Raw genomic sequence first — 115343 nt, 5'->3', positions numbered from 1 at the left:
TGTGGTTTCCGATGGCGCGGCCTTCACCGTTATCATGAACGATGGTGCGGAACTGGATGCGAAACTCGTGGGCAAGGACACCCGCACAGACCTCGCCGTTCTGAAAGTAGACGACAAGGACAAACGCAAATTCACCTATGTCAGCTTTGCCGATGACAGCAAGGTGCGCGTGGGCGACTGGGTGGTGGCCGTCGGCAACCCCTTCGGTCTTGGTGGCACGGTAACATCCGGCATTATCTCGGCCCGCGGTCGTGATATCGGCTCCGGTCCCTATGACGATTACCTGCAGGTGGACGCGGCTGTGAACCGGGGCAATTCGGGTGGCCCAACTTTCAACTTGAGCGGAGAAGTGGTCGGCATTAACACGGCAATCTTCTCGCCATCGGGCGGCAATGTGGGTATCGCCTTTGCCATTCCATCCACCGTTGCCAAGGATGTGGTTGAAGACCTGATCAAGGACGGCTCCGTATCGCGTGGCTGGCTGGGCGTGCAGATTCAGCCTGTGACGAAGGATATTGCGGAATCGCTTGGTCTGGCCGATGCCAGCGGCGCGCTGGTGGTGGAGCCACAAGCGGGCTCGCCGGGTGAGAAAGCTGGAATCAAGCAGGGCGATGTGGTGACGGCGCTGAATGGCGAGCCGGTGAAGGATCCCAAGGACCTGGCACGGCGGGTCGCCAACCTCCGCCCCGGCTCCACGGCGGATGTGACACTGTGGCGCAATGGCAAATCGGAAGGCGTGAAGCTGGAAATCGGTGCATTGCCCGATGACAAGAAGGCCACCGACAACACCGAGACAGCGCCCGACACTGCCGACAAGCCTGCCAGCGAGCAGGCCATGGAAGAACTGGGCTTCAGCGTCTCTCCTGCGGAAAACGGCAAGGGCGTGACGATCTCGTCCGTCGATCCGGACTCCGACGCCAGCGACAAGGGACTGAAGGAGGGCGATACGATTGTATCGGTCAACAACCAGACCGTGAAGTCGGCCGCTGATATCCAGTCCGTGCTGGACAAGGCCCAGAAGGAAGGGCGCACCAAGGCACTGTTCCAGGTACAGGCTGAAAATGGCATCCGCTTCGTGGCGCTGCCGATCAAGGGTAGCTGATGCAATGAGAGCGCCGGGCATTCTTACGAATGCACGGTGCTCTCACTTTTTGATGTTACGCATCGGCTTTGCGAAAATCGACCGGGATTTTCGAGCCAATGCTTTGCACCACCCGGCACATCGTGTGGTGCCGTTTTTCTATGATGGAAGACAGAGCCAGTTGTGAGCGTACGGGTCCCGCGTTATGGTCGACGACATGAAGATTTTAATCATTGAAGACGATGTGGAAGCCGCCGCCTATCTGACAAAAGCGTTTCGTGAGGCAGGTATCGTCAGCGACCATGCCAGCGATGGTGAAGGCGGTCTCTTCATGGCCAGCGAAAACAGCTATGACGTGCTGGTGGTGGACCGGATGCTGCCGCGTCGCGATGGGCTATCCGTCATTTCCGAATTGAGAGCCAAGGGCGTGCACACCCCGGTGCTGATCCTGTCGGCGCTGGGCCAGGTGGATGACCGGGTAACGGGCCTGCGCGCGGGTGGGGATGACTACCTGCCCAAACCCTATGCCTTCAGCGAGCTTCTGGCGCGGGTGGAGGTGCTTGGCCGCCGCAAGGGCGCGCCGGAGCAGGACATGGTGTACCGCGTGGGCGATTTGGAACTGGACCGGCTGTCGCATTCCGTGCGCCGGCAAGGCCGGGAAATCCTGTTGCAGCCGCGGGAATTCCGCCTGCTGGAATATCTTATGAAGAATGCTGGACAGGTGGTCACGCGCACCATGCTGCTGGAGCATGTGTGGGACTACCACTTCGATCCACAGACCAATGTGATCGACGTGCACGTATCGCGCCTGCGCGGCAAGATCGAAAAAGATTTCGACCAGCCGCTGCTGCGCACCGTGCGCGGGGCCGGTTACATGATGAAAAGCGACTGATACCAATGCGGCGCTTGAAGGTTCTGCTGAGAACAACGGCGGTGCGGCTGTCGCTGCTGTATGTTCTGCTGTTTGCGCTGTGCGCCGGGTTTCTGGTGTTTTACGTCACGTCCATGTCGGAAAGCCTGCTGGAGCAGCAGACGCAGGATGCGGTGAGCGCGGAAGTGGCGCAAATCGAGCAGGTGTTCAACCGCTCCGGAATCAACGGACTGGTCAAAACGCTGGAGCGGCGGGCGCGCCAGCCGGGCGCAAATCTGTATGTCATTGCCAGCCCCAGCGGCGATATTCTGGCGGGCAATGTTGCCTCGCTGGCCCCCGGTGTATTTGATCATGAGGGCTGGATTTCCGAGCCTTTCCCCTATCAACGCTATGCGGAGGAAGATACCAAGCGTCCCCATGTGGCGCTTGCCAATGTGCTGGTGCTCTCCAACGGTTTGCGTGTGCTGGTGGGGCGCGATCTGGCAGAGCCGGAAAAATTCCGCATTCTGGTGCGCCAATCGCTGATGGTGGCGCTGGGTGTAATGGGGCTGGGCGCGCTGGTTATCTGGTACGCCATTGGCCGCAATGCGCTGCGCCGCATCGATAGAATGTCGGATGCCAGCACCAAGATCATGGCGGGCGATTTGTCACAACGTTTGCCAGCCAGTGGCACGGGCGATGAGTTTGACCGAATGTCGGAATCGCTGAATGCCATGCTGGAGCGGATCGAAAAGCTGAACGAAGGGCTGAGGCAGGTTTCGGACAACATCGCCCACGACCTGAAAACGCCGCTGACACGGCTGCGCAACAAGGCAGAAGCAGCGCTCAGCGGAGAGGACACGGATGGCGCTTACCGCGCGTCGCTGGAAGACATTATCGGCGATACGGACCAGTTGATCCGCACATTCAATGCGTTGCTGATGATTTCGCGTGTGGAAGCGGGCTCGGCGGTTGCCGAAATGCAGGAAGTGGATCTGACGCAGATCACGCTGGATTGCGTGGACCTGTACGAGCCCGTTGCAGACGATGAGGGCCTGCATTTGAGTGCTGGCGATCTTGCACCGGGCGTGCGTGTGCAGGGCAACCGCGAACTGATCAGCCAGGCGCTGGGCAATCTCATCGACAATGCCATTAAATATGCGGGTGACGGTGACAGACCAACGGTCCATGTAACACTGGAAAGCCGTGAGAACACGGCGGTGCTGACGCTGACCGATAACGGGCCGGGCATACCTGCTGACAAGCGGGGCGATGTGGTTAAGCGTTTTTACCGACTGGATGAAAGCCGCAGCAAGCCCGGAACGGGCTTGGGCCTTTCGCTGGTGGAAGCGGTGATGGAACTGCACCACGGACGGCTGGAACTGGCCGATGGCGAGCCACAAGAGGGCGCGGCGAGGGGGCTGGCGGTGAGAATGGTGTTTCCGCTGGCGGGGTAAAACCCTTCAACGTCGGGAACCCCAAAAATTGTCAGAGAGGTATGCGGATGTTCACGGGCTTGCGGGCCGTATGGCGGAAGCGTTGCACGACAATTTCATCATCGCCAACGAAGTAATCGATATGAAAAGGATACGGGGTCAGGTAGGCTCGCCGAACACCGGAGATCGGCGTCCGCCGACCGGATTGCGGATACATCTGCAAACGTGCAAGAGTTTTGCGCAGTTGACGTTCTACCTTGGCCGCACCTTGCGGCGACTGATCTGCTATATATTCCAGTGCCGTTTCAATCTGCTGCAAAGCGCGCTTTTGAAAGCGCAGCTTCACAGTCGATACTTCGAGAAGACTGCTTGCACTTCGGCATCTGTCGCAAATTCCCCGCGTTCCATTTCAGCCTGCGCTTCAAGGAGGTCAGCTTCTTCTTCCGGTGTCAGCTCCATTAAAGGGTCGTCGTCGTTTGCATAGGCCAGTATCATGCGGGCGATTTCGTCCTGCATTTCCGCCGGAAGGGTACTGGCGGTCTTTACCGCTTGTTCAAAAAGCTCGGTCATGTGAATTAATATACACGTTATATTATGTGCGCAAAGTATATTCTTGATTTGGACCGCTGGCACAGCTGCGTACATCCCGGTCGGATACGTCGGTATCGGCAGGTGAACATAGCAGCCTCAACGTTATTTCCCAGCAATCGAAGCCATGCGGTGCGTCTGTATACATTTTTGGCTCGCCGAATGATGCGGGTGAGCCACGGCTTTTAGCGGACGTCATCAGTTGCCTATAAAGGTTCCATGCGCAAATGCTGAAATTTTTATCCGAACCAATTCCCGTTTGAAACTTTATGCGTTAGAGATGGTGTGGGACCGGTGACATGATCGGTTCCGGGGCGTCAGAACCCCTTGACCAAAGCGGTTGGTGTCAACCGTAAGCACCGCCTCGACCTCTATGGCCGGGGAGGCGTCGGCGTATGTCCAGAGCTTAGGCTTAAAGGCCGGGGCGGTCGTCTTTGGTCGATTTCTGAACTCCCCGGTCACCAGAGGGAAACCTCCGGTGACCGATTCCCTTTATCAAGGAGTTCGACGTATGGACGAGTATAATTTCTGGAAAGATCTGCTGGATACCTTTCAGTCCTCTACAGAATGGGTTCAAGCGCTCTGGCTGGCCATTCCCCCTTTGTTTCTGCTTATGCTTATCCGTATGATCATGCGGTTTCGGCTGGCGCGCAACACCCCGCCCGAACCCGTCGAAAGACCCGTATTCTACCAGGTCCATCACAACCCCAAAGAGGATGACTGGTTGCAGGAGGAACTCGACAGGATAGAACAGGACAGCGCATCGCCGCAACGTCGGTTGACGTAGTGTGCGGGACTTGAAACAACCATTCTCGTCTGACGCAACGACTCCTTTTGTACTGGAAATGCTCTAACCTTTTGTTTTAACGCATTGTCCAAGCGTAAAAGCGATTTCGCTTTTACTGGAAATGCTTTAGGAGACCGCATGGGAACGCACGATGAAACCGGCATGGCGCTGATCGTCAATCTGCATGTGTGCCCACTTCGGCCTTTGTCTCAAGCGGATGCAAAATCGGTGGCCGCTGACCTTAAAAGCATGGGGCGCGAGCATCCGAGCATTGCAAAGGCGTTAGCGGATGGCGGGGTGGTGCGGGATTTTATCGTCGCTGCCCTGTCGCTGTCGCCTTACCTGCGGGATCTGGTGCAGGTTCAGCCTTCGCTGCTGGTCAGCCTTCTGGAAAACGCCATTCCTCATCGTTTGCAAGCGATCATCGGCCAGGCACGCGAGGCTTGGCGTGGCGATGACGGTGCTGCGTCCAGCGATGCCATCGTCATGTCGCGGCTGCGAATTGCCAAGCGGGAGGTAAGTTTTCTCACAGCCATGGCTGATCTGGCACGGTTGTTTGATGCACGCGAAACGACGCGCTGGTTGAGCGATTTTGCCACCGCTGCCGTCAGCGCTGCCATGGACCATCTGCTGTTGTCCGCCCATCAGGATTGCAAGGTGGCTCTGCCAAACGTGTCAGCGCCCAGCGAAGGCTCCGGCGTGGCGGTGCTGGGCATGGGCAAGCTTGGAGCCTGTGAACTCAATTACTCTTCCGACATTGATCTCGTAGTGTTTTTCGATCCGCAGGCGCAAATCGTCGTCAAGCCGGACGACACGAGCGAGGTGTTTGCGCGGCTGTTGCGCCGGTTGATCCGCATCATGCAGGAGCGCACGGCAGAGGGCTACGTATTTCGCACGGACCTGCGACTGCGGCCCGACCCCGGCTCTACCCCGCTGGCCATCTCGGTGGATGCGGCCATGTTGTACTACGAAAGCCGGGGGCAGAATTGGGAGCGCGCCGCCTATATCAAGGCGCGGCCCGTTGGCGGAGATTTGAAAGCGGGCGAGGCGTTTCTGGCAGGACTACGGCCGTTCGTGTTTCGCAAATATCTGGACTATGCGGCCATTGCCGACATTCATTCCATCAAGCGACAGATTCACGCCCATAAAGGCCATGGCGAAATTGCCGTGAAGGGCCACAATGTGAAGCTGGGGCGTGGCGGTATTCGCGAAATCGAGTTTTTCGTGCAGACCCAGCAGTTGATCGCCGGGGGGCGGATGCCAGAGCTGCGGCTGCGGGAAACTGAGCCGATGCTGACAGCCTTGGCGACGGCACAATGGATCGACAGCCAGACGGCAGCGGAATTGACGGACGCCTACTGGTTTCTGCGCGATGTGGAGCACCGCATTCAGATGGTGCGCGACGAGCAGACACATGTGCTGCCTGACACCGAGGCGGAGTTGAAGCGCATTGCCTATATGCTCGGCTTTGCCGATACGGTGGCATTTTCCAAGCGGCTTGTGGGTGTGCTGAAAACGGTGGAGCATCGCTATGCGCAACTGTTTGAGCAGGAGGCCGGACTTTCGACGGAAACCGGCAATCTGGTGTTCACCGGCCAGGGCGACGACCCGGAAACGCTGGAAACGCTGGCAGGGATGGGGTTTCAGCGCCCGGCGGATATGGCCAATATCATCCGCACCTGGCACTATGGTCGCTACCGGGCCACGCAATCTGTCGAGGCGCGTGAGCGGTTGACGGAACTGACGCCGCACTTGTTGCAGGCGTTTGGGCAAAGCAAACGGGCAGATGATGCGCTGCTGCGCTTTGACGGGTTTTTGTCCGGGTTGCCAGCGGGTATCCAGCTGTTTTCGCTGCTCAGCAACAATCCCGGGCTGCTGTCTCTTCTGGTCAGCATCATGTCATCCGCGCCGCGCCTTGCCGATATCATTGCCGCCAGGCCCCATGTGTTTGATGGGATGCTGGACCCCGGTCTGCTGGCGGAACTGCCGACGCGGGCTTATCTGGCCGACCGTATCGCCGGTTTCGTCTCTGGCGGACGGCATTATGAGGAGATTCTCGACAGGCTGCGGATTATCGCGTCGGAACAGCGGTTCCTGATCGGCATTCGGCTGCTGACGGGCAGCATCAGCGGGGAGCAGGCGGCGCGCGCCTTTACCCATGTGGCGGACCTGATTCTGGAGGCGACGCTGAAGGCGGTGCGCGCAGAAATTGCCCATGCGCACGGGCAGTTTCCGGGCGGGGCCATTGCCATTGTCGGCATGGGCAAGCTGGGCAGTTTCGAGCTGACGGCCGGCTCCGATCTCGATCTTATTCTGCTCTACGATTACGACGACGAGGCTGCGGAGTCCGATGGCATGAAGCCACTGGATGCAGTGCGATATTTTACCCGCGTGACGCAACGGCTGATGGCCGCTCTGTCGGCCCCCACTGCCGAGGGTGTGCTCTACGAGGTGGACATGCGGCTGCGACCCTCCGGAAACAAGGGGCCGGTGGCCACCCGTATCTCCGCCTTTGCCAAATATCAGCTTCAGGAAGCGTGGACGTGGGAGCATATGGCACTGACCCGTGCACGCGTGGTGTGCGGCGATGCGCAACTGGTAAACGAATCACGCGACGTGTTTGACACCGTGCTGACCCGGACCCCGGATGTGGCGAAAATTACCTCGGACGTCGCGGAGATGCGAAGACTGATCGAAGCTGAGAAGCCTGCCAAAAGTGTGTGGGATTTCAAGCGGATTGCAGGCGGGTTGATCGATATGGAGTTCATCGCTCAATATCTGACGCTCCTTTCACCTAAGAGTGCGCGGGGCGGAACGACCGGGGAGGTGCTAAAACGCGTCGGGCCTCAGCGGATCAAGCCTGATGATCTTGAAAAACTGCTGACAACGCTAACGCTGATGACGAATGTGTCGCAGATCATACGGCTGTGTATGGATGGGGAGTTCGATCCCGCACAAGCGCCTGCCGGTCTGATCGACCTTGTATGCCGGGCGGGAGACGCGCCGGATATCAAGGTGCTGGAGGCCGATATTCGCGCACGCGCCAAGGCGGTGCGGCGGATTTTTCAGAGTGTTGTGACGCCCTGACTTTATCATCCCTATGCCGCCGTCTTGCGATACCGCGGCCTTGCCTGATCGGGAATGCGGACGGAGATGATCGTGCCGGTTTTTTCCTTGGAGGCAATGCGCATCGTGCCGCCGTGCAGGCGCGTCAGCGAGCGGGAAATGGCGAGGCCAAGACCGGAGCCACCCTTGCTTTTGGCATACTGGCTCTGCACCTGCTCGAACGGATAGCCAATTTTTCCCAGGGCGCGTTTGGGGATCCCGATGCCCGTATCGGCGATGGTGAGCGTAACCGCGCCTGCGACCTTGCGGGCGCGCAGCGAAATCTGGCCGCCTTCATTGGTAAACTTGACCGCGTTGGACAGAAGGTTCAACAAAACCTGCTTCATGGCGCGGCGGTCTGCGGTCAGCGTCAGGCCGCTGGATACCTCCTGCACGATGCGGATGTTCTTCTGCTCGGCGGGAATGGTGGTGAGGCGCAGGGTTTCCTCGATCAACGGTGCAAGATCGATGGTCTCCGGTGCAATTTGCATGTGCCCAGCCTCGATCTTGGACATATCCAATATGTCATTGATGACGTTGAGCAGATGCTTGCCGCTATCATGAATATCCTTGGCGTATTCATCATATTTGCCGGAGCCGAGCGGGCCGAACATGTTGTTCTGCAAGATTTCGGAAAAGCCCAGAATGGCGTTGAGCGGCGTGCGCAACTCATGCGACATGTTGGCGAGAAACTCGGACTTGGCCTTGTTGGCAGCTTCGGCGCGCTCTTTTTCCGCCTGATAATTGGCGTTGGCAATAGAAAGTTCGGCCTTCTGCCGCTCCAGCGTGATGCGCGATGCTGACAGATCGCTAATGGTTGCCATGAGGCGGCGCTCGGATTCCCGTAAGCGCACCTGATGGCGTTTCAACAGCGTAATGTCTGTGCCGACAGACACCACGCCACCATCGCGCGTAACACGCTCGTTGATCTGCAGCCAGCGTTCGTCCGCCAGTTGCACCTCGGTGGTGGTGGAGCGGTTGGAATGGTCGGGGTCGGCAATGCGGCGCTCGACGATGGGCCGGGCGGCGCTGGCATGGACCACGGTGCGCTCGGTGCCCGGAATCAGCACCGCATCCGGAAGGCCGTAGGCTTGCTGGTAGTGGGTGTTGCACATCACCAGACGATCGTTCTTGTCCCACAGCACGAAGGCCTCGGACGTCGATTCGATGGCGTCGGCAAGGCGCTGATCGGCCTCGGCGTAGCGCTGGGCCAGACGGTGCTGCTCGGTGACATCCATGGCAATGCCGATGAGGTGCACGCGACCGGACGCGGTGCGGATCAACTGCGCGCGCGCGCGCATCCACACATAATGCCCATCGGCGTGGCGCATGCGGAAAATCTGGTCAATCTGCTTGGCGTCACCCTTGGCAATGGAGCGGGCGACCTTGTAGATTCCATTGTCATCCGGGTGCATCAGGCGGGCAGCATCGCCAAAGGATAGCACACTGTCCTGCGGGGTCATGCCCAGCATTTCATACATGGAGCGCGACCAGAACAGGCGACGGTTGGGTAGATCGAAATCCCATAGGCCACAGCGCCCACGGGCCAGAGCGGTTTCCACGCGCTGGTTGGACTCGTCAAAAATCGTATCGGCATCCCGGGCGCGCTTGGCCTGAATGTAATAGGCGTAGAGCACCACGAACAGAATGGTGGAAATGCCGGAAAACAGCGTGACGTTCAGCGATACATCATCGCGCCAGACCGTATCGATCCGCGCGGTGGGAGAGGCGACCAGCACCACGCCCGAGCGACCGCTGACCTGCGACATGGAGACGATATAGTCGGCTCCGTCGATCACCGCTTTGAGTGTATCCGGGCGATCACTGAAATACTGGAAAGCCGCCAGTTCCGGCGAGAGGCTGGACAGCGAACGACCGATATAGGGAGATGCGAGCGGCGAACCGGCAAAGATGCGGCCACTCTGCTGTACCATCAACACAAGCGTGGATGGCTCGACCAGATCGAGCGGAATGGCAGTGCCAAGACGCGTCTCGGCATCCCAGCGCTTGGCGTTGCCGAAGACGTCAGGCGCGTCGGCGGAAAAGGTGGCAGCGGCAGCAGCGGCAGCCAGCGCAGAGGTTTGGCGAATGGTGGCTTCCATGCGCGTATGTTCGCTCATGATGCCGGTTAGGCGCGATGCGCCGACCACAATCAGAAAGGCGATGATGAGAATCGGAATGGAGCGCTTGAGCAGCGGCTCCGCCTTGGCCAGACGCCGCACAGCGGGACCGGCAAGCACACGGGCGCGCCCCAGAAAATGGTTTTCCAGCCGACCGGGCATACGCGGTCGCACTCGTTCACCGCCAGCGCTTGCCCGCCACGCCTCCGCCATTTTCTTCAATACCGCAATCCTCGAGAGCATTTTCGGTAAAAGCGGCTAGGCTCCTCCCGAATCGTACCCAATGAATCAAAGGTGATTCCGGTTGTCCAGAGGAAAGTTTTACCAGGCGTTAACCATATACGTGCCGGTTAGCCCTCAAGAATCCGTTCAACGATATCGCTGACATCATTGGACAGGGGTCTGGCACTGGCAAGCCGGGCCAAGGCTGCTTGTGCTTTTTGCCCACGCACCGGTTCCAACTGCCGCCAGGAGCGCAGGGAGGTGAGGATACGGGCCGCAACCTGAGGGTTTCGCCGATCAATTTCCAAGATCTGATCGACCAGAAAATCGTAGGCTTTGCCATCGGCACGATGGAGGCCGGTGGGGTTGGAAAAGGCAAAGGTGCCGATGAGCGAGCGCAGGCGATTGGGGTTGTTGCGATTGAAAAGCGGATGGTTCAGCAGTGCCTGCACGCGCGCCAGGGTATCGGGGCCCGGAATGGTGGCCTGTGCGACAAACCATTTGTCGATGACCAAAGGATTATCACCAAAGCGGGTGGCGAATGTATCGAGCGCAGATTTCGCCTCCGAGGAGTTCGGGAAGGTGTGCACCAGAAGGTTGAGCGCCTGCGAAAGGTCCGTCATGTTGTTGGCATCGGCAAAGGCCTGTGCTGCCCGGTCCGGGGTGCCGTCTGCGGCTGTCAGATAGGTGAGCGCGACAGCGCGCAGCGCGCGCTTTCCGGCACTTTGCGCATCTGGTGTAAACGGGCCGGGGGTCGCCATGGTGGTGAACAGGTCATCAAAAAGGGATGCACCGGCATTGGCCACCGCTTTCAGCGTGGCCTGACGGGCCGTGCGGATGGCATCGGGGTCTGTGTTGGCGCCGATGGCGCGGGCGATATCGGCCTCACTGGGCAGCGTCAGCGCCAGTGCGCTGAAGGCGGACTCAAGCGCATCATCGGCAGCAATGGCAAGCAGGGTCTCGATCAAGAGAGGATCGGGGGAGGCGGTGTCGCCTGTGCTGGCAGCCATCAGGGTGGGCATGGCAAGATCGGTGAGAGCTTGCCAGCGCGCGTAAAGATCGGTTTCGTGTCCTGCAATCAGCGCAAGCTCTGCGGGGGACTGGCTCTGAATGAGTGTAACAGGGGCCGAAAAGCCGCGATTGATGGACAGGATTGGAGAGCCGGACAGGTTCTCGAAAACGATCCTCTGCTTTGTCTCGGTGAGATGCAGAACATCGCCGGTGATATCGGCATCGGCTGCGACCTTGAGGGGAAGGCTTTCGCCGTGTGCATTCAACAACGCCAGCCGCAGCGGAATGTGCATGGCTGCCTTCTCGCTCTGGCCGGGCGTGGGCTTGACGGCCTGTGCAAGCGACAGCGTAAAGGTGCGGGCATCAGCGTCGAAATTCGTTTCAACGGTGATATGCGGTGTGCCAGCCTGGCTGTACCAGAGCGAAAACTGGGTCAGATCGCGGCCGCTCGTTTCCTCGAAACAGGCAACGAAATCTTCCACTGTCGCGGCCTGTCCATCATGGCGGGCAAAGTAGAGGTCCATGCCGGCCTTGAAGGCTTCGGGCCCCACCAGCGTCGCAATCATACGGGTGACTTCGCTGCCTTTTTCATAGACGGTCGTCGTGTAGAAATTGTTGATCTCGCGGTACTGCTGCGGGCGCACCGGGTGTGCCAGCGGACCGGCATCCTCTGGAAATTGCTCGGCTTTCAGGTGGCGCACCTCGGCAATGCGCTTGACGGCGCGGGAGCGCTGATCGGCGGAAAACTCGTGATCGCGATAAACCGTCAGGCCTTCTTTCAGGCACAGCTGAAACCAGTCACGGCAGGTGATGCGGTTGCCCGTCCAGTTGTGGAAATATTCGTGCGCAATAATGGCTTCGATCAACGCATAATCGGTGTCGGTCGCGGTTTCCGGGTCGGCCAGCACATATTTATCGTTGAAGATATTGAGGCCCTTGTTTTCCATGGCCCCCATGTTGAAATCCGAGACGGCGACGATCATGAAAATATCCAGATCGTATTCACAGCCGAAGACATCTTCGTCCCAGCGCATGGACCGTTTCAGCGCATCCATGGCGTAGGCGGCGCGAGGCTCCTTGCCGTGCTCAACGTAGATTTTCAGCGCGACATTGCGACCAGAGCGGGTGACGAAGGGTTCTTCAATGACGCCGAGATCGCCCGCAACCAGTGCAAACAGGTAGCAGGGCTTGGGGTGCGGATCGAACCAGGTGGCGAAATGTCGGCCATCGCCGAGATCACCGCCGCCCAGCCGGTTGCCGTTTGATAGCAGGAGCGGCGCGGTCGCCTTGTCGGCCATGATCGTCACGGTATAGACCGCCAGCACATCCGGCCGATCCGGGAAATAGGTAATACGGCGGAACCCATCCGCTTCGCACTGCGTGCAGTACACACCGGAGGTGCGATAAAGTCCCATCAGCTTGGTATTGGCTTGCGGTGCGATGATGGTGGTGATCATCACTTCAAAGGCACCGCTTCCCGGCAGGCCGGTGATGGTGAGGCCGTTCGATTGGACGGTATAGGCGTGCTCCGGCACTGGCGTTTGATCGACCGCCAAAGCCGTCAGCGACAGTTCGTCGCCATCCAGCCACAGGGGTGCATCCGGGCTCACGCCATCCCGTCGATGGAAAATGAGGCGGGACTCAACCTTTGTCGCGGCGGGGTCCAGCTCGAAGGTAAGGTCTACGCGCTCCAGTACGAAATCCGTGGGCCGATAGTCGGCGAGGGAAACGGTCTGCCCGGTATCTGTGCGCATGTTCTGTCCTGTGGCGTGAGCGTCAGCCCGCGCATGTCTGTTCGAAATGTTTGTGACAGCCTAAAGGATTTTTGAGCAAAACGGAAATGCCTTAAAAACAAACAGTCGCTGGTGCGCGTGTTGATGAAAGGATGAAATGACCGAATGCCGTGAAATCATGCAGGGTGCGGGCGAAAGGACTGGATTCGCAGGTCTTTTCTGTCCTACCCTAGAGGCTTGATTTGCTTCGCAACGCAAAGGCCCGGCCTCGTCCCCGGTAATGCTCGCATGAAAACCACTGCCTACGCCAACCCGCTTCAGGGCATTCTCCTGAAGGTATTGTCCGTTCTGATATTTGTATGCATGTCGACGCTGATCAAACTGGCAGGGGCCGAAATCCCCATTGGGCAGGTGACGTTCTTTCGCTCTGCCTTTGCAATTTTTCCCATTCTGGCGTTTCTGGCCCTGCGGGGGCAACTGGTGACGGCATTTCGCACCGATAACGTGCCGGGGCATATCGGGCGCGGCTTTATCGGCATACTTGCGATGTCACTTGGCTTTTATGGCCTGCGCTATCTGCCTTTGCCGGAGGCTATCGCTATCGGCTACGCTATGCCGTTGATTACGGTCATCTTTGCGGCGGTTTTTTTGAAAGAAACCGTGCGGCTGTACCGGTGGAGCGCCGTAATGGTTGGTCTGACGGGTGTGTTGATCATCGTCTGGCCCCGGCTGACGCTGTTTGATGAAGGAGCCATGGATGCGGCGGCAGCCTTTGGGGCGGTGGCCGTCCTGCTCTCGGCAACCTTCGGCGCCGTTGCGATGATGCTGGTACGAAAGCTGATCCAGACGGAGAAAACCCACACAATTGTGCTTTATTTTTCCGTCTCGGCCTCGGTGTTTTCCCTGGCAACAGTGCCGTTCGGTTGGGCGCCGCTCAGCGCGTATTCCGCTCTGTTGCTGATTGCCGCAGGCTTCTGCGGCGGCGTCGCGCAAATCTTGCTGACGGAATGTTATCGCCATGCCGATGTCTCGACCATAGCGCCGTTCGAATACACATCAATTTTATTGGGAATGGTCTTCGGCTACTGGCTGTTTGACGATGTGCCGACAGCGGTGATGCTGATCGGCACGGCCATTGTGGTCTCGGCGGGCATCTTCATTATATTCCGGGAGCACCGGCTGGGGCTGGAGCGCAAGAAGGCGCGCAAGTCCATGACCCCGCAGGGGTAATGCCGGTTGGCTTTTACGTGACAGGCTGTTAGCGCTGCATAAAGTCGGAATAGGACTGGCCAGCGCCAACCACGCGGGCAAAGCCGTTAGCCGTCAACTGCTCATTCGTAATGCAGGCGCAGGTATTAACACCCTGTGGCGTGCGGAACGGAGAGCCAGCCTGACGCAGGGTCTCGAAGGTCGAATGGATCGGGCGAAAACGGGCAATCATTGTTCTATTCCTAAATAATCCGTCCTCCTGTGGTTCATATTGCAGCACAGAGCCCTACAGACAATGAGACAGAATGCCGCCCTGATATGCGCAATTTGCATGGCTTCTGTAATCTTGTGTTCACAATTTAGGCAAGGTGCGGGCGTGTTTGTGGCTTGCGAAAATAAGGTCCTGAAAAGACTGCGTTATTACGTTTGAATTGCGGCCTTGAACATCAGAAGGTCAGACCAGGCCAGCCGTTTGCAGACGGGTGCGGAGACCAGATCCTGCGGATGAAGGGTGGCCATGGCGGGAATGACACGGTTCGAAACCGAGATATCGCGCCAGACACCGCGCATATTGTGGATAGTATCCTGACCGCCGAAGAAAAAGCGGGCGGCAAAATTGCCGAGAATCAGCAGGCGCTGCGGCTCCACCAGAGCGATTTGCCGTAAAATAAACGGGCGGCAGATTTCCACCTCACGCGGAGACGGTGTGCGATTGCCGGGTGGCCGCCACGGAATAACGTTGGTCAGCGCCAGATCGTCGCGTTTCAGCGCAATGCCGGCCAGCATTCGGTCAAGCATTTCGCCCTGTCGTCCCGCAAAGGGAAGGCCATCCCGGTCATCGTCCGCATTCGGCATGGGGCCGATGATCATCACCCGGGCGTCCTCGGCTCCCTGCAGGAACACGAGATTGCGGGCACTGTTCTTGAGATTGCAGCCGGTAAATTCGTCCATGGCGCTGCGCAATTGCGCAAGCGTGGTGGCGCTGGCGGCGACGCGTTCGGCCTGCGCAATGGCCTGCTCATCGGGAATGGACACCTGTCGGGCCACAGTTGAAGGCAGCGCACCCATGCGGGCCGTGCGCTCCATATCCTGTGGAACGGCAATATCCTGTGGAACAGCCGGGGCCGGTGGCGGTTCGCTGCGCGCCGCCACGCCACGATCCGGTGCCTGGGTAGGCTGATCGGTGTTTTGTCGCGGCAGCGCGGCTTGCTGTGGGCGTTGTGCAGGCGGGGCTGCGCGCCGTGCGGCCTTCTGGGCTTCAAACTCGGCAAACCGGTCAACGGCCTCGTCTTCCAGCATCCAATCCACGCCCGCATCCGCATGGAAATGCAGAAGGGCGGCCAGTTGCGCGGGGGAGAGGTCGTCAGCCGATATCATGGGTTCGATGCTTACAGGATCGGGCGAAGTGTGGAAAGAAAAACCTCGCTCACGCAGCCGCCTGTGCGGGCAGTGGTGCCGTCCAGCGCTCGATGTCGTCGCGCTCACCAATCAACGCCAAACCATGCGCAATGGACAGCAGTTCGCCGCCGGTCTCGATACGGTCGGCCGCAAAGCGCTGCTCGAAGATGGTGCGCACGGCTGGCACGAAGGACGTGCCGCCCGTCAGGAAGACCTTGTCGATCGTGTCAGGCGCGGTATTGGTTTTCACCAGAACATCATCCAGTGCCGCCTCGATCCGGGCGAGATCGGGCGCAATCCAGCTGTCGAAATCGCTGCGGCGCACGGTCTGGCGGGAGCTTTCGCCGAGAGGGGCAAAGTAAAATTCCGTTTCCGTATCCTGCGACAGGCGCATCTTGGTGGCAGACACGGCCTGATAGAGCGGATAGCCTTCATCCTGCTCAACCAGATCGATAAAGGCTTCCAGTTTTTCCGGCTCTTCAGCGACCCGCACCAGTTTTTGCAGTTCGGTAAAATCTTTCAGCGTCTTGAAAATGGACAACTGGTTCCAGCGGCCAAAGTTGGCATAGTAGCTGGATGGCACGTCCAACCGCTTGTCGAAACTGCGGAATTTGCTGCCCTTGCCAATGAGCGGGGCGACGATAGTGTCTATGATGCGAAAATCGAAATGATCGCCCGCAACGCCCACGCCCGAATGGCCAACCGGCGTGGCCGTCAACTGTCCCGCATGGGTCTCGAAGCGGATGATGGAATAGTCGGTGGTGCCGCCGCCGAAGTCGGCAACCAGCACGGTCGCATCCTGTTTCAGGTTCTGGGCGAAGAAGAACGCGGCGGCCACCGGCTCGTAGACATAGTGAACTTGCGGGAAGTCGAAGCGCGACAAAGCCGCTTGATAGCGCTGGAGCGCCAGGGTCTCATCCGGGTTGCCACCGGCAAAGTGGACAGGACGGCCCACGACCAGCCGCTGATAGCCACGCGCCCAGTCTTCACCCGCATACTCGGCAATGCGCGCCAGAAATGTTTCCATCAGGTCCTCAAAGCCATGGCGCTTGCCGAAGATCAGCGTGCCCTGAAACACCGCGCTGGCCGCGAAGGTCTTGATGGATTGCAGGAAACGGCAATCGCCGGGGTTGTCGATAAACATGCGGATGGCCGCCTGTCCGGCTTCCACGTTCAGCACGCTGGCATTCTGCCGGGTCTGCTTCATGAAGGAGAGTGCCGTGCGCATGGACTGCGTTTCCCCGGCGCTGCTGGTGAAGGTCAGCGACCGGGTGGTGTCTCCTTGAGCTGCGGCAAGAACCGAATTTGTGGTGCCAAAGTCAAAGCCCAAAGCTGATGCCGTCATATTCTTGAAACCAGCGCTGATCGGCGCCTGCCTTCCTGTCGTTTTAGGGAGGGCGCTCTTCCCATGTTGCCCGGATGAATGCAAGGCAGCCTTGCACTACAGTTGCAAATTCGTCAGGCCGTGGCGAAAAGGGTGATTTTCGAGCATTGGAGCGAAGCGTACTTTTGGGTACGTGAGCACCGAAGCGCAGAAAATTACCCTTTGCAGACCGGCATGGCGAAGAATGCGACTGTAGTGCTAGCCTTGATGCAGGCAAAGGCATTGCTTATCTACCTTAAAGCATGGGGTCATGAGCAAAACGCGACGTCTCCGTCGCATATCGGCTCGACAATACCAACCCGATTTGAGATGACGAAAGATACATTCAGGACAGTGGTGGGCCTATCGGCAGCAGGAGAAGACCATGAGCGGCGAACACGATCTAACCGAACGCGAAAGCCCAGAACGCGAAAGCATGGAATTCGACGTGGTGATTGTCGGTGCGGGGCCTGCGGGTCTGGCAGCCGCCATTCGCCTGAAACAATTGAATGAGGACCTCTCCATCGTCGTTCTGGAAAAGGGCGCGGAAGTGGGTGCGCATATTCTCTCCGGCGCGGTGGTGGACCCGATCGGCATCGACCGGCTGCTGCCCGGCTGGCGCGCGGAAGAGGGGCATCCATTCAAACAGGAAGTCACGGACGATCAGTTTCTGTTTTTAGGCCCTGCGGGGTCCGTGCGCCTGCCGAACTTTGCCATGCCGCCACTGATGAACAATCATGGCAACTATATCGTCTCGCTCGGTCTGGTCTGTCGGTGGCTGGCGGAAAAGGCAGAGGCGCTGGGTGTGGAAATCTATCCCGGCTTTGCGGCAACCGAATTGCTGTACAACGAAGACGGTGCCGTCATTGGCGTTGCCACCGGTGATATGGGCATTGGCCGTGATGGTGAGCCGGGCCCGGCCTATACGCGCGGCATGGAACTTCTGGGCAAATATACGCTGATTGGCGAGGGTGTGCGCGGTTCGCTCGCCAAGCAGTTGATCAACCGGTTCAAGCTGGATGAGGGCCGTGAGCCGCCGAAATTCGGCATTGGCATCAAGGAACTCTGGCAGGTGAAGCCGGAAAACCACAAGCCCGGCCTGGTGCAGCACTCTTTCGGCTGGCCGCTCGATTTTTCCACCGGCGGCGGGTCCTTCCTGTATCACCTTGAAGACAATACGGTCGCCGTCGGCTTTGTGGTGCACCTGAACTACAAGAACCCGTATCTCTATCCGTTTGAGGAGTTTCAGCGGTTCAAGACGCATCCGGCCATCCGGGATACGTTCGAAGGGGGCAAGCGGCTCTCCTATGGTGCGCGGGCAATTACCGAGGGCGGCTATCAATCCGTGCCGAAACTCTCCTTCCCCGGCGGCGCCTTGATTGGCTGCTCAGCGGGTCTGGTCAATGTGCCGCGCATCAAGGGCAGCCACAATGCCGTGCTGTCGGGCATGTTGGCAGCAGACAAGATTAATGAGGCGATTGCCGCCGGTCGCGCCAATGACGACCCGGTGGCAATTGAAAACGAATGGCGGGCGGGTGATATCGGCGCGGACCTGCGCCGGGTGCGCAATGTCAAACCGCTGTGGTCGCGCTTCGGCACGGTGCTGGGCATCACGCTGGGTGCGCTGGACATGTGGACCAACACCTTCGGCTTCTCGTTCTTCGGCACGCTCAAGCATGGCAAGAGCGATGCGGCGTCGTTGGAACCGGCAGCCAAACACAAGAAAATCGCGTATCCCAAGCCGGATAACGTCCTGACCTTCGACCGCCTGTCCTCAGTGTTCCTGTCCAACACCAACCATGAGGAAGACCAGCCGATCCATTTGCATGTCAAGCATCCCGCCCTGCAAAAGCCATCCGAACTGGATGTCTATGCGGGTCCGTCCACGCGCTACTGTCCCGCCGGGGTCTATGAGTGGGTGGAAAAGGACGGTAACGACGTGTTCGTTATCAACGCACAGAACTGCGTGCACTGCAAAACCTGCGATATCAAAGACCCCAACGACAACATCACCTGGGTGCCACCGCAGGGCGGCGAGGGGCCCGTATACCCGAATATGTAGAAAAATAGCACGTGATACCCCGTGTTTTGCCAGAAAGCTGTGGGCTGTGACGGTCGCGTTTGCTTTGTCGCTTTCGCGTATCCGGTGTCGTGCTATGGCAAATGCGAACGGGAGCCACGATGGTCAGGTATAAAGCAAATTTCTTGCGCACCTCTTTGGTGCTGCTGGCTATCGGCATGGTAGCACTGCTCGGTATTGTCGGCACGTCGCTATGGCTGGTGGAGCGGACCAAGTCGAACTTTGCCGATGTCGTGCGCGAGCGCCAGATGCGCAGCGCCGCCGCAGACCTGCTGGCGCTGGTAAAGGATGCTGAAACCAGCCAGCGTGGCTATCTCCTGACCCTGTCGCCGCAGTATCTCGACCCGTACAATGCCGCGGTCAAAAACTTTCCCCCGGCACTTGAAAAGATGCGGTCCCTTCTGCAAGCCGTCAATCCGGATGATCCTTCCGCCGCCATTCTGTCCGATGTTCTGCCGAAAAAAATTGCCGAGCTGAAAGAAACCATTGACCTTGCCAATTCCGGCCGGGTTGCCGAGGCGCTGGAGATCGTGCGCACCGATGCCGGTCAGCAATACATGGATCAGGCAAGACGTGCGCTGGCCGAGGTGATCGAGTCGGCAGATTCGCGCCTGCGAGAGGGCGTAGAAAACCAGTACCGCAGCAACAACGCGTTGACCTGGGTCAGTGTTATCGGATTGATGGCCATTCTCATCGTTCTTGGCGGCTCTTATCGCGTGGTGTCACGCTACGTGCGGGCGCTGGCGGAAGCGCGGGACCGTGTGGAGGTTTTGAATACTGGGCTTGAGGAGCGGGTAAACGAACGCACGCAGGACCTGATGCGCGCCAATGAGGAAGTGCAGCGCTTTGCTTACATCGTGACCCACGATCTGCGCGCACCGCTCGTCAACATCATGGGTTTTACGGCGGAACTGGACACCACCATGCGCTCCATTCAGGACTACATCCTGACTGAGGATGATGGTATGCCGAAGGAGCAGTTGAAGAAGGAAGCGCTTCTGGCGGTCAAGGAAGATTTGCCGGAGGCGATTGGCTTCATCCGCAAATCAACGAAAAAAATGGACGGTCTTATCAACGCGATCCTGAAAATCTCGCGCGACGGTCGGCGTCCACTGAATGCCGAACATATTGACCTGCAGGAATTGTTGTCTGTTGCCTCGGGCAGTGTGCAGCATCAGGTCGCCGATGCGGATGGCGAGATCGTTCTCGACGTCAAAGGTCTGCGCGTCCACACGGACCGGCTGTCGCTGGAACAGATTTTTGGCAATCTCCTCGATAACGCCGTCAAGTACCGTGTGCGCGACCGGGCACTGCGCATCGTCATCCGGGCCCGAAAGCAGGGCCGAAACCATCTGATGATCGAGGTGGAAGACAATGGGCGCGGCGTGGCGGAAAGCGATCACAGCCGTATCTTCGACCTATTCCGACGCTCCGGCGCGCAGGACAGCCCCGGTGAAGGCATCGGCCTTGCCCATGTGCGCTCTCTCGTGCGCAATCTAGGCGGCGATATCACCGTCAAATCTGTGCTTGGAGAAGGAACAACCTTCATGATAACGCTGCCTATCAATCTAAGAGCTATCGTCAGGAGTGACCAGTGAAGCGAAACGGCAATCCCGTCACGATCATTATGATCGAGGACGATGAGGGGCATGCGCGCCTGATTGAGAAGAACGTTCGTCGCGCTGGCGTGGACAATGAAATCATCCCGTTCACCAGCGGCACAGAAGCGCTGACCTATCTTCTGGGCGAGGACGGCTCCGGCGAAGTATCATCCGGGCGTCATCTGCTCATCCTGCTGGACCTGAACCTGCCTGACATGACCGGGATCGATATTCTGGAAAAGGTGAAGGGAAACCAGCACACTAAGCGCACGCCTGTCGTGGTGCTGACCACGACGGACGATCAGCGTGAAATCCAGCGCTGTTATGATCTGGGCGCAAACGTCTATATTACCAAGCCGGTTGATTACGACAATTTTGCCCACGCCATTCGCCAGCTAGGTCTGTTCTTCTCGGTGATGCAAGTTCCGGAGACGGATTGATTGAACGACATTCGCCACGCGCGCATACTGTATGTCGATGACGACCCCATTCTGGCACGGCTGATCGAAAAACAGCTGGGCCGGAAGGGGTTTGACGTCGTGCATGCGGGCGCGGTTGCGGATGTGTTGCCTGCGTTGGAGCAGAGCCAGTTCGATGTGCTGGTGCTGGACCATTATCTGGACAATGGCACGGGCATTGATGTGCTCAATCAGGTCAAGGCCTCCGGCCATAGCATGCCGGTGGTCTATGTCACGGGATCGTCGGATGTGGAGATCGCCATCAATGCCATGAAGGCGGGCGCGACCGACTACGTGATCAAGTCGCCCGGTCATGATTTTGTGCTGATGCTGGAAACAGCTTTGCAGCACGCGCTGGAAAACGCGCGGTTGCGGCGCGAAAAGGACGAGGCCGATCAGGAAGTGCGCCGCGCGCGCGACCATGCTGAAATTCTTCTGGCAGAAGTCAACCACCGCGTGGCAAACGGGCTGGCGCTGGTGGCCGCGTTCGTTCGTATGCAGATATCGGCGGTGGATGATCCGGCGGCCAAACATGCCCTTGCGGAAACACAGGCCCGCATTACCGCAATCGGCGGCATTCACCGCAGCCTCTACACGTCATCGGATGTGCGTGTGGTTGAGATGGATGCGTATTTGCGCGATCTGGTGCATGAACTCGGCAGTTCCATGCAGCAGACCGGCCCACAAGCGCAGGTGAAGCTGGATGTGGAGCCGATGAAAATCGGGACCGACAAGGCCGTATCGCTGGCCGTCATGGTCACCGAAATGATGACGAACGCCTTCAAATACGCCTATCCCGAAGGGACCAGTGGCGAGGTGCGGGTGTCGCTGCGCAGGCACTGCGATGGTATGGCGCTCTTGAGCGTTGAGGATGACGGTATTGGCTGGTCCGGCGATGGCAAGCCGCAGGGCACCGGCATCGGCAGTCGCATTCTATCGGCGATGGCCAAGAACATTGACGCCAAGCTGCAATATGGCAGCGCCGAACACGGCACACGCGTGACGCTCGAATTTAAAATATAAAAAGTTCAGCCCTGGTAATGGCTAGGGCTAAACGTTTTCACGACGCTGTTGCGGTTTTCGGCGGCGTGGCAATGGCCGCGCTTTTGCGCAGCACATTGCCAAACAGGAAGGTTTGACGACGCAGTTCTTCGGCAAGCGGCGTGTACTCCTCCCGTATTCCATTGGTCGGCTTGGCCGATAGCAGGCCGTTATGGCAGTAACGGTCGTCATCCCAGCCAAGATGCTCCACCACCGGATACAGGCAGATGCCTTCCATCGGCACGCCAGCGGCCATGGCAGCGCGCACCTCTGCACCGATATAGGCCAGCCATTCGGGGCGCCGTTCCCATTCAACGCCGGTTTCCGCAATAAAGATCGGGCGACCGTAGCGCGCGTAGGTCTCGATCAGAATATTGCGGAAGGGCCGGTACAGCGGGTGGCCGATATCGATGGGCGGCCCGCCGTGAATCCACTGATTGTTGAAGTAGTAATTGACTCCGACGATATCGAGATAGCGGTCGGCACCACCGATTTGCGGCCACATGCGCCCGCTGATCAAGTCCCAGCCCTGAAACTGTGACTGGCGATGGCCTTCTGCCGTCTGACGCTCCCATGGACGACCGGGATCGGTGATGACGTTGATGACCGGATCGCAATGCACGAAGCGCGCGCGCGGATCGACATGCAAAACCGCATCCATCGCCGCAATTGACGCGCGCGCAAGCTGCACCTTCAATTCGTAACCACGACCGCGCGCAAAGGGGTTGAGATAGCCCGCATCGCCACCGCCCCAGGAAAAGAACGAGACCTCGTTCACGGGCGAGTAGAATGGAATCTGATCGGTCTCTTCTTGTACGACCTTCGCGGCGGCGGCGGCGAATCGCGCAAAGCGCGTCACAAATTCCGGCTTCCAGATATCGAGATCATCCGGCCAGCCGTAATGCAGCAAATCCCATATCACCTGCGTGCCGGTTTTGCGCGCTGCCCGCAACATTGGGATGACGCTGGACCAGTCGTAACGCCCGGGGGAGGTTTCGATCAGATGCCAGCGAAAACCATCCCGCACGGTGCGGATGGAATGGCTGGCAAGCTGGCGAAAGTCATTTTCCGCATTGGTATCGTGCTCCGTCGCGGCGATGATGTCGAGACGGCGACCATGCCCGAGACGGTGGGACGAGCATTCAAACCCGCCATGGAAAAACGACTGGAACAGGCCGCTGGGAGACCCGGCTTCGCGCTCGGACACCACTGCATCAATCAGGGCTATCCACTGGGGAACAACGGCGGCGACACTGTAGGTGCTTTCCACCTTCTGGCGTAGGCTCGCGCCCAGACTTTTGCGCTTTTGCGGCGCGTCGATCAGGTCGATCATTGTCTGCGCGATGGCTTTCGGATCATTGTGCGGCACGAACAGGCCGGATACGCCGTCCTCGATCTGCTGCATGGACCCATTGTCGGCGGTGGCAATCACCGGTAGACGGGCCGCGCCCGCTTCGGCGATCACATGCGGCATGCCTTCGCCGCGCGAGAGCCATGTAAAGATATCGAAGGCGGAGAGCAGATCGGGGATATCGCGACGATCGCCCAGAAACTGCACCACAGCGCTGAGGTTGCGCTCCTGTACCATGGCTTTCAGAGAGGTTTCGTATTCCGGCATGAAGGCGTCTGCGCCACCGACGATGACAAACCGTGCTTCCGGTTCGCGCGCATGAACGATCTCGGCCGCAGCGATGAAGTCCTCGACATTTTTCTTGGGGTCAAGACGCCCAACCCAGCCGATCAGGATTTGCGCCTCGCCAATGCCCATTTCTGCCCGGAGCCGCGAACGCTCGGTCCCGCGAAATTCCGACAGGTCCACCATGGATGGAATTTCCATCGCATCGCGCTCGCGTCCGGGCATTTTGCTGGCCGCAGCATCGCGGATAGAGCGGCAGACCCCGACATAGCGGCTGGTGAAATGCTTCGGTCCGGCCAAAGCTTCCGAGACCAGCCCGCCATGCTCGATCAGCGGCGGGCGAAGCGCCAGACGCTCCAGCGCCGGGTAGATATCGGCAACGTTCTGGCTGGAAATCACCACATCGTAATTGGTGATCTTGTTGGAGAGATAGGTGACCGTATCATCAAACGAGAGATCATAGGGCACCTTGTCGACGTGGACGCCGAGTTCTGCCAACTGGTGGTGAGTTTGCTCCGGCATATTCGGTTTGCGGAAACAGGCGATCACATCGATTTTGTAGCGGGCGGGATCAAGGTTGCGGGCCAGCAGCCGCACTTCCGTTTCCTCTCCGCCCACCACCAGCCAGGCGAAGACGAAGAGGATGCGGATGGGCTCTTGAGGCCCGTGATCTTGTGAAAGGTCAGGCGTCATTCGTTTACCTTGAACACAATTTGCAGGAAGTCCGGGCGGTCGCGCACGAGGCTTTCAAGGAAGGCAGGGCCATCGTCGAACGGCACGACATGCGTAATCATCTCGTCTGCGATCACCTTGCCATGGGTTCTGAGCAGGTCAATGGTTTCCAGTGCGAGGCGACGGCGATCCCACAGGTGGGACAAGCCGCGCGGTACGCGGTTGATCTGCGCACAACGGATATTCAGGCCGTTGTGGTGGAACTCTTCACCCAGCCGCAGATCGTTTGCTCCATCCTGATAGAAGGCGAGGTCAATGACAGTGCCCTGCGGGCGAAGCGCCTTCAACGCGATGTTCAGTGACTTGGACTGGGCACGGGTCTGGAATACGACATCGGCACCCCGATCCTTACCACCATTATGGAAGCGGGCCTTGGCATAGCCCCAGACTTCATCATCGGTCATGGCCGTAAAGCCCATGGCCTCGGCCTTTTCGCGGCGGTATTGCGAGGGGTCCGTCAGAATGACCTCGGACGCGCCGACCTTTTGCGCAAACAGCGCCGTCATGAATCCAACCGTACCGCCGCCGATCACGATGACAGGGCGACCCTTGATACCGGCGCCGAGCGTGGGAACATTCGTCCCAAGTGCGTCTGCATCGGCGTGAAGAATGCCATTGGCAGCAATCGGCCCCATCTGGGCCACGAAAATGCCGAGCATTGGATCGATATCGGCGGGCATTGGGATCAGCACATCCTGAAACGGATCGGCGGTGTGGCCACTTTTGTGCGCATAGGTGGTGGCGACAACATCACCATTCTTGAAGCCGAATGTGCGCGAATCTGAAACACGCGCCACTTCCATATAGCCGAGGAACGGCACGGGAAAGTGAATGCCGGGCTCGCCCGTTAGAAACACGCCCCGTCCATCATCCCAGCGGGAGTGGAAATAGGGGTTGGTGTTTTTCATCAAGGTCAGTTCTGTACCGGCCGAAAAGCCGGTGTAGAGCGTATCGAGGCGCACATGGTGTTCGGCTGGCGGGCCTTCATCATAGCCGAGAAAATAGGATTTGCCGGGAGCTTCAAAACCAAGTGAGCGGATATGGCGGTGTTCGGACATGCTGGAAGACCTTAGTTTGCAATTTTGACAGGCTGGCCGCTGCGGGCAGAATCATTGATGGCAAGCGCCAGACGGTGGGTTTTCAACGCCTCGCCATAGGGGCAGCGAATGCGGTTTTCGCCACCGCGCACGGCATCGACAAAGTCGCGGTCTTCACGCCATACCGGATCGCCCTCTGCATGGCGGGTGGGACGGCCCGCGCCGACGTCGACCATGATATCGTGGTCCGTCAGTTCCATGGCCAAACCATCGGCAAAGATATGCAGGCCAACGCGGTGACCCCAGCGTAAGATGCAGGTGGAACCGATATTGCCGACGGCACCTGATGCGAAGCTCAGCGATGCAGTGCTGGCGGTCGGCACGTCCAGTTCGGGAAAATCGCCGCGCTCCTTGTGGCTGGCAAGGCCATAGACCTGGGTGACATCGCCAACCAGATAGCGGGCCAGGTCCAGAATATGGGTGGTTTGTTCCACCATCTGCCCACCGGATTTGTCATTTTTCCACCACCACTGCGGGGGCGGGGTCTGGTCCAGCCAATAGCCGGAAATCAGCTGGGCCGGGTTCTCGCTCAGGATATGGCGGGCCTCGTCCACCGTATCGAGATAGCGCCAGTGGTAGCCGACGCCGGTAATCAGGTTCTCTCGCTCAATATCGGCTGCGAGTTTTTCTGCCAGCTCAATATCGAGAGACAGCGGCTTTTCGACAAAAAACGGGATTTTCGCGGCGATCAAATCCTCTTCAACTGCGCCGTGCGCGAAGGGGGGAATGCAGACATAGACCGCATCGAGCTTCTGATCTTCCAGCATCGTCTTGTGATTGTCGTAGGCGCGTGCGCCAAAACGACCGGCTGCGTGTTCGGCGCGGCCAAAATCCGGGTCGGCAAAGGCCACCAGATCCACATCGTCAAACTGTGCGAGAATATCGAGGTGGCGTCCGGCGATGCCGCCCACGCCAATAAAGCCGATACGGGTTTTGTCCATTCGGGTATGCCCTTCTGTGTCTGCTGGTCGGGATTGTAAAATATGTCTGTAGACGCCTTCGGTCTCGGCGCCCATGCGGCTTGCGTGGAAGTGTCGTTGGAACCGTGTAAGGCCAGCCTCGGCATCCTGCGTTGCCAAAGTCGGATTGCCAAGCAGCGCTACCACCATATCGGCCAGCACGTCTGGTTGGCCGGTTTCCACCAGAAAGGGGTGATCGTCGCCCAAGGCTTCCGCATTGCCGCCAATGCGCGTGGCGACCACGGGCAGGCTGGCGGACATTGCCTCCAGCAGCGCCAGGGGCAACCCTTCAAACAGGGATGGCAGCACGAACAGATCGGCAATCGAAATCAGGTCGGCAATATCGGTGCGATGGCCGAGAAAACGCACATGCGCATCCATGCCCAGCCGTTGCACCTCTGCTTCGACCGCGTCTCTTTCGCAACCGGTGCCCGCCAAAAGCAAAATCGCTGATGGGTGGGCTTCGACGATGGCGGGCAAGGCGCGGATCAGGGTGATATGATCCTTCTGCGGTGTGAACCGTGCGACCGTCAGCAGGACTTTTTCGTCTGTCAAGCCCATTTCGGCCCGCATCGAGTGCCGGCTTTTGGTTGGCTCTGGCTGGTAAATGCCGTTGCGGATGGCCGTGATCTTGTCCGCAGAAAAGCCCTCAGCCATGTAGGTCTCAAAGGATGCCTGCGATACGACGATGAGGTGTTCGACATCCTCAACCTGCTGGCGGTGATGCTCGATCTGGTCGCCATCGGTGAGCACGTACGGCAGGTGTTCGGTGCGCACCACGGGCAGCCCATGAACGTGGCCGGCTTCCGCCAGTTCATGGCCTTCCCAACCTATTCCTGCGTGAATATGCAGCAGGTCCGTGCCACTGCGCCCCAGCCAATCGGCAAAGTCCTCAAATCTGTCTATGACCTTGATCGCCATGCCGAAGCGGGCCGCGCGGGTTAAAAGATGGGCGCAGGCTTCGTCCGCAAAAACGGCAAGCGTAATGCTGTGGCTGGTCGCAAGGCTGCGACCCAGCATCAGCATATGCTCGCCCATGCCGGATGGCTCCCGGCTGTCGGTCGCCAGCACAATATTCAGAGGCCCGCCCTCGATAATGCCCTCAGTCATGAATACGTGCTGCCGCAACCTGCATTGGTCCCGCGTCCGCTTTCATCAGGCGGCGATAGGTTGCAAGCGCCTGTCCTACGACCTGATCCATATTGTAGTATTTGTAGGTGCCCAGACGTCCGACGAAGGTCACATCGTCACGCGAGCGGGCAAGCTCCTCATACTGCTTGTAAAGCGCCTGATTTTCCGGGCGGGGAATCGGGTAGTAGGGGTCACCTTCGGCCGAGGAGAACTCGTAGCTGATGCTGGTTTTGGGATGCACCTGACCGGTCAGAAACTTGTACTCGGTAATGCGGGTGAAGCCCACATCCTCGCCAGGGTAGTTGACCACGGCTACCGGCTGGAAGCGTCTGGTATCGTGCGTTTCGTGCTGGAACGTCAGGCTGCGATAGGGCAGGCGACCATAGCAGTAATCGAAATACTCATCGATGGGACCGGTGAAAATCGTATGATCGGCGATGACGTCCTTGCGGACATCCTTGAAGTCCGTTTCCAGCATGACGGTGATGTTGTCGTGCGACAGCATATTTTCAAACATGTGGGTGTAGCCGAGCAGCGGCATTGCCTGGAATGTATCGAGGAAATAGCGGTCATCCGTGCTGGTGCGGGTGGGAATGCGCGCCGTGACTGCCTTATCGAGTTCGGAGGGGTCGAGACCCCATTGCTTGCGCGTATAGCCTTCAAAAAAGGTTTTGTAGAGGTGCTGTCCAACCTGCGCGACCACCACATCCTTGGAGGTAACGATCTTGTCGGTCGGTTCGGCCTTGCTCGCGAGAAACTCGGCGGCCTCCGCATCATTTTTCAGGTTCAGACCATAAAGGCCGTTCAGCGTCGTGCGGTTGATGGGAATAGGCAGCAGCTTGTTGTCGACCGAGGCCAGCACGCGATGCTCATAGGGCCGCCAGCCGGTAAAGCGAGAGAGATAGTTGAAGATATCCTCGCTGTTGGTGTGGAAAATGTGCGGCCCGTATTTGTGGACCAGAATGCCGTGCTCGTTGTGAAAGTCAAACGCGTTTCCGGCGATATGCGGGCGGCGGTCGCACACCAGAACGCGCTTGTTGCCATCGGCCGCCAGACGTTCGGCAAGAACGGAGCCCGCAAAGCCAGCACCGACGATCAGGTAATCGTAAGGCGCTTTGGAGGGCGTTGTGGATGCGGAGCGGCGGGGGCTGAGGCGGGTAACCGGAGCCGGGTGGCGTTTACGGCTGACCGCATCATCCACCAGTGTTTGCATACGCCGGAAGGTTTCGTCCCATGACAGGCCTGACAAAGCGGTATCGACCGCCTTTAACCAGCTTCCGTCACCCCTAGCCAATACGAGCGCTTTTTCGCAGGCGGCCATGAAGGCGGCTGCAGTGTCCGCGATGAAGACGCCTTCGAGATCCCCGTAATGGCGGACCACGTCGTTGATCGGCGTGCTGACGACTGGACGACCGGAGGCCAGATATTCCGGTGTTTTCGTTGGGCTGATGAAGCGTGTCGCCTCGTTCATGGCAAAGGGCATAAGGGCCACGTCCCAGCCTGCCAGATATGCGGGCAAATCGGCGTAATTGCGCTGGCCCAGATAATGAATGTTGGCAGCCCGTGGCAGTTCCTCGGCTGACAGTTTTGCAACCGGTCCGACCAGAACGATGGACCAGTCCGGTTTTGCCTTTGCCAGAGCAGCAATCAGGCCAAGGTCCAGACGCTCGTCGATGACACCGTAGAAGCCCAGTCTCGGGCCTTTGATACCAGCCTGATCCTGAGCACTCAAAGTGCTGCCGCGCGCTGCGCCGAAGTGTTTGACATCCACGCTGGATGGGAAGGGATGGATATTGTCGTGCAAATGCGCCTTGGCCTCAAACAGGCTATAGCCGCCGGTGAAAACCGCATCCGCTCTGCGGATCAAGGCCTGCTCCGACGCCTTTAACTGAGGCGAAGCAAACTTGAAGTTGGCAAGTTCGTCCATGCAGTCATAGATGACGGCTGCCGCATCCACATGCTGAGCGAAATTGAACATCAGTGGCGTATAGAACCACAAGACCGGCTTCGCACCGCCATGAAGCGCCAGTAACTCATCCAGCAGGGTCTTCAGGCCGTTTTCGCGGTCGTGCTCGTTCCACCAATGGGGAATGCGGGGGCGGATCGCTTTCACATGTGTGCCGGCGAATGGATGGATTTCCAGATAGGCCAGATGATGGTCGGTTGGGATATATTCTTCAAAGAAAAACACCTGCCGGTGCTTGGAGAAGCGCTCCATCAAATGCTGAGGACGCTGAAGCACGAAATCCCACCGCAGATGCGAAAAGCAGATCAAAGGACCGGCTTTGCTGGTTGTTGAGGAGGCGTCTGCGGCTAGGTCGGGGTTTGGCATGTTGGGGTCCGTAGGTGGCGGTGGTGTGTTGAGATAGAAAACCATATTTTGAGATAGGGCCCGTTTCTGTTCCGCATAGTCCGGCGCATCCGCAAACCCCATGAGGGCACGCAGCTTTTCCAGCGTGTGGGGCCAAGTCCAATTGGCAAGAACAGCATCGCGCGGGCTGAAATCAGTAAGCCTTCCAAGCATATCCTCGATGGCGAGATGGAACGTTTCAGCCGGGGCGGCCACGCCGGTCTCTGGCGTTATGTACTGCAAACCACAGCACAGCTCGGCATTGGCCAGCACGGGTAGGCCGCACAGCATGTACTCGGTCAAAATAGCAGGCGCGCCATCGCGCACGCCGCACACCACGCCGATCTTCGCCTGATTCATCAGGGTGCGCACCTCGTGGATGGGAACGCCGGGCGGGCCGATAAAGTCGATATTCAAATTCTGTGCCTGCGCCCGCTCCCGCAAGGAATCGCTGAGTTCGCCATAGCCGAATACGCAAAGTGTGCGTATGGAGCGCGGCAATTTCTCCAGTGCGTCGAACAGAATGTCATGGCGTTTGTAGCCTTGTGCCGCCGCCACATAGATCAGGTCATAAGGCTTATGGTCACCATCCGGATAAAAAGTGGTCTCGGATGCAAATTCCGGCCCGACGGGCATGATTGCGGTTTTTATTCCCGGATGACGCGCTTCTACTTCATCCGATTGCCACTGGGCCCCGGTTATAATCAGGTCAAAATGACGGCTGACTTCGGCAGGAATGCGCAGGGCGGGAGCATCAATGGAGTTGTAGATTTTGAAACTGTCGGTACAGGCCAGCAGAATGTCTTCACTGACGCCCAGCCCATAGACACAGAGGATGGCGGGCGCACCGAAGACGCGGATGTAGGCCAGCATATCGTTGGAAGAGAATGGAGCTTCGGTGGTGTTCAGGGTAAAGGCACGCCGCGCCAGCACGTCGCTGTCTTCCCGGTAGGGCGGAGTTCCGTCGCCACGCCAATGGTGCCATATCTCCACATGGTCGGCCAGTCCGGCCTTGACGCAGGCAAGCGGCAGACGCTCCAGGTATCCACCGTCAACAGCCACAGCATCGCGGTTGGGCGCATGAGTCCGTGGCGCGGGTCCACGTTCTCCGCCGCGCCACTGGTTTTCGTACTCGTCTATGGAAAGATTGCATTCGACCGGTGGCCAGCCCTCCTGAAAATCACTGATAACCACAATCGATCGTGCGTTCATGCCAGGCTCCGGTTGCATGTCTCTAAAACAACAGGCCCAAATGGGCCGAAAGGTCTTCACAATAGCGTGGCGCAATGCGCATCAATGGAGCGAGCCGTCACTCCCTCGGCTCGTGGTGCAATATGAATTTTCAAAAAAAAGCGGCGGATTGGTAGGAGCCTAAACTTCGCGTAATGGGTATTTGTTCCCGACTATCGCGTTTATTCAGGTGTCATCATATCGCTGAATCTGACGATGCCCACAGATCGGCCCGATGGCTCGGTCACGCTGATCAACCAGCGTGACCGGTCATGCCCTTCCAGAACGCCGTCCAGAATCATTTCCCGCGCCGTGCGTCTGGCTTCCGTTATCGCTGCAGAATCATTTGCGAGATCGATACCCTCAATGGTTTCGATCCCTTCACCTTGATAGAACTCGAACCGATACAATGACATAAGCGGGTCTCTGCGTAGTTTTATAAAGGTAGAGCGGCCTTTGTGCGTCCGAATGAACGCACGGCGCTCTAGAGATCAGGAACGGCGTCAATCGAGTCTGGTTCAGTCACCGGGCGCTGATTGCGCTCTGACCGGAATGCCTGTGACCGGTCATAGGCCATGCGGCGCATCCGCATGATATTGCCCAGTGGCCGGTGCGCCTCCAGACAGTGCCAGGGGCTGAACCCCATGCCGTCATCCACCGCGCTGGAGCGGGTATGGCTCCAGGCGACCTGAGGCGCTGCGGTGATGCGGGCAACCGGAATGAAGGGGCTTACCTCTTCGTCCCAGACGACCGATGGGTCTTCAATCGACATAACCTCTGCATCTGTGCAGAGCTGCACGCACAGCTCCCATTCGCCGCCTTCGCTCTCGAAGTAATCCACTACGGCTTCCCGCAGGCCATCGGGCTTGCCCTTGAGGTCAACCGGCGCATCGGTCAGCGCCTTCAGCGATGGGGATACCGGACGGATGCTGAGTTTGGCGACGTAATTGCCGTAGCGCACCGGCACCTGCGAAAAGAAGCTTTCGCCCAGAATATGCGTTTCTGGATGTCCACCGAGGGAGACGAGCGTCGCGCTCTTGCCGCCGAAGGCTTCAACGACCTTTTCAACTTGCTGCAATGCCGTTGAAACGACTTTTTTCGTGCCGGGAATACGGTCTGTGGTGGCGGCGAGCAGTTTCAGGTTGGCCAAAAACGCCTTTGCGCTAGGCGAATTGAACTGCTTCCCGTTGACGGTCACAAAATCCTGCGTGTGGTGTTCACGCGATTCCTCGGCGTGCTCGCCATCGACGCCCAGCACTTTCACGGCCAGACCACGCGGCGTGGAGACGTTGTCGTCCAGAATATCGCCGGGAATGGTGGAGATGCGCATGATCGCATCATACGTGTGAGGCGTGGCAAACAGCCCTTGTGCCAAGGGCTCCGGCAGGTTTGGCAGAACCTCGAACTTGGCTTTCAAAAGCCCATGGCTTTTGGCATGCACCGTGCGAATGGCATGATGGCTGTCCTTGTAGGTCTTATGGCCGATCTCCAGCATGGTTTCGGTCAAGGACTTTTCGGTTTCCGGCTCGTCCTTGGCGGGGTGCTCCAGGGCGGCGGAATAGGCTTGCAGTTGGGAAGGAACGCTTGATGTCATAATAGGCTCGCTCACAAAAGTTTATCGACGGTAATGGGGAGTTCGCGCACTCGGGTTCCGGTGGCGTGGTAAATGGCGTTGCCAATGGCCGCGCCTACACCCACCAGACCGATTTCGCCCAGCCCCTTCACGCCCAGAGGGCTTGCCAGATCGTCGTGCTCTTCAACAAAAATCACTTCAATATTTTCCACATCCGCATGGGCCGGCACATGGTATTCCGCCAGATTGTGGTTCATCAGGCGGCCTGAACGGTGGTCGAACATGCCTTCCTCGTGCAGCGCCATGCCCATACCCATGACCACGCCCCCCAGAATCTGGCTGCGTGCCGCTTTCGGATTGATGATCTTGCCAGCCGCAATCGCGCTGACGATGCGGGTCACACGCGGAATGCGCAGATCCTTGTCCACCCGCACTTCCACAAACACCGCTGAATGCGTGTAGCTGATATATTTCAGCATCTGCAGCTTGGACGGGCCGATCTTGCCTTCTTCTTCTACGAACGACACGCCCGCAGCCGCCATGATATCGGCAACAGCGACGCCGGTTTGATCATTGATGATCAACACCAGACGACCGTCACGCACGGTCACTTCGTCCGCCTTGGCGTCTTTCAGTGGGCTGTTTTTGATAGCCTGCGCCTGCTTTAACAGAGTGGCGATAACAGCAAGACAGGCAGCCTGCACCGCGCCGCCTGTGGACGCTGCCGTCCAGGAACCGCCCTGTACCGCCGTTTGCGGCAGGGTCGAATCCCCGAGTTTGACGGTGACGTCCTCAATTGCCATATGAAACTCGTCGGCAGCCACTTGCGCCATCATTGTGTAGGTGCCAGTGCCGATATCGCTGGCGGCAGCAGACACGATGAGGTGTCCATCGGAGGAGAGACGCGCCTTTGCCGCAGCATTTTGAAGCTGCGCGTCCCAGAAGCCGGTTGCCATGCCCCACCCAATCAGCTCATTGCCTTCCTGCATGGAACCTGGCTCAGCGTTACGCTTCTCCCAGCCAAACTGGGCCGCACCCTGACGGTAGCAGGCATGCAGCGCCTTGCTGGTAAATTCCTTGTCGTCGTTCTGATCATAAGGCGCGAAGTTGATAATACGCAGTTCCAGCGGATCGATACCCGCCGCATAGGCCAGTTCGTCCATGGCGGATTCAAGCGCCACATTGCCTGATGCGGAACCCGGCGCGCGCATGTCGCCGGGCGTGGCGGTATCCACCTGCGTCAACTCGTAGGTGAGTTTGGCATTCTCACAGGCATAGGCCAGACCCGACCAGTTGACCACAACCTCCTGATAGTCCTCATAGCGCGACGTGCCAGCAACTGCGTGATGGATCACGGATTGCAGCTTGCCGGTGGCGTCGCAAGCCAGCGAAATGGTCTGCAACATAGACGGGCGATGGCTGAGATAAAACATGTCGCGACGGGTCATTTCCACCCGCACGGACCGCTTCAGCTTCAGGCTGGCCATAACGGCCATAAAAAGCTGGTGGCGCGGGCGAAGCCCTGCGCCAAAGGCACCGCCGACAAACGCATTGTCCACGCGAACATTCTCTGTCTTCAGGCCGAAGACGGAGCAGACATAATCGCGGGAGTTTTGTGACCCTTGGGTCTTGTCGTAAATGGTCAAATGCTCGTCATCTTCCCAAAGAACCGTGGTGGCGAACATTTCCATGGGGTTATGATATTCGGTTTCCAGCCAGTAATCGGCAGAAATCTTGATCGGTGCGGCCTCATAGGCTGCTTCCGGCTCACCGCGCGGCTTGGGTGCGGCCGGGATGCCGGACCGCTTCTTCGGCGGATCGTAGCTTTCATCAAGCACCGTTCGAATATCGGTAACGTGTTCGCTTTCCCTGTATGAAACGCGAATGAGCGATGCCGCATCCCGCGCCGCTTCAAACGTTTCGGCGACCACCATGGCGACGGGCTGACCATCGTAGAGAATGCGCTCGCTGTGGAGCGGGCGGAAGGGATGGCCGGGGGAGGCGGTCTGGTCCATCCACTTGCGGTCCCACCAGGCCACATTCTGCTTGGTCTCATGGGTGAAGACATCGACCACGCCGGGAAAGGCGAGGGCTGCGGAGGTGTCGATATTGCTGATGTCACCGGCGGCAATGGTGGCAGGCACCATCACCCCGAACAGCAACCCTTCCTGGCCCTGTTCGGCAGAGTAGGGCGCGGCACCGGTGACTTTGAGCTTTCCTTCGACGCGGCGGGTCGGGCGACCAACATAAAGACGTTCGTTCGTTTGCATAGTTTTCGTCCTTACGCGTAGGATTTCTGGGACTGGCGCTGTGGTGTTCCGCTGGCCGCCTGCGCCAAGGCGCGAACAATGGCGCGGCGGGCGAGCGATATCTTGAAATCGTTATCGCCCTGACCGACTGCGGGGCTGAGGATACGCTCGGCAAAGGCGGTGAAGATCTCGCGCGACGGGGTCTGGCCTTTCAGCATGTCTTCAGCGCGTTTGTCGCGCCACGGCTTGTGCGCCACACCACCAAGCGCCACGGATGCCGATGTGATGACACCGTTTTCCAACGTCAGACCCGCGGCAACCGAAACCAGCGCGAAGGCATAGGACAGCCGGTCACGCAGCTTCAAATAGGTATAGTTCTGGCCAAATGCCTGACGCGGAACGCGCACGCCCGTCACGATTTCGCCCAGTTGCAGGGTGTTGTCGAGATCGGGTCGGTCACCACGTTCATCGTCTTTGGGCAGGCGGTGGAAATCTTCAAAAGCGATGTCGCGTTTTCCTTGCGGACCGCTGACTTCAACCACGGCATCCAGCGCTGCAAGACCCACGCACATATCGGAGGGATGGGTGGCAATGCAGGAGGCACTCGCACCAAGAATTGCGTGGATACGGTTGACGCCGCCAATGGCACCACAACCGGTGCCGGGGTCGCGCTTGTTGCAGGGTGCGGAGGGATCATAGAAATAATAGCAGCGCGTGCGCTGCATGAGATTGCCGCCTGTCGTTGCTGCATTGCGCAGTTGCGGCGAGGCACCTGCCAGTATCGCGCTGGCAAGCAACGGACAGTTTTCTTCAACCTGACGATCATAGGCCGCATCGGCATTGCTGACGAGCGCGCCAATGCGCAGCGCGCCATCGTCCAGTGCTTCTATGTCACCCAGTGGCAATCGCTTGATGTCCACGACGGTCGTGGGACGTTCCACATCGTATTTCATGAGGTCAACAAGGTTGGTGCCACCGGCCAGGACTTTTGCTGCCGGATCGGCAGTCAGCACGTCCACGGCATGGTCCACGCTTGTCGCTTTTACATAGGAAAACCGGTTCATTGTGCTGCCACCGCGTGTGTCTGTTGACCCATGACGTCTTCCACCGCATCGGCGATGTTCACATACGCCCCGCACCGACAGATGTTGCCGCTCATCAGTTCTCGAACATCCTCACGGCTATGGGCGTGGCCTTCATTTAACAGACCGACGGCGGAACAGATCTGACCGGGCGTGCAGTAACCGCACTGAAACGCATCATGCTCAATGAACGCTTCCTGCATGGGGTGCAGTTGATCGCCCGTCGACAGTCCCTCGATTGTGGTGATCTCGGCGCCATCTTGCGAAACGGCCAAGAGCAGGCAGGAATTGTAGCGCATCCCGTCGATCAAAACCGTGCAGGCACCACACTGGCCGTGGTCACATCCCTTTTTGGTTCCGGTCAGGGCCAGAGGGCCGCGCAGCAGGTCCAGAAGTGTGGTCCATGGCTCGATTTCCAGATCATGCCGCACACCATTGATGTGCAGCGTGGTGGGACAGAGTTGCGATTGGGTATCTGGATCGTAGGACATGGTGCCAATCCTCGGGATAAAGCTTCGGGAATGATCGGCACTAACGGTACAATCTGTAGTTTGTTCCTATTCTAAATTTCCTGATGGTCATCAAAAAAACCAAGCCAGCCGCCTGTACTTGGGAAATTCACCTCTCCATATAAAAGACCAATCCAATAGCGAAAGTTGACCCATGCGCGTCGAGGCAATCTTCAATCGAGATGGTGGCACATTTCGCACAACCGATATGGATGCCTATACACAGTACGCCGAGGAAGTGTTTCGCGACGCCGGGCACGAGATAAACTGCCATGTGGTTGCCGGTGATGACATGACAGACGTGCTGGAGCGCACTGCCCAGCGTGATGATGTGGATGCAATGCTGGCCGGTGGCGGTGACGGCACCATTTCATCAGCAGCGGGTGTCGCCTGGAAATCGGGCATGCCGCTTGGCGTTGTGCCGGCCGGAACGATGAACCTGTTTGCCCGCTCGCTCAAGCTTCCGCTCGATATTCGTGAGGTGTTGCCAGTGCTGGCCCATGGCCATGTCATTGATGCCGATATTGGCAGCGCGGACGGACGCGCCTTCGTGCATCAGTTTTCCATGGGGCTGCATGCCCGCATGGTGCGCTACCGCGAGTCCTTTACCTTTGGCTCTCGCATCGGGAAGATTTCCGCCAGTGTGCGTGCAGCGGTGGGCGTAATCTTCAACCCGCCAGAATTCGAGGTGGACATTGATATCGATGGACACACGGAGCGACGCAAGATTTCAGCGATATCCGTCTCCAACAACCATTTCGGCCACGACAAGCTGATGTATGCCGATGACGTTACCGGAGGACATCTTGGATTCTACACAGCCGCACCGCTGCGCCCGCATCAGGTGGCGGGGCTGGTGGTGGATGTATTGCGCGGGAAATTCCGGGACAATGTCAACATCACCGAGATGAGCGGCCAGTCCGTCGATCTGCATTTCCCGAAAGTTCATGGCCGAATCAACTGCGTCATCGATGGTGAACTGCTGCCGCTCCAGCAGGATGTGGCGCTGCGCATCCACCCAGGCGAGTTGAAGCTGCTAGTGGGGCAGCCGGATACGAATGTTGGCTAATACAGTGTTTACTTAAGGAAAGTTTGGTGCTGTAAATCACGTCAGAGTAATGTGAATGAGGCGACCATGACTGACGTTTCTGACGGTACTGTAAATGGCGGCCCACGCTGGATATTGCAGTTGGAAGGTGCTGCGTTTTTTGTCCTTTTGACCGTCATCTACTTTTCCATGGATAACCCATGGTGGCTTTATGTCGCTTTGTTTTTGGTGCCGGACTTAAGCATGCTTGCTTATTTGGCCAACAGGCGTTTTGGTAGTCTGGTCTACAATGCTTTGCATTCCACACTCGGCCCGCTGGTTCTGACGCTGACTGGTATTTTGCTCTACAGTGACGTCATACTGCATATCTGTTTAATTTGGGGTGCCCATATCGGGTTCGATCGTATGGTTGGCTTTGGCCTGAAATATCAAACCGGCTTTCGTCATACCCATTTGCGTCGCATCGGTCACTGAAACGCCGTTTCTGAAAAGCTCCTCAGCTTGCGGGAATGCAGCTTTTCCGGTGGCATGGCAGCGAGTTTTTCCAAAGCGCGGATGCCGATTTGGAGGTGCTGGCTGACTTGCGTTTTGTAGAACGCAGTCGCCATGCCCGGAAGCTTCAACTCGCCATGCAGAGGCTTGTCGGACACGCACAGCAGCGTTCCATAGGGTACGCGGAAGCGAAAACCGTTGGCGGCAATGGTGGCTGATTCCATATCCAACGCAACGGCGCGCGATTGCGAAAGACGCTTGACCGGTCCGCGCTGATCGCGAAGCTCCCAATTGCGGTTGTCGATGGTGGCAACCGTGCCGGTGCGCATGATGCGTTTGAGGTCGTAACCCTCATAGCCGGTGACTTCTGCCACGGCATCCTGTAAGGCCACCTGCACCTCCGCCAGTGCGGGCAGGGGCACCCACACGGGCAGATCGTCATCCAGCACGTGATCCTCCCGCACATAGGCATGGGCCAGAACATAGTCGCCCAAACGCTGGCTGTTGCGCAGGCCAGCGCAATGGCCCAGCATCAGCCACGCATGGGGACGCAGCACCGCAATATGATCGGTAATCGTCTTGGCGTTGGATGGACCGACACCGATATTGACGACCGTAATGCCGCCATGTCCTTTTTTCTTGATGTGGTAGGCAGGCATTTGCGGCAGACGCGCCAATGTCAAATCCGTTTCCGGGCTATCCTGACCGGCCAGTGTGACGATGTTACCGGGCTCCACAAAGGCGGTGTAGCCGTTTCCGCCATCTACCATCTGCTTGCGCGCCCATGCGCAGAACTCATCGATATAGAACTGGTAGTTGGTGAACAGCACGAAGTTCTGAAAATGGTGTGCGCTGGTCGCCGTATAATGGCTGAGCCGCGCCAGCGAGTAATCGATACGCTGCGCCGTGAACGGAGCCAGCGGAAAAGGCTCGCCGGGGCCTGGCTCATAGGAGCCATTGGCAATTTCATCATCCGTATTGGACAGATTGGGCGTATCAAACCGGTCACGCAACGGAACTTCAATGGCTTCGGCAACCGCAGCCTCCACATGCGCGCCTTCTTCAAATGCGAAGTGGAGCGGAATAGGCGTGGTTGATTCCGATACCGTAATGCTCAGACCGTGGTTGCGAATCAGATGATCCAGCTGTTCGCGCAGATAATGGCGAAACAGACGGGGCCGCGTGATCGTCGTTGTGTAGATGCCGGGCTCGCTGACGTAACCAAAGGACAGGCGCGAGTCGATATGGCCGAAGCTGCCGGTTTCCAATGAAACCTGCGGATAAAACGCTCTGTAACGCGCAAGTTCCGCCTGTTCTGTGCCCAGCGTCGTGAAGGCGTTGATCAGAAAGCGCGTGTTGCGCTCGTAGAGCGCCTCCAACGCTTCGACCGCTTTGCCCGCATCATCAAACGATTGCGGGGCAAATGGTTCAGGCATGGCCAGGGGAAGGGCGGAAAAAGACGAAATTCGTTTGCTCATACCCCATTATAGGTTTTTGATTTTAACAATCAAACGACAGATGTGCATGTTGCGCAAAAGTGGTGAACGGAACGAGCAATCTGTTTGTGACGGCTTAAAGAAACGAAGAGCACTCGGTCAGCATGGAAGGCACGCAAGCGACAGTCGCTCCATAGAGTTTTTGGTTGCGGCGGATTGTGTCGGCTTCAACGGCAGCCGTCAGCGCAATTGCAAATACTCCAAGCAGCAACGTGATAATCGTCAGGCGGCGAGCCATAATCTTCATTGTCGTGTCCCCAAACAAGTTGATGGTGACACTATGGCGCACCGCAACTGAACCAATGCTGATATGTCTGTTCATCTGGCGTTCAGTTTATAGCCGTGTCCAGCTTTGCGATTTGCACAAGACACCCAACACACATCCCTGCATCTTCAGCGTATTGCCGGACAAGGTGCCGGAGCCGCTATAGGTTTTGTTGGTTTCCGGATCGGTGATTTCGCCGACATAGGTGCCGTCTTTCGCCTGCATCTTGCCAACGGCTTTTCCGGCAAAGACGCCGGTCTTGACACTGATGCAGTACGCGGAGCCGCACGCTGCAATGGTCGCGGTTTCACCACTTTTGGTTTTCCAATCACCGATGATGGGGTCGGCAGCCTGAATACTGCCAGCGGTGGTGATAAAAAGAAGGGCGAGGGCAAGCAAACGAACGACCATGTCAGTCTCCGGATAACGAGTGCGATTGTCCGTAGATAAGCGAAGTTTGATGTAAGGCCAAGACGAAATGCGTAAGGCTGTCGGTCAATATGGTTACGGAAGGATTGATTTTCGCCCGTAAACAATCGGTAAAATTTTACGTGAAATCGTGGGCTGCCACCGCTCTCGATGTTTAACAAAAAGTCAAGTTTACCAAGTGTTTGCAGTTTGTTGGGACTGCATTAATCATGGTTTTTAAGCGCCTGTTGAAATGCTTCGTGGCATTGTCATGGCCATAAGACGACAACAAAAAACGACGACAGGGTTAAACATCATGACAACGATGACAGCGCAGAACACAGCAACTTCCCGGCCTCTCGGCAGTAGCCGTGCAGATACATTCTGCATTCTCGGTCTTCGCTACGCCATTGGACGCGATTGCAACGTGGATTTTGTGGCGGCGCACAAATGGCTCAACATCGCTGCGATCAAAGGTTCCGAGCGGGCCGCCCGCCTGCGCGCCGAACTGGCTGCCAAAATGAGCAAGGCCGATCTGGCCGCTGCTCTGCGTGAAGCGCGTGAATGGATGACATTGCATTGATGTCTGGGCACTGAAGGTTATCAGTCAGAGAACCCGCGGTAATGCCTGTTCCAGCCGGTTCATGTCGGCGTTCGTTCCGGTGCTGATGCGAATGCAGCGATTAAGCGGCGCTACGCCCGGCATACGAATGAAAACACCGTGCTCGCTCATCAAGCGGTCGACGATGGACCGCGCGTAAGCCGCATTCTGCAGGCAGTCGATAGCAACGAAGTTTGTGGCCGATGGCAACGGTGTCAGCCCGCAACCCTTCGCTATGTCTGCAATCCGTTGTCGGGAATCGAAAATCTGCTGTTTGACCTGCTGCAAATAGATCTGGTCTTTCAGCGCCGCGATGGCCGCCGCAACACCGATTCGGTTCATGCCAAAATGGTTGCGGATTTTATCGAAGGCAGACACGGTCTCCGGCGTGCCGATCGCATAGCCAATCCGCGCACCGGCAAGGCCGTAGGCCTTGGAAAACGTACGCGTTCTTAAGATATTCGGCATGTCGATGAGGGTTGAGATGCCGGGGATAGAACCTTCCGGTGCCGTTTCGCTATACGCTTCGTCCAGAATCAGAAGCGTTGTCTGCGGCAGGCGGCGCGCAAAGGAAAGAATTGTGTCTGCGTCCCACCAGCTTCCCATGGGGTTGTCCGGGTTTGCGAAATAGACCAGCGGCGCATCATGCTCTTGCACGGCCCTCAACAGTGCATCCAGATCTTCGCGGTCATCAGCATATGGCACAGTGACAAGGCGTCCGCCGTGACCGGTGACATGGTAGTTAAACGTTGGATAGGCACCCAGAGAGGTGACCACCGGCATGCCGGGCTCAACGACCATACGCACGATCTGCCCCAGCAAACCATCGATGCCTTCACCAACGGCGATGGTGTCGGGTGTTGTACCAAGGTGAGCGGCTAAAGCCGTGCGAAGCGCGAGATTCTCGGGATCGGCGTATTTCCAGGTGTTGTGGGCTTCCTGTGTGATTGCATCCAGCACGGAGGGGGCAGGGCCGAAACCGCTTTCATTGGCACCGATTCGTGCCAGAACCGCGTTTCCGCTGGAGCGTTCGATCGCCTCCGGGCCAACAAAGGGAATGGTGGACGGAAGTGACTGGATAAGGGGAGTGAACCGGGAAAAGCCTGCCATGATTGCGCCCTGTGTAATAACGACAGAGTGTTTATAGCAAGCGAGCGCGACACTGCACCTGTTTCTAGAGAATTTCCAGTGAAAACGGGGTCCTTTTCACGTCTCGACAATGCGACAAATAAATGCGTTAGAACGCCTCGCCAAATTTATGGGCTACGATGTAGCCACATCCGGCAGACGCGGCTGTCAGGAATGTGCCCCACGCCATATCCACCATGCTCATCGCCACCGGCCAATTCTTCAGCGTAGCAAGATTGGTGATGTCGTAGGTGCCATAGGCTGCCAAACCCAGAACCGCACCGTAAAGCAGTGCTGTACTCAAGGACGCTTCGCGCAAACCCGGCATGACTGCGAGAAACACAACGGCGGCTGCAAAGATGATATAAAATGCTGCGCCGATTGTCAGGCTCGGTGAGGGCAGCATGAGATCTCCCAGCTGGTCCCGATAAAAGGTGCGCGCGACGATTCCCAACCAGATCGCATCGACGATCAGAAAGAAGAGCGCTGTTCCAGCATAGGCAAGCAGTGCGTTTTTCATTGTCTGGCTCCTTGATTGCGATGCTGTACGAAAGGAAACTGCATCTGGATTAAGGCCGGGCATCTCAAATTCCGCTGCTGGTATATTCCATGCGAATCAGCCTGCTGACGAATGTTCGTGGTAGCAGGACATTGAAGCGAACACCCAGTTGTGGGCCATGACGATAAACCTGAGAACTGCCAATTTCCTCGCCAAAGCCATGGATCTGCAGAAAAAATTGTTTTGGGAGAATGATCGCAGGGTTGAAATCCAGCATGGCACCGGCGACGGAAATGTGGCGCAACAGGCAATTGTACCGCGTTTTAGGCTTTAACTGCTGCCCGATCACCAGAATGCTGCCCGGCCGTTCCACATAGAAATGCTTGTGATAAGGACGGACTTCGCCCGAGTTGCTATCCGCCACATGCATGATCATCGACATGAACTGCCCTCCCGTGTGGCTGTGATCAACAACCAGCGTCGCAGCAGCCTCAGCTTTATCCATCCTACATATCAGCGGAGGCGGAACTTCTTAATAAGAGAAACGTTCTACCGGCAACAATTCTGGAGCTTCGGCTATGCGCATCACCATGCTAGCAATCTTTACCGTCATCACGGGATCTATTCTCAGTATCCTTGCATTTAAATACGCAGATCAAGGCTGGCAGTCCAAAGGTGTTCCAATGGCAACGCCAAGCGAGCTGGCGGGACAGTCATCCTGACAGACTGAGTTCACTGAACAAATTTGCGGGTTTTCTGTGCGGCGCAGTGTAATGCTGTGCCGCTGTTTCCGTCCGTTGTACAAGATAATGGCGGAGAAGATGGGATTCGAACCCACGATACCCTTCCGGGTATACTCCCTTAGCAGGGGAGCGCCTTCGACCACTCGGCCACCTCTCCGTTGCGCCCCTCATATGTGTATTCCGCACCGTGATCAAGCCCTAATTGAAAGATTGGGCCATCGGAGTGCTGTGGCGTGTTCGCAACATATTAGAATGAAAGAGAGTTAGAAGATAATATATAACTAAGAAAGATTTGCCTTTATTATATTTCTCATAGACAACGTTTGTATGAGCTGCGGCCTTAGGTCCGGCTTGTCGCAACGAAGGTTCATCCTTCGAAGAATCAAAACGTTGACTGGAGGTCACATATGAATATCAAGAGCCTGCTTATCGGTTCTGCTGCAGCCTTGACTGTAGTATCGGGTGCAAACGCTGCTGACGCCATCGTTGCTGCTGAGCCTGAGCCCCTCGAATACGTTCGCGTTTGCGATGCTTTCGGCACTGGCTACTTCTATATTCCCGGCACTGAAACCTGCCTCAAGATTGGTGGCTACGTCCGCGCAGATTTCAAGGGCGGTCGTCCGGGTGCGCTTGTTGCGCGCAATCATTTGATTCCGGGCGATGCAGATTACAAGGAAATTGACGGTGGCTTGGAAACAAGCTCACGCTTTATGCTGAACGTATCGACTGCTTCGGATACAGAGTATGGCGCTCTGAAAACTTATTCGGAAGTTCGATTCAATGTAAGCAACGGTCAGGACGACTCTGCTGATAAAGTTGTTCTTGCGTTCTCCTATATCGATCTTGCGGGTTTCCGCGTCGGTATTGACGAGTCCGCTTTTGTGACGTTCCCAGGTTACCTCGGTAACGTAATCGATGACGACATCATTGCCGCTGGCCCTTATCGTACGGCGCTAATTTCCTACAGCTACGAAGCTGGAAACGGCTTCAGCGGTGTTGTTTCTCTGGAGCACGACGAAAATGCGGATGTTACGACGTATACATTCGACGCAAACGGTCGCGCCGTTAATACAGGTACCAGTGCGAAACCAGTCTACGGAACCAAGTCATCGCGTAGCAACTACGCCCCTAACGTTGTAGCGGGCGTCGGCTATTCATCTGGTGCTTTCGGCTTGAAGGTCGTCGGTGGTTATGATGCCGAAGCAGAAGAAGGCGCAGTGAAGGCACGCATTGACGGCACATTCGGTGCTGTCACTGCGTTCGTTGCAGCTGGTTGGAGCACTGATGGCGACCGTGTTGCCAAGTACACCAATGCAAACTCGATCACCGGCCGTCGCTCCGTGCTCGGCTCTAACTACTACGCTACTTGGGGTGGCGACTGGGCTGTATGGGCTGGTGTGTCGGCGCCAATCAACGAGAAGACGACATTCAACACTCAGGTATCTTATGACGACAATAAGAACTTGGCGGCTGTTGCAAATGTAGCATTCACCGTTGTTCCGGGCTTCGTGATCACACCAGAAGTGGTTTACGCTAAGATCGACGATACCGGATTGCCTGCCAACGTTAAAGACGACGTGCTTGCTGGTAAGGTTCGCTTCCAGCGCTCGTTCTAATATTTGACGGCGGGGGAGCTTGCTTCCCCGCCGACTCAATCGGTTTAAGGGCAATAAATGTTCTTCGGCTCGCATCTGTCCGGAATTCCATTTTCCGATGATCCGACGCTTTAACCTTTTGGTAACCTTTAAGGCTGCCAACGGGCTGTTTGTGTTCTTTGGGCAACAATGTGGCGACAAGGACTGAAATCGAAAAGCTAATATAAAACTTCGCGATTGCGCGGATGATCTCGTCGAGTAGTTTCACCTCCAGAAGCAGGGGCAGTTGATTGCCCAACTTCTTTGGATGGGGTTGAGGCAGGGAACGCTGTTTAACAGTTGTCTCAGACCCAGTTGAAACTTTTGACTGGAGGTCAGAAATGAACATTAAGAGCCTTCTTCTCGGCTCCGCTGCAGCTCTTGCAGCAGTATCCGGTGCACACGCTGCTGACGCCATCGTTGCAGCTGAGCCTGAGCCAATGGAATATGTTCGCGTTTGCGACGCATTCGGCACTGGCTACTTCTACATCCCCGGCACTGAAACCTGCCTCAAGGTTGGCGGTTACATGCGTTTTGACGTATCCGGTGGCCGTCCTTACCAGCTGGTAAACCGCGCTGGCGATTCTGATGGTGGCCTCGACACGTTCGCTCGTTTCATGCTGAACATCTCGACCGCTTCCGACACTGAATACGGTGCGCTGAAGACCTACGCTGAAATGCGCTTCAACGTAAACAACGGCCTCGACACAGGCGAAGACAACGTTTCGTTGGCATTCGGCTACATCGATCTCGCCGGCTTCCGCGTTGGTATCGACGAATCCGCATTCATGACGTTCTCCGGTTATGCCGGCAACGTAATCTACGACGATATCATTGCTGCTGGTCCTTACCGTACAGCTTTGATCTCCTACACATATGACGCTGGCAACGGCTTCTCCGGTGTGATTTCGTTGGAAGACGACGAAAACGCAACGCAGGTCTTCGATGCTGACACGGGTACATTCATCGACCAGACATCCAAGGACTACGCTCCGAACGTTGTTGCAGGTCTTAAGTACCAGGGCGCTGGCTTCGGCATCAACGTTGTTGGTGGCTACGACTCCGAAGTTGAAGAGGGTGCTATCAAGGCACGTATCGACGCAACCTTCGGCGGCGTAACAGCCTTCTTGATAGGTGGTTACTCGACAGACGGCGACAAGTACTACCGTTATGACGAAGTTAACCAGCAGTTCACTGGCTCGGTTCTCGGTTCGAACCGTTATGCCACATGGGGCGGCGATTGGGTTGTCCTCGGCGGCTTCTCGGCTCCTCTGAGCGAAAAGTCCACACTGAACACTCAGGTTTCCTACGACGATCGTAAGAACTTCGCAGCTGTTGCAAACGTTGCCTTCACGGTTGTTCCTGGCTTCGTGATCACACCTGAAGTTTCCTACGCCAAGATCGACGACGACGTTGTACCAAACGTCGACGGCAAGGACGACGTGATCTCCGGTCTCGTTCGCTTCCAGCGTTCGTTCTAATCTGAGCTGACCCTCAGTCACATAAAAGAAGCCCGGCTTAGCAGCCGGGCTTTTTGCGTTTGATTACCAATTTGGGATCAGGAAGGCACCTCGTGGCAAACAAGCGCCGTTTGAAAGTATCAAACAGCGCTTCGCAATGTCGTGCCAATGGCAACGGTCGGGCTCAGTCAGCAAACCGGCAGCGCAGAACGGTCACAGCGCCTCGCGGCCCATGACAAGATCCCGAACGATATCGGGTTTCTGTCCAAGTCGAGACTTGTAGACCTGATAGTTTTCCATCACCCGCTGCACGTAGTTGCGGGTCTCGCCATAGGGAATTTTTTCAATCCAGTCGACAACCTCGTCAATGGATTTGCCCCGCGGGTCGCCGTAGCGGGCGATCCATTCCGGTACCTTTCGTGGGCCAGCATTGTATGCAATGAAGGTCAGAATGTAGGAGCCGCCGAAATCATCGATCTGCTCACCCAGATAATGCGCGCCTAGTGTCGCATTATAGGAAATGTCTGTCGTGAGACGCGCTTGTGAAAAGCTCAGACCATGTCGGCTTGCAACGCTCTTGGCTGTGCCCGGCAGAATTTGCAGCAGACCACGCGCATTCGCAGGTGAAACCGCTGCCGGGTTGAACGCGCTTTCCTGACGCGCAATGGCGTAGGCCAGCGCCTTGCCGGACCCGGCAATGTTGGCCGATGCAGGAATGACGCCGACTGGAAACGCAAGCGCTGCAACGTCGATGCCTTTGGCAAACGCCGTTTTCCCGATTTGCAACGATAGCTGATGGCCCCGATTTTTTTCAGCCTTCGCCGCAAGAATCGCCAGTTCACCCGGACTTGTCAGGGAGTTGGCAAGCGCCCGGTACAGGCTGTCGGCACGCCACTCGTAACCAGCCGCTTCCAGCCGGTAAATGGCCCGAACCGCATCACGCGATTCGAATCGGGCCCGGTCTTCGTCACTGGGGGAGGGGTAGGTCACATTCAGTGTTTTGCGTCCTAGGCGAGCGGCTGCAAGCTGTCCATAAAACGTGCCGGGAAAAGCAGCTGCGCGCGTGTAATAGGTAGCCGAATCGCCGGGGCCACCCACCTCGGCGGATCGGCCCAGCCAGTAAAGTGCGCGTGACGCGGAGATCGGCCGGTTCGATATGTCCAGAATGGCTTGAAAATGGCGCGATGCCGTCTGCTTATCGCCAAGACCACGGAGGGCGAACCAGCCAGCGTGGAATTCGGCCTCAACGCGATCGGTCGGGCTGTCGGCCACATGGCGGGCAACAATGCGATAGGCGTCCTTGTAATTTCCGCGCTCCGCCAGACCACGCGCCACGACGCGCTGCTCCACCCACCATTCGCCGGGATCGATTAGCTGCGCCTTCTCACGCGGCATGGCGGCAAGAAGTTTTGCGGCTTGCGTATAGTTTTCGTCTCGCCTCAGAAGTTCGATTCGCAAAAACAGGACTGCCGGATCGTTCTGCCATGACGCATCGATGTTGCTAACCAGCGCACCGGCATTGCTGCTCTTTTTGTTGACCGCGACCCAAGCGCGATAGAGCGATTGGGCCTGACCCAGCGTGGAAAAGCGCAGTGCCTGCTCATTGCGGGAGCGGTACAACAGCATTTTCAGGCGTCGTTGATGGTCCTTCACGGTTAGCATTTGCGGAAATTCCCGCAGGATTTGTGCTTCCCAGTTGGTGTCCAGCGCCTCGGTGAACCACAGGCGCCGCAGGTTTTGTGCGGCTTCCGTGCTTCTTCCTGCGGCAATCAGCGCTCGTGTGAGCGCAATCGTCCCCTCGGTGGTTTCCGGTTGCGACGAGCCGAAGGCACCGAGAATTTCCTGCACGCTCGGTTTTTCACGGTAAAGCGCGCGTTCGGAGTTCGCCCGCAGCGTTTCCAGTCCGGGCCAACCTTTCAATGCGCGTTGCGCGCTGGCAATTTCAACCGAAGGGACGCCCGGCTGCCCGGAGACGGCGATAGCCCATGTCAGAATTTGTCTGTCCAGAGTACCGGGCTTCAAGTTGTTGCGAATGGCAATGGCCTTGATCGCCTGCTTGTCGGACAAGGCATCCAACCCCGCTTTGAGGTCGCCGCTGACGGGCGCAATGGCGTTGGGCCGAACCACTGCGCCGGTAATTTCTGGCGAGGGGGCGATGGCACCGGAGATGGCCGTTTGTCCCGGCCGTGTTTTGGGCATGGGAACAAAGCCGCCTTCCAGCGGTGAAGTGGAAGCCTGGGCAACCAGAGTGGTGGCGGTCAGTGCCGTAAACAGCCGCAAATACAATCTCAAACGCATCTCAGGTTCCACACTCGGCAGGCTTCCAGTTCAGGTCTATTAGGCCGTTGCTTCATTAACGAAAGGTTACTCATCGGAGTGCTGTCCGGTTAAATGCAGCGCTGCTCCCAGCGGGATTGTCCAGAATGCCTGTCATGAAAACGATACACGAGCGCTTGCCGCGCTTGCATCACACGATTATGGTGCGGCTAATTTTCTAATCAGCGAATGCGGCCAAAGCGTGAGTGCAGGCAGCGCGCATAGGCCATCAGGAGTGCTGCATGTTCAAGGGTTCCATTCCCGCCCTCGTTACGCCCTTTACGGAGTCCGGATCGGTCGATCTCGATGGCTTCGCTGCCCATGTGGAGTGGCAGATAGCAGAGGGAAGTCACGGGTTGGTGCCGGTTGGAACAACCGGGGAGTCGCCGACGCTTTCCCATGCCGAGCACAAACAGGTGGTGGAACTTTGCGTTCAGACGGCGGCCGGCCGTGTGCCGGTCATCGCGGGCGCGGGCTCCAACAACACACGCGAGGCAATCGATCTTGCTCAGCATGCAGAAAAAGCCGGAGCAGATGCGGTGCTGGTGGTTACACCCTATTATAACAAGCCGACACAAAAGGGTCTTATCGCCCACTTTTCGGCCATTGCGGACAGCATTTCCCTGCCGATTATTATCTATAACATTCCCGGTCGCTCGGTGATCGACATGACAGTGGAAACGATGGCTGCGCTTCACAAAGCTCACCCGCAAATTATGGGCGTGAAAGACGCGACGGGCAAAATCGAACGCGTATCCGACCAGCGGCTCCAGTGTGGCAAGGCGTTCGTCCAGCTTTCCGGCGAAGATGCGACGGCACTTGGGTTCAATTGTCATGGCGGGGTTGGCTGTATTTCGGTTACGGCCAATGTGGCGCCACGCCTGTGCGCGCAGTTTCAGGAAGCGACGCTGGCGGGTGATTTTGCAACGGCACTTGAGTATCAGGATCGTCTGATGCCGCTGCACAAAGCTATTTTTATGGAACCTGGCGTTTGCGGCACTAAATATGCCTTGTCCAGGCTGGGACGGATGAGCACATCGGTGCGCTCGCCGCTTCTGCCGCTGGAACAAACAACGCAGGCCGCCATTGATGCGGCACTCAACCATGCAGGATTGCTCAACTGATGGCACCAAAAGGCAGCCAACGCGTCGTCAAGAAGATCGTGGCGGAAAATCGCAAAGCCCGGTTTAACTACGAAATTATCGATACCTACGAGGCTGGCATTGTGCTGACCGGCACCGAGGTTAAGTCGCTGCGTGAGGGCAAGGCCAATATTGCCGAGTCCTATGCTACCGATGAGGGCGGCGAAATCTGGCTGATCAATTCCTATCTTCCGGAATATCTGCAGGCCAACCGCTTCAATCACGAAACGCGCCGTCGTCGCAAATTGCTATTGTCAAAACGCGAAGTGAACCGGCTGATGATCTCCGTCAACCGCGAGGGCATGTCGCTTGTGCCGCTCAAAGTCTACTTCAACGATCAGGGGAGGGCAAAGCTGGAGCTTGCGCTGGCCAAGGGCAAAAAACTGCACGACAAGCGCGAGACGGAGAAGGAACGCGACTGGAACCGGCAGAAGACACGCTTGCTGAAAGATCGCGGATAACAGACCCGGTTGCCTCAAGGCGCGCTGAAAGTAAAAAGGCCGGATATCCGGCCTTTCGTTTGCAGTCTTGGATCAGGATGCATCCGCGTCGTTTGTTTCCGGCAAGCGCGCCGGACGTTCGCTCAGTTCACGGCCAATTTCCGAACGCAGGCTCAACAGGTCAATAAAATGGTCGGCCTGACGGCGTAGGTCGTCGGCAATCATAGCGGGCTGGGTTGCCATTGTAGAGATAACGGATACCTTCCGGCCCTTGCGTTGCAGCGCTTCGACCAAGGTGGTGAAATCGCCGTCACCCGAAAACAAAACGAGATGGTCAACGGTTGCAGCCTGTTCCATGGCATCAATGGCAAGCTCAATGTCCATATTGCCCTTGACCTTGCGGCGACCCAGCGAATCGGTGAACTCTTTGGCAGGTTTCGTCACCACCTTGTAGCCGTTGTAATCCAGCCAGTCGATCAACGGGCGGATGGAAGAATATTCCTGATCCTCCACCAATGCTGTGTAGTAGTAGGCACGCAGCAGATATCCACGAGCTTGAAAAGCCTTCAGCAGCTTGCGATAGTCGATGTCGAAGCCCAGACTTTTGGAGGCAGCGTAGAGATTTGCGCCATCAATAAAGAGCGCTATCTTCTCGCGTGGATCAAACATTCCGTCATTTCCTTTGTACAAACTTCGGGTTAAGCAGTGAGATGGGGCTGGGCTGCTGTTATTCCACCATTGAGGCGGCACAAAAACGTTTGTTAGAGTATTAGGACAGTGTCAATCTCATTCCAAGCAATTCTGAGTTGAATTAGCTAGGATGACTAGCGGAGAACCATTCGGTATTCTACTGTCTTTATAACGGTTTATGCGCTTGGTAAAAAACTCATGCATACTACACATGAGTTCAATCAGATAGTCGTTTTCTACCTAAGATTGCATTAACGCTGTCCCGTACACGCGCGGAAAACTGTGTCGGAATGAATGCCATGACGCTATAGATGTGGATGTCATTGGTACATGGCGCACAAACAGACGCTGTCTATAGTGAGAGAGGAAAAACTTGAAATTTCTCTCTATTAATTGTATCGCCTTTGGCAACTCCTGAAATTGTGAACTGCAAAGGACAGGCAATGGCCCGTGTCACCGTAGAAGACTGCATTGATAAAGTTGACAATCGCTTCGAGCTCGTGCTGCTCGCCAGTCACCGTGCACGCCTGATTTCGCAGGGCGCTTCCATCACCATCGACCGTGACAACGACAAGAATCCCGTCGTGGCGCTGCGCGAAATTGCCGATGAAACCCTGTCACCCGGTGACCTCAAGGAAGATTTGATCCATTCGCTGCAAAAGCATGTCGAGGTGGACGAGCCAGAACCAAGCGCAGAAAGCCTGATTGCCACGGAAGCGTCGACAGAATTTGCCGATGCGAGCGTTTCCGACGACGAGCCGGAGCCGCTGACCTTTGACCGTATGTCGGAAGAAGAGCTTCTTGCCGGTATCGAGGGACTTGTTGCGCCAGAGAAGAGTGACGATTACTGATTCTGTCGGTTGTCTGACGCAAGACGGTAACGTCTTACGTTTTGACCGCAGCGATGGTTATGTTTTTGTTTGCTTAAACGTGCGTCGGTCCTATGATCGGCGCACTTTTTTGTGTTTTGGAGTCGCTTCACAATGATGCGTCAGTACGAACTCGTTGAGCGGGTTCAGAAATATAAGCCGGATGCCAATGAAGCGCTTTTGAACAAGGCTTACGTCTACGCCATGCAGAAGCATGGCCAGCAGAAACGCGCCAGCGGTGACCCCTATATTTCGCATCCTCTGGAAGTTGCGGCCATTCTTACGGAAATGCGGCTGGATGAATCCACGATCGCGGTGGCACTGCTGCATGATACGATTGAAGACACCAGCGCCACGCGCGCTGAAATTGACGAAATGTTCGGCGATGATATCGGCGCGCTGGTTGAGGGCCTGACCAAGATCAAAAAGCTGGATCTGGTGACGAAGAAGGCAAAGCAGGCGGAAAATCTTCGCAAGCTGCTGCTGGCAATCTCGGATGATGTGCGCGTTCTGCTCGTCAAGCTGGCGGATCGCTTGCACAATATGCGCACGCTCGACCATATGTCTTCGGAAAAGCGCAAGCGCATTTCGGAAGAAACCATGGATATCTACGCGCCGTTGGCCGGGCGCATGGGTATGCAGGATATGCGCGAGGAACTGGAGGACCTGTCGTTCCGCCATATCAACCCCGAAGCTTATGAGACGGTAACAAAGCGGCTCGGCGATCTCTCCACCCGCAATGAGGGCCTTGTTACCAAAATTGAAGATGAACTGCGGGAACTCCTGCAGGCGCAGGGGCTGGCGAATGCGCAGGTTAAAGGGCGGCAAAAGCAACCCTATTCCGTATTTCGCAAAATGCAGTCGAAATCGCTGTCATTCGAGCAGTTATCCGACGTCTACGGTTTCAGGATTATAGTGGACGATATTCCGTCCTGTTACCGCGCGCTCGGCATCGTGCACACGCGCTGGCGCGTGGTGCCCGGGCGGTTCAAGGATTACATTTCCACGCCCAAGCAAAACGACTATCAGTCCGTTCACACCACGATTGTCGGGCCGTCGCGTCAGCGGATCGAGCTGCAAATCCGCTCACGGCGGATGAACGACATTGCGGAATACGGTATTGCTGCCCACTCCCTCTACAAGGATGGCCGCGATGCGCAGGACGGTGCGCTGTCGCCGAAATCCAACGCATATTCCTGGCTGCGCCGCACCATTGAGTCTCTCGCCGAAGGGGAGAATGCCGAAGAGTTTCTGGAACACACCAAGCTGGAACTGTTTCAGGATCAGGTGTTCTGTTTCACACCCAAAGGTCAGTTGATCGCGCTGCCGCGTGGCGCGACGCCGATTGATTTTGCCTATGCGGTCCACACCAATATTGGCGATACCTGTGTGGGTGCCAAGATCAACGGACGGATCATGCCGCTTGTTACACGGCTTGCCAATGGCGATGAGGTGGAGATCGTGCGCTCCGGCATTCAGGTGCCGCCGCCCGCCTGGGAGGAAATTGTCGTCACCGGCAAGGCGCGGGCGGCCATTCGCAAGGCAACCCGTGCGGCCATTCGCAAGCAATATTCCGGTCTTGGGCATCGTATCCTTGAGCGCACATTCGAGCGCGCTGGCAAGGCTTTCTCCCGCGATGCCATGAAACCCGCCTTGCACCGGTTGGGGCAGAAGGATATCGAGGATGCGATTGCCTCGGTCGGGCGCGGCGAATTGTCCTCGCTGGATGTTCTGCGGGCCGTCTTCCCGGATCATCAGGATGAGCGGGTCACCGTCAAGCCCAATGCGGATGACGGCTGGTTCAACATGCGCAGCGCTGCTGGCATGGTGTTCAAGCTTCCGGGCCGCTCGAAAGCCAGTCTGGAAGCTGCTGACAGCGATGGTCCTGAAGCATTGCCGATCCGTGGACTGTCTGGCAATGCCGAAGTTCACTTTGGTCCAGCGGGCGCCGTGCCGGGAGATCGCATTGTCGGGATCATGGAGAAGGACAGGGGTATCACTATTTACCCCATTCAATCGCCGATCCTGCAAAAGTTTGACGACGAGCCGGACCGCTGGATCGATATCCGCTGGGATTTGGATGAGGCCAACAATACGCGCTTCATGGCGCGCATCATGATCAATGCTTTGAACGAACCCGGCACGTTGGCAGAAATTTCGCAGGTCGTGGCAACGGCAGACACGAACATCCTACGCCTTGCGATGGGTCGGATCGCAGCTGATTTCAGCGAACTGGTGCTGGATCTGGAAGTGTGGGATCTGCGCCAGCTGAATTCGCTCATCACGCAGTTGAAAGAATTGCCCTGCGTTTCCACCATCAGCCGCGTCTATGAATGATGCACCTGCCTCCAGAAGAGGCAGGTATAGGGCCTATATTAACTCGGCATGCACTTGGCGCATGGCTGCCCATGAGAACTGGCGCTGGTGAAAAGGCGCTTTCTTTCTTATCTTCCTGTCAGACGATAAAGAAAGAGGTTTATCATGTTTACCCAGTTCAGAAAGCTTGCAAGCGCGCTGCGTGCCCCGACTGCAGAAGAGCGTGAAAGCGCCTATCTCAACGGTTCGCTGGATCGTATCGATCTGGAATACCGTCAGCGTCAGGTTGATCGCGGCATGTTCCGCAAGGGCTTCTAAGCGTCAAAGATAGATTTCCGCAGTGTCCTTGATGGTGCGGAGAATTGCAGGATCTGCTATGCGCCTGGCGCATAGCTACGGTGGGGCGCTGTTGCAGTCAGCGATAAACGCTGGAGCGCCCTGTAAAATTGCCTGATGATGGTCTATCTCTGCTCCATGCGTTTCCAGACGTTAAACCGCTCACGCTTGTTTGCTGGAAATGCTCCAAGAGAAGACCATGGTATTCAGACGTAGAGATCCCCAGAGTTTTGCGGCCAAGGTGCGCAACCTGCTTTATCCCGCCAAGGGACAATGGCGCAGGGTTCGCTATCTTGTCACCCGTGTGCTGCGTTTGCGGGCTTCGCCGCATTCAGTGGCCTTAGGGGTTGCGGCTGGCGTTGCATCCTCCTGCACGCCGCTCGTTGGCGGACATATCGTGTTGGCGGTGGTGCTGGCCAAGATTTTTGCGGGCGATGTGCTCGCCGCTGCACTGGCAACGGCTGTTGGAAACCCACTGACATTTCCATTCATCTGGGGTGCGACCTATGAAATAGGGCGCGTTGTTCTCGGCCACCACGCCGTTCTCGGTCCAACCCCGGACCTGATGCACATGCTGGAACACGTCAATGTCGTGGCTCTCTGGCCCATCCTCGAACCTATGCTGGTCGGTTCTGTGCCGCTTGCCATCCTATGCGGTACTCTATCCTATATCGCAACACGCATGGGCGTTCGCCTGTTTCAAAAGCGGCGAAGCGAGAGGCTTGCTTTGCGCATCTCCGCACAAGCGGAATTAGCTCTATGATCATCGGCCTTGGCAGCGACCTCATTGATATTCGCCGGATTGAAAATTCGCTGACCCGTTTTGGCGAACGGTTCACCCATCGCTGCTTCACGGATGTGGAGATTGCCAAATCGGAAGGGCGAAAAAACCGTGCCGCATCCTACGCCAAGCGGTTCGCCGCCAAGGAAGCCTGCTCCAAGGCACTGGGGACCGGTCTGGCGCAAGGGGTTTTCTGGAAAGATATGGGCGTGGTCAATCTGCCCGGTGGCAAGCCAACCATGCGGCTGACCGGTGGCGCACATGACCGGCTGATGTCCATGCTTCCGCCCGGCCACGAGGCGCTGGTGCATGTGACCATCACGGATGATTTTCCGCTCGCTCAAGCCTTCGTGATAATCGAAGCGGTCCCGGTTGCCGGACGTGACGGAACCGGCTAGAGAAAACCCCAGATTTTCAACAGGGACCATCCGGCGTGGCACAAGCAACTGATAAACAGCAAAGTGGCCTTTGGGAAAATATAAAGGTCATCGTGCAGGCGCTGCTTCTGGCGCTGGTGATCCGCACCGTATTTTTCCAGCCTTTTACCATTCCTTCCGGCTCCATGATGCCGACATTGCTCGTGGGCGATTATATTTTCGTCAACAAGTTCGCCTACGGCTATTCCAAATACTCGTTGCCGCTGTCGCCCGATCTGTTTTCGGGTCGAATTTTCGCAAGCGAACCGAAGCGCGGCGATGTGGTGGTGTTTCGCTTTCCGCCCAATCCCGATATTGACTACATCAAGCGGCTGATCGGCCTGCCAGGAGACCGGGTGCAGGTGCGCGACAGCATCGTGTACATCAACGGAAATCCCGTTCCACGGCAGGGCGATGGTGCCTTCCGCGCTGACGACCAGTACGATACCGGTGCTGATGTGCCCGTGTTCAAGGAAACGCTCGATACCGGCGTCGCCTTCGATACGCTGGACCAGTTCCCCAACTCCCGTGGCGACAATACCCAAGAGTTCGTCGTGCCCGCCGGTCATTATTTCATGATGGGCGACAACCGTGACAACTCCGCCGATAGCCGTTTCGATGTCGGCTTCGTTCCGGCTGAAAATCTCGTTGGACGTGCCAGCCTGATTTTCTTTTCCCTTGGCAACGATACGTCGTTCAAGGAAATATGGAAGTGGCCCGCCAACCTTCGTTACGACCGTCTGTTCAAGGCGGTCGAATGAGCAAGATGTGGTCCCTTGCCGCGGAAGATCGCGTCAAGCTCGAACGCGAAATTGGCTATGTTTTTCGCGAGAAAGATCGGCTGGACCGGGCTTTGACCCACGCCAGCGCGCGCACCGTCAAGTCGTCCAACTACGAGCGTCTCGAGTTTCTGGGCGACCGGGTTCTGGGTCTCTGCGTGGCGGAACTGCTGTTCAAGCGGTTTGGTGATGCGGATGAGGGGGAGTTGTCCGTTCGGCTGAACCAGTTGGTCAGTGCAGAAAGCTGCGCGCAAGTGGCTGATGCGATGAACCTGCATCTGTATATCCGCACCGGCGCGGACGTGAAAAAGCTGACCGGAAAACATATGCTCAATGTTCGGGCAGATGTGATAGAGTCGCTGATAGCGGCCATTTATCTGGATGGCGGGCTGGAAGCTGCACGTGGTTTCATTGCGCGTCAGTGGGAAGCGCGCGCCAGCCGGGCGGACGGCGCGCGACGGGATGCCAAGACCGAATTGCAGGAATGGGCGCACGCGAAATTTGGTGTCACGCCGAACTATCGCGTCGATGATCGCTCGGGGCCGGACCACGATCCGCGCTTCACGGTGACAGTGGACATAGCCGGCACACAGCCGGAAACAGGAATTGACCGCTCCAAGCGCGCCGCCGAACAGATGGCCGCGACGAAGATTTTGGAGCGTGAGGGTGTTTGGCAGAAAGCTTCTGCGGAAATTGACGGTACAGTATGACGGATAAGCTTGAACTCAACCCCGCAGACGATGCAGCAGACACGACGCGAAGCGGTCCGACGCATTCCGGTTTCGTGGCGCTGATCGGTGCGACCAATGCTGGCAAGTCGACGCTGGTCAACCGGTTGGTGGGGGCCAAGGTTTCCATCGTCAGCCACAAGGTGCAGACCACGCGCGCCATTGTGCGCGGCATTGCGATCCACAAAAATGCACAGATCGTGTTCATGGACACGCCCGGCATCTTCAAGCCGCGCCGCCGTCTGGACCGCGCTATGGTGACAACCGCCTGGGGCGGTGCCAAGGATGCGGACGTGATCATGCTGTTGATCGACAGTGAGCGCGGTCTGAAAGGCGATGCTTCCACCATTCTGGAAGGGTTGAAGGATGTGCCACAGCGCAAGATTCTGGCGCTGAACAAGATCGATCAGGTGCGCCACGAGGATTTGTTGCAGCTTGCGGCCCAGGCCAACGAGATGGTTGAGTTTGACCGGACGTTCATGATTTCGGCCACCAACGGCTCCGGTTGCGATGATGTAATGGACTATCTGGCAAAGGAATTGCCGGAGGGCCCGTGGTATTACCCGGAAGACCAGATTTCTGATTTGCCTATGCGCCAGCTTGCGGCAGAAATTACGCGCGAAAAGCTGTTCCTGCGTCTTCATCAGGAGCTTCCCTATTCCTCCCACGTCGAGACGGAAAAGTGGGAAGAGCGCAAGGACGGCTCGGTGCGCATCGAGCAGGTCATCTATGTGGAGCGCGACAGTCAGAAGAAGATCGCGCTTGGCAAGAATGGCGAGGCGATCAAGGCCATTTCCATGGCGTCGCGCAAGGAGCTTTCCGAGATTTTGGAGCAGCCGGTCCACCTCTTTCTGTTCGTCAAGGTTCGTGAGAACTGGGGCGATGATCCCGAACGCTTCCGCGAAATGGGTCTGGAGTTTCCGCGCTCCTGATACGGTTTTTTGAACCCAGTGTTCACCAAACCGGCAATTGCGTCCTTGTGCCCGCTATGAGCATTCTCCGCCAGAAAACAGGCGGAGACATGCGGTGCCAGAACTTGTAAACGGACAATGGGTAAAGGGTGATGTCGCCTCGGGCGAAATCAAGGGCGGTGCGTTTCATCGGGAGCCGACTGCGTTTCTGGGCCTGATCACGGCGGATGGCGCTCCCGATGCGTCCGGCCAGCCAACATGGCGCGCGCAAGTCGGGCGCTATCAGCTTTTCGTATCCTACCTCTGCCCTTGGGCCAGCCGTACGCTGATGATGCGCACACTGAAAGGGCTGGAAGACATTGTCCCGCTGGCCGTGACCGGATGCGTGATTGGCGAGAATGGCTGGGAATTTGCCGAGCCGCAGGATGCCGGCCCGACGCTCGGAAAAATTCGTTATCTGCATGAGCTGTATACGGCCACTAAGACCGATTATAGCGGCAAGGTTTCCGTGCCCGTTCTCTGGGATCGGCATGAGGGGCGCATCGTCAACAACGAATCGTCTCTCATTCTGCGCATCCTCAATTCTGCCTTCGATGACCTGACCGGCAACCGTCTGGATTTTTATCCGCAAAGCCTTCGCGCCTAAATCGACCGCTGGAACGCGCCGATCTATGAGACGCTGAACAACGGCGTCTACCGCGCGGGCTTTGCCAGAACGCAAGACAGTTACGCGGCTGCCGTAACCGACGTCTTTGCCATGCTGGATACGCTGGAGGCGCACTTGCGTGACCACCGCTACCTCGCGGGCACCTGTTTTACTGAAGCGGATATTCGTCTGTTCGTGACGCTCGTGCGTTTCGATGCGGCCTATCACGGCGCGTTCAAATGCAATTTGCGCCGGATCGAAGACTACCCAAACCTGTCCGGCTACGTGCGCGAAATCTACCAGATGGATGGGCTTGCCAATACGGTGAAGATCGACCAGATCAAACAGGGATATTATTCGATTGTGTCGATCAACCCAACCCGCATCGTACCGCTGGGGCCGGATCTCGATTTCACCCGTCGGCATGGCCGGGAGAAACTCGCGGACGCGCAAGGGTCGCTGTAACAACTCAAATTCGCTAATGCAGTAAACAGCTTTCCTGTGGCTTGGTGACCGTTGCGGTTGCCATGCCACAGTTTACGGCTATGGTCCGCCGCAGTGTCGTTTAGGAGTTCCTTACCATGGCCCGTCAGGCTCAGCACATTGCTGTCATTATCGCCGCTGAAATCAAGGCTGCCCCGGCGCAGGTAAATGCGGCCGTGGCCCTTCTGGATGAGGGTGCGACGGTGCCGTTCATCGCGCGTTACCGAAAGGAAATCACCGGTGGACTGGACGATACGCAACTGCGCAATCTGGCGGAGCGGCTGACATATCTGCGGGAGCTTGAAGCGCGTCGCACGTCGATACTGGAGTCCATACGCGGGCAGGGCAAGCTGACCGACGAGTTGGAAAACAAGATTGCCGCCGTTGTGACCAAGGCGGAACTGGAAGATATTTATCTTCCCTACAAGCCGAAGCGCCGTACAAAAGCGGAAATCGCCCGCGAGCGGGGATTGGGTGCACTGGCTGAGGCAATTCTGGCTGACCGCAGCAAAGCACCGCAGGACCTTGCAACCGCCTACCTGTCTGCCGATGTGCCGGATGTGAAAGCAGCGCTGGAAGGCGCGCGTGATATTGTCGCCGAAGGCTTTACAGAAAATGCCGATCTGCTCGGCAAGCTGCGAAACCACATGAAAGCGAACGCTTATCTGCGTGCCCGGGTTGTCGAGGGCAAGCAGGAGGCGGGTGCAAAATTCTCCGACTATTTCGATCATTCCGAGCGTTGGGGCACGGTGCCGGGCCATCGTGCTCTGGCGATGCTGCGCGGGTGGAACGAGGAATTCCTGTCCGTCGATATTGTCGTGGATCAGGACGATACGTCAGCCGTCAAGCCGGTCGAGCGGATCATCGCGTCCGTGTATGGCGTCGGTGGCACGCTGCCCGGCGACCGCTGGCTGATGGAAGTAATCGGCTGGACATGGCGCGTGAAGCTGTCGCTGTCCTTGTCGCTCGATCTCATCCGCGAGTTGCGGGAGCGGGCAGAGGAAGAAGCGATTCACGTTTTCGCGCGTAATCTCAAAGATTTGCTGCTGGCGGCACCGGCTGGTTCTCGCGCAACGATGGGCCTCGATCCCGGTATCCGCACGGGCGTGAAGGTGGCCGTTGTCGATGGGACCGGCAAGCTGTTGGAAACATCCACCGTCTACCCGTTCCAACCGCGCAACGATGTGCGCGGCGCGCAGGCGGAACTTGCCAAACTGATGACCAGGCATTCGGTTGAACTGATTGCGATTGGCAACGGCACCGGCAGCCGCGAAACCGAAAAGCTGGTGGCCGATCTGATTGCGGCACTTCCTGCCACAACGGGTAACAAGCCAACCAAGGTCATCGTTTCGGAGGCGGGCGCGTCGGTCTATTCCGCATCCGAGCGGGCAGCGGCAGAGTTTCCCAATCTCGATGTGTCACTGCGCGGGGCGGTCTCCATCGCCCGCCGTCTGCAAGACCCGCTGGCGGAACTGGTGAAGATCGAGCCGAAGTCCATCGGCGTGGGTCAGTATCAGCATGATGTGGATCAGAACCGTTTGAGCCGCTCGCTGGATGCGGTCGTGGAAGACGCGGTGAATGCGGTTGGCGTGGATCTGAACACCGCCTCGGGTCCGCTTCTGGCGCGCGTTTCCGGCTTAAGCGATGCAATCGCTGACGCCATCGTGACCTACCGCGACCAGACCGGCGCGTTTTCCAGCCGCAAGGATCTGCTGAAAGTCCCGCGTCTTGGTGCACGGACATTCGAGCAGTGCGCTGGTTTCCTGCGAATCCGCGATGGCAAGGAGCCGCTCGATTGGTCCTCGGTGCACCCTGAAGCCTATGGCGTCGCCAAAAAAATCGTTGCGGCCTGCGGTCGTGATTTGCGCTCGATCATGGGCGATAGTGCCGTGCTGAAAAGCCTCGATCCCAAACAGTTTGTGGATGACCGTTTCGGTCTGCCCACAGTCCGGGATATTTTGGCGGAACTGGAAAAGCCCGGCCGCGATCCGCGCCCAAGCTTCAAGACGGCGACGTTTGCCGATGGTATCGATGATATCAAGGACCTGAAACCGGGGATGCTACTGGAAGGCACCGTCACCAATGTTGCGGCGTTTGGCGCCTTTGTCGATATCGGCGTGCATCAGGATGGACTGGTGCATGTGTCGCAGCTGGCCGACCGTTTCATCAAAGACCCGCATGAGGTTGTCAAGGCGGGCGATGTGGTGAAGGTGCGGGTGACCGAGGTAGACGTTCCGCGCAAACGCATCGGGCTGACTATGCGCCGAGATGGTGGTGGTGAGGCAGCACCCCGCAATGATTTTGCGGCGACAAAGGGTGCACCGCCCCGTCGCGATGTTCGCACCCCGCCCAAAGCCGAAGCGCCATCACAGGGCGCGTTCGGCGCAGCGCTGGCCGAAGCCATGAAGCGCAAGTAGACAACCCCACCGGAATTGAGCGATAAAAAAAGCCCCGGCGACGGGGCTTTTTTCGAAGCTTAGATCATGCCCGGAGGGACGGGGCCTTCCAGAACCGGATCACTGGACATTTCCTCGCCTGCCGGTTCCTGCTCGTTTTGCAGTACCACGACGCGGGCGCCGGTCGGAACGCGGCTGTAGAGGTCGATGATATCGTGGTTGAACAGGCGGATACATCCGCTGGAAACCGCCTTGCCGATGGACCATGGTTCGGTGGTGCCGTGCAGACGGAACAGTGTATCGTTGCCGTCCTTGTAGAGATAAAGCGCACGCGGCCCAAGCGGGTTGGTCACACCGGGATCCATACCGTTGGCAAGCGGTCCGTAGCGATCAGGCTCGCGGGCAATCATGCTCTGGGTCGGGGTCCAGCGCGGCCATTCCGCCTTGCGGCCGATATAGGCATTGCCTTCAAAGGCCAGACCCGCCTTGCCGACGCCGATGCCGTAACGCATGGCCATGCCGCCTTCCTGCACCAGATACAGGAAACGATTCTGGGTATCGACAACGATGGTGCCGGGCACGTCGCCGCGTGAATACGGAACCTGCTGGCGGAAATATTGCGGATCGACATTGCTGATGTCGATGGCAGGCAGCGGATACTTTTCCTCCGGGCGCTCCGCATACATCGCGACATAACGCGGATCAGGCGCGCGCTTGCGCGCCGGGCCGGGGCCGGACGATACGCAGCCTGCGATGACAACTGGCAGTAGGAACAGGGCGCACAGGCGCGGGAGCCCGCCGAGACGGGCGAATGAGAGCAGCATTTTACATTCCATTACGGTTACGGGCCATTTTTTCACTGGCCATTGCGTTTGTTGGGCCCGAAAAGTTGAGTGGGGAGGACACTTTTTCATTCACTACGTTTATTAAGGGCAATCATGGCGCTCAATTGGTGAAAAAAGAGCAAAAATCCGTTCAACTTTATGTGTTGTTTTAAGATCACATTAGCCATGCGGTAGCCCGGTCCCTTTTCGCCGGGGCTGGAACGAAACAGCGGTGGTTTTGTTCACGGGTCCGCGTTGCAAATTTGTAATTTGCCGCGCTGTTGCAAAATCCCTAACGTCCGTTCCGCATCTGCCCAGTATAAGCAGATGATCATGGGCAAGGCAGGCCACGCGATGACGGTAGACGAGAAAACCACAGACCCCGCAATCACCAAAGCCAATCCCGGTCCTGTCGGAAACTCGGCAAACCGGTTTTTTCAGGCGCTCACCCGCAAACGTTTCCAGCGTGTCGGTATGCCGGTGATCGGTCTGGTCATCGCACTTCTGGCGTTCTTTATTCTGGGGCGATTGCTGCAGAATATCGCCTTTGATGACGTGTTGGCGGCCATCACCCAGATACCCGGAACATCGATACTACTGGCGTTGATTTTCACCACAATCAGTTTTGCGGCAGTTGCGGCGTATGATGTGGTGGCAGTCGACACGATTGCACCGGGCAAAATTCCCCGGCGGATCTCGTTGATGGCCGGTGCCGCTGGCTATGCCATTTCCAATGCTCTGGGCTTTTCGCTGGTCACAGGCGGTGCGCTTCGCTACCGGGTCTACGCAGCCGAGGGCATCAACCTTGCCGATATTGGCCGAATCATCGGCACATCCTGGTTCGCCATCTGGTTTGCGTTCGCCATCATGATCGCCATCGCAATGGTTGCCGACCCGACGGGCGTGCCGTGGCTGTCTTCCGTCCATCCGGCGGTGGATGTTACCGCAGGACTGGCGGTTCTCGGCGCAATTGCCGCGCTGGTCATATGGTTGTCGCGTGGGGAGAGGACATTAAGTCTTGGCCGTATGTCGGTAAGGCTGCCGAGTTCCAACGGCGCATTGGTGCAGATTGGCGCGGGACTGGTGGATGTCGCGGCAGCGGCAGCCACGCTCTACGTTCTTCTACCCTCCGGGTCGGTGTCCAGCTTCGCGGTTTTCGTGCTGGTTTATGTCGTTGCCGTTATGCTCGGCATTATCAGCCATTCGCCGGGCGGAGTCGGCGCGTTCGAGGCGACCGTCATTGCCGGTCTCGGACTTGGTCAAAATCCGGATGCCATTGCGGCACTGGTGGCCTACCGCGTCATTTATACGGTTCTGCCGTTTCTGGTGGCAGTGGCGGCTCTGGTGGTATCGGAGGTTCTGCGTCGGCGCGAAAGACTGTCTGCCCCGGCCAAAGCTGTGGCGCGGGTTATGGAGCCGCTGATACCACCTCTTTCGGCGGGCATCGCTTTTCTCGGCGCGATCATTCTGTTGATTTCGTCACTGACGCCGGACCTTTCGAACCGGGTGGATGTGCTGGCCAATTACCTGCCGCTGCCGATTCTGGAACTGTCGCATCTGGCCGCAAGCTTTGTGGCTGTCGCGCTGCTGATCGTGGCGCGTGGGCTGGCCAAACGGTTGCGGCGTGCTTGGGTGGTGGGTCTCGTGCTGTTTTCCAGCGGGGCCGTGTTTGCCCTCGCCAAAGGGCTGGATTGGGAAGAGGCGCTCATTCTTTCCATGCTCGCCGCTGTGCTTTGGCTGTTTCGCGACTCCTTTTATCGGCGTCCGCTGGATCGCGGCCTGCAACTGTCCTGGGGCTGGCTTGCCAGCGTCAGCGCCATCGTCTTTGGCAGTATCTTTCTGGGCCTGTTTGCCTTTAACGATATCGAATATTCGCACGATCTGTGGTGGGAGTTTGCATTCGATAGCGATGCTCCGCGCTTCATGCGGGCTGCGGTGCTGATCGGCACCGTGCTTCTGGCCGCGCTCATTCATACGCTCATCAACCAACGCGGTGGTCGCAAATCCGGCTATCAGGCGATACCAACGGAAGTGCCGCACATTGTTGCGCAGGCGCGCAATACGACAGCAGCATTGGCGCTGCTTGGCGACAAGCGCTTTCTCATGTCGACGGATGGGCGGGGGTTTGTCATGTATGCGCGCTCCGGCGGCAGCCTGATTGCCATGGGCGAACCGGTTGGGCCGGAGGAACAAATCGGCGAACTGGCCTGGGCCTTTCACGATCTGGCAGACCGAACCGGTGCCCGTACGGTGTTTTATGAGGTGGGCACCGAACACCTGCCGCTGTTTCTGGATATGGGTCTGGTCGCGCTCAAGCTTGGAGAAATTGCGCGCGTAGACCTGACCACGTTTACGCTGGATGGCGCAAAACGACAGCCGCTGCGCTATGCGGATCGTCGCGCCGACAAGGAAGACCTGGTTTTCGAAATCGTCCCCAAGGACAAGGTTCTGTCGATCATACCGGAACTGGAGGCGGTATCGGATGCGTGGCTTGCCATGAAGTCCGGGTCGGAGAAACGCTTCTCGCTCGGCTTTTTCGATCCTGCTTTTCTCGCACATTTCGATATGGCGGTCATGCGCTACCATGGCGAAATTGTCGCCTTCGCCAATCTCTGGCGCAGCGGAGACCGCCATGAGATCGCCGTGGACCTCATGCGTCACCGGCCCGATGCCTCCAAGATCATTATGGATGCGCTGTTCGCCAAAATTATGGTCTATGCCAAGGGCGAGGGCTATCACTGGTTCAATCTCGGTGCGGCGCCGCTTTCGGGCCTGGTTAATTCCCGGCTGGCCTCACGGTGGAACCGCTTCGGGTCGTTCCTCTACCGGCGCGGGCGTGATTTTTATCATTTCGATGGTTTGCGGTCCTTCAAGGAAAAATTTGGCCCGGTCTGGACACCGCATTACCTCATCTGCCCCCCGGGACTGGATACGCCGCGTTCGCTACTCGACGTAACGACGCTGGTGAGCGGTCATCCTCTGGAGCTTGTTCGCAAATGACATCCAAAATGTTTCGCTGGGCGCTTGCCGGCGTTCTGGCGGCAGCCGTTGTGCTGGCCGGTGTTTACACCCTCAATCCACGCTGGCTGAATGGGACAAAATCCGTTGAGCCGGTATCGTCCGAGCGCCTGAACAACATTTCCGTTCTGGTGCCGAAGGGCGAGCCGGAGGGGCTGGTGATTATGCTCTCCGGCGCGGATGGCATGGGCGAGCAAGAGAAGGCGATGACCACGCGCCTGCTGGCCGATGATCTGATTGTTCTGCCTGTCGATCTCACGGTCTGGCGTAAGGAATTGAACAAAGAAGACGGAGACTGCATGTATGTCGGTGCCGACTTTGAAGGCATCGCCAAGGAAGCGCAGCGCGTTCTGGAATCGAACAGGTATTTCCATCCGGTGGTCCTTGGAATGGGAGAAGGCGGCACCTTGGCCTACGCTGCTCTGGCCGATGCGCCGGATGCAACACTCGGCGGTGCCGTGGCTCTGGACCCTGCGGCGACGGTCAATACCGTGGCGCCGGTCTGTGAGGGGGCCAAATTTACCAAGGAAAGCAGTGGTCAAGGATATTCCTATGCGCTGAACGCGTCCCTGCCGGACCCCGGCGTGCTCGTGCAGCAAAACCCGGAAACAATTGCCGCGCCAGCGCTTGAGCCGGGGCATGTGGCGCTGACGGTAAAGACAGCGCCAACCCCGGAGGCGCGGTTCGACCTTGCAGCCCAGACGGCGCTGGATCTCGCCCGCGCCGATGCACGGTCTCAGGCGCTGCCCATCGTCACCCTGCCAGCAAAGGGTAAGCCACGGTTCCTCGCGCTTTTTTACTCGGGCGACGGCGGCTGGCGCGATATCGACAAATCGCTGGGGGATGCCTTGGCCAATGACGGTGTTCAGGTCGTGGGTGTCGATAGCCTGCGGTACTTCTGGTCGGTGCGCACACCGGAAGAGATTGCCCGCGATGCGGCGGCGATCATTAGGAGTGCGGACCCAAGCGGCAAACTGCCGGTGGCGCTTCTTGGCTACTCCTTCGGGGCCAATACTGTGCCGTTCGCGTGGCCCTATCTGCCGCCGCATGTGCAAAACCGCATCCGGTTTTTCGGGCTGTTGGGAACGGAAACCACCACGCCATTTCAGGTCTCGGTAGAAAACTGGCTGGGGCTTGGGGGCGATAACAAGGTTGCCCCTGCCATTGCGGCGCTCCCGCAGGATCGGGTCTTGTGTATCTATGGCAGCGAGGAGGATGAGACCGCGTGCAAGGATCCAGCTCTGGCCGGTGCTGAAAAGCTGGAACTTGAAGGCGGCCACCATTTTGACGGTGACTATCTTCCGCTGGCAGCCAAAATTCTGGCTTCCATGGAAAAGCGGATCGGTGGCGTGTCACCTTAAATCTTCATTGTGCCGCATGATCTTGTCGATCCTCGTTTCACTTCGGTCGGATCATGCTTCAGGTTCTCATTGGTTTCTTACTGGTTTCTCACACCCTATCGGTATAAACAGCAGATATGCAGTGGCAGGATCAGGCGATTATACTGGGCGTAAAACGCCAGGGCGAAACCAGCGTTATCGCTGAGATCATGACCCGTGCGCGGGGTCGCCATCTGGGCCTCGTGCGCGGCGGGCGGTCGCGCACCATGCAGCCTGTTTTGCAACCCGGCAATGAAGTGGACGTAACCTGGCGGGCGCGGCTCGATGAACATCTCGGCGCCTTTCAAATCGAGCCGGTGCAACTGCGCGCCGCCCGCCTGATGGAAACAGCAACGGCTGTTTTTGGCGTACAAGCCATGGGCGCTTTGCTGCGGTTGTTGCCGGAGCGTGACCCGCACCCGCATCTCTACGATGCCCTGAATGTCATCCTCGATAACCTCCACGATCCCGCTGATGCCGGGGAATTGTTTGTGCGCTTTGAGCTGGCTGTGCTGAACGATCTCGGCTTCGGCCTCGATCTTTTGCAGTGCGCGGCAACGGGTGTGCGCAGCGATCTGGTGTATGTGTCGCCCAAATCGGGCCGCGCCGTCAGCCGGGAGGCGGGGGAACCATGGGCTGACAAGATGCTGACGCTACCGGGCTTTCTCACCGCCGGTGCGGCCAAGGCCGCCAACCCGGAATCCTTAAGCGATGCTTTCAAGCTGACAGGGTATTTTTTAACGCGACACGTGTATGAACCGCGCGGTATCGATATTTCCAGTGCCCGCAACGGGTTCGTAGAAGCGGCATTGAAAGCCCTGCGCCAGCCGAAGGCAGCACGTCAGGCCGAAAGCAGCAAGTCAGGATAAGTGTATGATTGAGTTTATTGCGCTTGTGCTGGCTTGTGTCGCGTTGATTCAAAGTCGGCGACTGGCAACGGACGTCAAAGCCTTGCAAGCCGAACTGGCCAAGCTGAAGGCTGGGTCCGGGCCGCTGACGCTTGCGGAGCCGGACATGAGCGTGTCTGTGCCGCTTGCTGAAACAAGCTTCGATGACACGATCGCCGAACCAAACCCGGAACCCGTTGTTCAGGAGGCTGCGCTGCCACCGGTAAAACCGGCACCGAAAAGTACAGTCGGTGAAGGGGCTCTTGGCGCTCGCTGGGCGGTGTGGGTTGGGGGCGTTGCGCTCGCCTTTGGCGGGCTGTTCATGGTGAAATATTCCATTGAAAGCGGGCTGCTGGGCCCTGCCGTACGGCTCACGCTTGCGGCAGCTTTCGGTCTTCTTCTTATGCTTCTGGGCGAAATCGTGCGCCGCCGTGCGCTACCCCTGCTGAACACCCAATTGCCGCAGACACGCAACGCGCTGATACCGGGCGTGTTGACCGCTGCGGGAACCGTGAGCCTGTTTGGGGCGATCTATGCGGCGCATGGCGTCTACGGCTTTATCGGGCCAACACTCGCTTTTCTGGCTCTGGCGCTCGTGGCGCTGGCAACGGTCGCCCTGTCGCTGTTGCATGGACAGGCCCTGGCGGGTCTTGGTCTGGTCGCTTCCATGGCAACCCCCATTCTCGTCTCGTCGCAGGCCCCCGCGCCGTGGAGCCTGTTCGGCTTTCTGGCCGTTTCATGGGGTGCAACCTATGCGGCGGCACGGCTGCGACGGTGGCGGGTTGTGCCTGTTCTGGCCAATATCGGTGTTCTCCTGTGGTCGGTTGCCTATCTGCAAACGGAAGAACCATTCAACGTTCTGCCTGTCGCGTTTCTGCTGCTGGTGGTCGTCGCAGGGGTCGGTTTTGTCTGGCCCGCCGCTGACGCGCCCGTTCTGGTCTATGAGGACGGGTTGGAATCCAGAAGCGCTATCGGTCGATTCAGACAACGTCTGCGGTCCGGTCGGCATACCAGCATCTACCTCACGGCGGCGCTGGCAGTCGCGGCTGGCGCATTGTTCATGCTTGACCCTTACCGGCTATCCCAGGGCCACACCATCGCGGCTTTCGTCGTCGTGATTTCAGCTTTGGCAGCCTTGGGAAGTCTCCATCCGCGCGCTATTATTCCGGCGATTTTTGCGGCCTTTGGGGCAGTGGTGGGTCTCTGGAACACGCAATACCTAACCATGGGAACGCCGATCATCGTAACGGCCATGGTGCTCTCCACCGTGTTTTTCCTCTGCGGTGCGGCGTCTCTGCTTGTCCATCGACAACGGGCAGCGGGCTCGTTCACGCTCTGGGGATTGCTGATGGCACTGGTACCTGCGGCATTGCTGACCATTTCCTATGGCCTGGCCGGAAACTACAGCATGGAGTGGCGGCATGCAGCTTTTGCCGCCCTGTTAGCCGGGGCATACATCTGGGTTGCCTCTCGCCTTGCTCCGACAGAGGAGCGCGCCGTGCGCAAGGCACAAGCCTTTGTTATTCTCGGAGCGTTCCTCAGCCTGGTCATTGTCATACATACGCTGACCCATGATCTGACTGCCACCATGCTGACTGCGGCCCTTGGCTTTGCGTTTGTGCTGTCCACCCGTTTCGTTCGCTGGCCCGCTTTGCCTTGGATGATGGTGATGGCAGCGCTGGTGGTTCTGGTGCGCATTCTCTGGCAGCCGACCGTGGTCGTTTCAGCCAATCTTGGTGTCACACCGGTCTTCAACGCTTTGTTGCCCGGCTACGGCTTTCCGGCGCTGCTACTGGTAATGAGTTGCTATTGGCTGCGCCACACAGCTGATATTAGACTGCGCAACGCGCTTCAGGCACTGGCAACCCTGTTTGTCATGCTCACGATTGCCATTCTCGTTCGGCACGGGATGAATGGTGGTGTGCTGACATCCTCCATTCCGAGTTTGGGCGAACAATCGCTTTACACGCTGATCACGCTTGGCGGATCCATCACGCTGATGTCGTTGAACTTAAAATCTGCAAGCCCCGTTTTCCGCTATGGTAGCCTTCTGGCGGGTGTCGTTTCGTTGTTGTTGGTGTTGAGTGTGCATCTGGTCGGTCTCAACCCCTACCGCACTGGTGAATTGCTGGGGCGCTGGCCGGTGGTCGATCTGCTGTTGATCGGCTATCTGCTGCCAGCCTTGGCGTTTGCTGCGCTGGTCCGCCTTTCGCAAGGCCGCAAAGCGCCTGCTTATGTCAAGGCTTTGTCCGCATCCAGCGTTCTTCTCGGCTTTGCGTGGGTGACACTCAGCGTGCGCCGGTTCTGGCAGGGAACCGACATTGCCTACTGGAAAGGCTTTCTGTCCGGTGAGACCTATACCTATTCCGTGGTCTGGTTGTTGCTGGGTGTTCTTTCGCTGGTCGCAGGTACTCGGTTCAATCTGCGCAGCCTTCGTGTCGTTTCCGCGGTTCTCGTCGTGGTTACGGTCGTCAAGGTCTTTCTGGTTGATATGTCCAATCTGGAAGGCTTCCTGCGGGCGCTCTCCTTCATCGGTCTCGGCGGTGTTCTGATCGGTATCGGACTGTTTTATCAACGGGTTCTGACCCGCAATTCCACAGCAATACAGGATACAGGGAAATAGCGATGCACGTTGCCGGTCTGGCCATCTACCCCATCAAAAGCGCCCGGGCTGTGCCGCTTCGCGAAAGCGCTGTGGACGTTCTTGGACTGTCTGGCGACCGCCGGTTCATGGTCGTCTCGCCCGATGGGCGGTTCATGACCCAGCGGCAAGTGCATATATTGGCACGGCTGGAAGTGGAGGTTCATGGCGATGCACTCTGTCTGCACATGGACGGAAACAGTGTCACAGGCGGCTTTACATCGGCCCGGATGGACGTGACGGTCTGGAGCAGCGCCGTCAACGCTGCCATTGCCGAAGAGCCGGTCAATCAGGCTTTAACGGCATGGCTGGGTCGCCCGGCGCTACTGGTCGCCATGGATGATCAATCGTCACGGCTCGCTGAAGATGACTGGCTGGACGCGCCGGTTTCCACGAGCTTTACCGATGGCTTTCCGGTGCTGATCGCCAATCTTGCATCTCTTTCTGCGGTCAATCAAACGCTTGAAGGGTTGGGCCAGCCGCCGGTGGGCATTGAGCGGTTCCGGGCCAATATTGTCATCGACGACGCAGAGCCTTGGGCTGAAGACACATGGAAGACTGTGCAGATCGGCGAGGTGACGCTTGATCTCGTCAAGCCCTGCACGCGATGCGTCGTGACCTCCATCGACCAGATGACGGGGGAGCGACAGGGTGGCAATCCGCTGCAGGCCTTGCAGCGCACGCGCATGTCCGGCGACCGGCGTGTGGCGGGGGTTCTGTTTGGCTGGGACGCTATCGTGCGCAAAACCGGGGTCATCCGGTGCGGCGATCCGTTGACGGTTGTAACAACACGCCCGGAAGGCATACCGCTGAAAATTCGCAGTTCGTCATGAACATGGGAACCGCCCTGCGATGACCGCGTTGCTTCTTCTCAACTATCAAGCGGAATGAGGAGACGGCGATGACAAAAACTTTGATAGCAGCGATAGCCATTGCGGCCGGTCTTGCAGCCCCTGCGCTGGCACAGCAAAACAGCCAGACAGCCACTGCGACATTCAACAACACCGATGGAAAAGAATCAGGACGCGCCACGCTGACCAGCACTGCAAACGGTGTGCTGTTCGAGGTGGAAATCAGCGACCTTCCGCCAGGCAAATGGGTGGCTTTCCATGTCCACGAAACCGGCACCTGCGAGCATGGCGACCATTTCAAGTCAGCAGGCGCGCATTTCAATCCCACCAACAAGGACCATGGGTATCTCGCATCGAACGGACCCCATGCAGGCGATATGCCCAATCAATATGTCGGATCTGATGGTGTGCTGAGAGCTCAGGTGTTCAACAGTTTCGTCTCTCTGGACGACAAGGAAAACGGTATTCGCGGTCGTGCGCTCATGATCCATGACCGCTCCGACGACTATCGCAGCCAACCGGCGGGTGACGCAGGAGACCGTCTCTCCTGCGCCGTTGTTCGCTGATTACCGTAGCCGCCTGCTGAATGTATCAAAGCGGGCGGCTTTCACTCTGCCGCTTCGGCCTGTTGTGAATTCATCTCATCCATGGCAAATTTTGCCTGCCGGTTGAGATCACGCGTCGTGTCGAACCACTCACGGGTTGAGACCCAATAGCGCAACGTCACTGAAGTTGATGACCCGTCCAGCTTGTCAATAAATGTGCGCGGCGGTGGCGTATCCAGCACCCGGCGGTCACGCTCTGCCAATTCCATCAACATCCGTTCGGTGGCCTTGAGATCACCGGTTTCTGGCACGGAAACAGTTAATTCATAGCGGCGCGAGTCCAACCGGCTGTAGTTGGTAACAGGCGTATTCCACAGCGTGGAGTTGGGCGCGAGACGATACAGACCATCGGCACTTTTCAACTCGGTTGCAAACAGTCCGATTTCCTGGATCGTGCCGGATATCGCTCCAGTCTCGATATATTCGCCGACGCGGAACGGTCGCAACACCAGCAGCATGATGCCGGCTGCAATATTCTGCAACGTGCCCTGAAGCGCCAGACCAACCGCCAGGCCCGCAGCACCGAGTGCGGCGATGATGGACGCGGTTTGAACGCCGAACTGCCCGAGCACAGTGATGAACACCAGAATGAGAATGACGTAGCGCAGAATATTGGCAAAGAAACGCACCAGCGTTTCATCAAATCCATGAATTTTGGAGAGACCGGCCAACGCCCAGTTATGAATGACACGGGCGACAAACCAGCCGACCACGAGAAGAAACAATGCGCCCAAAATGGAGAAGGAGTATTGTACGGCCAGCGAACTTGCTTGACCCACTGCCGCCCGTGTAGCGACGAAAAAGCCTTGATCATCCATAAAGTCTGCCTTGTAATCGTTCGGTTCAACTGTTCAATGTGGTTCTGTTTTCGCATATCGTTTCACAAAACCGCTGCACACTTTTGTGCAATATGCTTAAATGGGGCTGGGTTGTTCCACGTCAAGGTAAACCTCAGGTTGAAGACCGCCCACCCATTTTGATGCCGGGGGCGGGCCGCTCATCCAGTATCTGGCTGCGAAACCGGAACAGTGCAGCCGGTCTGCCGCCTGTCGCCGTACTGGAAACGCCCGTGGGCTCCACCAGTTCAGCACCCTCCACCAGCCGCCGGAAATTCTGCTTGTGCAGGTGGCGGCCAGAGATGGCTTCCACGGTGGTTTGCAAGTCGGTCAGCGTAAAATCGGGTGGCATCAGCTCGAAGATCACCGGGCGATATTTGATTTTGCCCCTGAGACGCGCAATAGCGGTGGCCAGAATCCGGCGATGGTCGTGACACATGGCCACGCCTGCCATGGCAGCGGAGCGCACCCGGGCGGCACCGTCCGTGACGGCTTCTTCGACCAGCCCTGCCTCATACAAAAGTTCGTAGCGCTCCAGCACCCGTTCTTCGTCCCATGGAAAATCATCAAGACCAAAGGCCAGCCGGAGGCGGGCATGGCGCTGGCCCCGGTCGTGCCTCGCCCATTCCGTCAAGGCGGGCAGAATGGTGCGGTCCAGACTGGCCGGGCGGCCATCCCGCCAATCTTCCCATGGCAGATACGTGTACCAGTCGCGCCAGCTATCGGTCGTTTCCATGGCGCGGGTCAAAGCGAGATAGCCAACGGAGACCATGTGGATACCGTCTTCCGTGGCCAGACGCTGGCGTCCGCGATCGCCGAAGGTGTAAAGCTGCTCGATATAACCGAGCTTCAAAGCGGTTTGTGCCTCTACACGGGCCCGGACACTGGCTTCAAACGTGCGGTGCACGGCGGGGTCGAAAGGGCCGAACGGCAAGCTGGCCAGTGCGTGGGGTTTGCCATCTTCCGGCATGACCAGCAATCGCGGCGATGGGCCTGCGACCGAAACGATGACGGCATTCAAGCCGATTTCAAAGGTGAACGCCGTCGTCATGCGGCCTCGCCAAAAGCGCTGAACGAAAAATAGCCGTCTCCTTGATAGTCGCGCCCACGGCCAATTCCCTCGACCGCGGCAATCAATCGCCCCTGCCGGGAGAGAAGGTCGTCGGCAATCTCGATCAGCCGTGCATTGGGCGTGGCAAATGGTGCGGCCTTGCGCAGGCGTTTGGCAAGTTGATCATCGTCCTGCTCCGGTTGTATCGCCAGCGCGCAGATCATTGCCGCCGCTGGTGAGCGTGATACACCCATCCAGCAGTGCACCAGCAGAGGCGCGGTGCGATCCCATGTAAGGGCAAACTCAATCAGGCGCTCCACATGGTCGCGGCCGGGTGCAATCAGGATTTGATGGCGGGCAACGGCGATGTCGTTCATATCCAGAACGAGATGGCGATGGCCTGCAACCACGGCAGGCCTGTGAAAGCTTTGGCCTTTCGCCAGCAGGCTGATCATCTCGCTGGATTTGTGGCGAACCGCAGCTTCGGCAATGTGCGACAGGGACGATACGACAATCTCAGCCATTGGAAGACCCACCGCGTTCGGCTTCCAGTTCGGCAAAGCGGGCACAGAACTGGCGCTGTGCTTCCTTCGTCGGCAGTGGGGTCAGGCCCAGCATGTCGCGGGTGATGCCACGCGGTTGGCCGAAAATCTTTCGCCCTTCTTCCAGCGAAAACCCGGCCAGAGCCGTGGCTTCAAAATAAGCAGCAATCTGGTCGGCTTTCTTGATCCGGTCCTTGAGTTCCGCCGCAGGTGTCGCGGGCAGGCCGAAACGCAGGAAAATTGCGCTTTCCAGGCGGTGCTCGACCGATTTGTACCCGCCACCGACAACCGATTTGAACGGTGAAATCATATCGCCGATCACATATTCGGGCGCATCATGCAGCAGCGCCATCAGACAGTCCTCCGGGGCGTTCGCATCCGGTGAACTGGCGGGTAGTCGCCTGAAAATGGCTTCTACCACCAGCGAATGCTGCGCAACGGAAAAGGCGTGGTCGCCTTCCGTCTGTCCGTTCCAGCGGGCTACCCGCGCCAGCCCGTGGGCGATATCGGACAGTTCCACATCCAGCGGAGAAGGGTTCAGCAAATCCAGCCTGCGGCCGGACAGCATCCGTTGCCATGCGCGCGGTTCCGGGGCGGGCATCAGGCGAGGGTCTCCTGACCGGTTGCAGGTTCCGTTGCCGGAAAGGACAGACCGGACCATGCGGGGAGGGTGACGGTGAGGGTAGTCTCGCCTGCCTGTATCGCCTGACCGGCAGCCATGGCATCGGCAACCTTATCCAGCCGCAGGATGGCCACGCCATCGCGCCCGCTTGTGCCACCCAGTGTGCCGATGCTGCGCCCGTTGACAGTGATGTCCGTGCCGGGCGCGGGAAGCGCGGAATCGCCGGTGACCTGCACCACGCGGCGTCTGGCCGTGCCGCGATGCTGCATGCGCGACACCACTTCCTGACCGACATAGCAGCCCTTGCGGAACGAAAGCCCGTCATTCAGGTCCAGCAACACATCGTGTGGAAACGCATCCTGAAGCGCGTAATCGAAGGGAGATTCAACAATGCCGTGGAGAACCCGCAAGGCGTGGTAGGCTGCTTCATCTGTCCTGCCTGCTTGTCCATAGTGCCGGTAGAGCGACACTCCGGCTTTTTCAAACCGGCTGTCGCGATAGCCGTCTTCGTTCCCGTCATCCCAGGTGACGGTGACGGCTGACGGGTTTTCGGTTTGAAAGGTCACGGCGGCGCGCAGCTTGTAGAGCAACAGGCGTTTGGCCAGCGCGTCGATCTGCGCGCTCGCGGTCTCGATTCGGAACCCATCGGCTTGCCGCGTGATCATGAAGTCGAACAGAATCTTGCCCTGCGGCGTCAGCAGGGCACCCGGCCGTGCGTCATTTGCCCCAAGTGTTTTCACATCCGTGGTAATCAGGGCTTGCAGAAAGGTTTCCGCGTCTGCTCCGGTCACGGATAGGACCGCACGATCAGTGAGGGTAACGCTTGGCATCGATCATATCCTGTTCAAGTGTTGGAAACAGGTAATACGTCCAAACCCTGTCAGCAAGTGTGGGAAAAACTCAATCGCCGGCCACGAAGAACTTCCACTGCCCATCCGGCGTGATGCCGGTGCGGTAGAAGTTGTAATTGCCGAATTCCTGCATTCCTAGATAGTCCCCGGCGGTCACGAGCCGCAGAAGGTCCACCTTTTCAGGCGGGGTCAGCGTGTTCAACGCTTTTTCGCTGAAATAGGGCCAGACATACATTTCCTCCGGTGTGCCAGCGCCAATGTGCGCGTAGCCCGTGGACAGAACATCAATCAAAATCGCCATGATCTCGATACCGTCGGGATCACCGGACAGGCCTTTCAGCGTCTCTGCCGGATTGTCACCGGCGTCGCTTCCGCCAACTTGCGTCTGCGTAGGACCCTTGCCCAAAAGTGGCGTCAGCCTGGAAATATCACCCGTGCGGGCGGCCTCGATCATCAGTTCCCGCATACGGCTGACTGGCGCGGGCAGCTTGGATATGTCGTTGGAGATCTCTACCGGGCCGTCTGGCGTATCGTCCTGTTTGTCCCCCGTCTCTGCTGCCGGTTCGTCCTTCGGCTGCGCTTTGTTGATCAGCGGATCGGGCAGGGGAAGCTGTGTGGGTGCGGTTTCTGTCTGCGGCTCGCTCGAGTCGTCAGAAGGCGCATCGCCGGGAATCGTTTTCAGTTCGCTCAACGCAATAACATTGCTTCCAGCGCTCAGTGCAAATGCGGACGTGGCATCAGGGCCTGCCATTGCGACACATAAACCCGTGGCGCACATAAGCGTGCGCAAGACGCTGGAAAGACCACGATGTCCGACAGGCTTCTGCATGATGTTCGTTACTGCAAACTGCGTTCAGGGGAAAATTCACCGGCCAGCATGCGCTCGCGCAGTTCGTTGAGCATAGCTTCGGCACCGTCTTCGCCGTGCAGGCGAATGGTTTCGCGCATGGCAAGTGCGATAGCCGCATCTGCTATGATCTCAGGCTCGATCCCATCAGCCATGCCATCGGCCCATGCTTCGTTCTGATGCTCCATAGCCACCTGCATTTTTTCATGCACGATCATGTCGTCGATATCGTTGAGGCTGGGTTCCATCATTCGTTCCATGCTGGCTTCTCGTCCTTGACCTTAAGATTCAGACCTTAGCAGCCTTTTGCGCCAACAGCACGGGTTGCCGGTGAAACTTATGAATTTATCGTTAACGTATGAGCCATTGTACTCTTTGCGTCAAATAATCAATTTTGAGGTCAATTCAATGTGATAGGCTGAATTGCAGGAATTAATTGCCAAACCGGGCTGTAATTTCGGAAACCAGTGTTGCGCCCTTGGCACGGTAGGCTTCCTCCACCGCGATGGCAGCGGGCGTGCACGCGGTGTAAACGGACGCAAAAGCGCGATATCCCCGGTTGAAACTTGCGGTCAGCCGTGCCTTGCGCTCCTCCTCGTTTGCCGTTTCACCGTTGAGAAGGTCCTGCATGGACTGCCGCCAGTCTGGACCCGCGGCCTGCTTGCACAGGGTTCTGAGATAATGCACGGAGCCCAGGATTTCCGAGAGGCGTCCAAGCTGCTCGTCATAGGGGGCTGATTGTTGCGGCGGCGTGACAATAGCCAGTTGGGCCTGAACGGGAGAGCACAGACAGGCACAGGCAGTGACCGAAGCCAAAAGGGTATCAAAAGGCTTCATCGGCGCGCCTCCAGCTTTTCCACGCAGACGCGAACGCTGTCAGGAATCGGCAGGGCGTAGACTTCCTCTGCTGTAAACCAGCCGAGTTCACCCGCATCATCCCCGGCCACAGCAATACTGTCTGCATCAGCTTCTACGGTAAAGACGGAGAGGAAGAAGTGGCTCGCCAAAGTGCCATCGGCATTGCGCGTCTGCAGATCATAGGTTTCAAACAGGGTCGGGCTGTGCGCCACAATGCCTGTTTCCTCAAAAAATTCCCGCAGGGCCGTCTGTTCCGGGCTTTCGCCCGGCTCCGCCCGCCCGCCCGGAAAGGCATACATATGTTGCGAGGGAGGGTTGCTGCGCAGCACCAGCAGATAGCGACCATCCCTTATGAGAACAGCGGATGATGCAGCTTTGGGTAGGGACATAGGCACTCCGGAGTTTACCAAAGCGTGTCGCGATCTTTCAGATTCAATCTACACGCTTTCAGTCTTTATCTTATCGCATGCCATCATTGCAAAACCGCTGCACACTTTTGCGCGGGCCATGCTTCGGCGGTTGACCGAACTTTAGCAAAAGTGCCAGAATGAAGCATGTGTGGACGCTTCTCTTTGACGGCTTCGCCGCAACAGCTCAAGGATCATTTCGATCTGGTTGACCTTGATGGTTTTCCCGAACGATACAACATCGCACCCACCCAGCCTATCCTGATCATCGCATCGGGCGAGGGGCAGGGACCCGGCAGCAATGTCGCAAATCGGCGTGCACTTCTGGTGCGCTGGGGTTTTACGCCCGGCTGGGTCAAGGACCCCAGAGACTTTCCTCTGCTCATCAATGCGCGCTGCGAATCGGCAATCGAGAAGGCGTCGTTCAAGGCGGCTATGCGCCACCGCCGCGTGCTGGTGCCCGCCTCCGGTTTTTATGAATGGCGACCGAGCGACAGGCAGCCCTACTGGATCAGCCCGCAAGCGGGCGGGATCGTTGCTTTCGCCGGGGTGATGGAAACGTGGAGTTCTGCCGACGGCTCGGAGCTGGATACCGGCGCCATTCTGACAGTTAAGGCCAACGCCACGCTTCGCGCCATTCATGAGCGTATGCCGGTTGTGATTGCGCCCGGGGATTACGAGCGTTGGCTGGACTGTAAGACACAGGAGCCGCGCGATGTGATCGACCTGATGAAGCCCGCCCCTGATGATGACTTCACCGCCGTACCGGTATCGGAACTTGTCAATGCTGTGCAAAATGTCGGGCCGCAATTGCAGCAACCGATCGAACTCAAGCCGCCGCCACCGCCGCCACCGCCCGCGCAGATGAGCTTGTTCTGAACCTGTGAAGTCTGCTCGCGTTCTCTGTCGGGAAGACCCGCCGCATGGCGAGTTCTGGATGGTTTGATCGTGCTTGATCTGGCGCTGCTGGCCGCAAGCTGGCGGTTACGCTTTTTTAGATCGTCGACGTCGCAGCCTTGGCCGGCAGCGGCTTGGCTTTCAGGTGCAGGGCAGCGGCCACAACGGCCTTGATGCCGACAGGACGATACTTGGAAATGAGGTCGGCATTTGTCATTTCGGGCTTCTTCGGGGCGGTCACTGTCGTCTCCATCGTTGGTGCGGGTGGCTCCTCCGGCCCGCTGCAGGATGATCCATGATGTGCTAAAGTGACAAAACAGAGGCAGGGATAAGGCCTCTGCGTGGCCGTATATGTTGAGTGATCGATTGTTGCAGAAATGTCATAACTATACCCCCGCTTGACCGCTCACCAGGCGCACGCAATAAAGCGCCAAATCGATTGCTGCATAAATTCATTCTGAAATCGAAATCGATTTGAGCATGAATTTATGCAGCCACTTTAATATGTACAGCGACCTTGGCGCGTCATACGTGACGCGCGGCGCTGTAATGATCACCCGCGCGGGTGATGAGGAGACCTGACGATGGGTGACGTGACGATGGGTGCCGTGGAGAGGGTTCAAAGGCCAGACCTGAAATTCTACAATACTCTGACCCGTCAGAAGGATGTGTTTCAGCCGCTGGATGCCACAAACGTCCGCATGTACGTGTGTGGCCCAACCGTCTATGACTTTGCACATATCGGAAATGCCCGCCCGGTTATCGTTTTTGACGTGCTTTATCGTCTGTTGCGCCATGTCTATGGCGAGACCCATGTGACATACGCCCGCAATATCACCGACGTGGATGACAAGATCAACGCCCGGGCGCTGCGCGACTATCCGGGCCTTGCGCTGAATGATGCGATCCGTGCGGTGACGGAGAAAACCGAAAAGCAGTTTCTGAACGACGCAACTGAGCTCGGCTGCCTGGAGCCGACCGTCCAGCCGCGTGCCACCGACAACATCACCCAGATGATTGCCATGATCGAGCGGCTGATTGCCAACGGCCATGCCTATGAGACCGAGGGCGAGGTGCTGTTCGACACCCGCTCCATGGCCGATTACGGGCAGCTGTCGAAGCGCAATCTGGATGAGCAACAGGCCGGTGCCCGTGTGGCAGTGGATGCCCACAAGAAACACGCTGGTGATTTCGTGCTGTGGAAAATGTCGGCCCCGCATGAGCCGGGCTGGCCTTCGCCATGGGGCGAAAAGGGTCGCCCCGGCTGGCATATCGAATGCTCGGCCATGAGCCAGCGCTATCTCGGTGATACATTCGATATCCATGGTGGTGGGCTGGACTTGATTTTCCCGCACCATGAAAACGAACTGGCACAATCACGCTGCGCCCACGGTACGCCCATGATGGCGAAGGTCTGGATGCACAATGGTTTCGTGCAGGTGGAAGGCCGCAAGATGTCGAAGTCCGAAGGCAACTTCGTCACGATTTTCGATCTTCTGGAAACGGAGGCCTTTGGAGGCCGCAAGTGGCCCGGCATGGTTCTGCGGCTTGCCATGTTGATGACGCACTACCGGGAACCGATTGATTTTTCCGTCAAGCGGCTGGAAGAGGCCGAACGGCTGCTGGCAAAATGGCCGTTGACGGATGCTGCCGGTGGCAAACCGGACGATGCCATCCTCTCGGCTTTGGCGGACGATCTCAACACCGTGGCAGCTGTGCAGGCCATTCATACTCTTGCGCAGAAAGCGGCTGGAAACCCCGAGCTTCTGGCGGATTTCGTCGCCAGCGCGGAACTACTGGGGCTGACCCTGGCGCCTGTCGAGGTGGACGACGCCATGGCCGATGATGTGGACCGGCAGGTGGCGCAGCGGTTGGAATTTCTGAAAGCCAAAGACTTTGCCAGCGCGGATGCCATCCGCAACGCACTTGCGGAAGCTGGCATTCAGTTGAAAGATGGCAAGGACGCGTCGACCGGTGACCGCATCACCACATGGGAGATCAAGCGATGACGCAGGGTTATGAGGGCGTTTACACGGGCGGTTGCCAGTGTGGCGCGGTGCGCTTTGCCGTACAGGGACGCCCGAATGACAGCTCAATTTGCCATTGCCGCATGTGTCAGAAAGCGTTTGGCGCTTATTACGCGCCGCTGGTCAGCGTGCGTGGCCATGACTTTCAGTGGACCCGGGGTGAGCCAAAGCGGTTCGCCTCATCCAACCATGTCAAACGCGGCTTCTGCTCCGATTGCGGCACACCTCTGACCTATGAAGCACCCGATGGCGTTGCCGTTGCCGCTGGCGCTTTCGATGATCCCGCGGCATTGCCGCCTGTTATACAGTACGGTCTGGAAGGTAAAATTGCCTTTGTCGATACGCTGCATACCCTCAAGGCCAAGAGAACCGAAGAGGACGACGGCGCAGGTGACTTTCTCCACACAATCGTCAGCTACCAGCACCCGGACCACGATACGTGAGGCTGGCCTTGACTTTTTGTAGGCTTCAATAGGACCAATAGCATGAACCAGCCGCTGCGCACACTGTATCCCGAAATCGAACCTTACGCCTCCGGTCATCTCGACGTTGGCGATGGTCATCTTGTGTATTGGGAGCGGGTCGGCACGCCCGGCGGTAAACCGGCAGTATTTCTGCATGGCGGACCGGGTGGCGGGTGCTCGGCCCAACATCGCCGCCTGTTTGACCCCAACTGCTACGATGTGCTGCTCTTCGATCAGCGCGGGTGCGGGCGCTCCAAACCCCATGCCAATCTGGACGCCAATACGACCTGGCATCTGGTGGCGGATATCGAACGGCTCCGTCAAATGACAGGCGTCGAGTCCTGGCTGGTGTTTGGCGGGTCCTGGGGTTCCACACTGGCGCTGGCCTATGCGCAGACGCATCCCGACCGGGTGAGTGCGCTCATTCTGCGCGGCATCTACATGCTGACGCAGGCGGAAATGGACTGGTACTATCAGTTCGGTGTGTCCGAAATGTTTCCTGATAAATGGGAGCGGTTTCTCGCGCCCATACCGGCGGACGAGCGCCACAATATGGTGTCTGCCTATAACCGTCGCCTGACAGGCAGTGACCGGGCGGAGCAGCTTGCCGCCGCCCATGCGTGGAGCCTTTGGGAGGGTGAAACGATCACCCTGCTGCCGGAGCCGGACTTAAGCGAGGCTTTTGCCAACCCGGAGTTTGCGCTGGCATTTGCGCGCATTGAAAACCATTTCTTCTTCAACAAAGGGTGGCTGGAAGAGGGACAGTTGCTGCGCGATGCCCATCGTTTAAGCGGCATTCCGGGCGTTATCATTCATGGTCGCTATGATATGCCGTGCCCGGCGCGGTTTGCCTGGGCGCTGCACAAGGCATGGCCCATGGCAGAGTTTCACCTCATCGAGGGGGCAGGACATGCGTATTCGGAACCGGGCATTCTGGATCGCCTGATCCGCGCAACCGACCAGTTTGCGCCTGAAATCTGAGTGATTCGCGCTATTCACAGAATGAATTGGTCCATTCACGGCTGTTGCGCTAGAGCATTTCAGTGAAAGCGGCAACGCTATTTAAGGAAAAGCCTGCGCTATGAGCCAATCGCCTGCCGTACCATTGAAGCCAACCGGCGATACCCCGCGCGGTCTCATTCTCGCATCGGCTGCCTATGTCATGTGGGGCTTTCTGCCGCTGTTCATGAAGGCACTGGCCCATATTCCCGCACCCGAAGTGGTGGCGCATCGTATCATCTGGTCGCTGCCGCTGGCCGGGCTTGTGCTGCTGGTGACCGGGCGGTTTGCTGACATTAAGGCCGCGCTTGTCTCACCGCGAACACTGGCAATGGCGGTGCTGACGGCAACGCTGATCACGCTCAACTGGAGCATTTACGTTTGGGCGATCTCGGCTGACCGCGCTCTGGAGGCCGCACTTGGCTATTATATCAACCCGCTGATCAGCGTGTTTCTCGGCTCCGTGCTGCTGAAGGAAAAGCTGCAGAAATCGCAGATTGCTGCAATTGCCCTGGCATCAGTTGCCGTTGGTGTTCTGGCGGTGGATGCCGGTGGGCTTCCCTGGGTTTCAATCAGCCTTGCCCTGACCTGGGCGTTTTATGCTTTCTTTCGCAAGACCTTACCCGTTGGCCCAAATCAGGGTTTCTTTCTGGAGGTGTTGCTGCTGAGCCTGCCTGCGCTCGGCTATATCCTGTATCTGGAAAGTTCCGGCCAGGGACACTTCCTGACGGATGGCGGGGCCAATGTCAGCTGGCTGTTGTTTACCGGAGTTGTGACAGCCGTACCGCTGATCGTTTATGCCAATGGTGCCAAGCTGCTGCGCCTGTCCACCATCGGCATCCTGCAATATATCGCGCCGACAATGATCTTCCTGACGGCAGTGTTCGTCTTTCACGAGCCGTTCGGAACGGCCAAGATGATTGCCTTCCCGCTGATCTGGCTGGCACTGATCGTGTATTCCAGCTCCATGATTTCAAGCCTGCGCGCGCGCCGCGCGCAGGCTGCCGTTGAGGCTAGAGCCGTGAAATAATTCCGGCATGACCTTCACGGTCTTGCGGATCGCCGAGGCCAAGAAGGGCAGGGACGATATCCTGCGGTTGGTCGATGACCAGCGGCTGCACCAGATGACCGGTGTGAATGAAGCCCTGATCGCGCATGTGGCGCACCAGTTCCAACATCGGGTCCCAGAACCCGTTGATATTGGCGAACACAATCGGCTTGCGGTGCCGGCCAAGCTGGCCCCATGTCATGATCTCGACGATTTCTTCCAATGTGCCAATGCCACCCGGAAGTGTAACGAATGCGTCGGAACGCTCAAACATTGTGTGTTTGCGCTGATGCATGTCAGAGGTTACAATCAATTCGTTGAGGGTGGTGAGTTTGCTGCGGGTGGCTTCCATATCCATCAGGAATTCCGGGATGATGCCAGTAACCTGCCCGCCATGCTTGAGCACGCCGCTGGCAACAGCGCCCATAATGCCTTTGGTGCCGCCGCCATAGACGAGGCGAAGCCCGTGCTCGGCGATGGATTTGCCGAGCAACCGCCCGGCTTCCATATGATCTGGGTCTGTGCCGGGCTGAGAGCCGCAGTATACGCACACGGAGCGAATCGTATCATTTTCTTTTTGCATTCGCGCAGGAGACAGATACGAGCATAAAGCGTCAAGAAAAATGCGATAAACTCTGTTGACGAAGGGTGCGCACAAGGAGACGCTTGTGGAACACCGCTAAAATCGCTAGCAATTTTGAAGGGGTGCCGGGGGCGGCACCCGCATCATTGCTGATAACGCAATGCCTTGGAGTAGAGTATCATGAGGAACAAAGCTGTATGGCTCGCGCTCGCGGTGTTGGCATTGGCGACCATGTTAATGGTGTTCTTCGTCATGCCGAACATCAATGCCGTAAAGCCGAGCGAAACCTCGTCGGCTGCACTGCCTCTCGCACAAACGACGGCGACACAGCCACAACCGACCGCTCCGTCCACGGGTGATGCTCCAGCCGCTCCGGCGCAAACAGCCACGCCACAGCAACCGGAGACTGCCGCAAAGCCTGAGACGGACAACAAACCCGGCTTTGATATCGTCCGCGTCGAGCCGGATGGCTCCGCAGTCATCGCGGGTCATGGCACGCCCCTGTCCCGTATGGATATCATGCAGGGTGATCGCGTCGTTGCCACGGCCGAAATCGGCGCAGGTGGGGACTTTGCGGCCGTTCTGGACCAGCCGCTTGCGCCCGGCGACTACCAGTTAAGCCTGCGTGAAACGAGCAAGAGCGGAGAGGCGACGCGGTCGCAAGAGGTTGCGACGGTTTCAGTGCCGGAGAAAGGCAAAGGCGACCTGCTGGCGATGGTCTCCAAACCCGGCGAGGCCAGCCGGGTGGTAACAGCGCCTGCTGCGCAGGACGTATCATCGCAACCACAGCAACCATTGCCGCAGCCAGCGCCGACATCCGAGGCTACGGCACCGTCTCCGGTAGAGAACGAAGCACCGGTGCGTGTGACTGCTGTGGAGATCGAAGGTTCCAAAATATTCATCGCCGGGCAGGCAACGCCCGGATCGGTCGTTCGCATCTACGCGGATAAAAAGCTTGTCGGTGAAACCAAAGTGGGGCCGGAAGGTCGTTTTGTGGTGGATGGCGAGCAGGTTCTTTCCGTTGGAAACCACGTTATTCGTGCGGATGTGATGAGCAAGGACGGGAGCCGTGCTGAATTCAGGGCATCCGTTCCGTTCAACCGGCCGGAAGGCGAGCAGATGGCTGTTGTGGCGCAGCCAGAATTGGGCGTGGCGCAGCCAGATGCCAAGGACCGGGCGTCCGCTCCTCCCATGCAGCTTGTGGCCGGTGGTTCGTTCGATCGGCTGCGCAACGAGGCCGCGAAGGCGTTTGGACTGCTGAAGGCTCTGTTTGCGAACGGCAAGATGCCGGATGCGGAAGCACTGGCCGCTGCCCGTTCCGCCAACGAAATTGCCTTGGGCTCGCTTGCCTCCATGCGTTTGCCGGATGACGCCGACCCGCCGGCAAAGGCCATTATTGCGCGCACGGCGCAGGGCGCACAAAAGGCGCTTATTCTGTTGAAAGGCCTGCCTGCAGATGCCGCCAGTGTGGCAGCAGCACTTCCTAAAATTGAAGATGCCATCGCGCTCGCTCTCAACCCTCGCAGTGAGGACACCACGCTGGAGGCAACGCAAACGGCGCCCGCAAATGCAACGCCAGCGCCAACGGAAGCGAATACGGGCGTGGCAACCGTGGTGCAAGCGCCGCTGAAACAAAGCGATTCCTCCGTTATCATTCGCAAGGGCGATACGCTGTGGCAGATCTCCCGCCGTGTCTACGGTGCAGGGGTACGCTACACCACGATTTACCTTGCCAATGAAAACCTGATTTCCGACCCGGACAGAATTCTGCCGGGTCAGGTCTTTGGCGTGCCGACCGATGCACTGCCGGACGCCGAAAAGCGCCATCGGGAGCGGATGAAACATTCTCGGAGCTAACGCTTTGGCTGCATTTCGGGGGCGGGATTAAATCCCGCTTCCTTGCACCGCGCACATTCGGCCCTATCTATACCCTCATGCGGCGTCCCCTCCGGACGCCGCATTTTTTCGCATGATATTGGAGAACCGGTCTTGGCGACCAAACAGAAGACGGTGTCCGCCGACGCCAGCAATCCCTTTCGCACCATCATCAATCTCTGGCCCTATATGTGGCCATCAGACCGCGCCGATCTCAAAATGCGCGTGGTCTGGGCAACGGTGTTTCTTCTGTTGTCCAAACTGGTCTTGCTGCTCGTTCCCTACTTCTTCAAATGGGCGACCGACGCGCTGAACGGCAAAACCGATGCGGTTGCACTTTTGCCCACGTTCCTGCTCGGCGCTGTCATGCTGGTGCTGGCCTATAATTTCGCACGGCTGTTACAAGCGGGTCTGAACCAGCTACGCGATGCGCTGTTTGCACGGGTCGGGCAACATGCGGTGCGCCAGCTTGCGTATCGCACCTTCGTGCATATGCACCGGTTGTCACTGCGATTTCATCTGGAGCGGCGCACGGGTGGTCTTTCGCGCATCATCGAACGCGGCACGAAGGGCATCGAGACGATTGTCCGGTTCACGATCCTCAACAGTGTTCCCACGCTCGTCGAATTTCTGTTGACGGCAATCGTGTTCTGGTGGGGCTACGGCTTCAGCTATCTGGTGGTTACAGCTTTGACCGTATGGGTCTATATCTGGTTTACCATCCGGGCCAGCGATTGGCGCATCGGCATCCGTCGCGCCATGAACGACAGCGACACGGAAGCCAATACCAAGGCCATCGATTCGCTATTGAACTTCGAGACGGTGAAATATTTCGGCAACGAAGACATGGAGGCGAAGCGTTTCGACAGTTCCATGGAGCGCTACGAGAAGGCCGCAACCGATGTCTGGACATCGCTAGGCTGGCTTAACTTCGGTCAGGCCGTCATTTTCGGGATTGGCAGCGCTATCATGATGGTTATGTCAGCGCTGGCGGTTCAACGCGGCGAGCAATCGATTGGCGATTTCGTCTTTATCAACGCCATGCTCATGCAGCTTTCGGTGCCATTGAATTTCATAGGATTTGTGTATCGCGAAATCCGGCAGGGGCTGACGGACATCGAGCAGATGTTCGACCTGCTCGAAGTTCAGGCCGAAGTGCAGGACAAACCGGGCGCTCCCGATCTGGAGATTCGCCAGGGCGCGATTTCGTTTCGCGATGTGCACTTTGCCTATGATCCCGCGCGGCCTATTCTCAAGGGCATCTCGTTTGACGTTCCAGCCGGCAAAACCATTGCCGTCGTCGGTCCATCGGGCGCAGGCAAATCCACACTCTCGCGTCTGCTCTATCGTTTCTACGATGTGCAGCAGGGGTCCATTACCATCGATGGGCAGGATGTACGGGCGGTGACGCAGAAAAGCCTGCGAACCGCAATTGGCATGGTGCCGCAAGATACGGTTTTGTTCAACGACACGATTGCCTACAACATTCGCTATGGCAGACCCTCGGCGTCCGACGAGGATGTGCGCATCGCAGCCGATGCGGCACAAATTACCGATTTCATCGGCAAACTGCCCGATGGGTTTCAGTCCATGGTGGGTGAGCGCGGCCTGAAACTGTCCGGTGGCGAAAAACAGCGGGTGGCAATTGCCCGCACCATTCTTAAATCGCCGCCGATCCTGATTCTGGATGAGGCAACATCCGCGCTCGATACGGGCACCGAGCAGGAAATTCAGGCGGCGCTGGATGTGGTGTCGCGCAACCGCACAACGCTCGTCATTGCGCATCGTCTGTCCACGGTCATTTCAGCGGACGAAATTCTGGTGCTGAAGGACGGGGAAATTGCCGAGCGCGGAAATCATCAGGCACTCATTGCATCAAACGGCCTCTACGCCACCATGTGGAGCCGCCAGCGCGAGGCGACGCAGGCCGAAGAGCAGTTGAAAAAAGCCCGCGAAGCCGACGATATGGGCATCGTCACGCGTCTGCCCGCGGCGCATTAGGTCTTTGATTGTCGCATGGCCCGAACGCAAAACCGCTTCACACTTTTGCCGGGCCTTGCTCAAAGTTTGATCAACGTTGCCCGCAGCGTGTTTTACCTGTAGGTCATAAGGAAAAGCGTTGTAAAACGCCCGGTAAAGTAACAGGAGAAAGCGCTCTATGAGCCTCGTCAAAACCATCCGTCAAACGCTGGTTCCAATCCATAAGCAGGGTTACCCCTTTATCGCCATCTTCTTTGTGATGTCGCTGCTGCTGGGATTGTTGTGGGAACCGTTGATGTGGCTTGGCTTTGTGCTGACCGCCTGGTGCGCCTACTTTTTCCGTGATCCGCAACGTCTGACGCCGTTGGATGATGATCTGGTGATCAGCCCTGCCGATGGCCGCGTATCCTCCATTACAAAGTTGACGCCGCCGGAGGAACTGGGTCTGGGCAGCGAGCCGATGTTACGCATCTCCGTGTTCATGAATGTGTTCAACTGCCACGTCAACCGCGCGCCCATGCGCGGTCGCGTTGCACGCATTGCCTACCGCAAGGGCCAGTTCGTCAATGCCGAGCTCGACAAGGCCAGCCATGACAATGAGCGCAACGGACTGGTGATCGACACGGCCCAGGGCGAAATCGGGGTGGTGCAGATTGCCGGCCTGGTCGCACGGCGCATCGTCTGCTGGACCAGTCACGGTGCCAGCTTGCAAGCGGGCGAGCGTTTCGGCCTTATCCGTTTCGGCTCACGGCTGGACGTGTTTTTGCCAGCCGGTGCGCAGGCGCGTGTCAGCCTTGGCCAGACGGCTATCGCCGGTGAGACTGTGCTTGCTGAGTTTGGTTCCGCAAAAGGCCCCACCATCGGCCGCCGCGATTAATGCCATCGGATCGCCACGACAGGAAGATACCCAAGCCCATGGAAACACCGTTCCACGCATTTGAGCCTAATGGTCCAGAAAATGGGGGTCCAGATAATGGGGGTTCCAATAATGAGGCGAGAGGGCCTCGTCTGCGCGAAATTCCGCTTCGGCTGATTATCCCTAATCTCATTACCATTCTGGCGATTTGCGCAGGCCTGTCGGGCATCCGTCTGGCGTTTGAAAACCGCATCGAGCTTGCAGTTGCCATGGTGCTGCTGGCCGCCTTTCTTGATGGGATCGATGGGCGCATTGCTCGTCTGTTGAAAGCCACATCAAAGTTCGGCGCGCAGATGGATTCGCTGGCCGATATCGTCAATTTTGGCGTTGCGCCTGCGCTGGTGCTCTATGTGTCGGTGCTGGATCAGGCCCGGTCCGTCGGTTGGATTGCGGCACTGATCTATGTCATTGCCGCCGGTCTGCGGCTTGCGCGCTTCAACGTCATGTCGGATCGCGAAGTAAAAGCCGCCTGGCAGTCGGAATACTTTGTCGGCGTTCCCGCGCCCGCCGGCGCCATGCTGGTGCTTCTCCCGGTCTATCTCAACCTTCTTGGCGTCGCGCCAGATCGCTTGGTGGGGTTCATTTCAGCAGGTTACACGGCACTGATCGGCTTTTTGCTCATCAGCCGCTTGCCGGTATGGTCTGGCAAGTCTGAGGGCAACCGCATTCGTCGCGACCTCGTGCTGCCGGTCATGCTCGGCGTCGTGCTCTATGTCGCAACCCTGATGGCCTATTCGTGGGAAACGCTGGTTGTTACCGCCATCGGCTATCTCTCGACATTGCCCTTCGGCGCGCGGGCCTGGCAGAAGAAATACGGCACTTGGTCAGCCCATCATGGTGATGATGGACTGACGGACCGGGATGGTCCTGTGGTTTGAATGCGACAAATAACGAACTAGAGCATTTCCAGTGAACCCGCGTTCACCGGAAGTGTTTTAGTCTGGTAACCGGTAGTCAACCAGCCGGTTTTCTTTGACGATAAACAGCTTGCCGGTTTCCGTCATCTGCGCGGAGACGAGCGGCAAAAGCTTTTCCGCCACTTCTGAGGGATGTTGAACGGTTTGCGGGTCTTCCCCCGGTATCGCCTGCGCGCGCATGGCCGTGCGGGTACCGCCGGGATCGACGCTGACAATGCGCAGTGGCGTGCGCTGCGTTTCCGCTGCCCATGTGCGAGCCAGTGCCTCGACGGCTGCCTTGGAGGCGGAATAGGGACCCCAGAACGGCTTGCATTTGTGCGCAGCGCTCGATGACAGGATGACGGCCCGTCCGGCATCGGATTTCATCAACAGTGGCTCCACGGAGCGAATCAGACGCCACGTGGCCGTTACGTTGATGGTCATGACTTTTTCAAAGACTTTGGCCTCGAAATGCCCGATGGGCGAAATGCCGCCGAGAACACCGGCATTGGCCACCAGAATATCGAGCTTGCCCCAGCGCTCGAAAATCGATGCACCCAACCGATCGATTGCATTCATATCGGCCAGATCGAACGGCACCAGCGTGGCATCGCCGCCGACAGCCTTGATGGCATCATCCAGCTCTTCCAGTCCGCCAACGGTGCGGGCGCAGGCAATGACATGCGCGCCCTGCCGCGCCAGAGCCAGCGCTGTGAAATAGCCGATGCCGCGTGATGCGCCGGTGACGAGTGCGATACGGTCTTTCAAAGGCAGTGTCATGCGTTAACCGTTGCTTGCGAGCATGGAGAGCTGGCGAACATTGTTGACGCTATCCTGATCCAGTAAGCGTGTCGGGTAATCACCTGTAAAATAATGGTCGGTAAATTGCGGCTGCGCATTGTTGCGTGGGCTCCCGCCCACGGCGCGGTAAAGGCCATCAATTGTCAGAAACGCCAGCGAGTCAGCACCGATGAATTCGCACATCGCCGACAGGTCGGCATACTGATTGGCGAGCAATTTTTCAGCGTCCGGTGTATCGATCCCGTAGAAATCGGGATGGTAGATCATCGGGCTGGCAACGCGGATGTGAACTTCCTTAGCACCGGCATCACGGATCATCTGCACGATTTTCACAGATGTCGTGCCGCGAACAATGGAGTCATCCACCAGTACCACGCGCTTGCCTTCAATCACGGCGCGGTTGGCCGAATGCTTGAGCTTGACGCCAAAGGCGCGAATGGACTGTGTTGGCTCAATGAATGTGCGGCCGACGTAATGGTTGCGAATAATACCGAGTTCAAAAGGAATACCGCTGGCCTGCGCAAAGCCGATGGCGGCAGGTGTGCCACCGTCTGGAACGGGCACGACCACATCGGCTTCCAGCGGCGCTTCCTGTGCGAGATTGATGCCCATATTCTTGCGGGCGGTGTAAACGTTGCGACCGCTGACCACCGAGTCCGGCCGTGCAAAATAGACATATTCAAACAAGCAGATGCGTTCAGGCTGCGGCTGGCTGGCCTTGAACACTTCTGTGCTGATGGAGCCATCCGGCTGGATTTCACAAATCACCACTTCGCCGTTTTCGATATCGCGGACGAATTTCGCGCCGATAATATCCAGCGCACAGGTCTCGGAGGCAAAAATCGGCTTCCCATCCAGTTCACCCATGACAAGGGGACGGATGCCGATGGGGTCGCGGGCCGCGATCAGCTTGGTGCGTGTCATCGCCAGCATCGAGTACCCGCCTTCGACCTGACGAATGGCGTCAATAAAACGGTCGCTGGATGACGCATGTTTGGAGCGGGCGAAAAGATGCAGCACGACTTCCGTATCGGAGGTGGACTGGCAGATCGCACCATCGGCAATCAACTGGCGGCGCAGGGTGAGGCCATTGGTAAAGTTGCCATTGTGGGCAATCGCGATGCCACCCACTTCCAGTTCGGCAAACAGCGGTTGCACGTTGCGAAGAATGGTTTCGCCGGTCGTGGAATAGCGAACATGGCCAATAGCCATGGAGCCCGGCAACTGTGCCAGCATTGTGGGGTTGGTATAGTGATCGCCGACCAGACCCATGCGTCGTTCGGAATAGAACCGCCGTCCGTCATACGACACGATACCGGCAGCTTCCTGCCCGCGATGCTGAAGGGCGTGCAGACCGAGCGCCGTCAGCGCCGCTGCATCCGGGTGCCCCAGAATACCGAACACGCCACATTCCTCATGCAGCGTGTCCCCATCCAGAACATCGTCGAGATCGCAGGTATGCAAATGGGTCATCGATTTAGCCTTCGCTGAAAGACAGTCGGTTTCTGCCTTACTTCAAAACGTATAAAACGAAAAGCCGCGTTCCTGTCACGCGGCTCTTTGTATACTCCAAAGACCGGCCCTCAAGGGCTGGTCGTCGTTGGCGCTTCGGCGGGCGCTGGCTCGGTGGCCGGTGCTGCCTCGCTGTCGTCGGACGTGTCCTTGCCGCTCAAACGGTCCAGAATTGTGGCATCCACATTTTCCGGCAGCAGAGCAATCAACCGCGCACCCAGATTGTCCAGCAGCGGCTTCGACTTTGCCTGTGTAATCCATATGGGCTGCTGCTGCGGCGTTACAAGCCAGTTGAAGAACAACATGGCGACAACGACCAGCAGTATACCGCGTGCCGCACCGAAAACAAAGCCGAGTGTGCGATCCAGCGCGCCGATGCGGCTATCGATGATGAAATCAGCGATCCGCATGGTGATGAAGGAAATCACGATCAGCGCGATGATGAAGATGACGCCTGCGGAGCCGGCCATGGCCACAGTTTCACTGGTCGTGTACTGGCGGGCGTAAGGCAGAAGCAGCGGGTGCAGGTAGTAGGCGGCAACGGCAGCACCGATCCAGCTTGCGACCGACAGCACCTCACGCGAAAAACCACGCACCATTGCCAGCACCGCTGAAAACAGCGCCACACCCAGAATGATACCATCGAGAATAGTGATTGGCATTGTACCTCTGCTCCAGGAGCGGTTCAGGCTAAACTAGCCTTAATCTTCCTCAGCCTGTTTCAGGGCTCCACGCGAACCGGCAATGCGCGCCACCAGATCCGGCAGGCTCTCAATCTCACTCCATTTGCCCGATGATCCCTTTGGAAGATCGACCGAACCGGATGGAAGAACAGCCTGCGAAAATCCCAGCTTCTCGGCTTCCTTGAGACGCTGGCCTGTGTGCGCAACCGGCCGGACAGCGCCCGACAAACTGACTTCGCCGAAATAGACGCAATCGGCGGGAAGGGCAAGCCCGGCAAGCGAGGAAACCAGTGCGGAAGCAACAGCCAAATCCGCAGCAGGTTCGGTAATGCGATATCCACCGGCAATGTTGAGATAGACATCATGCCCGCCGAGACGCACGCCACAATGGGCCTCCAGTACGGCGAGGATCATCGACAGACGCGCGGAATCCCAGCCGACAATGGCGCGCCGCGGCGTGCCGAGCGATGTCGGGGCCACCAGCGCCTGCACCTCCACCAGCACGGGCCGTGTTCCCTCCATGCCGGCAAAAACGGCAGCGCCGGGCGCTTTTTCGTTGCGCTCACCCAGAAACAACTCGGACGGGTTGACCACCTCGCGCAGGCCCTTGTCGGACATTTCAAACACGCCGATCTCGTCCGTGGGGCCGAAGCGGTTTTTGACCGTGCGCAGGATGCGATAGTGGTGACCCCGGTCGCCTTCGAAGTAGAGAACGGCATCGACCATATGCTCCACCACACGGGGACCAGCAATCTGCCCGTCCTTGGTCACGTGGCCAACCAGAACCATCGCCGCACCCGTTTGCTTGGCAAAGCGGATCATTGCCTGAACGCCGGTGCGCACCTGCGTGACCGTTCCCGGCGCGGAATCAACGACATCGCTCCACAGTGTCTGGATCGAATCGATAATGGCGATATCGGGCCGCTTGCCTTCGGCCAGCGTCGCCAGAATATCCTCCACATTGGTTTCGGCCGCCAGCAGCACATCCGTATCGGCAGCACCCAGACGTTGGGCGCGCAAACGCACCTGCGCCACGGCTTCTTCGCCGGATACGTAGATGACGCGATGGCCTTGCCGCGACAAAGCCGCTGCCGCCTGCATCAAGACCGTGGATTTGCCAATGCCCGGATCGCCGCCCACCAGGACGGCAGAGCCACGCACAAAGCCGCCGCCGGTCACGCGATCCAGCTCCGATATGCCGGTTTCGATCCGGGGTGCTTCCTCGATTTCACCGGACAGTAAGGTGAGGGCGACAGGACGACCTTTTTTCGGTGTCTTCCCCGGCCCACCACCAATGCCGCCCATCGGGTCTTCTTCGACAATGGTGTTCCACTGCCCGCATCCATCGCACTTGCCGACCCAGCGCGTGTAAACGGTTCCGCAATTCTGGCAGACGAACTGAGTCTTGGCTTTAGCCATATTACTGATTTTTCCTGAGAATGGTCTTATCCGCCTATGTAATGCCGAACGTAGCGTTTCCCAAGGCTGGTCAGCAACTCGTAGCCAATCGTGCCGCCTGCGCGGGCCACATCGTCAAGCGCAATGGCGTTGCCGAACAATTCGATATAATCGCCCGCCGTCACAGCCGTTTCCGGCAGATCGGAAACATCGAACAGGCTGAGATCCATCGTCACGCGGCCAAGGTGGGGAACGCGTGTGCCATGGAGAAAACCGAACGCGCCGGATGGCGCAGCCTGTCGCACAGTCACCCCGGCACCGGACACGGAGCGATGATACCCATCGGCATAGCCAACCGTTACCGTGGCGATACGGGTGTCGCGCGCAAGCGTGGCACTCGCCCCATAGCTGGCGGTATCACCCGCCAGAGCGGAGCGTATCTGAATGATGCGCGCCTCTGCCTTCACCACCGGTTTCATGGGATTGGCCGCGTCATTCACGGCTTCGCCGCCATAGACGGCAATACCCGGCCGCGTCAGGTCAAAATGGAAATCGTCGCCCTGAAACACACCTGCGGAATTGGCAAGGCTTGCCTCGGCATCCGGAAACAGAGCTGCGGCTTGCCGGAACCGGCTCAACTGCGATGCATTCAATGGGTGCCCCGGCTCATCCCCACAGGCGAGATGGCTCATCACGACGAGCGGGGAGGGCGCGTCGCTGGCGGCCACTTGCCGAGCTTCCTGAAGTGACAGACCCAGCCGATTCATGCCGGTATCCACATGCAGAGCATAGGGCAGCCATCCTGCCTGACGCACGACCTCCAATTGCTCGACGGAATTGATGACGGGGATCAGCCCATGCTGTTGGAACGCCTTTTCATGCCCCGGCCAAAGACCCGCAAGAATATAAATGCGCACATCCGCCAGAATGCCACGCAGTTCGATGCCTTCTTCCATGCTGGCTACGAAAAAATCGCGTGCACCGGCGCTGGCAAGTGCCCGTGCCACCGGCTCGACCCCCAGCCCATAGGCATTGGCCTTGACGACGGCACTGGTGCGGGCCTTGCCGGAAAGCTGTCGCATCCGCAGCCAGTTGTCCTTGAGTGCTGAAAGATCAATGGTCAGCCGATTGGACGCGGTGGAAAAGAGATCGGTCTGCATTCTGCCTCAGTGCTCATATTGCGTGAAAGACGGATCGGCGAGATCGGTGAAGCGCGTGAACTCTGCCTGGAAGGCAAGTTTGACGGTGCCTGTGGGTCCGTGGCGCTGCTTAGCGATAATGACGTCGGCGGTGCCTTTAACCTTGTCGAACAAAGCTTCCCATTCCGCGTATTTGGGATCGTGCTCATCACGCGGCTCCAGATTCTTCACATAGTATTCCTCGCGGAACACGAACAACACCACGTCGGCGTCCTGCTCGATAGAGCCGGATTCACGAAGGTCTGACAGTTGCGGGCGCTTGTCTTCGCGGCTTTCCACCTGACGGGAGAGCTGTGACAGCGCGATGATCGGCACGTTCAGCTCCTTGCCCAGCGCCTTCAGGCCAGTGGTAATCTGGGTGATTTCCTGCACGCGGTTATCGCTGGATTTACCGGAGCCCGTCATCAACTGAATATAGTCCACCACCAGCACATCCAGCCCGCGCTGGCGCTTGAGGCGGCGGGCGCGCGCCGATAGCTGGGCAATGGAAATACCACCCGTCTGGTCAATGTACAGCGGGACTTTCTGCATCATCTGCGAGCAGGCAACGAGCTTTTCGAAATCCACCTCGGTAATGTCACCACGACGGATTTTGGAGGATGACACTTCGGTCTGCTCGGAAATGATACGGGTTGCCAGCTGTTCGGACGACATTTCCAGCGAGTAGAACCCGACGACACCGCCATTCTTGGCTTTCGTTGAACCATCGGCCTGAATTTCGCCCTCGTACGCGGCAGCGATATTATAGGCGATGTTTGTAGCAAGCGAGGTTTTGCCCATGCCGGGACGCCCCGCCAGCACGATCAGGTCGGAGCGCTGCAAGCCGCCCATGCGCGCATCCAGCGAGGTGATACCGCTGGAAATACCGGACAAATGTCCGTCGCGCTCAAAAGCCTGTCCCGCCATATCGATGGCCAGCGCCACGGCATCGTTGAACGCCTGAAACCCGCCATCGTAGCGGCCGGTTTCGGCCAGTTCGAACAACCGGCGTTCAGCATCCTCGATCTGGTTTTGCGGCGGCATGTCGAGCGGCGCATCATAGGCGATATTGACCATATCCTCGCCGATGGTGATCAGCGAACGGCGCAGCGCCAGATCGTAAATGGCGCGGCCATAATCTTCCGCATTGATGATGGAGACCGCTTCGGAGGCCAGACGCGCCATATACTGCGCGACGGTCATATCGCCGATCTTCATGTCATCGGGCAGGAAGGTCTTGATCGTCACGGGATGGGCGATCTTGCCCATGCGGATGATGTCGCCAGCGACCTCGAAGATTTTTCGATGCAAGGGCTCGAAAAGATGCACCGGTTTCAGAAAGTCCGACACCCGGTAGAACGCATCGTTGTTGACCAGAATAGCACCCAGCAGCGCCTGCTCTGCCTCAAGGTTGTTGGGCGCTTCGCGGTGAGATGCCTCGGCCTGCTCTCGCCCGGCTGTCGCCAATCTGCGCTGTACCTCGTTCATGGTGTGAGTCTCCGCGTAAAGTCCTGGTCGCTTTCGTTTCGGCTCTCTTTGCGCTCGGGTCAACATTTTTTGAGCATCGCCGGACAATGCTGTCAACTTGTTCGACCCAATCACAGGCAAAGGCGAACGTGCTCAAAATTGTGCAGGATCACGACAGTTTCGGTTGACGCGCTGTCAACCGATTGACGGCTCTTGAAATTCGTCAGGCAGACGGTTAAGTAGTGCCATAATAGTTAGTGCACTATCGAAAAGAGATGTTTATGCAGACCGCTCTTCGGGCTCATTTTTTTGACGAGGTCAATATCGGCAATCGCAAGCTTCGCGCTTTGTTTGATGCGCGCGTGAAGGAAAAGGGGCTGACGCTTCCGCGTGTGCGCGCTTTGCTGACATTGGCGCGACATTCTGATTCAGGACAAATGGCGACCATCAACCAGCGGGCGCTGGCGGAAGAAATGGAACTGGAAACACCCACTGTCGTTCGGCTGCTGGATGGCATGGAGCGGCAGGGCTTCATTGAGCGACGGACAGAACCGAATGACCGGCGGGCAAAACAGGTGGTCTTGACGGACCTTGGCCATACTCTGGCGGCAGAAATCCGAACGCTGGTCGATGATCTGCGCTCAGAGCTTCTGTCCGATATTGACGAGGCCGATATTGCCGTCGCGCTCAAGGTGTTTCGGACCATGTCCGTGAAAATTCAAAGCTTGAGTGCAAGGTAATGTCGACACACGCAAAAGCCGATCAACCCGGCCTCAATCTGGATGCGGAAACGCCGCTGGATATAGCGCCGCCTGAAAACAATGCGGACGCACCGGCGTCTGAAACAGGTGCCGCACCCGTTGCGCCCGCGCCCATGCCTGTGTGGAAGGCGGTGCTGTATGGCCTGTCAGCCACGATGATTTCCATCACGCAGGGGTTGGGTTTGAATCTGGCCTTTGTAAACCTCACACAGGTTCAGGGATCGCTCGCGGCAACGTCGACCGAAGCCGCGTGGCTGGCTGCCGCCTACATGGCACCCAATGTCAGCATGTCGATTGCACTCGTGAAAATCCGCACGCAGTTCGGTCTGCGCCGGTTTGCGGAAGTGGGCATCGTCGTTTTCGTCATCGCCTCGTTCCTCAACCTGTTCGTGTCCGATCTGCATTCGGCGCTGGTCGTGCGCTTTGTCAGCGGCATGGCGGCGGCGCCGCTATCGACGCTCGGCTTTCTGTATATGCTGGAGGCGTTTCCGCCGGACAAGCGCCTGTCGCTCGGCTTGGGCTTTGCGCTCTTGAACCTGCAAATACCAATGCCGCTCGCCCGTCTCGTCTCGCCCTATCTGCTGGATATCGGGCAATGGCGGGAACTGTATACGTTTGAAACCGGGCTGGCGCTGGCCATTCTGCCGATTATTTATCTCCTGCCGCTGACGCCTGTTCCCCGGGCCAAGGTTATCCAGTTCGGCGATGTTGGAACCTACCTGCTGATTGCCATCGGCTTTGGTGCGCTGGCTGTCGCGCTGTCACTCGGACGCCTCTACTGGTGGCTGGAAGAGCCCTGGATCGGTGTGTTGCTGGCCGTGGCCGTGGTCACGTTGACGGTTGCCGTGGTGGCGGAACTGCACCGCAAAACACCGATGATTGACGTGCGCTGGCTGGTCGGGCGTGAAAATCTTCAACTGGCAGGCGTGCTGCTGACGTTCCGGCTGCTGATTGCCGAGCAATCCTCCGTTGCCACGAGCTTCTATCAGGTCATGGGCTTGCAGCCGGACCAGACGGTGCCGATCTATCTGGTCATTCTGGCAGCGGCAGTGGTCAGCGGTACTATTTGCGCTTTCGTTATGAAGCCGGGGCGCGAGCCGGCGCTCCACATCATTGCGCTGGTGTTGATTGCGGGTGGGGCCTATATCGATTCGCAGGCAACGAACCTCACGCGCCCTGAGCAGATGTATCTGAGCCAAGCCATGATTGCGGCGGGTGGAGCGCTGTTCCTGCCGCCGTCCATGGCCGTTGGGTTGAAGGCGGCATTCGCCAAGGGGCAAAGCTATATTATCAGTTTCTTCGTTATCTTTGTCGGCACACAGAGCATGGGCGGCCTGCTGGGTTCGGCCTTGTTCGGTACCTTCGTCACATGGCGCGAAAAATTTCATTCCAACATCCTGTCCGAGCATATCGTCGCGACAAACCCCTATGTGGCGCAGCGCATCGGCCAGCTTTCGGCTGCCTACGGAAAGGTGCTGACCGACAAGACCCTGCTGAATGCAGAGGGCGCGGTTCTTCTTGGCCAGCAGGTCACCCGCGAAGCCAATGTGCTGGCCTATAATGATGCGTTCCGGCTCATCTTCGTGCTGGCTGTCGGTGCGCTCGTCATTCTGCTGACCCATCTCGCTTACATTCACCGCGCCCGCCTGTTTTCGCGTATTTCCGTTTCTCCCGTTTCCGCCTGAGTGTTGTTCATGCCAAAATTTCTGAAATCACCCGCATCCCTGCTCGTTCTTCTGGTTGGCCTCGCCGGGGTCCTGCTGGTTCTCTATGCCTGGCGGCTGCCGCCGTTTCAAAGCTCGGTGGAGATGACGGAGAACGCCTATCTGCGCGGCTACGTTACCGTTATCAGCCCGCAATTGTCGGGCTATGTCGCCGATGTCAGCGTGAAGGATTACGAGCAGGTCAAGGCAGGGCAGGTGCTGGTCAGGATTGACGACCGAATTTTCCAGCAGAAGCTGGCGCAGGCCAAGGCGACGCTGGAAGCGCAGAAGGCATCGCTCGCCAATTCCTTTCAGCAGGAAGCCTCGGCCAAGGCCAGTGTCGAGGCTAGCCAGGCCCAGAGCGAAAGTGCGCAAGCCGCCCTTCGCCGCGCCAAGTCGAACGTGGACCGCGTATCGCCGCTGGCCCAGAAGGGCGTGGTGACGACCAGCGACGCCGAGTAGATCACCACGGCATTTGAGCAGGCCGAAGCCGCCAGCGCACAAGCCAGGGCCGCGGTGGAAGTCGCCCGTCAAAATCTGGCTGTGATCGTCGGGTCACGCGCATCGCTGGCCGCCGCTGTCGAAGGGGCGGAAGCGGCGGTGCAGCTTGCGGAGATTGATATGCAGAACACAGCCATCGTCGCACCGCGTGATGGGCGTGTGGGAGAGGTGGGTGTGCGGTTGGGTCAATACGTGACGGCGGGAACCCAATTAACGGCCATTGTACCCTCCGAAGTCTGGATCGTTGCCAACTACAAGGAAACCCAGCTTAACGGTATGAAGGTGGGGCAACGGGTGCGATTTACCGTGGATGCGCTCGATCATCAGGCACTGATGGGCCATATCGAGCGGTTTTCACCGGCTGCGGGGTCCGAGTTCAGCGTTATCAAGGCTGACAATGCCACGGGCAATTTCACCAAGGTGGCGCAACGCGTGGCCGTGCGGATCTCGATTGATCCGGGACAGGAGGCTGCAGCGCGACTTGTGCCGGGTCTGTCGGTTGTGACCTATGTGGATAAGGACGCACCGGAAGAATAACCAGAGCATTTCCAGTAAAAGCGGAATCGCTTTTATGTCCGGAGAATGCGGCAAGACAAGATTTTAGAGCAATTTCGGCTAGAACGTGTTCACCGAAATTGCTTTAAGACGCCCGGGAAGGAAGCCCGGGCGTTTTGCAGTTCAGAACGGCAGATGCTTATTCGTCGTCGCCGAATTCATCGTCAGGCTGGAAGAAGTCTTCAGCCTTCAGCGCATCTTCGTCAACACCGTAGATGGCGTCAGCCGATGTCAGGCTTTCGCCCTTTGTCTGACGCTCAGCTTCTTCAGCCGAACGGGCAACGTTCAACGTGATGCTGATTTCGACTTCAGCATGCAGGTGAATCACAACCTTGTGCAGACCGATCGTCTTGATCGGGTTGTTGAGGTCGATCTGGTTGCGGCCAACGTTGTAGCCTTCAGCAGCCAGCACTTCCGCGATATCGCGTGCTGCAACCGAACCGTAGAGCTGGCCGGTTTCGCCAGCCGAACGCACGACAACGAACGACTTGTCGTTCAGCGTGTCGGCAACTGTCTGTGCTTCGGACTTGCGCTCAAGGTTGCGGGCTTCAAGCGTTGCACGCTCGGATTCGAAGCGCGACTTGTTGGCAGCGTTGGCGCGCAGTGCCTTGCCGAGTGGCAGCAGGTAGTTGCGGGCAAAGCCATCGCGAACCTTGACGGTTTCGCCCATCTGGCCAAGCTTGGCGATGCGTTCAAGAAGAATAACGTCCATGGTATCAGTCCTTTTGATAGAAGATGAATGATCAGGGTTTGGGTGGTTTGCCTGTCTGGGTCACGGCGATGGTGCGCCGTGTATCGATCAGGCCGGCAATCAGGAAGAAAAACAGTGGCACGGTAAACAGCGCCACAAACATGTAGCAGAGCCACAGGACCGGAATACGCCAGATCTTGCCCCGCAAGCGGAAGTGCAGCGCCGCAAAGCCCGACAGCAGAAAACCTGCACCGAACGTGCCGCACACCAGCGCGCCAATAATGGCAGGCGTGCCGCCCGTAAACATTGCAACCAGACCCGCCCCGAACACAAAAATGCTGTTGCGGTTCATGCGCAGCACAGCCGGAATATCGTCGCGCGGACGCATGGCTTTGCCGGACGCCTGGACGATCCGCGATGCCAAATAATAGGCCGCAAACAGAAGAAACACCCACAACGCGCCCTGCACCAAAGGCAAGGCCAGCGTGAAAATGGACTTCATCTTGTCGAGAACGGCAGGGTCCGGATTGTAGCGCGGGTCCTGAGATTTCAGCGCTTCCATGACCGTGTCGATAACCTGATTCGACAGATGTGCGTTGTAGCCAACCAGCAAGCCCACAACAATCATGCCCATCGTCACGAGTGTTGCGAGGTTCGTCATGATGTCGGACAGGGGATACCAGGCCGTTGCGTTTTCCGGGCCGCCAATTTCATTGGCCGGACGGCCGAGGTTGGCGAGATGGCTGAGCCAGCCAGCCGGAGCCAGCGTGATGATGATGATCATCAGCGCGAAGGTTGGAGATACCAGCACGCTGGCCGTAACGCCCGCCGTGATAATGGCCGTGACAGTAGCGCCAATTCCCCAGCCCAGCCCGGCGATCAGAACGGGAAGGGCGGATGCAGCATAGAGCAGAATGGCAAGGAGAGACTGTCCGCTGGCACCCATCGACAGGAGTGCAGCCGTTACGCCCGCAAGCAGGCCGGTTGTCAGCGATGTCTGGTTCATGCGTTTCAAAGTCGCTGTCCTGCTTCAAGCAGTTAGAGGTACTGAAGCAAACTTCAGCTTTTTTCTGACAACATCCGACTTATTGAAAATCAATTTTCGATTTTCGTGCCGATGCTGAAAGCCTCAACATGGGATTTGGAGTGTCAACTCCGGTTCCGATTTGCGCCCATCGCAAAAGGGATGACCGAGGCGGCTATCGCCTCGGTCGCAATCACAGATGTCGATTACGACATAACGTAAGGCAGCAGGCCGAGGAAGCGGGCGCGCTTGATTGCCTTGGCAAGTTCGCGCTGCTTCTTCTGGCTAACAGCCGTGATGCGGGACGGTACAATTTTGCCGCGCTCGGAAATGTAGCGCTGCAGAAGACGGATGTCCTTGTAGTCGATCCGGGGTGCATTCGCGCCCGAGAAAGGGCAGGTCTTGCGACGACGGTGGAACGGGCGGCGTGCGGGAGCGGATGAAATATCAGCCATGGGTTTGTCTCCTTATACCCGATCTTCGCGCGGACGGCGCGGACGGTCTTCACGGTCACCACGTGGGCCGCGATCATCACGGAAGCCACCTTCGCGTGGGCCACGATCGCCACGGTCACCACGATCACCACCACGGGGGCGGTCGTCACGGTCGCGCTTCTGCATCATGGCGGACGGGCCGTCTTCATGCTCTTCAACGGCAATCGTCATGTAGCGCAGAACGTCTTCGTTGATGCGCATCTGGCGTTCCATCTCGTGCACGGCTGCTGCCGGTGCGTTGATGTCCATCAGTGTGTAGTGAGCCTTGCGGTTCTTGTTGATGCGGTACGTCAGGGACTTGAGGCCCCAGCTTTCCACGCGCCCGACGCTGCCGCCGTTTGCTTCGAGAACGCCCTTGTAGTGTTCTACAAGCGCTTCTACCTGCTGAGCGGACACGTCCTGCCGGGCAAGGAATACATGTTCATAAAGAGCCATGGTGGCTTTGCCTTTCTTGCGTTTATGCGAAACCTGGACCCCGGCGCTAAGCCTCAACGACTGTTCCTGATGGCGTATAGCCACATGCAAGAAAAGCGTTGTTTCGTGACGGTCGAGAGCGGAGACACGGGAGGCTGGAACCCTGTTGTTCCTAACGGCATCCTGTCGGATAACCGGCCCTCCGTTCAGCCACCAGCCTAAGACCCAGGTGTTGCGAACAGGGCGCTTATACGCATTTTCGCGCGTAAAACAACCCCTGCGATCAGATCGGCGCGGGATATTGGCGGAAAACCCCGGCAATATCCGCAAGAACCTCCGCAGACAGTGTAAGGTCGGCAGCGCCGATATCGCTCTCCAACTGGGCGAGCGTTGTTGCGCCGATGATGACCGATGTCATGAAGGGCCGGGTCAGGCAGAAGGCGAGCGCCATCTGGCTGAAATCGAGGCCATGTTTTTGGGCAACGTTACTGTAGGCCTGCACGGCCGGTTCCTGATAGGGGCTGAAACGACCACCGAGATCGGTGTTGATGGACAGGCGCGAGCCCGCAGGAATTTGACCGCCAAGATATTTGCCGGTGAGCAGTCCGGCCGCCAGCGGCGAATAGGCCAGCAGGCCGACGCGCTCATGGTGCGATACATCGGCCAGATCGAGATCATGGGTGCGGTAGAGCAGGTTATACTCATTCTGTATGGAGGCAACGCGCGGCAGGCCGTGTTTTTCCGCCAGCGTCAGCAGTTGCATTGTGCCCCATGCCGTTTCGTTGGAAACGCCGATGGCGCGGATCTTGCCCGCTTTTTGAGCCACATCGAGGGCGTGCAAGGATTCCAGCAGATCGTCGTGAATGGCAGCCGTGTCCTGTTGCGAGGGATCGTAGGTCCAGGACCTGCGGAAATGGTAGTGGCCACGATTGGGCCAATGGAGCTGATAGAGATCGAGATAATCGGTTTTCAACCGTGTGAGACTGTCATTCAAGGCCTGCGCGATCGTAGCAGCGGACATTGGTGAACCATTGCGAATGTAATCGCGCCCCGGTCCCGCCACCTTGCTGGCAAGAACGATCTTGTCGCGTTTGCCGGAGGCGGCGATCCACGAACCGATATAGTCTTCGGTCAAACCATAGGTTTCAGCAGAGGCGGGGGTGGTGGGGTAGAGCTCTGCCGTGTCGATGAAGTTGACACCACGCTCCAGCGCAAAATCGATCTGGCCGTGGGCCTCGGCTTCGCTGTTCTGCGTGCCCCAGGTCATGGTGCCCAGGCAAATTTCTGAAACGGAAATATCGGTTTTTCCAAGGGTATGAAAGCGCATCGATCCTGTCGGCCTTTTTTGAATGGAGGTCTCCAAGCTTGACTTGGCAGCAAAGAATGTGAATGGAAAGGAAAATTTTGACGAAGGGAAAGCCCATGCGGGTTGCATTTACATTTCCGGGGCAAGGTAGCCAGTCGGTTGGTATGGGCAAGGATCTGGCGGATGCCTTTCCGCAAGCCGCACAGGTTTTTGCCGAGGTGGACGACGCACTTGGCGAAAAGCTCTCGGCCACCATCTGGGACGGTCCCGAGGAAACGCTGACATTGACGGCCAATGCACAGCCTGCACTGATGGCCGTTTCCATCGCCGCCATCCGCGTGATGGAGGCGCGGGGCCTGCGTCTGGCAGATCATGTCGCGTTCGTCGCCGGTCATTCCCTGGGTGAGTATTCCGCCCTCTGCGCTGCCGGAACATTTTCGCTGGCCGATACGGCGCGGCTGTTGCGCATTCGCGGCAATGCGATGCAAGCGGCAGTGCCGGTTGGCAAGGGCGCGATGGCGGCCATTATCGGTCTGGAACACGGGGATGTGGTTCAGATCTGTGCGGATGCGGCGTCGCTTGGCAGTTGCCAGATCGCCAATGACAATGGCGGCGGCCAGATTGTAGTTTCCGGCGAAAAAGACGCTGTTGAAAAGGCCGCAGCACTGGCGAGTGAAAAGGGCGCAAAGCGCGCGCTTCTGCTGCCCGTCTCGGCACCCTTCCATTCCAGCCTGATGGCGCCTGCGGCTGACGCCATGCGCGACGCCCTTGCCGGTGTTACAAAGCACAATCCGGTTGTGCCGTTGATTGCCAATGTGCGCGCAGCAGCCGTAATAGATGCAGGCGAGATTGCCGATTTGCTGGTAGAGCAGGTGACCGGTCAGGTTCGCTGGCGTGAAACCATTGAGTGGTTTGTGGCCAATGACGTCACCACGCTTTATGAGATTGGCGCTGGCAAAGTGCTGACCGGACTGGCGCGCCGCATCGACAAGTCGGTTTCCGGCGTTACGATCAACACACCTGCCGACATTGAGAGCGCTCTGGCGACCCTGTTGGCCTAAGTTGTTTATGAAGGAACAGAATCATGTTTGATCTTACCGGCCGCAAGGCTCTGGTGACTGGTGCGTCCGGTGGTATCGGCGAAGAGATTGCCCGCATCCTCCACGCGCAGGGTGCGACCGTCGGCCTACACGGTACCCGCGTGGAAAAGCTGGAAGAACTCGCCAATATTTTGGGCGAGCGGGTTCATGTCTTTCCGGCCAATCTGTCGGATCGTGCCGAGGTGAAGGCGCTTGGCGAGAAGGCCGAAAAAGACCTCGGCGGCGTTGATATCCTCGTGAACAATGCGGGCATCACCCGCGATGGTCTGTTTGTGCGCATGAGCGACGAGGACTGGGATGCGGTTCTGGAGGTCAACCTGACCTCGGTGTTCCGTCTGACGCGGGAGTTGACCCATCCGATGATGCGCCGTCGCCATGGCCGCATTATCAACATCACATCGATTGTCGGCGTCACCGGCAATCCCGGACAAGCCAACTACTGTGCTGCCAAGGCGGGCATGATCGGCTTTTCCAAATCGCTGGCGCAGGAAATTGCGACCCGGAACGTGACCGTCAACTGCGTTGCCCCCGGCTTTATCGAGTCGGCCATGACGGGTAAGCTGAATGAGAAACAGAAAGACGCTATTATGGGTGCGATCCCGATGAAGCGGATGGGTTCGGGCACGGAAATCGCGTCCGCAGTGGCTTATCTTGCCTCCAACGAAGCCGGTTACGTGACGGGCCAGACCCTGCATGTGAACGGTGGTATGGCAATGATTTGATATTTCAGGCGGCCTTCCGCTAGAAATAGCATGTTGACCGGCGGCAGGTGGTCCATTTTCAGACTTTGCGGCAAGCACAAACCGTGTTAATCGGGCCGTGACTGTGCGCAGTCGGCTGGAAAATGCAAATGTGCTGCGCCATTTATGACAGTGGCCTTTTACCGCATCTCCGGTTGAAGGAATTGCCTGATGGACCCGGTTGGGGCCAAGGGCGTTGATTGAGTTGTGCCGGTGCCCAAAGGCATCGTCGATAAACAGAAGGTCGAGGAATCCGACATGAGCGATATCGCAGAACGCGTAAAGAAAATTGTTATTGATCACCTTGGCGTCGAGGCCGACAAAGTCACCGATGGCGCAAGCTTCATCGATGATCTTGGCGCGGACTCGCTCGACACGGTCGAACTGGTTATGGCTTTCGAAGAAGAATTCGGCGTTGAAATTCCCGATGATGCAGCTGACTCGATCCTGACGGTCGGCGACGCTGTCAAGTTCATCGAGAAGGCACAGGCCTGATCCTCGATATTCGGCCTAAGGCCGCAGGCGGGCCGCGAAAGCGGCCCGTTCAGCCTCGCCCTCTCTTGGGGCGGTGGCACAGCCACCTTGGTTGAAGAGAAAGACAAACAGGCAGGGTAGGACTACGGACGATGAGACGTGTCGTTATCACAGGTACCGGCATGGTATCGCCGCTTGGGTGCGGAACTGAAGTTACATGGTCTCGCCTGCTGGCCGGACAGAATGCTGCGCGTAAAGTCACTGAATTTGAGGTTGACGACCTTTCCGCGCAAATCGCCTGCCGCATTCCTTTTGGCGACGGTTCCGACGGTAGCTTCAATGCCGACGACTGGATGGAGCCGAAAGAGCAGCGCAAGGTAGATCCCTTTATCATTTACGGAATGGCCGCTGCCGACATGGCGCTGGCCGATGCTGGCTGGAAGCCGGAAACCGATGAGGACCAGATCGCCACGGGTGTGATGATTGGTTCGGGAATCGGTGGTCTGGAAGGCATTGTCGAGGGTGGCTATACGCTGCGCGACAAGGGCCCGCGCCGCGTATCTCCATTCTTCATTCCCGGACGGCTGATCAATCTGGTCTCCGGTCAGGTGTCAATTCGCCACAAGCTGCGCGGACCCAATCACTCGGTGGTAACGGCCTGCTCGACAGGCGCGCATGCCATTGGCGACGCGAGCCGATTGATTGCGTTGGGGGATGCCGATGTGATGGTTGCGGGCGGGGCCGAATCCCCCATTTGCCGCATCGCGCTGGCCGGTTTTGCGGCCTGCAAAGCTTTGTCCACGCGCAACGACGAGCCGCAGCGCGCTTCGCGCCCGTATGACGAAGACCGCGATGGTTTCGTCATGGGTGAGGGTGCCGGCATCGTCGTGCTGGAAGCGCTTGACCATGCACTGGCCCGCGGGGCCAAGATTTATGCCGAGGTGGTCGGCTACGGTTTGTCGGGCGATGCGTATCACATCACCGCACCCTCCGAAGACGGCGATGGTGCCTATCGGTGCATGGCCATGGCTTTGAAGCGGGCCGGGCTGCAGCCTGCCGATATAGACTATATCAACGCGCATGGCACCTCGACCATGGCCGATACGATTGAGCTTGGCGCGGTAGAGCGCCTTGTGGGCGATAGCGCATCAAAGATCTCCATGTCTTCGACCAAATCCGCTATCGGTCATCTGCTGGGTGCAGCGGGTGCAGTTGAGGCAATATTTTCGGCGTTGGCGATCCGTGACAATATCGTTCCGCCGACGCTCAATCTGGACAAGCCATCGGTTGAAACCGCGATCGATCTGGTGCCCCATGTCGCGCGTCAGCGCACCGTCAATGTCGCGCTGTCGAACTCTTTTGGTTTCGGCGGAACGAACGCATCGTTGGTCCTGAAACGTTACGAGGGGTAAGGAGGCGCGTGGCACCGGTGTGCCGCCCCTCTTTTTGCCGCATTGCTCCTTAAAAGCGGGGCTTGATACTCTGTGATCCGGTTTGCGTCGCAGTGCGAGTCTTGAAAATGAACCATTGGATCGGGTGCCCGTGAGCGATACGAACGACAAGAACGAGACGCCATTTGGCAGAGGTGAGTCGGGCAACAAGGGACCGATTATTCCCAAATCCGCCAATGATGCCTTGCGTCCTGAGCGTTTGCCGCAACCACCGATGCGTTCACGCAAGGCGCGCAGCCAGATCGTCATTTTCCTGAACTTTTTGATGACCATCGTGGTGCTGATTGCCATCGCGGCCATGGGCGCGATTTACTATGCGATGAGCGCGTTCGAAGCGCCGGGGCCGCTGACCTCCGACAACAATTTCATCGTGCGAAACGGTGCCGGTCTGGCGGAAATCTCCACCAACCTTGAGAGGAATGGCCTGGTCACAGATGGCCGGGTCTTCCGCTATGTCTCACAGATCTATCTGGAAAACGAGACATTGAAGCCAGGCGAATACGCCATCAGGGCGGGTATGTCGATGAATGACATCATGGAGCTTCTGCGCTCCGGCAAGTCCATCCAATACTCCATTACCTTACCGGAAGGGTTGACCGTCAAGCAGATTTTCCGCCGCCTATCGGAAGACACCGTGCTTGATGGCGCACTGCCGACCACGCTTCCCGCCGAAGGATCGCTGCGGCCCGATACTTATAAGTTCACCCGCGGCCACAAGCGGGCGGACCTCGTGTCCCAGATGGAGAACGCGCAGAAGGAGATCGTGGCCGAGGTCTGGGCGAAGAGGGACAAGGACTTACCCATCGATACGGTGGACGAGTTTGTTACGCTTGCCTCGATTGTGGAACGCGAAACCGGCAAGGCGGACGAGCGTCCGCTGGTTGCGTCGGTGTTCATCAACCGTTTGAAAAAGGGCATGCGCCTGCAATCGGACCCGACGATTGTCTACGGTATTTTTGGTGGTGACGGCAAACCATCGGATCGTCCGATCTATCGTTCGGACATCGACAAGCCCACCCCGTACAACACGTACGCCATCAAGGGCCTGCCGCCGACGCCGATTGCCAACCCCGGCCGTGCGGCGCTGGAAGCCGTGGCCAACCCGTCCCGAACGCCGGACCTGTACTTTGTTGCCGATGGCAGTGGTGGACATGTTTTTGCGGAAACGCTGGACGAGCACAACACCAATGTGCGCCGCTGGCGCAAGATTGAGGCCGAGAAAGCTGCTGCCGCCGGGCGTGTCAACGGGGATGATGTCGTCGTCCCTGCTGACTGAAACGGAACGTTTCAGGCAAGTTCAAAGCAATTGTCGAGTTGAGGTGTGATCATGCGGCTGCAATCCATGACGGGATTTGCACGGTCCGAGGGCTTGAGCGGACGCTACCGGTGGGCTTGGGAACTGCGGTCCGTCAACGGCAAAGGTCTCGATCTGCGCATTCGCGTGCCACAGGGCCGGGAAGCGTTGGAAACAGTGGTCAAGCAGCGTGTCAGCGCCATGCTGACACGCGGAAATGTGCAGATTTCGCTGACACAGGTGATTGCCGAGCCGCGGATGCAAGCGGTTGTCAATGAGAATACTTTGGCGGCGGTCCTATCGCTACGCGACAAGCTTTCCGACATTCTCGCCCCGGAACCGCTGAGGCTCGACAGCCTGTTGTCCATCCGGGGACTGGTTGACTTTAAGGAGCCCGAGGAGGCCGAAGAAGACCTGACCAGCCATGAGCAGGATATCTTGAACGGGCTCGATGCGGCGCTTGTCGCACTGACCGATATGCGCGCCCGTGAAGGTAACGCGCTTGGGCAAACCCTTAAGGCACAACTCATCGCCTTGTCGGGTTTATTGAATGCGATTGAAAAAGACCCGAGCCGCTCGTCATCGTCGATTGCTGATCGGCTGAGCCAGCAGATTACGCTTCTGCTCGGTAGCGAATCCGCGCTGGATCGCGACCGGCTGTATGGCGAAGCAGCCTTGCTGGCGGCGAGGGCCGATGTGCGCGAAGAGCTTGACCGGCTGGCCGTGCATGTCGATGCGGCGCGGGAACTGTTGATGAAGGGCGGTCCGGTGGGTCGCAAGCTTGACTTTATGGCCCAGGAATTTAACCGGGAAGCCAATACAATTTGTTCGAAGTCGAATTCTGCAGATGTTACGGCTGCGGGAATTGAACTCAAGGTCATTATCGACCAGTTTCGCGAACAGGTTCAGAATCTGGAGTAGATCATGATCTCGGCCACCCGTCCTTCTGCTGTCAAAATCGCCCGTCGCGGTCTGATGCTCGTCATCTCGTCACCATCGGGCGCAGGCAAATCCACTATTGCGGGCAACCTGTTGAAGGAAGACAAGGGCCTGAGCCTTTCGGTCAGCGTAACGACGCGCACACGGCGGCCCAGCGAAATTGACGGGGTCCACTACGATTTCGTCTCTGTTCGCGAGTTTGAGCGTCTGCGTGATTCCGATGCCCTGCTGGAATGGGCCGAGGTGCATGGAAACTATTACGGCACGCCGCGCGAGGCTGCCGAGGTAGCCATGGCCGAGGGGCGAGATATGCTGTTCGATATCGATTGGCAGGGCGCGCAGCAGCTCCAGGACAAGATGTCGGCAGACGTTGTGTCGATTTTCGTCCTTCCGCCAACGATGGCGGAATTGCAGTCCCGTCTCCATCGCCGTGCCGAAGACACCGAGGAGGTCATTGCCACCCGGTTGGCAAATTCACGCTCGGAAATCGAGCACTGGCGCGAATATGATTACATCGTGCTGAACGATGATCTGCAACGGGCTTTCGCATCAGTACAGGCCATCGTCGAAGCGGAACGTCTGCGACGTGATCGCCGCCCGGGCCTGTTTGATTTCGTCAACGGACTGCTGACGGAAGAGCCGGAACTGTAATCAGAGCAAATTGGCGAGTTTACAGAACTCTTCAATGGACAGGGTTTCTGCGCGCCGCTGCGGGTCAATATTGGCCTTGTTCAGCAAAGTTTCCCCGCCGAGCGGTTTAAGGCTCTGACGCAGCATCTTGCGGCGTTGGCCGAATGCGGCAAGCGTTACCTTTTCAAGTTGACTGGCATCGCAGACAATCGGGTTTGTCTTTGGCACCAGATGCACCACGGTCGATGTTACCTTTGGCGGCGGCGAGAAGGCCTGTGCCGGGACGTCAAACGCCATGTGCGCATCCGTACGCCAGCCTGCCAGTACACCGAGGCGACCATAGGCATCGTCGCCAGCCTGTGCCACGATACGCTCGCCAACCTCGCGTTGAAACATGAGGGTCATCGAATCGTAAAACGGTGGCCATGTTTGAGGCAGAAGCCAGTTCACCAGCAACTGCGTGCCAACGTTATACGGCAGGTTGGCGATGATCTTGACCGGGCCTTCAGTCACCAGTGTTTCGAAGTCGGTTTTGAGAGCGTCCCCCTCAATCACCTCGAGCCGGCCCGGATAGTGGTTGCTGATCTCCTGTAGAACGGGAAGGCAGCGCGGGTCGCGCTCGACAGCGATCACCTTTTTTGCCTCCATTGACAGAATAGCACGGGTGAGGCCACCCGGCCCCGGCCCGACTTCAATGACGGTCGTATCCTTCAGGGAGCCGGCGGTGCGGGCAATTTTTTGCGTCAGATTGAGATCGAACAGGAAGTTCTGGCCGAGCGCTTTACGCGCATCCAGACCATGCTTCTGAACCACGTCACGAAGCGGCGGCAATCCATCGAGTGTTGCCATCAGGCAGAGGTATCCAATGTATGAGAAGCGAGTTGGCTGGCGAGCCGTAACGCGGCCAGCAAGCTGTCTGAACGCGCAACACCTTTTCCGGCCAGACTGAATGCGGTTCCATGGTCCGGCGATGTGCGGATGAAGGGCAGGCCAAGGGTTACATTGACAGAATCGTCAAATCCGAGCGCTTTTGCCGGGATCAGGGCCTGATCGTGATACATGCAGATCGCCACGTCATACTGCGCACGGGCGGCATCGTGAAACATGGTATCTGCGGGTAGGGGGCCGACCACGTTAAGTCCTTGCCCTCGGAGCCGCTCGATGGCAGGGCGAATAACCGCATCATCTTCCAGCCCCAGCGCACCGTCCTCGCCCGCATGTGGATTAAGGCCCGACACGGCAAGCCGCGGATGCGCAAGGCCGAACCGGTACCGCAAATCGTGAGCCGTAATCCGGCAGGTCTTATAGACGAGGTCCGTTGTCAGTTGGGCGGGAACGTCTTTCAGGGGGATATGGATGGTAACGGGCACAGCCCTGAGCTTGGGGCCCGCGAGCATCATGACCGGGGCGGCAGCCCGACCTGTCATCTGTTCAGCAAGGTCTGCCAAAAACTCCGTATGGCCAGGAAAACCAAACCCTGATTCATAAAGAACGGATTTTGAGATAGGGTTCGTGACAACAGCGGAGGCAGACCCTTGAAGCGTAAATTCCACCGCCGTCTTGATAGAGGCGATGATGGCTGCCGCATTGCCCGGATCCGCAACACCGGCAACAGGGGTATGCGCCGTTTTGACGGGATAGACCGGCATTGCGTCCTCGAAAGTGGAACATGCCGTTTCACAATCGGCCTCGCTCACACGCACATCCAGCGACAGCGTCCGTGCGCGCTCTGCAACCGCCTCCGGGTCACCGATCATGAGAAAGCGCGGCGTAGACCGTGTCTTGCGATGCGCCCATATATCAAGGGCAATATCCAACCCGATCCCCGCCGGGTCGCCCATGCTCAAGGCGAGGGGTGCACGATCACGCAAGGTGGAATGCGTCATATCGATTAGCGGCTGGTGATCTGGGCTTTTTTGCGCAGTTCATCCAGATATTTTTTGCTGTTGGGGTCTTCGCCGTCCTTCTGCTTGCCGATATCTTCTGCGCGGAACACCATCTCGGCGGCAACATCGTCATTGACCTGACGCTGCTTGCAGATCGCCAGAAACTCGACACCCTTTTCCGTCACGCGGGTTGCCGTGGTATTGCCGTTGCCAGCCTTCTCGATCAGCGGCTTCCACTCGTCCGGCAGTTCCGGTGCCATCAGACGGCCAAGGTTACGGACCGATACATCCCGCATGGTCGCGGCAAACACCTTGGACTGGTCGCAACCGGGAAAACGAGCGCGAGACGCGTTGGCTTCCTGCTGGCGCTTGGCTGTAATTGCACCGCGCTTGGATTCGGGAATAACGAAGATGATCTGCTGGAGGAAGTACTCGGTTGTGACCGGCTTCTTACCGCCATTTTCCATCATGCGCGCAACAAGATCCTGATTGGACAAGCGGCCTGATCCGTATTTGGCAGCCACCACACGAGGCCAGCTCATCTGCACGGCAATATACGCTTTGAAGTGCGCTGTTGTCACACCGGATTTCTCCAGAATATCCGACATCTGCGCCACGGACATTTTGTTGGACGCCGCAAAGCGACCAAAGGCGGCATCCACATCGGATGTGCTGACCGACATCTGTGCCCGCAGGATTTCGCTGCGCTTCAACTGCTCGTCGATCATTTGCTCGCGAGCGACGCTGGACAGATTGCCGGTCTGACGCTGCAAGCGAAGAAACGCAGCGCGCTTGGCGATATCGCCCGATGTGATCGGCGCATTGTTGACGACGACGGCAATGCCGGTTCCGCCGCCGGGTGCGGCCTGCGCCAGATCGGTGGACTGGATGACAATAAGAGCAGCCGCAGCAAGCAGGCCAGAACGCAGCAATGGAGAGACCTTGCCCGTTATCTTCATCATCATCTTCCCTTTCAAACCGGTCGAACACACGATCCCACCGATAATGATCAAATTGTCGCTAATTTCACGCCATGCATAAACCATGAGGCTAAACGATGACAAGCCCACACTTTATTGGTGGCCCTGTCATCAAATCAGCAGATCAGTTCAATCCGCTGAATGTTGCATTGCCCACATTGATATCGCCCAAGGTGCGGAATGTCAGCCGTGCTCCGATTTTCCAGTCGTTGGCAAGCGCATTGTCCGGGTCGCGGGTCTGTTCGTAGACCAGAGAGAAGATCGTGCACTCATCGTCGTAGGAAAAGCCCAAGGCGTTCTTGGAAATGTTGTTGTTGTTCAGATCGTAGGTAACGGAGCCGAAAACCGACCAGTAGTCGCGGAACTTGATGGTCGATGCGGACTTGATTTCGTCCGCGTCGCTCTGTGATCCATAGGTGGGCTGCGCTGCAATGCGCGTATAGGTCAGCGCCGTCTGGAACTTGGTGGTGGTATACGCGATGGATGCGTCGGAGCGTTTCAGATCCAGATCCTGTTCGTCCAGACGCCCGCCGAGCGTTGCCGATACCCCGAACGGTGTATCCACGCCAAGCAAGCCAACATAGTCTGAACGGGTGCCTTCCAGCCCCGAATCGGCGCCAACTTTTGCCAGATCATCAACAGCAAACGAATTGCGGCCCGCCAGATGGAACGACTGACCGGCAACACTGCGCAAGGCGTAGCCATTGTTGAAGGAGCCCGTATAACGGAAACCAATATTGGCGCGGGTGCCACCCTCAATGCGGTCATAACCGGAAAACTTGTCACGCTCGAACAGGGTTGTGGCGTCGTAAACCAGGCTCTGAGCGTCCTCGTTCGGCAAGCTGCCCGCGAGCGTTTCATCCGGGCGGACGAACAACTGTCCGATCGGCTCGAAAATGTGGCTGCTGTTGGCGGCGATCATCTGGATCGGGTAACGCGCTTCGATACCAGCGGTGATCATGCCGCGCGCATTGGTCCCCGCGTCGGAAAAATTGCTGCTGTAGCTCAAGCCGTTGTTATCGGTCGGGTCCGACATGTTGACCCGATAACCATCGCCCCGTGCCGCCAGCAATGGTGTCAGCGCCAGACCGTTGGTGATGAAGGTCCGTTTCCATTCGGCTTCCGCCGTCAGGCGGCTGTAGGTGCCGTCCAGTCCGCGGAAACGATTGACGTCGCCGGACGTATAGCTGTCCTCGTTGCCACGGCGCAGATTGGTCAGATTGACGTCGACCGACAGTTCGCCGCCGTAGAAGGGCTCAGGCGCAATATAGTTGTAGTCCAGAACCTGCGCGATCGGTTGCCGACGCTCCGCCACGTCGTTGGGATCGGCATCCTGAATATCGAAATAGAAGGCGCGCAGATCGAAGGCGTTGCGACGCCCGAGCCCGCTCAGATAGGCCTGGTTGACATAGGTCGTGCCATCGAACGAGGACAGATCATAGGTCTTGGAAAAGTTGTTGTCGGTCTGGGCCAGAACGTTCCAGCCAAAGGTCCAGCGCGGGTTGATGCGGAAGTTACCGACCGAAGCCACCATGCCGCGCTCACGTTCCATCGCGTCTGTGGTGTTGGCCGAAAACGATTGCGGATTCATCTGGCTGATGCCGGCAAAGCGCAGCGTGTGCAGACCGTTGTGAAACTGCTGGCGGAACTCGCCTTCCAGCAGGAAGCCCTGATTGGTGTAGGCGGTGCCGGTAACCGTTGCGTCCATCGTGGGCGATAGGGCAAAATAATAGGGAACGCCGACACCAAAGCCGAGCTTCTGCGAATAGTTGAACGTGGGGAACAGGAAGCCGGACTTGCGCT

General features: G+C 57.9%; 102 protein-coding genes, 1 tRNA gene and 3 pseudogenes (2 of these 106 running past the window's edge). 54 read left to right on the top strand and 52 right to left on the bottom strand.

Annotation, left to right across the window (positions count from 1 at the left end; all coding sequences use genetic code 11):
- From IFT84_RS01315 to IFT84_RS01305, 3 genes are all read left to right on the top strand, one after another.
- A protein-coding gene (locus IFT84_RS01315; protein ID WP_192116835.1) for a Do family serine endopeptidase crosses the window boundary here: on the top strand, positions 1-1102 show its 3' portion. The gene continues 494 nt to the left of window position 1, outside the view; the window shows 1102 of its 1596 coding nt (coding positions 495-1596); its start codon lies off the left edge, out of view; the stop codon is at positions 1100-1102.
- A 184-nt stretch (positions 1103-1286) separates the two neighbouring features.
- The gene (locus tag IFT84_RS01310) at positions 1287-1973 is read left to right on the top strand and encodes a response regulator transcription factor (protein ID WP_274603584.1); all 687 of its coding nucleotides are present in this window, start codon (positions 1287-1289) and stop codon (positions 1971-1973) included.
- 5 nt (positions 1974-1978) lie between these two features.
- Positions 1979-3388: a sensor histidine kinase gene (locus tag IFT84_RS01305; protein WP_192116833.1), complete on the top strand. Its 1410-nt coding sequence runs from the start codon at positions 1979-1981 to the stop codon at positions 3386-3388.
- A 31-nt stretch (positions 3389-3419) separates the two neighbouring features.
- On the opposite strand, the gene IFT84_RS01300 is transcribed toward IFT84_RS01305, so the two are convergent.
- Complete coding sequence (locus tag IFT84_RS01300) at positions 3420-3713, bottom strand: type II toxin-antitoxin system RelE/ParE family toxin (RefSeq protein ID WP_192116832.1); 294 nt, start codon at positions 3711-3713, stop codon at positions 3420-3422.
- Positions 3710-3937 (bottom strand): hypothetical protein, encoded by a 228-nt coding sequence (locus IFT84_RS01295; protein WP_192116831.1) that lies wholly within the window; start codon positions 3935-3937, stop codon positions 3710-3712. Before IFT84_RS01295 ends, IFT84_RS01300 begins: the two co-directional genes overlap by 4 nt.
- 529 nt (positions 3938-4466) lie before the next feature.
- Between IFT84_RS01295 and IFT84_RS01290 the strand changes: the two genes are divergently transcribed.
- Positions 4467-4742: a hypothetical protein gene (locus IFT84_RS01290; RefSeq protein WP_192116830.1), complete on the top strand. Its 276-nt coding sequence runs from the start codon at positions 4467-4469 to the stop codon at positions 4740-4742.
- 138 nt (positions 4743-4880) lie between these two features.
- Complete coding sequence (locus IFT84_RS01285) at positions 4881-7829, top strand: bifunctional [glutamine synthetase] adenylyltransferase/[glutamine synthetase]-adenylyl-L-tyrosine phosphorylase (protein WP_192116829.1); 2949 nt, start codon at positions 4881-4883, stop codon at positions 7827-7829.
- Positions 7830-7840: 11 nt separating this feature from the next.
- On the opposite strand, the gene IFT84_RS01280 is transcribed toward IFT84_RS01285, so the two are convergent.
- The gene (locus IFT84_RS01280) at positions 7841-10189 is read right to left on the bottom strand and encodes a PAS domain-containing sensor histidine kinase (RefSeq protein WP_192116828.1); all 2349 of its coding nucleotides are present in this window, start codon (positions 10187-10189) and stop codon (positions 7841-7843) included.
- Between the two features lie 128 nt (positions 10190-10317).
- Positions 10318-12954 (bottom strand): aminopeptidase N, encoded by a 2637-nt coding sequence (pepN, locus tag IFT84_RS01275; RefSeq protein ID WP_192116827.1) that lies wholly within the window; start codon positions 12952-12954, stop codon positions 10318-10320.
- Between the two features lie 267 nt (positions 12955-13221).
- On the opposite strand from pepN, the gene IFT84_RS01270 reads away from it, so the two are divergent.
- Positions 13222-14163 (top strand): DMT family transporter, encoded by a 942-nt coding sequence (locus IFT84_RS01270; protein WP_192116826.1) that lies wholly within the window; start codon positions 13222-13224, stop codon positions 14161-14163.
- Positions 14164-14191: 28 nt separating this feature from the next.
- Here IFT84_RS01270 and IFT84_RS01265 read toward each other — a convergent pair whose 3' ends face one another.
- The 3 genes from IFT84_RS01265 to IFT84_RS01255 all read right to left on the bottom strand — a co-directional run bounded on the left by IFT84_RS01265 (position 14192) and on the right by IFT84_RS01255 (position 16885).
- Entirely contained in the window at positions 14192-14374 is a 183-nt protein-coding gene (locus tag IFT84_RS01265; protein WP_192116825.1) for a hypothetical protein, read from the bottom strand.
- 188 nt (positions 14375-14562) lie between these two features.
- Entirely contained in the window at positions 14563-15519 is a 957-nt protein-coding gene (locus IFT84_RS01260) for a uracil-DNA glycosylase (RefSeq protein ID WP_192116824.1), read from the bottom strand.
- 49 nt (positions 15520-15568) lie between these two features.
- A complete protein-coding gene (locus IFT84_RS01255; protein WP_192116823.1) occupies positions 15569-16885 on the bottom strand; it encodes an Hsp70 family protein in 1317 nt (438 codons plus the stop codon).
- Positions 16886-17288: 403 nt separating this feature from the next.
- On the opposite strand from IFT84_RS01255, the gene IFT84_RS01250 reads away from it, so the two are divergent.
- The 4 genes from IFT84_RS01250 to IFT84_RS01235 all read left to right on the top strand — a co-directional run bounded on the left by IFT84_RS01250 (position 17289) and on the right by IFT84_RS01235 (position 22065).
- On the top strand, positions 17289-18965 hold the full coding sequence (locus tag IFT84_RS01250; RefSeq protein WP_192116822.1) for an electron transfer flavoprotein-ubiquinone oxidoreductase: 1677 nt from the start codon (positions 17289-17291) through the stop codon (positions 18963-18965).
- A 119-nt stretch (positions 18966-19084) separates the two neighbouring features.
- Positions 19085-20581, top strand: a complete 1497-nt coding sequence (locus IFT84_RS01245) for a sensor histidine kinase (protein WP_192116821.1) — start codon at positions 19085-19087, stop codon at positions 20579-20581.
- Between the two features lie 29 nt (positions 20582-20610).
- Positions 20611-21024: a response regulator gene (locus tag IFT84_RS01240; protein WP_192117550.1), complete on the top strand. Its 414-nt coding sequence runs from the start codon at positions 20611-20613 to the stop codon at positions 21022-21024.
- Positions 21025-22065, top strand: coding sequence for a sensor histidine kinase (locus tag IFT84_RS01235; protein ID WP_197975405.1), 1041 nt, complete (start codon positions 21025-21027; stop codon positions 22063-22065). It abuts the gene before it with no gap.
- Between the two features lie 37 nt (positions 22066-22102).
- Here IFT84_RS01235 and IFT84_RS01230 read toward each other — a convergent pair whose 3' ends face one another.
- The 9 genes and pseudogenes from IFT84_RS01230 to IFT84_RS01195 all read right to left on the bottom strand — a co-directional run bounded on the left by IFT84_RS01230 (position 22103) and on the right by IFT84_RS01195 (position 36613).
- A complete protein-coding gene (locus tag IFT84_RS01230) occupies positions 22103-24412 on the bottom strand; it encodes a glycosyltransferase family 4 protein (RefSeq protein ID WP_192116820.1) in 2310 nt (769 codons plus the stop codon).
- Positions 24409-27533: pseudogene (locus tag IFT84_RS01225) on the bottom strand (glycosyltransferase). The gene IFT84_RS01230 and the pseudogene IFT84_RS01225 overlap by 4 nt, the downstream one beginning before the upstream one ends.
- Before the next feature lie 76 nt (positions 27534-27609).
- A complete protein-coding gene (gene glf, locus IFT84_RS21310) occupies positions 27610-29856 on the bottom strand; it encodes a UDP-galactopyranose mutase (RefSeq protein WP_197975436.1) in 2247 nt (748 codons plus the stop codon).
- 324 nt (positions 29857-30180) lie between these two features.
- A pseudogene (locus IFT84_RS21395) lies at positions 30181-30624 on the bottom strand (glycosyltransferase); the annotation flags it as partial.
- Positions 30625-31400: 776 nt separating this feature from the next.
- Complete coding sequence (locus IFT84_RS01215; RefSeq protein WP_192116818.1) at positions 31401-31634, bottom strand: DUF6894 family protein; 234 nt, start codon at positions 31632-31634, stop codon at positions 31401-31403.
- A 68-nt stretch (positions 31635-31702) separates the two neighbouring features.
- Positions 31703-32812, bottom strand: a complete 1110-nt coding sequence (locus IFT84_RS01210) for a catalase family protein (RefSeq protein WP_192116817.1) — start codon at positions 32810-32812, stop codon at positions 31703-31705.
- 11 nt (positions 32813-32823) lie between these two features.
- Positions 32824-35061 carry a xanthine dehydrogenase family protein molybdopterin-binding subunit gene (locus IFT84_RS01205; RefSeq protein WP_192116816.1) on the bottom strand — a complete coding sequence of 746 codons (2238 nt, stop codon included), beginning with the start codon at positions 35059-35061 and terminating at the stop codon, positions 32824-32826.
- 11 nt (positions 35062-35072) lie between these two features.
- Complete coding sequence (locus IFT84_RS01200; protein WP_192116815.1) at positions 35073-36104, bottom strand: FAD binding domain-containing protein; 1032 nt, start codon at positions 36102-36104, stop codon at positions 35073-35075.
- Positions 36101-36613 carry a (2Fe-2S)-binding protein gene (locus IFT84_RS01195; protein WP_192116814.1) on the bottom strand — a complete coding sequence of 171 codons (513 nt, stop codon included), beginning with the start codon at positions 36611-36613 and terminating at the stop codon, positions 36101-36103. The genes IFT84_RS01200 and IFT84_RS01195 overlap by 4 nt, the downstream gene beginning before the upstream one ends.
- Positions 36614-36785: 172 nt before the next feature.
- On the opposite strand from IFT84_RS01195, the gene IFT84_RS01190 reads away from it, so the two are divergent.
- A complete protein-coding gene (locus tag IFT84_RS01190; RefSeq protein ID WP_192116813.1) occupies positions 36786-37700 on the top strand; it encodes a diacylglycerol/lipid kinase family protein in 915 nt (304 codons plus the stop codon).
- A 66-nt stretch (positions 37701-37766) separates the two neighbouring features.
- Complete coding sequence (locus tag IFT84_RS01185; RefSeq protein WP_192116812.1) at positions 37767-38153, top strand: DUF4260 domain-containing protein; 387 nt, start codon at positions 37767-37769, stop codon at positions 38151-38153.
- Here IFT84_RS01185 and IFT84_RS01180 read toward each other — a convergent pair.
- From IFT84_RS01180 to IFT84_RS01170, 3 genes are all read right to left on the bottom strand, one after another.
- Entirely contained in the window at positions 38147-39649 is a 1503-nt protein-coding gene (locus IFT84_RS01180; RefSeq protein ID WP_192116811.1) for an AMP nucleosidase, read from the bottom strand. The genes IFT84_RS01185 and IFT84_RS01180 overlap by 7 nt on opposite strands.
- Positions 39650-39743: 94 nt before the next feature.
- Entirely contained in the window at positions 39744-39989 is a 246-nt protein-coding gene (locus tag IFT84_RS01175; RefSeq protein ID WP_192117615.1) for a hypothetical protein, read from the bottom strand.
- A gap of 12 nt (positions 39990-40001) precedes the next feature.
- Positions 40002-40343: a DUF2147 domain-containing protein gene (locus tag IFT84_RS01170; protein WP_192116810.1), complete on the bottom strand. Its 342-nt coding sequence runs from the start codon at positions 40341-40343 to the stop codon at positions 40002-40004.
- A 313-nt stretch (positions 40344-40656) separates the two neighbouring features.
- Here IFT84_RS01170 and IFT84_RS01165 point away from each other — a divergent pair, with 313 nt between their 5' ends.
- On the top strand, positions 40657-40923 hold the full coding sequence (locus IFT84_RS01165) for a sel1 repeat family protein (RefSeq protein ID WP_244651046.1): 267 nt from the start codon (positions 40657-40659) through the stop codon (positions 40921-40923).
- A 24-nt stretch (positions 40924-40947) separates the two neighbouring features.
- On the opposite strand, the gene IFT84_RS01160 is transcribed toward IFT84_RS01165, so the two are convergent.
- From IFT84_RS01160 to IFT84_RS01150, 3 genes are all read right to left on the bottom strand, one after another.
- The gene (locus IFT84_RS01160) at positions 40948-42051 is read right to left on the bottom strand and encodes a pyridoxal phosphate-dependent aminotransferase (RefSeq protein WP_192116809.1); all 1104 of its coding nucleotides are present in this window, start codon (positions 42049-42051) and stop codon (positions 40948-40950) included.
- Between the two features lie 127 nt (positions 42052-42178).
- The gene (locus IFT84_RS01155; protein ID WP_192116808.1) at positions 42179-42589 is read right to left on the bottom strand and encodes a DUF2177 family protein; all 411 of its coding nucleotides are present in this window, start codon (positions 42587-42589) and stop codon (positions 42179-42181) included.
- A 64-nt stretch (positions 42590-42653) separates the two neighbouring features.
- Positions 42654-43010 (bottom strand): hypothetical protein, encoded by a 357-nt coding sequence (locus IFT84_RS01150; RefSeq protein WP_192117547.1) that lies wholly within the window; start codon positions 43008-43010, stop codon positions 42654-42656.
- 136 nt (positions 43011-43146) lie between these two features.
- Between IFT84_RS01150 and IFT84_RS21380 the strand changes: the two genes are divergently transcribed.
- Positions 43147-43290, top strand: a complete 144-nt coding sequence (locus tag IFT84_RS21380) for a hypothetical protein (protein ID WP_206757386.1) — start codon at positions 43147-43149, stop codon at positions 43288-43290.
- Positions 43291-43378: 88 nt separating this feature from the next.
- Here the strand turns inward: IFT84_RS21380 and IFT84_RS01145 are convergent.
- Positions 43379-43468: transfer RNA gene (locus IFT84_RS01145), tRNA-Ser, on the bottom strand.
- A 250-nt stretch (positions 43469-43718) separates the two neighbouring features.
- On the opposite strand from IFT84_RS01145, the gene IFT84_RS01140 reads away from it, so the two are divergent.
- Together IFT84_RS01140 and IFT84_RS01135 are read left to right on the top strand one after the other, a co-directional pair.
- Positions 43719-44927 carry a porin gene (locus tag IFT84_RS01140; protein WP_192116807.1) on the top strand — a complete coding sequence of 403 codons (1209 nt, stop codon included), beginning with the start codon at positions 43719-43721 and terminating at the stop codon, positions 44925-44927.
- A 359-nt stretch (positions 44928-45286) separates the two neighbouring features.
- On the top strand, positions 45287-46426 hold the full coding sequence (locus IFT84_RS01135; protein ID WP_192116806.1) for a porin: 1140 nt from the start codon (positions 45287-45289) through the stop codon (positions 46424-46426).
- A 192-nt stretch (positions 46427-46618) separates the two neighbouring features.
- Here IFT84_RS01135 and IFT84_RS01130 read toward each other — a convergent pair whose 3' ends face one another.
- Positions 46619-48703, bottom strand: a complete 2085-nt coding sequence (locus IFT84_RS01130; RefSeq protein ID WP_192116805.1) for a lytic transglycosylase domain-containing protein — start codon at positions 48701-48703, stop codon at positions 46619-46621.
- 260 nt (positions 48704-48963) lie between these two features.
- On the opposite strand from IFT84_RS01130, the gene dapA reads away from it, so the two are divergent.
- Both dapA and smpB read left to right on the top strand, forming a co-directional pair.
- A complete protein-coding gene (gene dapA / locus IFT84_RS01125; protein ID WP_192116804.1) occupies positions 48964-49845 on the top strand; it encodes a 4-hydroxy-tetrahydrodipicolinate synthase in 882 nt (293 codons plus the stop codon).
- Positions 49845-50324: an SsrA-binding protein SmpB gene (smpB, locus tag IFT84_RS01120; RefSeq protein WP_192116803.1), complete on the top strand. Its 480-nt coding sequence runs from the start codon at positions 49845-49847 to the stop codon at positions 50322-50324. The genes dapA and smpB overlap by 1 nt, the downstream gene beginning before the upstream one ends.
- Before the next feature lie 72 nt (positions 50325-50396).
- Here smpB and IFT84_RS01115 read toward each other — a convergent pair whose 3' ends face one another.
- Positions 50397-50972, bottom strand: a complete 576-nt coding sequence (locus tag IFT84_RS01115; RefSeq protein ID WP_192116802.1) for a LabA-like NYN domain-containing protein — start codon at positions 50970-50972, stop codon at positions 50397-50399.
- Between the two features lie 464 nt (positions 50973-51436).
- Between IFT84_RS01115 and rpoZ the strand changes: the two genes are divergently transcribed.
- From rpoZ to IFT84_RS01065, 11 genes are all read left to right on the top strand, one after another.
- The gene (rpoZ, locus tag IFT84_RS01110; RefSeq protein ID WP_192116801.1) at positions 51437-51844 is read left to right on the top strand and encodes a DNA-directed RNA polymerase subunit omega; all 408 of its coding nucleotides are present in this window, start codon (positions 51437-51439) and stop codon (positions 51842-51844) included.
- A gap of 132 nt (positions 51845-51976) precedes the next feature.
- Positions 51977-54199 carry a RelA/SpoT family protein gene (locus IFT84_RS01105; RefSeq protein WP_192116800.1) on the top strand — a complete coding sequence of 741 codons (2223 nt, stop codon included), beginning with the start codon at positions 51977-51979 and terminating at the stop codon, positions 54197-54199.
- Positions 54200-54343: 144 nt separating this feature from the next.
- Positions 54344-54496, top strand: coding sequence for a DUF3563 family protein (locus tag IFT84_RS01100; RefSeq protein ID WP_192116799.1), 153 nt, complete (start codon positions 54344-54346; stop codon positions 54494-54496).
- 217 nt (positions 54497-54713) lie between these two features.
- Positions 54714-55277 (top strand): DUF2062 domain-containing protein, encoded by a 564-nt coding sequence (locus IFT84_RS01095; RefSeq protein WP_192116798.1) that lies wholly within the window; start codon positions 54714-54716, stop codon positions 55275-55277.
- A complete protein-coding gene (gene acpS / locus IFT84_RS01090; protein WP_192116797.1) occupies positions 55274-55693 on the top strand; it encodes a holo-ACP synthase in 420 nt (139 codons plus the stop codon). The genes IFT84_RS01095 and acpS overlap by 4 nt, the downstream gene beginning before the upstream one ends.
- Positions 55694-55728: 35 nt before the next feature.
- Positions 55729-56472 (top strand): signal peptidase I, encoded by a 744-nt coding sequence (gene lepB, locus IFT84_RS01085; protein ID WP_192116796.1) that lies wholly within the window; start codon positions 55729-55731, stop codon positions 56470-56472.
- Positions 56469-57200 (top strand): ribonuclease III, encoded by a 732-nt coding sequence (rnc, locus tag IFT84_RS01080; RefSeq protein ID WP_192116795.1) that lies wholly within the window; start codon positions 56469-56471, stop codon positions 57198-57200. The genes lepB and rnc overlap by 4 nt, the downstream gene beginning before the upstream one ends.
- Entirely contained in the window at positions 57197-58150 is a 954-nt protein-coding gene (gene era, locus IFT84_RS01075; RefSeq protein ID WP_192116794.1) for a GTPase Era, read from the top strand. Before rnc ends, era begins: the two co-directional genes overlap by 4 nt.
- Before the next feature lie 94 nt (positions 58151-58244).
- Positions 58245-58775 carry a hypothetical protein gene (locus IFT84_RS21660; RefSeq protein WP_342212818.1) on the top strand — a complete coding sequence of 177 codons (531 nt, stop codon included), beginning with the start codon at positions 58245-58247 and terminating at the stop codon, positions 58773-58775.
- The gene (locus IFT84_RS21655; RefSeq protein WP_342212829.1) at positions 58776-59240 is read left to right on the top strand and encodes a glutathione S-transferase C-terminal domain-containing protein; all 465 of its coding nucleotides are present in this window, start codon (positions 58776-58778) and stop codon (positions 59238-59240) included.
- 116 nt (positions 59241-59356) lie between these two features.
- Entirely contained in the window at positions 59357-61675 is a 2319-nt protein-coding gene (locus IFT84_RS01065) for a Tex family protein (protein ID WP_192116793.1), read from the top strand.
- A 59-nt stretch (positions 61676-61734) separates the two neighbouring features.
- On the opposite strand, the gene IFT84_RS01060 is transcribed toward IFT84_RS01065, so the two are convergent.
- Complete coding sequence (locus tag IFT84_RS01060) at positions 61735-62478, bottom strand: L,D-transpeptidase (RefSeq protein WP_192116792.1); 744 nt, start codon at positions 62476-62478, stop codon at positions 61735-61737.
- Positions 62479-62811: 333 nt separating this feature from the next.
- Here IFT84_RS01060 and mprF point away from each other — a divergent pair, with 333 nt between their 5' ends.
- The 6 genes from mprF (at position 62812) to IFT84_RS01030 (ending at position 71820) form a co-directional block, all read left to right on the top strand.
- Positions 62812-65478: a bifunctional lysylphosphatidylglycerol flippase/synthetase MprF gene (gene mprF, locus IFT84_RS01055; RefSeq protein WP_244651045.1), complete on the top strand. Its 2667-nt coding sequence runs from the start codon at positions 62812-62814 to the stop codon at positions 65476-65478.
- Positions 65475-66857 carry a virulence factor family protein gene (locus tag IFT84_RS01050; protein WP_244651044.1) on the top strand — a complete coding sequence of 461 codons (1383 nt, stop codon included), beginning with the start codon at positions 65475-65477 and terminating at the stop codon, positions 66855-66857. Before mprF ends, IFT84_RS01050 begins: the two co-directional genes overlap by 4 nt.
- Positions 66858-66973: 116 nt before the next feature.
- Positions 66974-67744 (top strand): DNA repair protein RecO, encoded by a 771-nt coding sequence (gene recO / locus IFT84_RS01045; protein WP_192116791.1) that lies wholly within the window; start codon positions 66974-66976, stop codon positions 67742-67744.
- 4 nt (positions 67745-67748) lie between these two features.
- Complete coding sequence (locus tag IFT84_RS01040; protein WP_192116790.1) at positions 67749-70385, top strand: DUF2339 domain-containing protein; 2637 nt, start codon at positions 67749-67751, stop codon at positions 70383-70385.
- A 2-nt stretch (positions 70386-70387) separates the two neighbouring features.
- Positions 70388-71236: an MOSC domain-containing protein gene (locus tag IFT84_RS01035; RefSeq protein ID WP_192116789.1), complete on the top strand. Its 849-nt coding sequence runs from the start codon at positions 70388-70390 to the stop codon at positions 71234-71236.
- A gap of 68 nt (positions 71237-71304) precedes the next feature.
- On the top strand, positions 71305-71820 hold the full coding sequence (locus IFT84_RS01030; RefSeq protein ID WP_192116788.1) for a superoxide dismutase family protein: 516 nt from the start codon (positions 71305-71307) through the stop codon (positions 71818-71820).
- 41 nt (positions 71821-71861) lie between these two features.
- On the opposite strand, the gene IFT84_RS01025 is transcribed toward IFT84_RS01030, so the two are convergent.
- The 9 genes from IFT84_RS01025 to IFT84_RS00985 all read right to left on the bottom strand — a co-directional run bounded on the left by IFT84_RS01025 (position 71862) and on the right by IFT84_RS00985 (position 77855).
- A complete protein-coding gene (locus tag IFT84_RS01025; protein ID WP_192116787.1) occupies positions 71862-72677 on the bottom strand; it encodes a mechanosensitive ion channel family protein in 816 nt (271 codons plus the stop codon).
- A gap of 133 nt (positions 72678-72810) precedes the next feature.
- Positions 72811-73746 (bottom strand): NUDIX hydrolase, encoded by a 936-nt coding sequence (locus tag IFT84_RS01020; protein ID WP_192116786.1) that lies wholly within the window; start codon positions 73744-73746, stop codon positions 72811-72813.
- Positions 73743-74270, bottom strand: a complete 528-nt coding sequence (locus tag IFT84_RS01015; protein ID WP_192116785.1) for a tyrosine phosphatase family protein — start codon at positions 74268-74270, stop codon at positions 73743-73745. Before IFT84_RS01015 ends, IFT84_RS01020 begins: the two co-directional genes overlap by 4 nt.
- Complete coding sequence (locus IFT84_RS01010) at positions 74263-74889, bottom strand: YfbR-like 5'-deoxynucleotidase (protein ID WP_192116784.1); 627 nt, start codon at positions 74887-74889, stop codon at positions 74263-74265. Before IFT84_RS01010 ends, IFT84_RS01015 begins: the two co-directional genes overlap by 8 nt.
- Positions 74889-75740, bottom strand: a complete 852-nt coding sequence (gene ygfZ, locus IFT84_RS01005) for a CAF17-like 4Fe-4S cluster assembly/insertion protein YgfZ (protein ID WP_192116783.1) — start codon at positions 75738-75740, stop codon at positions 74889-74891. The genes IFT84_RS01010 and ygfZ overlap by 1 nt, the downstream gene beginning before the upstream one ends.
- Before the next feature lie 70 nt (positions 75741-75810).
- Positions 75811-76512 carry a hypothetical protein gene (locus IFT84_RS01000; protein WP_192116782.1) on the bottom strand — a complete coding sequence of 234 codons (702 nt, stop codon included), beginning with the start codon at positions 76510-76512 and terminating at the stop codon, positions 75811-75813.
- An 86-nt stretch (positions 76513-76598) separates the two neighbouring features.
- Positions 76599-76868 (bottom strand): hypothetical protein, encoded by a 270-nt coding sequence (locus tag IFT84_RS00995; RefSeq protein WP_192116781.1) that lies wholly within the window; start codon positions 76866-76868, stop codon positions 76599-76601.
- Between the two features lie 172 nt (positions 76869-77040).
- Positions 77041-77445, bottom strand: a complete 405-nt coding sequence (locus IFT84_RS00990; RefSeq protein WP_192116780.1) for a TIGR02301 family protein — start codon at positions 77443-77445, stop codon at positions 77041-77043.
- Positions 77442-77855 carry an NUDIX hydrolase gene (locus tag IFT84_RS00985; RefSeq protein WP_192116779.1) on the bottom strand — a complete coding sequence of 138 codons (414 nt, stop codon included), beginning with the start codon at positions 77853-77855 and terminating at the stop codon, positions 77442-77444. Before IFT84_RS00985 ends, IFT84_RS00990 begins: the two co-directional genes overlap by 4 nt.
- Before the next feature lie 165 nt (positions 77856-78020).
- On the opposite strand from IFT84_RS00985, the gene IFT84_RS00980 reads away from it, so the two are divergent.
- Positions 78021-78752, top strand: coding sequence for an SOS response-associated peptidase (locus tag IFT84_RS00980; protein ID WP_192116778.1), 732 nt, complete (start codon positions 78021-78023; stop codon positions 78750-78752).
- Between the two features lie 115 nt (positions 78753-78867).
- Here the strand turns inward: IFT84_RS00980 and IFT84_RS00975 are convergent, their stop codons facing one another.
- Positions 78868-79011 (bottom strand): hypothetical protein, encoded by a 144-nt coding sequence (locus IFT84_RS00975; RefSeq protein ID WP_192117614.1) that lies wholly within the window; start codon positions 79009-79011, stop codon positions 78868-78870.
- 358 nt (positions 79012-79369) lie between these two features.
- Here IFT84_RS00975 and cysS point away from each other — a divergent pair, with 358 nt between their 5' ends.
- From cysS to rarD, 4 genes are all read left to right on the top strand, one after another.
- Positions 79370-80779: a cysteine--tRNA ligase gene (gene cysS, locus IFT84_RS00970; RefSeq protein ID WP_192117544.1), complete on the top strand. Its 1410-nt coding sequence runs from the start codon at positions 79370-79372 to the stop codon at positions 80777-80779.
- Positions 80776-81240, top strand: a complete 465-nt coding sequence (locus tag IFT84_RS00965) for a GFA family protein (RefSeq protein ID WP_192116777.1) — start codon at positions 80776-80778, stop codon at positions 81238-81240. Before cysS ends, IFT84_RS00965 begins: the two co-directional genes overlap by 4 nt.
- A 42-nt stretch (positions 81241-81282) precedes the next feature.
- The gene (pip, locus tag IFT84_RS00960) at positions 81283-82242 is read left to right on the top strand and encodes a prolyl aminopeptidase (RefSeq protein ID WP_192116776.1); all 960 of its coding nucleotides are present in this window, start codon (positions 81283-81285) and stop codon (positions 82240-82242) included.
- A 100-nt stretch (positions 82243-82342) separates the two neighbouring features.
- Entirely contained in the window at positions 82343-83290 is a 948-nt protein-coding gene (gene rarD, locus IFT84_RS00955; protein ID WP_192116775.1) for an EamA family transporter RarD, read from the top strand.
- Here rarD and IFT84_RS00950 read toward each other — a convergent pair.
- Positions 83274-83891: an LOG family protein gene (locus IFT84_RS00950; RefSeq protein WP_192116774.1), complete on the bottom strand. Its 618-nt coding sequence runs from the start codon at positions 83889-83891 to the stop codon at positions 83274-83276. The genes rarD and IFT84_RS00950 overlap by 17 nt on opposite strands.
- Positions 83892-84068: 177 nt before the next feature.
- Between IFT84_RS00950 and IFT84_RS00945 the strand changes: the two genes are divergently transcribed.
- The 4 genes from IFT84_RS00945 (at position 84069) to pssA (ending at position 89540) form a co-directional block, all read left to right on the top strand.
- Positions 84069-85748: a LysM peptidoglycan-binding domain-containing protein gene (locus IFT84_RS00945; RefSeq protein ID WP_192117543.1), complete on the top strand. Its 1680-nt coding sequence runs from the start codon at positions 84069-84071 to the stop codon at positions 85746-85748.
- Between the two features lie 132 nt (positions 85749-85880).
- Positions 85881-87767, top strand: a complete 1887-nt coding sequence (locus IFT84_RS00940; RefSeq protein WP_192116773.1) for an ABCB family ABC transporter ATP-binding protein/permease — start codon at positions 85881-85883, stop codon at positions 87765-87767.
- Between the two features lie 157 nt (positions 87768-87924).
- Positions 87925-88623, top strand: coding sequence for a phosphatidylserine decarboxylase (locus tag IFT84_RS00935; protein ID WP_192116772.1), 699 nt, complete (start codon positions 87925-87927; stop codon positions 88621-88623).
- Between the two features lie 38 nt (positions 88624-88661).
- Positions 88662-89540, top strand: a complete 879-nt coding sequence (pssA, locus tag IFT84_RS00930) for a CDP-diacylglycerol--serine O-phosphatidyltransferase (protein WP_192116771.1) — start codon at positions 88662-88664, stop codon at positions 89538-89540.
- A 57-nt stretch (positions 89541-89597) separates the two neighbouring features.
- Here the strand turns inward: pssA and IFT84_RS00925 are convergent, their stop codons facing one another.
- The 6 genes from IFT84_RS00925 to IFT84_RS00900 form a co-directional block, all read right to left on the bottom strand.
- Positions 89598-90338, bottom strand: coding sequence for an SDR family NAD(P)-dependent oxidoreductase (locus IFT84_RS00925; RefSeq protein WP_192116770.1), 741 nt, complete (start codon positions 90336-90338; stop codon positions 89598-89600).
- 3 nt (positions 90339-90341) lie between these two features.
- The gene (gene purF, locus IFT84_RS00920; protein WP_192116769.1) at positions 90342-91832 is read right to left on the bottom strand and encodes an amidophosphoribosyltransferase; all 1491 of its coding nucleotides are present in this window, start codon (positions 91830-91832) and stop codon (positions 90342-90344) included.
- A gap of 110 nt (positions 91833-91942) precedes the next feature.
- Entirely contained in the window at positions 91943-92533 is a 591-nt protein-coding gene (locus IFT84_RS00915) for a CvpA family protein (protein ID WP_192116768.1), read from the bottom strand.
- A 39-nt stretch (positions 92534-92572) separates the two neighbouring features.
- Entirely contained in the window at positions 92573-93973 is a 1401-nt protein-coding gene (gene radA, locus IFT84_RS00910; RefSeq protein WP_192116767.1) for a DNA repair protein RadA, read from the bottom strand.
- A gap of 26 nt (positions 93974-93999) precedes the next feature.
- Positions 94000-95112, bottom strand: a complete 1113-nt coding sequence (gene alr / locus IFT84_RS00905) for an alanine racemase (protein WP_192116766.1) — start codon at positions 95110-95112, stop codon at positions 94000-94002.
- A 6-nt stretch (positions 95113-95118) separates the two neighbouring features.
- A complete protein-coding gene (locus IFT84_RS00900; protein WP_192116765.1) occupies positions 95119-96618 on the bottom strand; it encodes a replicative DNA helicase in 1500 nt (499 codons plus the stop codon).
- A 260-nt stretch (positions 96619-96878) separates the two neighbouring features.
- Here IFT84_RS00900 and IFT84_RS00895 point away from each other — a divergent pair, with 260 nt between their 5' ends.
- The 3 genes and pseudogenes from IFT84_RS00895 to IFT84_RS00885 all read left to right on the top strand — a co-directional run bounded on the left by IFT84_RS00895 (position 96879) and on the right by IFT84_RS00885 (position 100099).
- The gene (locus tag IFT84_RS00895; protein ID WP_192116764.1) at positions 96879-97337 is read left to right on the top strand and encodes a MarR family winged helix-turn-helix transcriptional regulator; all 459 of its coding nucleotides are present in this window, start codon (positions 96879-96881) and stop codon (positions 97335-97337) included.
- A gap of 134 nt (positions 97338-97471) precedes the next feature.
- Positions 97472-99043, top strand: coding sequence for an MFS transporter (locus tag IFT84_RS00890; RefSeq protein ID WP_192117542.1), 1572 nt, complete (start codon positions 97472-97474; stop codon positions 99041-99043).
- A gap of 9 nt (positions 99044-99052) precedes the next feature.
- A pseudogene (locus IFT84_RS00885) lies at positions 99053-100099 on the top strand (HlyD family secretion protein).
- 157 nt (positions 100100-100256) lie between these two features.
- Here IFT84_RS00885 and rplI read toward each other — a convergent pair.
- From rplI to IFT84_RS00860, 5 genes are all read right to left on the bottom strand, one after another.
- Entirely contained in the window at positions 100257-100829 is a 573-nt protein-coding gene (gene rplI / locus IFT84_RS00880) for a 50S ribosomal protein L9 (RefSeq protein ID WP_192116763.1), read from the bottom strand.
- 31 nt (positions 100830-100860) lie between these two features.
- Positions 100861-101823, bottom strand: coding sequence for a DUF2232 domain-containing protein (locus IFT84_RS00875; protein ID WP_192116762.1), 963 nt, complete (start codon positions 101821-101823; stop codon positions 100861-100863).
- A gap of 215 nt (positions 101824-102038) precedes the next feature.
- Entirely contained in the window at positions 102039-102287 is a 249-nt protein-coding gene (gene rpsR / locus IFT84_RS00870) for a 30S ribosomal protein S18 (RefSeq protein ID WP_192116761.1), read from the bottom strand.
- 12 nt (positions 102288-102299) lie between these two features.
- On the bottom strand, positions 102300-102761 hold the full coding sequence (gene rpsF, locus IFT84_RS00865; RefSeq protein ID WP_192116760.1) for a 30S ribosomal protein S6: 462 nt from the start codon (positions 102759-102761) through the stop codon (positions 102300-102302).
- 262 nt (positions 102762-103023) lie between these two features.
- Entirely contained in the window at positions 103024-104067 is a 1044-nt protein-coding gene (locus IFT84_RS00860) for an aldo/keto reductase (RefSeq protein ID WP_192116759.1), read from the bottom strand.
- Between the two features lie 95 nt (positions 104068-104162).
- Here IFT84_RS00860 and fabD point away from each other — a divergent pair, with 95 nt between their 5' ends.
- The 7 genes from fabD (at position 104163) to gmk (ending at position 110695) form a co-directional block, all read left to right on the top strand.
- Positions 104163-105107 (top strand): ACP S-malonyltransferase, encoded by a 945-nt coding sequence (gene fabD, locus IFT84_RS00855; protein WP_192116758.1) that lies wholly within the window; start codon positions 104163-104165, stop codon positions 105105-105107.
- A gap of 23 nt (positions 105108-105130) precedes the next feature.
- Positions 105131-105868: a 3-oxoacyl-[acyl-carrier-protein] reductase gene (gene fabG, locus IFT84_RS00850; RefSeq protein WP_192116757.1), complete on the top strand. Its 738-nt coding sequence runs from the start codon at positions 105131-105133 to the stop codon at positions 105866-105868.
- 276 nt (positions 105869-106144) lie between these two features.
- Positions 106145-106381, top strand: coding sequence for an acyl carrier protein (locus IFT84_RS00845; RefSeq protein ID WP_192116756.1), 237 nt, complete (start codon positions 106145-106147; stop codon positions 106379-106381).
- A 131-nt stretch (positions 106382-106512) separates the two neighbouring features.
- The gene (gene fabF, locus IFT84_RS00840) at positions 106513-107772 is read left to right on the top strand and encodes a beta-ketoacyl-ACP synthase II (protein ID WP_192116755.1); all 1260 of its coding nucleotides are present in this window, start codon (positions 106513-106515) and stop codon (positions 107770-107772) included.
- Positions 107773-107902: 130 nt separating this feature from the next.
- Positions 107903-109087, top strand: a complete 1185-nt coding sequence (mltG, locus tag IFT84_RS00835; protein ID WP_192116754.1) for an endolytic transglycosylase MltG — start codon at positions 107903-107905, stop codon at positions 109085-109087.
- A 51-nt stretch (positions 109088-109138) separates the two neighbouring features.
- Complete coding sequence (locus IFT84_RS00830; protein WP_192116753.1) at positions 109139-110026, top strand: YicC/YloC family endoribonuclease; 888 nt, start codon at positions 109139-109141, stop codon at positions 110024-110026.
- 3 nt (positions 110027-110029) lie between these two features.
- Positions 110030-110695, top strand: coding sequence for a guanylate kinase (gmk, locus tag IFT84_RS00825; protein WP_192116752.1), 666 nt, complete (start codon positions 110030-110032; stop codon positions 110693-110695).
- On the opposite strand, the gene rsmA is transcribed toward gmk, so the two are convergent.
- The 4 genes from rsmA to IFT84_RS00805 form a co-directional block, all read right to left on the bottom strand.
- Positions 110696-111523 (bottom strand): 16S rRNA (adenine(1518)-N(6)/adenine(1519)-N(6))-dimethyltransferase RsmA, encoded by an 828-nt coding sequence (rsmA, locus tag IFT84_RS00820; RefSeq protein WP_192116751.1) that lies wholly within the window; start codon positions 111521-111523, stop codon positions 110696-110698. It lies immediately after the preceding gene.
- A complete protein-coding gene (gene pdxA / locus IFT84_RS00815; RefSeq protein WP_192116750.1) occupies positions 111523-112560 on the bottom strand; it encodes a 4-hydroxythreonine-4-phosphate dehydrogenase PdxA in 1038 nt (345 codons plus the stop codon). Before pdxA ends, rsmA begins: the two co-directional genes overlap by 1 nt.
- A 5-nt stretch (positions 112561-112565) precedes the next feature.
- On the bottom strand, positions 112566-113525 hold the full coding sequence (locus tag IFT84_RS00810; RefSeq protein ID WP_192116749.1) for a peptidylprolyl isomerase: 960 nt from the start codon (positions 113523-113525) through the stop codon (positions 112566-112568).
- A 139-nt stretch (positions 113526-113664) separates the two neighbouring features.
- Positions 113665-115343, bottom strand: partial view of an LPS-assembly protein LptD gene (locus IFT84_RS00805; RefSeq protein WP_342212817.1) — the 3' portion only. Its footprint extends 658 nt past the window's final position; the window shows 1679 of its 2337 coding nt (coding positions 659-2337); the start codon falls outside the window, past its right edge; the stop codon is at positions 113665-113667.

The organism is Rhizobium sp. CFBP 8762 (assembly GCF_014841565.1).
GTDB lineage: Bacteria > Pseudomonadota > Alphaproteobacteria > Rhizobiales > Rhizobiaceae > CFBP-8762.
This window is presented reverse-complemented; position numbering and strand designations above follow the sequence as displayed.

Bases quoted from the DNA above. Each gene is read 5' to 3' on its own strand.
- IFT84_RS01095 (WP_192116798.1), top strand. From the start codon at position 54,714: ATGGTATTCAGACGTAGAGATCCCCAGAGTTTTGCGGCCAAGGTGCGC.
- IFT84_RS00965 (WP_192116777.1), top strand. From the start codon at position 80,776: ATGACGCAGGGTTATGAGGGCGTTTACACGGGCGGTTGCCAGTGTGGC.
- pip (WP_192116776.1), top strand. From the start codon at position 81,283: ATGAACCAGCCGCTGCGCACACTGTATCCCGAAATCGAACCTTACGCC.
- rpsR (WP_192116761.1), bottom strand. From the start codon at position 102,287: ATGGCTGATATTTCATCCGCTCCCGCACGCCGCCCGTTCCACCGTCGT.
- IFT84_RS01250 (WP_192116822.1), top strand. From the start codon at position 17,289: ATGAGCGGCGAACACGATCTAACCGAACGCGAAAGCCCAGAACGCGAA.
- IFT84_RS01135 (WP_192116806.1), top strand. From the start codon at position 45,287: ATGAACATTAAGAGCCTTCTTCTCGGCTCCGCTGCAGCTCTTGCAGCA.
- IFT84_RS01100 (WP_192116799.1), top strand. From the start codon at position 54,344: ATGTTTACCCAGTTCAGAAAGCTTGCAAGCGCGCTGCGTGCCCCGACT.
- IFT84_RS00860 (WP_192116759.1), bottom strand. From the start codon at position 104,067: ATGCGCTTTCATACCCTTGGAAAAACCGATATTTCCGTTTCAGAAATT.
- IFT84_RS01245 (WP_192116821.1), top strand. From the start codon at position 19,085: ATGGTCAGGTATAAAGCAAATTTCTTGCGCACCTCTTTGGTGCTGCTG.
- IFT84_RS00890 (WP_192117542.1), top strand. From the start codon at position 97,472: ATGCCTGTGTGGAAGGCGGTGCTGTATGGCCTGTCAGCCACGATGATT.
- IFT84_RS00925 (WP_192116770.1), bottom strand. From the start codon at position 90,338: ATGACACTGCCTTTGAAAGACCGTATCGCACTCGTCACCGGCGCATCA.
- IFT84_RS01000 (WP_192116782.1), bottom strand. From the start codon at position 76,512: ATGGCAGGCCCTGATGCCACGTCCGCATTTGCACTGAGCGCTGGAAGC.
- IFT84_RS01285 (WP_192116829.1), top strand. From the start codon at position 4,881: ATGGGAACGCACGATGAAACCGGCATGGCGCTGATCGTCAATCTGCAT.
- IFT84_RS01195 (WP_192116814.1), bottom strand. From the start codon at position 36,613: ATGTCCTACGATCCAGATACCCAATCGCAACTCTGTCCCACCACGCTG.
- IFT84_RS01065 (WP_192116793.1), top strand. From the start codon at position 59,357: ATGGCCCGTCAGGCTCAGCACATTGCTGTCATTATCGCCGCTGAAATC.
- IFT84_RS01240 (WP_192117550.1), top strand. From the start codon at position 20,611: ATGATCGAGGACGATGAGGGGCATGCGCGCCTGATTGAGAAGAACGTT.
- ygfZ (WP_192116783.1), bottom strand. From the start codon at position 75,740: ATGCCAAGCGTTACCCTCACTGATCGTGCGGTCCTATCCGTGACCGGA.
- IFT84_RS01010 (WP_192116784.1), bottom strand. From the start codon at position 74,889: ATGCCCGCCCCGGAACCGCGCGCATGGCAACGGATGCTGTCCGGCCGC.
- IFT84_RS01270 (WP_192116826.1), top strand. From the start codon at position 13,222: ATGAAAACCACTGCCTACGCCAACCCGCTTCAGGGCATTCTCCTGAAG.
- radA (WP_192116767.1), bottom strand. From the start codon at position 93,973: ATGGCTAAAGCCAAGACTCAGTTCGTCTGCCAGAATTGCGGAACCGTT.
- IFT84_RS01210 (WP_192116817.1), bottom strand. From the start codon at position 32,812: ATGACATCAAGCGTTCCTTCCCAACTGCAAGCCTATTCCGCCGCCCTG.
- IFT84_RS21380 (WP_206757386.1), top strand. From the start codon at position 43,147: ATGCGCATCACCATGCTAGCAATCTTTACCGTCATCACGGGATCTATT.
- IFT84_RS00845 (WP_192116756.1), top strand. From the start codon at position 106,145: ATGAGCGATATCGCAGAACGCGTAAAGAAAATTGTTATTGATCACCTT.
- IFT84_RS01130 (WP_192116805.1), bottom strand. From the start codon at position 48,703: ATGCGTTTGAGATTGTATTTGCGGCTGTTTACGGCACTGACCGCCACC.
- IFT84_RS01175 (WP_192117615.1), bottom strand. From the start codon at position 39,989: ATGAACAGACATATCAGCATTGGTTCAGTTGCGGTGCGCCATAGTGTC.
- IFT84_RS01180 (WP_192116811.1), bottom strand. From the start codon at position 39,649: ATGAGCAAACGAATTTCGTCTTTTTCCGCCCTTCCCCTGGCCATGCCT.
- IFT84_RS00895 (WP_192116764.1), top strand. From the start codon at position 96,879: ATGCAGACCGCTCTTCGGGCTCATTTTTTTGACGAGGTCAATATCGGC.
- IFT84_RS01165 (WP_244651046.1), top strand. From the start codon at position 40,657: ATGACAACGATGACAGCGCAGAACACAGCAACTTCCCGGCCTCTCGGC.
- IFT84_RS01025 (WP_192116787.1), bottom strand. From the start codon at position 72,677: ATGGATGATCAAGGCTTTTTCGTCGCTACACGGGCGGCAGTGGGTCAA.
- IFT84_RS01265 (WP_192116825.1), bottom strand. From the start codon at position 14,374: ATGATTGCCCGTTTTCGCCCGATCCATTCGACCTTCGAGACCCTGCGT.
- IFT84_RS01290 (WP_192116830.1), top strand. From the start codon at position 4,467: ATGGACGAGTATAATTTCTGGAAAGATCTGCTGGATACCTTTCAGTCC.
- dapA (WP_192116804.1), top strand. From the start codon at position 48,964: ATGTTCAAGGGTTCCATTCCCGCCCTCGTTACGCCCTTTACGGAGTCC.
- smpB (WP_192116803.1), top strand. From the start codon at position 49,845: ATGGCACCAAAAGGCAGCCAACGCGTCGTCAAGAAGATCGTGGCGGAA.
- rplI (WP_192116763.1), bottom strand. From the start codon at position 100,829: ATGGACGTTATTCTTCTTGAACGCATCGCCAAGCTTGGCCAGATGGGC.
- IFT84_RS00830 (WP_192116753.1), top strand. From the start codon at position 109,139: ATGCGGCTGCAATCCATGACGGGATTTGCACGGTCCGAGGGCTTGAGC.
- cysS (WP_192117544.1), top strand. From the start codon at position 79,370: ATGGGTGCCGTGGAGAGGGTTCAAAGGCCAGACCTGAAATTCTACAAT.
- rarD (WP_192116775.1), top strand. From the start codon at position 82,343: ATGAGCCAATCGCCTGCCGTACCATTGAAGCCAACCGGCGATACCCCG.
- IFT84_RS01040 (WP_192116790.1), top strand. From the start codon at position 67,749: ATGATTGAGTTTATTGCGCTTGTGCTGGCTTGTGTCGCGTTGATTCAA.
- IFT84_RS01200 (WP_192116815.1), bottom strand. From the start codon at position 36,104: ATGAACCGGTTTTCCTATGTAAAAGCGACAAGCGTGGACCATGCCGTG.
- IFT84_RS01170 (WP_192116810.1), bottom strand. From the start codon at position 40,343: ATGGTCGTTCGTTTGCTTGCCCTCGCCCTTCTTTTTATCACCACCGCT.
- recO (WP_192116791.1), top strand. From the start codon at position 66,974: ATGCAGTGGCAGGATCAGGCGATTATACTGGGCGTAAAACGCCAGGGC.
- mprF (WP_244651045.1), top strand. From the start codon at position 62,812: ATGGGCAAGGCAGGCCACGCGATGACGGTAGACGAGAAAACCACAGAC.
- alr (WP_192116766.1), bottom strand. From the start codon at position 95,112: ATGCAGACCGATCTCTTTTCCACCGCGTCCAATCGGCTGACCATTGAT.
- rnc (WP_192116795.1), top strand. From the start codon at position 56,469: ATGAGCAAGATGTGGTCCCTTGCCGCGGAAGATCGCGTCAAGCTCGAA.
- IFT84_RS01105 (WP_192116800.1), top strand. From the start codon at position 51,977: ATGATGCGTCAGTACGAACTCGTTGAGCGGGTTCAGAAATATAAGCCG.
- IFT84_RS00935 (WP_192116772.1), top strand. From the start codon at position 87,925: ATGAGCCTCGTCAAAACCATCCGTCAAACGCTGGTTCCAATCCATAAG.
- IFT84_RS01255 (WP_192116823.1), bottom strand. From the start codon at position 16,885: ATGACGGCATCAGCTTTGGGCTTTGACTTTGGCACCACAAATTCGGTT.
- IFT84_RS01150 (WP_192117547.1), bottom strand. From the start codon at position 43,010: ATGTCGATGATCATGCATGTGGCGGATAGCAACTCGGGCGAAGTCCGT.
- gmk (WP_192116752.1), top strand. From the start codon at position 110,030: ATGATCTCGGCCACCCGTCCTTCTGCTGTCAAAATCGCCCGTCGCGGT.
- IFT84_RS01155 (WP_192116808.1), bottom strand. From the start codon at position 42,589: ATGAAAAACGCACTGCTTGCCTATGCTGGAACAGCGCTCTTCTTTCTG.
- fabF (WP_192116755.1), top strand. From the start codon at position 106,513: ATGAGACGTGTCGTTATCACAGGTACCGGCATGGTATCGCCGCTTGGG.
- era (WP_192116794.1), top strand. From the start codon at position 57,197: ATGACGGATAAGCTTGAACTCAACCCCGCAGACGATGCAGCAGACACG.
- IFT84_RS01050 (WP_244651044.1), top strand. From the start codon at position 65,475: ATGACATCCAAAATGTTTCGCTGGGCGCTTGCCGGCGTTCTGGCGGCA.
- IFT84_RS00980 (WP_192116778.1), top strand. From the start codon at position 78,021: ATGTGTGGACGCTTCTCTTTGACGGCTTCGCCGCAACAGCTCAAGGAT.
- IFT84_RS01230 (WP_192116820.1), bottom strand. From the start codon at position 24,412: ATGACGCCTGACCTTTCACAAGATCACGGGCCTCAAGAGCCCATCCGC.
- IFT84_RS01215 (WP_192116818.1), bottom strand. From the start codon at position 31,634: ATGTCATTGTATCGGTTCGAGTTCTATCAAGGTGAAGGGATCGAAACC.
- IFT84_RS01305 (WP_192116833.1), top strand. From the start codon at position 1,979: ATGCGGCGCTTGAAGGTTCTGCTGAGAACAACGGCGGTGCGGCTGTCG.
- IFT84_RS01035 (WP_192116789.1), top strand. From the start codon at position 70,388: ATGCACGTTGCCGGTCTGGCCATCTACCCCATCAAAAGCGCCCGGGCT.
- fabG (WP_192116757.1), top strand. From the start codon at position 105,131: ATGTTTGATCTTACCGGCCGCAAGGCTCTGGTGACTGGTGCGTCCGGT.
- rsmA (WP_192116751.1), bottom strand. From the start codon at position 111,523: ATGGCAACACTCGATGGATTGCCGCCGCTTCGTGACGTGGTTCAGAAG.
- IFT84_RS01015 (WP_192116785.1), bottom strand. From the start codon at position 74,270: ATGGCTGAGATTGTCGTATCGTCCCTGTCGCACATTGCCGAAGCTGCG.
- IFT84_RS01205 (WP_192116816.1), bottom strand. From the start codon at position 35,061: ATGCAAACGAACGAACGTCTTTATGTTGGTCGCCCGACCCGCCGCGTC.
- rpsF (WP_192116760.1), bottom strand. From the start codon at position 102,761: ATGGCTCTTTATGAACATGTATTCCTTGCCCGGCAGGACGTGTCCGCT.
- IFT84_RS01115 (WP_192116802.1), bottom strand. From the start codon at position 50,972: ATGTTTGATCCACGCGAGAAGATAGCGCTCTTTATTGATGGCGCAAAT.
- fabD (WP_192116758.1), top strand. From the start codon at position 104,163: ATGCGGGTTGCATTTACATTTCCGGGGCAAGGTAGCCAGTCGGTTGGT.
- IFT84_RS00915 (WP_192116768.1), bottom strand. From the start codon at position 92,533: ATGCCAATCACTATTCTCGATGGTATCATTCTGGGTGTGGCGCTGTTT.
- IFT84_RS00985 (WP_192116779.1), bottom strand. From the start codon at position 77,855: ATGTCCCTACCCAAAGCTGCATCATCCGCTGTTCTCATAAGGGATGGT.
- IFT84_RS00995 (WP_192116781.1), bottom strand. From the start codon at position 76,868: ATGGAACGAATGATGGAACCCAGCCTCAACGATATCGACGACATGATC.
- pepN (WP_192116827.1), bottom strand. From the start codon at position 12,954: ATGCGCACAGATACCGGGCAGACCGTTTCCCTCGCCGACTATCGGCCC.
- IFT84_RS01140 (WP_192116807.1), top strand. From the start codon at position 43,719: ATGAATATCAAGAGCCTGCTTATCGGTTCTGCTGCAGCCTTGACTGTA.
- IFT84_RS01190 (WP_192116813.1), top strand. From the start codon at position 36,786: ATGCGCGTCGAGGCAATCTTCAATCGAGATGGTGGCACATTTCGCACA.
- acpS (WP_192116797.1), top strand. From the start codon at position 55,274: ATGATCATCGGCCTTGGCAGCGACCTCATTGATATTCGCCGGATTGAA.
- pdxA (WP_192116750.1), bottom strand. From the start codon at position 112,560: ATGACGCATTCCACCTTGCGTGATCGTGCACCCCTCGCCTTGAGCATG.
- IFT84_RS01020 (WP_192116786.1), bottom strand. From the start codon at position 73,746: ATGACGACGGCGTTCACCTTTGAAATCGGCTTGAATGCCGTCATCGTT.
- purF (WP_192116769.1), bottom strand. From the start codon at position 91,832: ATGACCCATTTGCATACCTGCGATCTCGACGATGTTCTGGATGGGGAC.
- IFT84_RS00990 (WP_192116780.1), bottom strand. From the start codon at position 77,445: ATGAAGCCTTTTGATACCCTTTTGGCTTCGGTCACTGCCTGTGCCTGT.
- IFT84_RS00900 (WP_192116765.1), bottom strand. From the start codon at position 96,618: ATGAACGAGGTACAGCGCAGATTGGCGACAGCCGGGCGAGAGCAGGCC.
- rpoZ (WP_192116801.1), top strand. From the start codon at position 51,437: ATGGCCCGTGTCACCGTAGAAGACTGCATTGATAAAGTTGACAATCGC.
- IFT84_RS01030 (WP_192116788.1), top strand. From the start codon at position 71,305: ATGACAAAAACTTTGATAGCAGCGATAGCCATTGCGGCCGGTCTTGCA.
- IFT84_RS01160 (WP_192116809.1), bottom strand. From the start codon at position 42,051: ATGGCAGGCTTTTCCCGGTTCACTCCCCTTATCCAGTCACTTCCGTCC.
- IFT84_RS01260 (WP_192116824.1), bottom strand. From the start codon at position 15,519: ATGATATCGGCTGACGACCTCTCCCCCGCGCAACTGGCCGCCCTTCTG.
- pssA (WP_192116771.1), top strand. From the start codon at position 88,662: ATGGAAACACCGTTCCACGCATTTGAGCCTAATGGTCCAGAAAATGGG.
- IFT84_RS00810 (WP_192116749.1), bottom strand. From the start codon at position 113,525: ATGATGATGAAGATAACGGGCAAGGTCTCTCCATTGCTGCGTTCTGGC.
- glf (WP_197975436.1), bottom strand. From the start codon at position 29,856: ATGGAGCGCTTCTCCAAGCACCGGCAGGTGTTTTTCTTTGAAGAATAT.
- IFT84_RS01310 (WP_274603584.1), top strand. From the start codon at position 1,287: ATGGTCGACGACATGAAGATTTTAATCATTGAAGACGATGTGGAAGCC.
- IFT84_RS01060 (WP_192116792.1), bottom strand. From the start codon at position 62,478: ATGCTGCTCTCATTCGCCCGTCTCGGCGGGCTCCCGCGCCTGTGCGCC.
- IFT84_RS00950 (WP_192116774.1), bottom strand. From the start codon at position 83,891: ATGCAAAAAGAAAATGATACGATTCGCTCCGTGTGCGTATACTGCGGC.
- IFT84_RS01185 (WP_192116812.1), top strand. From the start codon at position 37,767: ATGACTGACGTTTCTGACGGTACTGTAAATGGCGGCCCACGCTGGATA.
- IFT84_RS01295 (WP_192116831.1), bottom strand. From the start codon at position 3,937: ATGACCGAGCTTTTTGAACAAGCGGTAAAGACCGCCAGTACCCTTCCG.